At 69.8% G+C, this 107,737-nt stretch carries 96 protein-coding genes and 1 pseudogene; 55 read left to right on the top strand and 42 right to left on the bottom strand.

The window, feature by feature from the left end; genetic code table 11:
* Positions 1–207: 207 nt before the first annotated feature.
* Positions 208–807 carry a PAS domain-containing protein gene (locus tag MKK84_RS11915; RefSeq protein WP_243919975.1) on the bottom strand — a complete coding sequence of 200 codons (600 nt, stop codon included), beginning with the start codon at positions 805–807 and terminating at the stop codon, positions 208–210.
* 485 nt (positions 808–1,292) lie between these two features.
* Here MKK84_RS11915 and MKK84_RS11910 point away from each other — a divergent pair, with 485 nt between their 5' ends.
* Positions 1,293–1,856, top strand: coding sequence for a hypothetical protein (locus MKK84_RS11910; protein ID WP_243919974.1), 564 nt, complete (start codon positions 1,293–1,295; stop codon positions 1,854–1,856).
* Positions 1,857–1,895: 39 nt separating this feature from the next.
* On the opposite strand, the gene MKK84_RS11905 is transcribed toward MKK84_RS11910, so the two are convergent.
* Positions 1,896–5,342 (bottom strand): PAS domain S-box protein, encoded by a 3,447-nt coding sequence (locus tag MKK84_RS11905; RefSeq protein ID WP_243919973.1) that lies wholly within the window; start codon positions 5,340–5,342, stop codon positions 1,896–1,898.
* 301 nt (positions 5,343–5,643) lie between these two features.
* Here MKK84_RS11905 and MKK84_RS11900 point away from each other — a divergent pair, with 301 nt between their 5' ends.
* The 7 genes from MKK84_RS11900 to MKK84_RS11870 all read left to right on the top strand — a co-directional run bounded on the left by MKK84_RS11900 (position 5,644) and on the right by MKK84_RS11870 (position 12,769).
* Entirely contained in the window at positions 5,644–5,904 is a 261-nt protein-coding gene (locus MKK84_RS11900; RefSeq protein WP_243919972.1) for a hypothetical protein, read from the top strand.
* Positions 5,905–6,054: 150 nt separating this feature from the next.
* Positions 6,055–6,399 (top strand): hypothetical protein, encoded by a 345-nt coding sequence (locus MKK84_RS11895; RefSeq protein WP_243919971.1) that lies wholly within the window; start codon positions 6,055–6,057, stop codon positions 6,397–6,399.
* Between the two features lie 422 nt (positions 6,400–6,821).
* Complete coding sequence (locus MKK84_RS11890; RefSeq protein ID WP_243919963.1) at positions 6,822–7,955, top strand: branched-chain amino acid ABC transporter substrate-binding protein; 1,134 nt, start codon at positions 6,822–6,824, stop codon at positions 7,953–7,955.
* Positions 7,956–8,128: 173 nt separating this feature from the next.
* Positions 8,129–9,019: a LysR family transcriptional regulator gene (locus MKK84_RS11885; RefSeq protein WP_243919961.1), complete on the top strand. Its 891-nt coding sequence runs from the start codon at positions 8,129–8,131 to the stop codon at positions 9,017–9,019.
* 126 nt (positions 9,020–9,145) lie between these two features.
* Complete coding sequence (locus tag MKK84_RS11880) at positions 9,146–9,916, top strand: HpcH/HpaI aldolase family protein (protein WP_243919959.1); 771 nt, start codon at positions 9,146–9,148, stop codon at positions 9,914–9,916.
* 10 nt (positions 9,917–9,926) lie between these two features.
* Complete coding sequence (garD, locus tag MKK84_RS11875; RefSeq protein ID WP_243919957.1) at positions 9,927–11,495, top strand: galactarate dehydratase; 1,569 nt, start codon at positions 9,927–9,929, stop codon at positions 11,493–11,495.
* Positions 11,496–11,575: 80 nt separating this feature from the next.
* Positions 11,576–12,769, top strand: coding sequence for a PepSY-associated TM helix domain-containing protein (locus MKK84_RS11870; RefSeq protein WP_243919955.1), 1,194 nt, complete (start codon positions 11,576–11,578; stop codon positions 12,767–12,769).
* 100 nt (positions 12,770–12,869) lie between these two features.
* Here MKK84_RS11870 and MKK84_RS11865 read toward each other — a convergent pair whose 3' ends face one another.
* The 4 genes from MKK84_RS11865 to MKK84_RS11850 form a co-directional block, all read right to left on the bottom strand.
* Positions 12,870–15,053, bottom strand: coding sequence for a TonB-dependent siderophore receptor (locus MKK84_RS11865; protein ID WP_243919953.1), 2,184 nt, complete (start codon positions 15,051–15,053; stop codon positions 12,870–12,872).
* A 308-nt stretch (positions 15,054–15,361) separates the two neighbouring features.
* Complete coding sequence (locus MKK84_RS11860; RefSeq protein WP_243919951.1) at positions 15,362–17,212, bottom strand: NADPH-dependent assimilatory sulfite reductase hemoprotein subunit; 1,851 nt, start codon at positions 17,210–17,212, stop codon at positions 15,362–15,364.
* A 253-nt stretch (positions 17,213–17,465) separates the two neighbouring features.
* A complete protein-coding gene (locus MKK84_RS11855) occupies positions 17,466–19,235 on the bottom strand; it encodes a sulfite reductase flavoprotein subunit alpha (RefSeq protein WP_243919949.1) in 1,770 nt (589 codons plus the stop codon).
* A 111-nt stretch (positions 19,236–19,346) separates the two neighbouring features.
* Positions 19,347–19,862 carry an Lrp/AsnC family transcriptional regulator gene (locus MKK84_RS11850; RefSeq protein ID WP_161393443.1) on the bottom strand — a complete coding sequence of 172 codons (516 nt, stop codon included), beginning with the start codon at positions 19,860–19,862 and terminating at the stop codon, positions 19,347–19,349.
* Positions 19,863–20,129: 267 nt separating this feature from the next.
* Between MKK84_RS11850 and MKK84_RS11845 the strand changes: the two genes are divergently transcribed.
* The 3 genes from MKK84_RS11845 to cysN are packed head-to-tail and all read left to right on the top strand — an operon-like array spanning position 20,130 to position 23,301.
* Positions 20,130–20,942, top strand: coding sequence for a phosphoadenylyl-sulfate reductase (locus tag MKK84_RS11845; RefSeq protein WP_243919947.1), 813 nt, complete (start codon positions 20,130–20,132; stop codon positions 20,940–20,942).
* Positions 20,939–21,898, top strand: a complete 960-nt coding sequence (cysD, locus tag MKK84_RS11840; protein ID WP_243919946.1) for a sulfate adenylyltransferase subunit CysD — start codon at positions 20,939–20,941, stop codon at positions 21,896–21,898. The genes MKK84_RS11845 and cysD overlap by 4 nt, the downstream gene beginning before the upstream one ends.
* Positions 21,898–23,301, top strand: a complete 1,404-nt coding sequence (gene cysN / locus MKK84_RS11835) for a sulfate adenylyltransferase subunit CysN (protein WP_243919944.1) — start codon at positions 21,898–21,900, stop codon at positions 23,299–23,301. Before cysD ends, cysN begins: the two co-directional genes overlap by 1 nt.
* A 149-nt stretch (positions 23,302–23,450) precedes the next feature.
* Here cysN and MKK84_RS11830 read toward each other — a convergent pair whose 3' ends face one another.
* The 3 genes from MKK84_RS11830 to MKK84_RS11820 form a co-directional block, all read right to left on the bottom strand.
* Positions 23,451–24,476, bottom strand: a complete 1,026-nt coding sequence (locus tag MKK84_RS11830; RefSeq protein WP_243919991.1) for an LLM class flavin-dependent oxidoreductase — start codon at positions 24,474–24,476, stop codon at positions 23,451–23,453.
* Between the two features lie 65 nt (positions 24,477–24,541).
* The gene (locus MKK84_RS11825; protein WP_243919942.1) at positions 24,542–24,877 is read right to left on the bottom strand and encodes a type II toxin-antitoxin system RelE/ParE family toxin; all 336 of its coding nucleotides are present in this window, start codon (positions 24,875–24,877) and stop codon (positions 24,542–24,544) included.
* Positions 24,870–25,196 (bottom strand): type II toxin-antitoxin system ParD family antitoxin, encoded by a 327-nt coding sequence (locus MKK84_RS11820; protein WP_243919940.1) that lies wholly within the window; start codon positions 25,194–25,196, stop codon positions 24,870–24,872. The genes MKK84_RS11825 and MKK84_RS11820 overlap by 8 nt, the downstream gene beginning before the upstream one ends.
* 118 nt (positions 25,197–25,314) lie before the next feature.
* On the opposite strand from MKK84_RS11820, the gene MKK84_RS11815 reads away from it, so the two are divergent.
* Positions 25,315–26,517, top strand: a complete 1,203-nt coding sequence (locus tag MKK84_RS11815) for a pyridoxal phosphate-dependent aminotransferase (protein ID WP_243919938.1) — start codon at positions 25,315–25,317, stop codon at positions 26,515–26,517.
* A 191-nt stretch (positions 26,518–26,708) separates the two neighbouring features.
* Here the strand turns inward: MKK84_RS11815 and MKK84_RS11810 are convergent, their stop codons facing one another.
* Both MKK84_RS11810 and MKK84_RS11805 read right to left on the bottom strand, forming a co-directional pair.
* The gene (locus MKK84_RS11810; protein ID WP_243919936.1) at positions 26,709–26,990 is read right to left on the bottom strand and encodes a PIN domain-containing protein; all 282 of its coding nucleotides are present in this window, start codon (positions 26,988–26,990) and stop codon (positions 26,709–26,711) included.
* Positions 26,987–27,208, bottom strand: a pseudogene (locus tag MKK84_RS11805) (type II toxin-antitoxin system prevent-host-death family antitoxin); the annotation flags it as partial. The gene MKK84_RS11810 and the pseudogene MKK84_RS11805, both read right to left, overlap by 4 nt.
* Before the next feature lie 176 nt (positions 27,209–27,384).
* On the opposite strand from MKK84_RS11805, the gene MKK84_RS11800 reads away from it, so the two are divergent.
* From MKK84_RS11800 to MKK84_RS11790, 3 genes are all read left to right on the top strand, one after another.
* Positions 27,385–28,227: a DUF1932 domain-containing protein gene (locus MKK84_RS11800; RefSeq protein WP_243919934.1), complete on the top strand. Its 843-nt coding sequence runs from the start codon at positions 27,385–27,387 to the stop codon at positions 28,225–28,227.
* Positions 28,228–28,643: 416 nt separating this feature from the next.
* A complete protein-coding gene (locus MKK84_RS11795; protein WP_243919932.1) occupies positions 28,644–29,030 on the top strand; it encodes a hypothetical protein in 387 nt (128 codons plus the stop codon).
* Between the two features lie 114 nt (positions 29,031–29,144).
* On the top strand, positions 29,145–30,098 hold the full coding sequence (locus tag MKK84_RS11790; protein WP_243919929.1) for a DMT family transporter: 954 nt from the start codon (positions 29,145–29,147) through the stop codon (positions 30,096–30,098).
* 19 nt (positions 30,099–30,117) lie between these two features.
* Here the strand turns inward: MKK84_RS11790 and MKK84_RS11785 are convergent, their stop codons facing one another.
* A complete protein-coding gene (locus MKK84_RS11785) occupies positions 30,118–30,387 on the bottom strand; it encodes a hypothetical protein (protein WP_243919928.1) in 270 nt (89 codons plus the stop codon).
* Between the two features lie 334 nt (positions 30,388–30,721).
* Between MKK84_RS11785 and ileS the strand changes: the two genes are divergently transcribed.
* The 9 genes from ileS (at position 30,722) to MKK84_RS11740 (ending at position 40,791) form a co-directional block, all read left to right on the top strand.
* Positions 30,722–33,688 (top strand): isoleucine--tRNA ligase, encoded by a 2,967-nt coding sequence (gene ileS, locus MKK84_RS11780; RefSeq protein WP_243919927.1) that lies wholly within the window; start codon positions 30,722–30,724, stop codon positions 33,686–33,688.
* Positions 33,689–33,776: 88 nt separating this feature from the next.
* Positions 33,777–34,289: a signal peptidase II gene (gene lspA, locus MKK84_RS11775; RefSeq protein ID WP_243919925.1), complete on the top strand. Its 513-nt coding sequence runs from the start codon at positions 33,777–33,779 to the stop codon at positions 34,287–34,289.
* 160 nt (positions 34,290–34,449) lie between these two features.
* Complete coding sequence (locus MKK84_RS11770) at positions 34,450–35,112, top strand: hypothetical protein (RefSeq protein ID WP_243919922.1); 663 nt, start codon at positions 34,450–34,452, stop codon at positions 35,110–35,112.
* Between the two features lie 158 nt (positions 35,113–35,270).
* Positions 35,271–36,680 (top strand): M16 family metallopeptidase, encoded by a 1,410-nt coding sequence (locus MKK84_RS11765; RefSeq protein ID WP_243919920.1) that lies wholly within the window; start codon positions 35,271–35,273, stop codon positions 36,678–36,680.
* 111 nt (positions 36,681–36,791) lie between these two features.
* On the top strand, positions 36,792–38,084 hold the full coding sequence (locus MKK84_RS11760; protein ID WP_243919919.1) for a M16 family metallopeptidase: 1,293 nt from the start codon (positions 36,792–36,794) through the stop codon (positions 38,082–38,084).
* Between the two features lie 70 nt (positions 38,085–38,154).
* Entirely contained in the window at positions 38,155–38,358 is a 204-nt protein-coding gene (locus tag MKK84_RS11755) for a hypothetical protein (protein ID WP_409566492.1), read from the top strand.
* Positions 38,355–38,639 (top strand): type II toxin-antitoxin system RelE/ParE family toxin, encoded by a 285-nt coding sequence (locus tag MKK84_RS11750; RefSeq protein ID WP_243919911.1) that lies wholly within the window; start codon positions 38,355–38,357, stop codon positions 38,637–38,639. Before MKK84_RS11755 ends, MKK84_RS11750 begins: the two co-directional genes overlap by 4 nt.
* A 154-nt stretch (positions 38,640–38,793) precedes the next feature.
* Positions 38,794–39,744, top strand: a complete 951-nt coding sequence (locus tag MKK84_RS11745; protein ID WP_243919909.1) for a ring-cleaving dioxygenase — start codon at positions 38,794–38,796, stop codon at positions 39,742–39,744.
* Between the two features lie 273 nt (positions 39,745–40,017).
* Complete coding sequence (locus tag MKK84_RS11740; protein WP_243919907.1) at positions 40,018–40,791, top strand: ferredoxin--NADP reductase; 774 nt, start codon at positions 40,018–40,020, stop codon at positions 40,789–40,791.
* Between the two features lie 100 nt (positions 40,792–40,891).
* On the opposite strand, the gene MKK84_RS11735 is transcribed toward MKK84_RS11740, so the two are convergent.
* Positions 40,892–44,326, bottom strand: coding sequence for a DUF3971 domain-containing protein (locus MKK84_RS11735; protein ID WP_279599488.1), 3,435 nt, complete (start codon positions 44,324–44,326; stop codon positions 40,892–40,894).
* A gap of 183 nt (positions 44,327–44,509) precedes the next feature.
* Here MKK84_RS11735 and MKK84_RS11730 point away from each other — a divergent pair, with 183 nt between their 5' ends.
* From MKK84_RS11730 to MKK84_RS11705, 6 genes are all read left to right on the top strand, one after another.
* Positions 44,510–44,977: a peroxiredoxin gene (locus MKK84_RS11730; protein ID WP_243919905.1), complete on the top strand. Its 468-nt coding sequence runs from the start codon at positions 44,510–44,512 to the stop codon at positions 44,975–44,977.
* A gap of 85 nt (positions 44,978–45,062) precedes the next feature.
* The gene (locus tag MKK84_RS11725; protein WP_243919904.1) at positions 45,063–46,256 is read left to right on the top strand and encodes a M23 family metallopeptidase; all 1,194 of its coding nucleotides are present in this window, start codon (positions 45,063–45,065) and stop codon (positions 46,254–46,256) included.
* A gap of 57 nt (positions 46,257–46,313) precedes the next feature.
* Positions 46,314–46,874, top strand: coding sequence for a Uma2 family endonuclease (locus tag MKK84_RS11720; RefSeq protein ID WP_243919903.1), 561 nt, complete (start codon positions 46,314–46,316; stop codon positions 46,872–46,874).
* Between the two features lie 149 nt (positions 46,875–47,023).
* Positions 47,024–47,365 (top strand): hypothetical protein, encoded by a 342-nt coding sequence (locus MKK84_RS11715; protein WP_243919976.1) that lies wholly within the window; start codon positions 47,024–47,026, stop codon positions 47,363–47,365.
* A 100-nt stretch (positions 47,366–47,465) separates the two neighbouring features.
* A complete protein-coding gene (locus MKK84_RS11710; RefSeq protein WP_243919902.1) occupies positions 47,466–48,317 on the top strand; it encodes a DUF1206 domain-containing protein in 852 nt (283 codons plus the stop codon).
* Positions 48,318–48,394: 77 nt separating this feature from the next.
* On the top strand, positions 48,395–50,332 hold the full coding sequence (locus tag MKK84_RS11705) for an SDR family NAD(P)-dependent oxidoreductase (RefSeq protein WP_243919901.1): 1,938 nt from the start codon (positions 48,395–48,397) through the stop codon (positions 50,330–50,332).
* Between the two features lie 141 nt (positions 50,333–50,473).
* On the opposite strand, the gene MKK84_RS11700 is transcribed toward MKK84_RS11705, so the two are convergent.
* The 4 genes from MKK84_RS11700 to MKK84_RS11685 all read right to left on the bottom strand — a co-directional run bounded on the left by MKK84_RS11700 (position 50,474) and on the right by MKK84_RS11685 (position 56,314).
* Entirely contained in the window at positions 50,474–51,394 is a 921-nt protein-coding gene (locus MKK84_RS11700) for an NAD-dependent epimerase/dehydratase family protein (protein WP_243919899.1), read from the bottom strand.
* Positions 51,391–52,428, bottom strand: a complete 1,038-nt coding sequence (locus MKK84_RS11695) for a glycosyl transferase (protein ID WP_243919897.1) — start codon at positions 52,426–52,428, stop codon at positions 51,391–51,393. The genes MKK84_RS11700 and MKK84_RS11695 overlap by 4 nt, the downstream gene beginning before the upstream one ends.
* 47 nt (positions 52,429–52,475) lie before the next feature.
* Positions 52,476–54,161 carry a methyl-accepting chemotaxis protein gene (locus tag MKK84_RS11690; RefSeq protein ID WP_243919895.1) on the bottom strand — a complete coding sequence of 562 codons (1,686 nt, stop codon included), beginning with the start codon at positions 54,159–54,161 and terminating at the stop codon, positions 52,476–52,478.
* Between the two features lie 110 nt (positions 54,162–54,271).
* Positions 54,272–56,314, bottom strand: coding sequence for a protein meaA (locus tag MKK84_RS11685; RefSeq protein ID WP_409566491.1), 2,043 nt, complete (start codon positions 56,312–56,314; stop codon positions 54,272–54,274).
* Positions 56,315–56,777: 463 nt separating this feature from the next.
* Between MKK84_RS11685 and ccrA the strand changes: the two genes are divergently transcribed.
* Both ccrA and MKK84_RS11675 read left to right on the top strand, forming a co-directional pair.
* Positions 56,778–58,064, top strand: a complete 1,287-nt coding sequence (gene ccrA, locus MKK84_RS11680; RefSeq protein ID WP_243919892.1) for a crotonyl-CoA carboxylase/reductase — start codon at positions 56,778–56,780, stop codon at positions 58,062–58,064.
* 187 nt (positions 58,065–58,251) lie between these two features.
* Positions 58,252–58,551 carry an alkylphosphonate utilization protein gene (locus tag MKK84_RS11675; RefSeq protein ID WP_243919891.1) on the top strand — a complete coding sequence of 100 codons (300 nt, stop codon included), beginning with the start codon at positions 58,252–58,254 and terminating at the stop codon, positions 58,549–58,551.
* A gap of 147 nt (positions 58,552–58,698) precedes the next feature.
* On the opposite strand, the gene MKK84_RS11670 is transcribed toward MKK84_RS11675, so the two are convergent.
* The 3 genes from MKK84_RS11670 to MKK84_RS11660 all read right to left on the bottom strand — a co-directional run bounded on the left by MKK84_RS11670 (position 58,699) and on the right by MKK84_RS11660 (position 60,956).
* On the bottom strand, positions 58,699–58,890 hold the full coding sequence (locus MKK84_RS11670) for a hypothetical protein (RefSeq protein ID WP_243919890.1): 192 nt from the start codon (positions 58,888–58,890) through the stop codon (positions 58,699–58,701).
* A 68-nt stretch (positions 58,891–58,958) separates the two neighbouring features.
* Positions 58,959–60,278: an MFS transporter gene (locus tag MKK84_RS11665; RefSeq protein WP_243919889.1), complete on the bottom strand. Its 1,320-nt coding sequence runs from the start codon at positions 60,276–60,278 to the stop codon at positions 58,959–58,961.
* A gap of 117 nt (positions 60,279–60,395) precedes the next feature.
* Positions 60,396–60,956, bottom strand: coding sequence for a cupin domain-containing protein (locus MKK84_RS11660; RefSeq protein ID WP_243919883.1), 561 nt, complete (start codon positions 60,954–60,956; stop codon positions 60,396–60,398).
* Positions 60,957–61,123: 167 nt separating this feature from the next.
* Between MKK84_RS11660 and MKK84_RS11655 the strand changes: the two genes are divergently transcribed.
* On the top strand, positions 61,124–62,458 hold the full coding sequence (locus tag MKK84_RS11655; protein ID WP_243919882.1) for an aspartate aminotransferase family protein: 1,335 nt from the start codon (positions 61,124–61,126) through the stop codon (positions 62,456–62,458).
* Positions 62,459–62,948: 490 nt separating this feature from the next.
* Entirely contained in the window at positions 62,949–64,010 is a 1,062-nt protein-coding gene (locus tag MKK84_RS11650) for an SDR family oxidoreductase (RefSeq protein ID WP_243919879.1), read from the top strand.
* Between the two features lie 56 nt (positions 64,011–64,066).
* Here MKK84_RS11650 and MKK84_RS11645 read toward each other — a convergent pair whose 3' ends face one another.
* Entirely contained in the window at positions 64,067–65,359 is a 1,293-nt protein-coding gene (locus MKK84_RS11645) for an ArgE/DapE family deacylase (protein ID WP_243919877.1), read from the bottom strand.
* A 323-nt stretch (positions 65,360–65,682) separates the two neighbouring features.
* On the opposite strand from MKK84_RS11645, the gene MKK84_RS11640 reads away from it, so the two are divergent.
* The 3 genes from MKK84_RS11640 to MKK84_RS11630 all read left to right on the top strand — a co-directional run bounded on the left by MKK84_RS11640 (position 65,683) and on the right by MKK84_RS11630 (position 67,759).
* On the top strand, positions 65,683–66,318 hold the full coding sequence (locus MKK84_RS11640; protein WP_243919875.1) for a L,D-transpeptidase: 636 nt from the start codon (positions 65,683–65,685) through the stop codon (positions 66,316–66,318).
* Between the two features lie 413 nt (positions 66,319–66,731).
* Positions 66,732–67,217: an SRPBCC family protein gene (locus MKK84_RS11635; protein ID WP_243919873.1), complete on the top strand. Its 486-nt coding sequence runs from the start codon at positions 66,732–66,734 to the stop codon at positions 67,215–67,217.
* Between the two features lie 197 nt (positions 67,218–67,414).
* Positions 67,415–67,759, top strand: coding sequence for a hypothetical protein (locus MKK84_RS11630; protein ID WP_243919872.1), 345 nt, complete (start codon positions 67,415–67,417; stop codon positions 67,757–67,759).
* On the opposite strand, the gene MKK84_RS11625 is transcribed toward MKK84_RS11630, so the two are convergent.
* Positions 67,750–68,700: a LysR family transcriptional regulator gene (locus MKK84_RS11625; RefSeq protein ID WP_243919870.1), complete on the bottom strand. Its 951-nt coding sequence runs from the start codon at positions 68,698–68,700 to the stop codon at positions 67,750–67,752. The two genes, MKK84_RS11630 and MKK84_RS11625, sit on opposite strands and share 10 nt — an antisense overlap.
* A gap of 92 nt (positions 68,701–68,792) precedes the next feature.
* Here MKK84_RS11625 and MKK84_RS11620 point away from each other — a divergent pair, with 92 nt between their 5' ends.
* A complete protein-coding gene (locus tag MKK84_RS11620; RefSeq protein WP_243919868.1) occupies positions 68,793–69,578 on the top strand; it encodes an NAD(P)H-dependent oxidoreductase in 786 nt (261 codons plus the stop codon).
* A 19-nt stretch (positions 69,579–69,597) separates the two neighbouring features.
* Here the strand turns inward: MKK84_RS11620 and fdhE are convergent, their stop codons facing one another.
* From fdhE to MKK84_RS11595, 5 genes are all read right to left on the bottom strand, one after another.
* Entirely contained in the window at positions 69,598–70,581 is a 984-nt protein-coding gene (gene fdhE, locus MKK84_RS11615; protein ID WP_243919866.1) for a formate dehydrogenase accessory protein FdhE, read from the bottom strand.
* Between the two features lie 3 nt (positions 70,582–70,584).
* Positions 70,585–71,307 carry a formate dehydrogenase subunit gamma gene (locus MKK84_RS11610; protein ID WP_243919863.1) on the bottom strand — a complete coding sequence of 241 codons (723 nt, stop codon included), beginning with the start codon at positions 71,305–71,307 and terminating at the stop codon, positions 70,585–70,587.
* Positions 71,308–71,590: 283 nt separating this feature from the next.
* Complete coding sequence (gene fdxH, locus MKK84_RS11605; RefSeq protein ID WP_243919854.1) at positions 71,591–72,526, bottom strand: formate dehydrogenase subunit beta; 936 nt, start codon at positions 72,524–72,526, stop codon at positions 71,591–71,593.
* A 13-nt stretch (positions 72,527–72,539) separates the two neighbouring features.
* Positions 72,540–75,620, bottom strand: coding sequence for a formate dehydrogenase-N subunit alpha (fdnG, locus tag MKK84_RS11600; RefSeq protein WP_243919852.1), 3,081 nt, complete (start codon positions 75,618–75,620; stop codon positions 72,540–72,542).
* Positions 75,621–75,784: 164 nt separating this feature from the next.
* Positions 75,785–76,126 (bottom strand): hypothetical protein, encoded by a 342-nt coding sequence (locus MKK84_RS11595; RefSeq protein ID WP_243919850.1) that lies wholly within the window; start codon positions 76,124–76,126, stop codon positions 75,785–75,787.
* 201 nt (positions 76,127–76,327) lie between these two features.
* Between MKK84_RS11595 and MKK84_RS11590 the strand changes: the two genes are divergently transcribed.
* From MKK84_RS11590 to MKK84_RS11560, 7 genes are all read left to right on the top strand, one after another.
* A complete protein-coding gene (locus tag MKK84_RS11590) occupies positions 76,328–76,513 on the top strand; it encodes a hypothetical protein (protein ID WP_243919848.1) in 186 nt (61 codons plus the stop codon).
* Between the two features lie 364 nt (positions 76,514–76,877).
* A complete protein-coding gene (locus MKK84_RS11585) occupies positions 76,878–77,915 on the top strand; it encodes a sulfate ABC transporter substrate-binding protein (protein WP_243919847.1) in 1,038 nt (345 codons plus the stop codon).
* Positions 77,916–77,927: 12 nt separating this feature from the next.
* A complete protein-coding gene (gene cysT, locus MKK84_RS11580) occupies positions 77,928–78,782 on the top strand; it encodes a sulfate ABC transporter permease subunit CysT (RefSeq protein WP_243919846.1) in 855 nt (284 codons plus the stop codon).
* The gene (gene cysW, locus MKK84_RS11575) at positions 78,775–79,656 is read left to right on the top strand and encodes a sulfate ABC transporter permease subunit CysW (RefSeq protein WP_243919845.1); all 882 of its coding nucleotides are present in this window, start codon (positions 78,775–78,777) and stop codon (positions 79,654–79,656) included. The genes cysT and cysW overlap by 8 nt, the downstream gene beginning before the upstream one ends.
* 28 nt (positions 79,657–79,684) lie before the next feature.
* Positions 79,685–80,710, top strand: a complete 1,026-nt coding sequence (locus MKK84_RS11570) for a sulfate ABC transporter ATP-binding protein (RefSeq protein WP_313899331.1) — start codon at positions 79,685–79,687, stop codon at positions 80,708–80,710.
* Positions 80,711–80,749: 39 nt separating this feature from the next.
* Positions 80,750–81,799 (top strand): cysteine synthase A, encoded by a 1,050-nt coding sequence (locus MKK84_RS11565; protein WP_243919843.1) that lies wholly within the window; start codon positions 80,750–80,752, stop codon positions 81,797–81,799.
* Between the two features lie 122 nt (positions 81,800–81,921).
* Positions 81,922–82,077 carry a DUF3309 domain-containing protein gene (locus MKK84_RS11560; protein ID WP_085987623.1) on the top strand — a complete coding sequence of 52 codons (156 nt, stop codon included), beginning with the start codon at positions 81,922–81,924 and terminating at the stop codon, positions 82,075–82,077.
* Between the two features lie 148 nt (positions 82,078–82,225).
* On the opposite strand, the gene MKK84_RS11555 is transcribed toward MKK84_RS11560, so the two are convergent.
* Positions 82,226–83,617, bottom strand: a complete 1,392-nt coding sequence (locus tag MKK84_RS11555; protein ID WP_243919842.1) for a serine protease — start codon at positions 83,615–83,617, stop codon at positions 82,226–82,228.
* 208 nt (positions 83,618–83,825) lie between these two features.
* Between MKK84_RS11555 and MKK84_RS11550 the strand changes: the two genes are divergently transcribed.
* Positions 83,826–84,002, top strand: coding sequence for a hypothetical protein (locus MKK84_RS11550; protein WP_243919840.1), 177 nt, complete (start codon positions 83,826–83,828; stop codon positions 84,000–84,002).
* Positions 84,003–84,186: 184 nt separating this feature from the next.
* On the opposite strand, the gene MKK84_RS11545 is transcribed toward MKK84_RS11550, so the two are convergent.
* The 3 genes from MKK84_RS11545 to MKK84_RS11535 all read right to left on the bottom strand — a co-directional run bounded on the left by MKK84_RS11545 (position 84,187) and on the right by MKK84_RS11535 (position 87,014).
* A complete protein-coding gene (locus MKK84_RS11545; protein WP_243919838.1) occupies positions 84,187–85,056 on the bottom strand; it encodes an amidohydrolase family protein in 870 nt (289 codons plus the stop codon).
* 2 nt (positions 85,057–85,058) lie between these two features.
* On the bottom strand, positions 85,059–86,363 hold the full coding sequence (locus MKK84_RS11540; protein WP_243919836.1) for an MFS transporter: 1,305 nt from the start codon (positions 86,361–86,363) through the stop codon (positions 85,059–85,061).
* A gap of 132 nt (positions 86,364–86,495) precedes the next feature.
* Positions 86,496–87,014, bottom strand: coding sequence for a hypothetical protein (locus MKK84_RS11535; protein ID WP_243919834.1), 519 nt, complete (start codon positions 87,012–87,014; stop codon positions 86,496–86,498).
* Positions 87,015–87,223: 209 nt separating this feature from the next.
* Between MKK84_RS11535 and MKK84_RS11530 the strand changes: the two genes are divergently transcribed.
* Positions 87,224–87,976: a phosphodiester glycosidase family protein gene (locus tag MKK84_RS11530; RefSeq protein WP_243919832.1), complete on the top strand. Its 753-nt coding sequence runs from the start codon at positions 87,224–87,226 to the stop codon at positions 87,974–87,976.
* Between the two features lie 151 nt (positions 87,977–88,127).
* Here MKK84_RS11530 and MKK84_RS11525 read toward each other — a convergent pair whose 3' ends face one another.
* Entirely contained in the window at positions 88,128–88,706 is a 579-nt protein-coding gene (locus MKK84_RS11525) for a TetR/AcrR family transcriptional regulator (RefSeq protein ID WP_243919830.1), read from the bottom strand.
* A 113-nt stretch (positions 88,707–88,819) separates the two neighbouring features.
* Here MKK84_RS11525 and MKK84_RS11520 point away from each other — a divergent pair, with 113 nt between their 5' ends.
* The gene (locus MKK84_RS11520; protein WP_243919829.1) at positions 88,820–89,518 is read left to right on the top strand and encodes a glutathione S-transferase family protein; all 699 of its coding nucleotides are present in this window, start codon (positions 88,820–88,822) and stop codon (positions 89,516–89,518) included.
* 313 nt (positions 89,519–89,831) lie between these two features.
* Here MKK84_RS11520 and MKK84_RS11515 read toward each other — a convergent pair whose 3' ends face one another.
* On the bottom strand, positions 89,832–90,449 hold the full coding sequence (locus MKK84_RS11515) for a PAS domain-containing protein (protein ID WP_243919825.1): 618 nt from the start codon (positions 90,447–90,449) through the stop codon (positions 89,832–89,834).
* A gap of 32 nt (positions 90,450–90,481) precedes the next feature.
* Between MKK84_RS11515 and MKK84_RS11510 the strand changes: the two genes are divergently transcribed.
* A complete protein-coding gene (locus tag MKK84_RS11510; protein WP_243919824.1) occupies positions 90,482–90,904 on the top strand; it encodes a hypothetical protein in 423 nt (140 codons plus the stop codon).
* A gap of 80 nt (positions 90,905–90,984) precedes the next feature.
* Here MKK84_RS11510 and MKK84_RS11505 read toward each other — a convergent pair whose 3' ends face one another.
* A complete protein-coding gene (locus MKK84_RS11505; protein ID WP_243919823.1) occupies positions 90,985–92,103 on the bottom strand; it encodes an NADH:flavin oxidoreductase/NADH oxidase in 1,119 nt (372 codons plus the stop codon).
* A gap of 190 nt (positions 92,104–92,293) precedes the next feature.
* On the opposite strand from MKK84_RS11505, the gene MKK84_RS11500 reads away from it, so the two are divergent.
* On the top strand, positions 92,294–92,770 hold the full coding sequence (locus MKK84_RS11500; protein WP_243919821.1) for a hypothetical protein: 477 nt from the start codon (positions 92,294–92,296) through the stop codon (positions 92,768–92,770).
* Between the two features lie 21 nt (positions 92,771–92,791).
* On the opposite strand, the gene MKK84_RS11495 is transcribed toward MKK84_RS11500, so the two are convergent.
* The 4 genes from MKK84_RS11495 to MKK84_RS11480 all read right to left on the bottom strand — a co-directional run bounded on the left by MKK84_RS11495 (position 92,792) and on the right by MKK84_RS11480 (position 96,997).
* On the bottom strand, positions 92,792–94,012 hold the full coding sequence (locus tag MKK84_RS11495) for an alpha/beta hydrolase family esterase (protein ID WP_243919819.1): 1,221 nt from the start codon (positions 94,010–94,012) through the stop codon (positions 92,792–92,794).
* 74 nt (positions 94,013–94,086) lie between these two features.
* On the bottom strand, positions 94,087–94,506 hold the full coding sequence (locus tag MKK84_RS11490; RefSeq protein ID WP_243919818.1) for a CopG family transcriptional regulator: 420 nt from the start codon (positions 94,504–94,506) through the stop codon (positions 94,087–94,089).
* A gap of 167 nt (positions 94,507–94,673) precedes the next feature.
* Complete coding sequence (locus MKK84_RS11485; RefSeq protein ID WP_243919815.1) at positions 94,674–96,599, bottom strand: propionyl-CoA synthetase; 1,926 nt, start codon at positions 96,597–96,599, stop codon at positions 94,674–94,676.
* 215 nt (positions 96,600–96,814) lie between these two features.
* Positions 96,815–96,997 carry a YdcH family protein gene (locus MKK84_RS11480; protein WP_243919813.1) on the bottom strand — a complete coding sequence of 61 codons (183 nt, stop codon included), beginning with the start codon at positions 96,995–96,997 and terminating at the stop codon, positions 96,815–96,817.
* A gap of 176 nt (positions 96,998–97,173) precedes the next feature.
* Between MKK84_RS11480 and MKK84_RS11475 the strand changes: the two genes are divergently transcribed.
* From MKK84_RS11475 to MKK84_RS11460, 4 genes are all read left to right on the top strand, one after another.
* Positions 97,174–97,392, top strand: a complete 219-nt coding sequence (locus MKK84_RS11475; protein ID WP_243919811.1) for a YdcH family protein — start codon at positions 97,174–97,176, stop codon at positions 97,390–97,392.
* A 78-nt stretch (positions 97,393–97,470) separates the two neighbouring features.
* Positions 97,471–97,962 (top strand): 5-(carboxyamino)imidazole ribonucleotide mutase, encoded by a 492-nt coding sequence (gene purE / locus MKK84_RS11470; RefSeq protein ID WP_243919809.1) that lies wholly within the window; start codon positions 97,471–97,473, stop codon positions 97,960–97,962.
* 22 nt (positions 97,963–97,984) lie between these two features.
* Positions 97,985–99,094: a 5-(carboxyamino)imidazole ribonucleotide synthase gene (locus MKK84_RS11465; RefSeq protein WP_243919807.1), complete on the top strand. Its 1,110-nt coding sequence runs from the start codon at positions 97,985–97,987 to the stop codon at positions 99,092–99,094.
* Positions 99,095–99,412: 318 nt separating this feature from the next.
* A complete protein-coding gene (locus tag MKK84_RS11460) occupies positions 99,413–100,285 on the top strand; it encodes a tetratricopeptide repeat protein (RefSeq protein WP_243919805.1) in 873 nt (290 codons plus the stop codon).
* A 173-nt stretch (positions 100,286–100,458) separates the two neighbouring features.
* Here MKK84_RS11460 and MKK84_RS11455 read toward each other — a convergent pair whose 3' ends face one another.
* The 4 genes from MKK84_RS11455 to MKK84_RS11440 form a co-directional block, all read right to left on the bottom strand.
* Positions 100,459–101,613 (bottom strand): acyl-CoA dehydrogenase family protein, encoded by a 1,155-nt coding sequence (locus MKK84_RS11455; RefSeq protein WP_243919803.1) that lies wholly within the window; start codon positions 101,611–101,613, stop codon positions 100,459–100,461.
* Positions 101,614–101,660: 47 nt separating this feature from the next.
* On the bottom strand, positions 101,661–102,857 hold the full coding sequence (locus MKK84_RS11450; protein ID WP_243919801.1) for an acyl-CoA dehydrogenase family protein: 1,197 nt from the start codon (positions 102,855–102,857) through the stop codon (positions 101,661–101,663).
* A 4-nt stretch (positions 102,858–102,861) separates the two neighbouring features.
* Positions 102,862–104,049, bottom strand: coding sequence for an acetyl-CoA C-acyltransferase (locus tag MKK84_RS11445; protein WP_243919799.1), 1,188 nt, complete (start codon positions 104,047–104,049; stop codon positions 102,862–102,864).
* Between the two features lie 166 nt (positions 104,050–104,215).
* Entirely contained in the window at positions 104,216–106,288 is a 2,073-nt protein-coding gene (locus MKK84_RS11440; protein ID WP_243919791.1) for a 3-hydroxyacyl-CoA dehydrogenase NAD-binding domain-containing protein, read from the bottom strand.
* A gap of 328 nt (positions 106,289–106,616) precedes the next feature.
* On the opposite strand from MKK84_RS11440, the gene MKK84_RS11435 reads away from it, so the two are divergent.
* Positions 106,617–107,633 (top strand): NAD(P)H-dependent flavin oxidoreductase, encoded by a 1,017-nt coding sequence (locus MKK84_RS11435; RefSeq protein ID WP_243919789.1) that lies wholly within the window; start codon positions 106,617–106,619, stop codon positions 107,631–107,633.
* Positions 107,634–107,737 lie beyond the last annotated feature (104 nt).

Below are 107,737 nucleotides of genomic sequence, written 5' to 3'. Positions count from 1 at the left end.
CGGTCCTCAAGCCGGACGTAGCTGAACAGGTTGGCCGATCCCTCTTCACGCCCGCGCATCGCTCAAACCCCGCCGATCTCCCCGACAGAGTGAATCATCTCACCAGACAAGCCGCCAGCGACTTTTGCAGCAGCCTGTTAGGGCGCTCTCCGCGGAAGCGGCTCCCGGTTCGGCGCAGAGCGTGTCACGACGAAGGCTCAGGGCCGGTCAATGCAGGGCGTGGCCGCGCGCGATCCGCTGCCGCGCTGCCAAGTGCCGGCCGATCTCGAGCAGCAGGGTCTCGGCCAGCGCCAGCATGGGCGCCTCCCCGAACTGCGAGAGCGCGCTGTGCAGGGACAGGCACAGGTCCGCGGCCCGGTTGAGGGCGTCGATCAGGGTTCCGTCGCGTTGCGCGAAGGCCGTGCCGGCGGATTTGCTGTCCGAGATCTCGACGATCACCCCCCGGCCCGTGGTCGGGCGGCCCTGCTCGTCCAGGTGGAAATGCCCGCGGGTGAACAGCCAGCGCAGCCGGCCGGTCGGCGAGCACACGCGGTACTCGGCCGTGTAGGAGCCGCCGGACTGAACACAGTCCAGGATCACCTGCGAGATATGCGCCTGATCGTCCGGATGGACCGCCTTCAGGATCTCCGCGAAGCTGACCCCGGCCCGCGACCGGGCGGGGCTGATGTTGAACAGCAGGGCACTCACCGGATCGGCACGTGCCGTGTCCTCGGGAATGTCCCACATCCAGAAGCCGACGCCGCCGGAGGCTTCAAGGGCTGCGGCGAGCGCGGCCTCGGATACGACGTCGTCCGCCGCTTGATCCATCTGAACCGTCCCTTGCCCGACCAGGCCGTCCCGCTTCCCGTCGCCCGTGCGCCCCCGCGACAATTCAACTGGAAATCGATGATCGGGCGCAGCCTGTCTACAGCAAGTGTATGCCTCGCCTGCATTCGGCCTGCGCGTGCGGCGCCAGGCTCGGCGGGCGGCACGCGGCGGCGGCGCGTTCCGATCCCGGCCCGCACCGCGGCAATCGACGGGCGACCTTTAGACGGCATAGTTTGGTACAGGCTCTGTCCTTCGCGCAGGACAGGACTGCGCGGCCCGGGTTCGCACGGGTCCCAGCCGCTGCCCTGCGCAGTCTGTGCCTGGCTGATCTCCGCAGCCGCTACTGAGACGTGGTCGTATTCTTAGTGTTGGCCGTGAGTTGGCGGAACTGGCGTGTGATTTTGGATATTCCGCAGAAAAATTAGGTGTAGGGAACCTGCAGATTTAACGCTATGTGAAGAGGTCCACGCCGACCGGAGACCAGGATGCGCCGTTTCGCGCTCAAATCCGCAGTACTGTTCCTGTTGGCGTCGATGGTCGTCCTCCCGGTCCATGCGAAGCCGAAGCAGGTCCGGCTGCCGATGCTGGAGGTGCCCGACGATCTCGGCCTCATCCTCAAGAAGCCGAATTTCGGAAGCCGCGCGACGCTGCTGCGGTCGCCGGTCGAATTGTCGGACGTGAAGGACCGGCATGTCCTGGAACGGGAGCAACGCCTCTGGAGCCGCCTCAACGGGTCCCTCTGCGTGGGCTGCGGCGGGGCGCCGGGCGCAATCTATAGCAGTGCCTCGGCCGTGCGCCGGGTGAACTACGTGGATCCGGTCGCCGTCCTGAACGCGAGGCCCGCCGCCGTGGCGCAGACAGCCCTGGCGAGCCGCGTCGCCGCCCCGGCGCGGTCCGCCCGCGTCCACCTCGCTCACCGGCGCCAGCACCGGTCGCGCCTCTACGCCTATTACAGCCGGCTGCGCTATGCCGTGCTGAAGTGGCGCCGGCACCCCCACCACCGCCGCCGGATCCGCGCCGTCCAGCACGTGCCGCTGTCGCCCGCGTAGGCGCCGGTCCGGCCCGCTTCAGGCCGCCCCCGGCCTGCGTCAGGCCGCCCGCAGGGCCTCGATCTCGGCGAGCGTGACCGCCGTGCGGGCCCGGAGCGTGCCGAGCATCGGCGCGACATCCGCCCCCGCCCGGCAGGCGGCCTCGACCGCCCGGCAGGTCTCGGCGAGACCGGCGAAGCCCACCATGCTGGCCGCCGACACCATCGCGTGGGCGTCGAGCATGAGCCGGTCACGGCTCGCCTCGGGCGCGGCGGTCCCGAACCGCTGGGTGAGTTCCTTCGCCAGCATCGCCAGCAGGTCGTTCATCCGCGCGCGGCCGACCATCTCGGTCATCTCGTTGAGGACCGCGTGGTCGATCGTGTCGGCGGGGCGCTCCGGCTCCGCGGGGGTGCCGGTCCAGCGGTCGATCACGGCGAGCAGGGTCTGGACCCGGAACGGCTTGCCGACATGATCGTCGAGGCCGGCGGCGCGCAATTCGGCCACCTGCTCCGGCAGGACGTTCGCGGTCATCGCCACGATCGGCAGCCGGCCCCGCGGGGCGCCCAGCGCCCGGATCCGCCGGGTCGCCGCAATCCCGTCCATCACGGGCATCTGCACGTCCATCAGCACGAGGTCGTAGGTCCGGGCCTGGACGGCGGCGACCGCGTCGACCCCGTCGCCCACCACGTCCACCGCGTACCCGGCCCGTTCGAGGATCGTCCGGGCGAGATCCTGGTTCAGCGGCACGTCCTCGGCCAGCAGCAGGCGCTTGCCGGTCGCGCGGACGGTCGCGGCAGAGGCCGCCGCGACGGGGGACGCCGGCATCGTCGCGGGCAAAGCGGCCTCGAACCAGAAGATCGAGCCACACCCCACCGCACTCGCGACGCCGATCGTTCCGCCCATCAGCTCCACGAGCGACTTCGAGATGGCGAGGCCCAGCCCGGTTCCGCCGTATTCGCGGCTGATCGAGCCGTCGACCTGCGAGAACCGCCGGAACAGGCGGTCGCACTTGTCCGCCGGGATGCCGATCCCGGTATCGTGGATCTCGAAGCGCAGGCTGTGCGGGCCGGTTAGGATCGTCAGGCCGATGCGTCCCGCCGAAGTGAACTTCACCGCGTTGGTGAGCAGGTTGAGCAGAACCTGACGCAGGCGGTCCTCGTCGCCCTCGACCCAGTCCGGCAGGTCCGACCCGCAGGTGACGGCGAGGGTGAGGCCCTTGCGCTCGGCCGAGGGGCGCACGATCGAGACCGCGTTGTCGATGAGCGCTTCGAGGGCGAACGGCCGGGGTACGATCTCGATCTGCCCGGCCTCGACCTTCGAGAAATCGAGCACGTCGTTGACCACCGTCAGCAGCGCCGCCCCCGCGGTGCGGATCCGATCGGCATGCCGGCGCGCCGCCGGCCCGAGATCGGTCTCGTCGAGGAGCAGGTCGGCATAGCCGATCACCCCGTTCAGCGGCGTGCGGATCTCGTGGCTCATCGCGGCCAGGAACTCGCTCTTGGCCGCGCTCGCGCGCTCGGCCTCCAGCCGCGCCGCGTCCGCCACGGCCTTCGCGGCGAGGAGGTCCGCCTCGGCGACCTTCCGGGCGGTTACGTCGAGGTTGAGGCCGATGACCCGCCGCGTCCGCCCGTCCGGTCCGGGGGCGGCGCGCCCGACGCCGTTGATCCAGCGCACGCCGCCCTCCGGATCCGGGACCCGGAACTCGATCGAGAACGTCTCGCCCGTCTCGGCGGCCGCCGCGGCAGCCTCCAGGGCGCGGGCGCCGTCCTCGCGGTCGATCAGCGTCAGCCAGGTCTGCGCGTCGAGTTCGTACTCCCGATCGGTCTCGATCCCATGCAAGCGCGCGCTCTCGGCAGACCATGTGATCCGGCCGCTGTCGAGGTCGAGGTGCCACGTGCCCGCCTTGGCGGCCTGTTGGGCGAGGCGCAGCAGGCCGCTCGCCTCCTCGACGGCGCACCGGGCCGTCACGATCTCGTCGATGTCGAGGGCGGTGCCGAGCATCCCGACCATCGCCTCGCCCTGCCAGATCGGCAGGACCACGACCTTGTGCCAGCGATAGGCGCCGTCGTGCCGCCGCATCCGCCCCTCGACCTCGTAGCCGGTCCGCTGCGCGCGCGCATTGCGCCACAGCTGCTCCATCCGCTCCGCATCCTCGGGATGGTTGCGGGCGAGGCGCGCGGCCCGGGACGGCCCGATCGGGCCGTAGTAATCCTCGAAGCGCCGGTTGACGTAGGTCGCCTCCCCGGTCTCGGTGCTGGCGATCCAGACGAGCTGCGGCAGCGCGTCCGCGAGCGCCCGGTAGCGCGCCTCGCTCAGGCGGAGCGCATCCTCGGCGGACTTGCGGCCGCTCACGTCCCGCAGGGTCGCGACGTAGCCGTCGGCCGCCCCGGTTGCCCGATCGTGGGTCAGGCTGAAGGAGATCTCCAGCCAGACCCACGTTCCGTTCCTGTGCCGGTAGCGCTGGCAGGTCAGGGCCTGCGCGGTGCGGCCGCCGGTGAGGTCATCGAGGACGGCGCGGTAGGCCGCCACGTCGTCGGGATGGACGAAGTCGAGGGGCTGCGTGCCGACCAGATCCTCAGGATCGTAGCCCAGGACGGCGCGCATGGCGGGCGAGACGTAGCGGCGGCAGGTGCTGAGGTCCGACCAGATCACGATGTCGGTGCTGTTCTCGGTGAGGAGCCGGTAGCGGCGCTCGCTCTCCTCCATCGCCTGCTCGGCGATCCGGTGCTGCGTCACGTCGGTGAAGGTCAGGACCGCGCCGCCATCGCCCAGGGCCGAGCGGCGCACCTCCAGGGTGATCCCGGTGGGCAGGCGCCAGTCGAACAGCGGCGGGAGCGCCCCCAGGTCGCGGCCGGCGAGCCCGAGCCGCAGACCGGATTCCGCCGCCGCGAAATCGCCCCGGGCGCGCTGGTAGGCGTGGATATCCGGGAAGGCGACGCCGACGCGCAGCACGTCGCCCGGCAGGTCGAGCAGGTCCGCGGCGCTGCGGTTGAACACGCGGACCCGCTGCGCGGCGTCGAGCACCACGAGGCCCTGGTCCATGCTGTCCAGCGTCCCGTGCAGGAGCCGGTCGGTCTCGTGGGCGCGCCGCTCGGACCGGACGAGGTCGCTCACGTCGAGGAGCATGCCGTGCAGGGCGACGAGCGCGCCGTCGGGCCCGCATTCCGGCACGCCCTGGATGATCGCGTCGAGGACGGTCCCGTCCGGACGCACGATGCGGGTTCGCACCTGATAGGGAACCGCCGGCCGGTCTCCGGACAGGATTCCCTCGACCCGCGCGATCACGGCAGCGCGGTCATCCGGATGATAGCTGGCGAAATGGTCCTCGAACGCGAGATCGCGGCTCTCTGGCACTCCGAGAAGGCGCGCGAGGCCGGCCGAGCGGGTGACGCGGCGCGTGCGCGGGTCCAGGCGCCACTGGCCGAATCCGGCGGCGGCGTCCCAGGGCTCCGGTCCGCGCGTGGCCTGTGGGCCGGCGGGGTCCGGTGGCGGCGCGTCTGTGTGCATCTGCGCGGGCGGATCCGTTCGACCGGCGCGAACCGCGCCCCGACGCACCGACGGTGCTGTTGGGCCGCAGCTTTCTCACCCGATAGTTGCGGATTCCTTGTCGGCTCCCTGCGGCATGGGCGCCAGACGATCAAGCCGCGGTCGGGCGCCGCCCCGGACCCGCGAACGGCGATCCGGATTCGGCCGTGGAACCATCCTGTCGGCCCGCGGCTTCCTGGGCGGTGCCTCGGGATATTCTGCTCCCGCGCTGGCGCCACAAAGGATGTCCGTCCCCTCCGGGGCGGCGAGAAAGGATGCTTCCGTGCGTCGTTCGATCATTACCGCCGCCCTGTTCGCCGTTCTGGGCAGCGCCGTCGCGGTGCCGGCCTCGGCCGCGCCGATCGCCCCCGGGGCCGTTGCCGCGCCCGCCGACATGGTCAGCACCGTTCAGATGGACCGGATGGAGCGCCACATGATGCGCCGTCGCATGGAGCATCGCATGGAGCACCGGATGATGCGCCATCGGATGGAGCGCCGCATGATGCGTCGCGAGATGCGCCACCGCATGATGCACCGGATGTAAAGTCCGACCCGCCGCGGGCCGGCTCGACGGCCTGTCCGCGGCGGCCACGATGGAGGCGGGACGTCGCTGCCTCCACGGTCAAGCCGGTCGAACCATTCCCGGCGCGGTGCGTTTCAGCCCACCAATTCGAGGATGGGGAGGATTAAAACGATGAAGGCGTTTCTGGCGGCGGCCGCGGTGAGCGTCGGCCTTCTGGGCGTGGTTGGCCCGGTCGCGGCGCAGCCCCGCCCCTACGGTGACGATGACGGCTACCGCGACCGTGGCTATCGCGACCGCGGCGATTATGACGGCCGGGACCGCGGCTACCGCGACCGGGACGATTATCGGGACCGGGACGATTACCGCGGCGGGCGTTCCGCCTACGGGTTCGACGAGCGCGAGTATCTGCGCTGCAACCCGGATGTCCGGCGTGCCATCGCCAACGGTCAAATGGAATCCGGCGCCGCGCATTGGCGCGTGTTCGGGCGCAAGGAAGGCCGGCGGCTGAGCTGCTGATCGAGCGCTGATCGCGCAGGCTCCGGACGGATCGCTCCCTGGACCGCGCGACGAATCCCTAAGGGTCTGGCTGGGAAGCCGCCCCCGATCGCGCAACGATCGGGGGCGGCTTCCGTTTGTCTACCCCTGGAGCGCGCGGATGACGCGCGGGCTTGCCCAGCGCCCGGCCCTGCCACCCTCGCTGGCGGGCGCCATTCCTCGTGGCGTTGGATCGACTGCGGCGATCCTCTCGACCCGGCAAGGACGAGTTCTTGTCGACGCGCGTGCGAGTATAGAAGCACACAACTGGAAGTGTGTTCAAGAATTCTTGACGTTGAATGCTCGGCGCTTCAGGATGACGTGCGCTGTGTGACGGCGTCGGGCCCGGATATCTTTCGCCGATAGGTTCCGCGTCCCGTGTCGTCTTCTCTGCCGGGGGTGATATGAGGCGGTTGCTGCTGTCCGGTCTTGTCGTCCTGTCTGCCGTGACCGGATCCCTGGCTCAAGGGACTGGTGCGCCGGTGAAGATCGGCATCGCCCTGGGACTCACGGGTTCCTACGCGGCCTTCGGTGCGCAGGTCCGGACCGGTGCCGCGCAGGCGATCGAGGACATCAACAAGGCCGGCGGGATCAAGGGGCGCCCGCTGGAGCCGGTGATCGGCGACGACGCGTCCGATCCGAAGCAGGGCGTCTCGGTGGCCAACAAGCTCGCCAGCGCGGGCGTGACGATGGTGGTCGGCTCGTTCAGCTCCGGCGTGTCGATCCCGGCCTCGGACGTCTACCTCGATGCCGGCATCGTCCAGGTCACCCCGGCCTCCACGAACGTGAAGTTCACCGAGCGCGGCCATTGGAACACCTTCCGCACCTGCGGCCGCGACGACCAGCAGGGCAAGGTGGCGGGCGCCTACCTCGCGGAGCGCTTCAAGGACAAGAAAATCGCCCTCGTCCACGACAAGTCGCCCTACGGGAAGGGCTTGGCCGAGGAGACGCAGACCGCGCTGAAGGCCAACGGCGTCAAACCCGTGCTGTACGAGGGCATCAACCCGGGCGAGAAGGACTATTCGGCGCTCGTCTCCAGGCTGAAATCTGCAGGTGTCGATGTCGTCTATTACGGCGGCTACCACATCGAAGCCGGCCTGATCGTGCGGCAGATGCGCGACCAGGGCCTCAACGCATTGCTGGCGGGTGGCGACGGCCTCGCCCCCAAGGAGTTCGTGCAGATCGCCGGCCCTGGCGCGGACGGGACGCTGATGACCTTCGCGCCGGATCCGCGCAAGAACCCCGGTGCCCAGGCCATCGTGGCGGCGTTCAACGCCCGGGGCATCGATCCCGACGCCTATACGCTCTACGGCTACGCGGCCGTGCAGGTTCTGGCGCGGGCCATGGCGGAGACCGGCTCCAGCGACGGCAAGACGCTCGCCGACTGGCTGCACCAGGGCAAGACGATCGAGACCGTTGTCGGCCCGATCGCCTACGACAAGAAGGGCGACATCACCCGGCCCGACTATGTCGTGTACGCGTGGAAGAAGGGTCCGGACGGCAAGATCGACTACGCCGGCAACGAGCTGACCCCGTAGAGGCCGGTCCCGCGGCGGCATGACAGGCTGGCGCGGGTCGGCTGCAGACGCGCCCGAACCCGGACGGCTGCCTTCAGCGGCCGGAAAAGTTAATCGGCTTCAGGTGTTTGAGGGAGCGTTCGGGTTTCCGGCGCGATCCCTTATGGTCCCCCCGCGGCACGCCGGGGAGCCCCATGTTCGACTTCAGCCAGCTCCGGTGCTTCGCGGCGGTCGCGGAGGAGTTGCACTTCGGGCGCGCGGCCGCCCGGCTGAACATGACGCAGCCGCCCCTCTCGCGGCAGATCCAGGTGCTGGAGCGCGTGCTCGACGTGCAGCTCCTGGAGCGCACCAGCCGCTCCGTCCGGCTGACGGCGGCCGGGCGCAGCTTCCTCCCCGAGGCCCAGCGCATCCTGTGGTTGGCCGAGAGCGCGACCCACGTGACCCGGCAGGTCGCGGCGGGGCGCGGCGGCATCCTGAAGCTCGGCTTCACGGCGGCCTCGGCCTACGATTTCCTGCCACGCCTCGTCATCGCGCTCCGGCGGGCGCTGCCGGACGTCACCCTGTCGCTGCGCGAGATGGTGAGTCAGGATCAGGTCGAGGCCCTGCGCGCCGGCAGCCTCGACGCTGCCCTGGTGCGCCCGCCCGTGACGCATCCAGACCTGCATTCCGTCCAGGCGCTCGCCGAACCCCTCGTGGTCGCGCTGCCCGCGGGCAATCCCCTAGTCCGGCGCGACCGCCTCGTGCCTGGTGACCTCGTCGGCGAGTCGATCATCGGTTACGCGCCGAACGAGGCCCGCTACTTCCACGATCTTACCCTCGGCCTGCTTGCCGGGGCGGGGAGCCAGCCCCGAATCGTCCAGCAACTCACGCAGATCCACGCGATCCTGGCCCTGGTCCGGGCCGCTTTGGGGATCGCCCTGGTCCCGGCCGCGGCCGAGCACCTGCGGTTCGAGGGCGTGGTGTTCCGCCCGCTCGCGCTGCCCGCGCCGCGGCCGGTCGAGCTGCACCTGGCATGGCGGCGCGGCGCGGACGATCCGCTGATCGCGCAACTGCGCGCGATCCTATCGGACCTGCCGTCCGGCTGAGGCACGCCGATCGATGCAGGACGCGCATCGGTCGATCCAGCCTTTGGCTTTGACCTCCCGGTCAAAGGCTGCGCGTGATGGCGTGGACGGCGCGCAGACGCCCGGAGCCGCAGGGAAGGACTCGCGATGGACAGCCTCACCAACCGCTTCAAGGCCGCCCTCCGGGAGGACCGCCAGCAGATCGGCCTGTGGTGCAGCCTCGCGAGCCCGATCTCGACCGAGATCGTCGCCGGGGCCGGGTTCGACTGGCTGCTGCTCGATATGGAGCACTCGGCCAACGACCTGCGGGACATCTACGTTCAGCTTCAGGCGATGATGGAGAACGCCACCCACCCGGTGGTGCGGGTGCCGAGCGACGACCCCATTACCATCAAGCGCATCCTGGATGCCGGCGCGCAGTCGCTGATGATCCCCAACATCGACGATGCCGCGCAGGCCGAGCGGGTGGTCGCGGCGACCCGCTATGCGCCCCGGGGTATCCGCGGCTTCTCGCAAGCGCCCCGCGCCGCCCGGTTCGGCCGCATCCCGGACTACCACAAACGCTGCGAGTCCGAGATCTACGTGATCGTGCAGGTGGAATCGCGCCGCGCGTTGGACAATCTGGACGCGATCGCCGCCGTCGAGGGCGTGGACGGCGTGTTCATCGGGCCCGGCGATCTCTCCACCAGCCTCGGCTTTCTCGGCCAGCAGGGCCATCCGGAGGTGGTCCGCACCATCGAGGACGCCGTCGCGCGGATCGTGAAGGCCGGCAAGCATGCCGGCATCCTCACGCCGAGCGAGGAACTGGCCAAGCGCTACATCGCGGCCGGCACCCGGTTCACCGCCGTGGGCTCGGATCTGGGCCTGCTCGCCCGCAACGCCGAGGCGCTGGCCGGGCGCTTCCGCTCCGCGACCTGAGGGGATTCCGATGCAGGCCGAGATCGAAGCCCCGACCCGTCCTCAAGGCGCTGGCGACGTGCCGCGCACGATCCGCCTCAGCGCGCACGACAACGTCGCGATCGTGGTCAACGCCTTCGGGCTGCCGGCCGGCACGGTGTTCCCGGACGGGCTGGAACTCGTCGAGTTCGTGCCGCAGGGCCACAAGGTGGCGCTCACCGACATCCCGGAGGGCGGCGAGGTCTGGCGCTACGGCGAGGTGGTGGGTATCGCCACGCAGGCCATCCCCCGGGGTGCCTGGGTCGAGGAATCCCGGGTCGCGACCCCGGTCGCCCCGGCCCTCGACGCTCTGGAGCACGCCACCCGCGTGCCGGCCCCCCTGCCCCCGCTGGAGGGCTACACCTTCGCGGGTTACCGCAACCCGGACGGGTCGGTCGGCACCAAGAACATCCTGGCGATCTCGATCAGCGTGCAATGCGTCGCCGGCACCCTCGACGTGGCGATCCGGCGGATCAAGCAGGAGCTGCTGCCGCGCTTCCCCAATGTCGACGACGTGGTCGGCCTGACCCATGCCTATGGCTGCGGCGTCGCCATCAACGCCCCCGAGGCGGTGGTGCCGATCCGGACGCTGCAGAGCCTCGCGCAGAACCCGAATTTCGGCGGCGAGGTCATGGTGGTCGGCCTCGGCTGCGAGAAGCTCGTCTCGGAGCGCCTGCTGCCGGATGGCGGCGCGGCCGGCGACGGGGTGGTGCGCCTGCAGGACGAGCGCCACCGCGGCTTCTCCGCCATGATCGACAGCATCCTGGCGATGGCCGAGGCACGCCTGGAGGTGCTGAACCGCAGGACCCGCGAGACCTGCCCGGCCTCGGACCTCGTGGTCGGCCTGCAATGCGGCGGCAGCGACGCCTTCTCGGGGGTGACCGCCAACCCGGCGCTCGGCTTCGCGGCCGATCTGCTGGTCCGCTGCGGCGCCACCGTGATGTTCTCGGAGGTGACCGAGGTACGCGACGCGATCCACCTCCTGACGCCCCGGGCCAAGACCCCCGAGATCGCCGAGGCCCTGATCCGCGAGATGGCGTGGTACGACGCCTATCTCGCCAAGGGCGAGGCCGACCGCCGCGCCAACCCCTCGCCGGGCAACAAGAAGGGCGGCCTCAACAACATCGTCGAGAAGGCCCTGGGCTCGGTCGCCAAATCCGGCACCAGCGCGATCTCCGGCGTGCTCGCACCGGGCGAGCGCGTGCGCGAAAAAGGCCTGATCTTCGCCGCGACCCCGGCGAGCGACTTCGTCTGCGGCACGCTGCAGCTCGCCTCCGGGATCACCCTGCAGGTCTTCTCCACCGGCCGCGGCACGCCCTACGGCCTCGCTCAGGCACCGGTGATCAAGGTCGCCACCCGCACGGAACTCGCCGAGCGCTGGTCCGATCTGATCGACCTCGATGCCGGCCGGATCGCCACCGGTGAGGCGACGATCGAGGAGGTCGGCTGGGAGCTGTTCCACCTGATCCTCGACGTGGCGAGCGGGCGCAAGCGCCCCTGGTCCGACCAGTGGGGCCTGTTCAACGACCTGACCCTGTTCAATCCCGCGCCGATCACCTGAGGCGCGTGGCCTTGGTCGCCGGGCATGCGCCCCGCGGCGTCGTCAGCTTGGCTGGTTTCTGGTAGGCAGCCGGCATTGCCATGCCGCGCCTGATTCCCTCCCTCCGGACCGTCCTGTTCCGCCTGCACTGGGCGCTCGGCCTCACGGCCGGGCTCGTCCTTGCGCTGATGGGCCTGACCGGGGCTCTGATGAGCTACGAGGAGGCGGTCACCGCCTTCGCCAACCGCGACCGGCTCACGGTGACCGCCGGTGACCGGTCGGCGCTCGCCCCCTCGGCCCTGGTGGCGCGAATCGAGGCCCAGGCCGGCCTGACGGTGAACATCCTCACCCTGGCGGACGACCCGGCGGCGAGCGTCCATGTCCGCTTCGCCCGGGATCCCGCGACCCGCGAGCGGCCGCCTGCGGTCTATGCCGACCCCTACGACGGCGCGGTGCTCGGTCCGGTGCGGCTGGAGGGGGCGTTCACCACGGTGCGGGACCTGCACCGCTGGCTGCTCCTGCCCGGCGGCTCCAAGGGTTGGGGCCGCACCATCACGGGCGCCTGCGTGCTGGCGCTCCTCGTCTTTCTGGGGACCGGCCTCTATCTGCGCTGGCCCCAAATCCATCGCTGGCGGATCTGGCTGAAGCCGAGCCTGTCCCGACCGGGCCGACCGCGCTGGTGGTCGCTGCACGCCGTGGTGGGGACATGGCTGATGCCGGTCTACCTCGTGATGGCGCTGACGGGGCTGACGTGGTCGTACCCATCCTTCAAGGATGCCGCCATGGGGCTTCTGGTGGGTGATCGGGAGACGGCGAAGCCGATGCGCGCCCCCGGCCGCAGGGCCGCCCCCGAGGCGCCGGCCGACGCATCCGGGCCGGCTTCCGTCGACCGCGCCTGGGCGGCGTTCCGGGCCGGCGAGGGGCGTGAGGCGGGCACCACTCTGCTGACCCTGCCGAGCCCCGACGCGAAGGCGATCCGGATCCGCTGGCTGCCGAAGGGTGTCGATGACCTGAGCGCCCGCAACGAGGCCCGCTACGATGCCGCCACCGGTCTGCTTCTGGCTACCGAGCGCGCCGCGGACCTGCCGCTGGGCCGGCGCCTCATGGACAACATCTTGGAGGTCCACCGCGGCCGCTTCTTCGGCGACCTGTTCGCCCTGCTGTTCTGCCTCGCGGCGCTGGCCCTGCCGGGCTTCGCGGCGACCGGGCTGACCCTCTACGTCCTGCGCCGCCGCGCGGCGGCGCGGCGGCGGCCGGAGGCTATGCGGGCGACCCTGCGCGAGGCCAATCCCTGAGTGCCGCCCTCGGCGGAGACCATCGAGCTCCGGGGGCGCGGGATCCCAAAGGGCTGAGCCCTTTGGCGGGTCGCCAGGGCAGAGCCCTGGCCCATCGGGCTCACAGCCGCGCGGTGATCGTCGCCAGCACCGAGAACGGCGCGCCGGGCTGGTTGTTGAATTGATCGAACGGCTGCTCGATGTAGCGCCGGTCGGTCAGGTTGCGCAGGTTGATCGAGAACCGGGCGTGGTCGTTGACGTCGTAGAACACCGCCGCGTCGAGCCGGGCATAGCCGCCGACCGAGAAGCTGTTGTTCAGGTCACCGGCGCGGCGTCCGACATAGGTGATTCCGGCGCCGACGTTCCAGCCGAGCAGGAAGCCCTCCTGGAACTGGTAGGTCGACCAGATGCTGCCGCTGAAGGCTGGCGCGCCGATCAGCCGATTGCCCACCGCGAAGGTGGTGTCCTTCGTGATCCGGGCGTCGAGGAAGCTGACTCCGCCAATTACCTTCCAGCCGGGCAGGATCTGGCCGGCAAGGTCGGCCTCGACGCCCTTGGAGCGCTGCTGCCCGGTGATCACCGAAAACTGGGCGTTGTTCGGGTCAGTGGCGGCAACGTTGTTGCGGGTGATGCGGAACGCCGCCATCGACAGTGTCAGGTCCGGGGTTAAGTCGAGCCGGCTGCCGACCTCATATTGTTCGCCCGTCTCAGGCGGTGGGGTGGTGACATTGAGGACGTTGGCGATCTGCGGCTTGAACGAGGTCGTGTAGCTCGCATAGAGCGTCAGCGGATCTACGGGCCGGTAGATGAGGCCGACCCGGGGTGATGTGCCGGATAGCTGCTGCTCGGGCGGTATCGTGCGCGAGGTCGGCGTGCGGTTGAAGTAGAACTGCGTGCCGGTGTCGTAGCGGATTCCGACGAGCAATTGCAGGCCGAGGCCGAGATCGATCTGATCCTGGACGTAGAGGCCGTTGAGCTCGTTCTTCTGCTTGAGATCACCCTGTAACTGCAGGCCGACGAGCGTGGCTCCGGGAACCGGTGTCAGGAAGTTCACCGACGGGAAGTTCGTGCTCTGCGTCGTGTAGGAATGCCGGTAGCCGTTGGTGTACTCGACGCCGGCGAGCATGGTGTGCCGCAGGCCCAGCAGATCGAACTTGGCCACGACCTCGCTCTGGCTGTCGACGGCGGCGTAGGTCGAGTAGCCCGCGGTCTCGCGCCGCGTCACCAGGGTCCTGGTATTGTTCAAGCCGGTGGCGCGGGTGGCCAGGAAGTCGAACCCACCCCACTGCACATTGAGCACCTCCCGCAGGGTGATGTTGGCGTTGAGATCGTGCTCGACCTTCAGCAGGCCGAAATTGGCGTAGCCGTTGTAGCGGGAGAACGGTTCGCCGTAGTAGCGCGCGATGTTGTCGAGCGGCACGCGGCCGTTCCGGGCGACGAGCCCCTCATCGTACTGCGTGTCGACCCGGGTGAACTCGCCGAGGAAGCTGACCCGCGTGTCCGGGCTCGGATTCCAGCTGAAGGCGGGGGCCACGAAGGTGCGGGAATTGTCCCGACCGTAGACGTTGCGGAAGGTCGGGTCCGACTGGCCGGCGAAGCTCAGGCGCCCGGCGAGCCCGTCCACGCCCTCGATCGCACTCGACACCGAGCCCTGCACCCGCCGGAAGCCGAAGCTGCCGCCCTGAACGTTGATGTCGCCGGAGGGCACGAGGGTCGGCTGCCGGGTCACGATGTTGATGAGGCCGCCCGGATCGCCGCGCCCGTACAGGACCGAGGCCGGTCCCTTCAGCACCTCGATCCGCTCGACATCCGCCAGATCGCGGGTGACCGAGGAGAAGGTGCCGGCCTGATTCAGGAGTACGCCGTCGATGGCGTAGGTCTGGGTCCGGAAACCGCGGATGATGAAGGTGTCGCTTCGGCCCTGGATCGTGCCACCGGGCTGGACGCTGCTGACGTTCTGCAACGCGTCGCTCAGGCGGATGTCCTGCTGGTCGACCAGCAAGTCCCGCGGCACCACCTGCACCGATTGCGGCGTGTCGCGCAGGGGCGTGTCGGTGCGGGTCGCGGTGGCCGAGCGGGTGGCCCGGTAGCCGATCACCGGGCCGCCGGCTCGCTCCACCGCGGGTCCGTTGCCGGTGACGCTCAGTTCCGAAAGTGCGATTTCGTCGGCTGAGCTATTGATCTCCGCCCGAACCGCAGTCGCTGAAACCGCGAGCCATGATGTCGTGAGGGCGGTTCCGAGGAAAAGACTGTTCTTCTGGATGCCCGCAATGCTGTGAAAGATGTCAGCGCCGACCCGGACCATAGTTTAGAATCGCTCTCAAGAAGATCCGTGCCGCCACGGCATGGTGATCCTTGAGGGAAACGGCTGTCCTTTTTCAATGATGGCCCGCGGAGCGATGCGTCGAATCGGCCGGAACTTTCCGGACGTGGCCGGGCAGTCACATTATCACATTGGAACAATTTAATTTTTCGGCGTCGAACTGCAGGAAAATTCAGGCTGCAGAGGCAAGACGCTCGAAACGTGTAGACTGGCCCTTGGCCCTCGCGTCCTGCAACGCGAGGGCAGATCGTTCGCGCAGGCGGCGACGCGCACCACCCGCGCGGGTCGCATCAACCCTGCGTGGCCGGCTTCAGGGCGCCGGTGCGCTCGTGGAAGTCCGGACCGTTGGTGGTCCGCGCCACGTGCCCGGCCCGGATCAGGTAGTCGCCGAAATGCTCGCCCGGCTGCCGGCCCTTCGCGTAGTCGGCAAACAGCGGGTCGAGGGTGCCGCGGATCTCGGAGGCCGCCACGTCCTCCTTGTAGAGCTTGCTGAGCCGCGAACCGTCATGGGCGGCGCCGAGATAGAGATGGTAGCGCTCGGGACCACGGCCCACGAGGCCGATCTCGGAGATGAACGGCCGGGCGCAGCCGTTCGGGCAACCGGTGGAGCGGATCGTGATCTCCTCCTCGGCCAGCCCGTGGGACGCGAGGCTCTCCTCCAGCTCGGTCATCAGATCCGGCAGGTAGCGCTCGCTCTCGGCGAGCGCCAAGCCGCAGGTCGGCAGAGCCACACAGGCCATCGAGTTGCGCCGGAGCGCGCTCGCGCCCCGCGTCAGCCCGTATTCGTCGACCAGGGCGTCGATCTCGGCCCGCTTCTCGGCCGGGACGTTGGCGATGATCACGTTCTGGTTGCCGGTGAGGCGGAAATCACCCTGATGCACCTCGGCGATGCGCCGCAGCCCCGTGAGGAATTGCGGCCCGTCCTCGATGTCCTTGATCCGGCCCGAGGGCACGTACAGGGTGAGATGGAAGCGCCCGTCATCGCCCGCGACCCAGCCGTAGCGGTCGCCGTTATTGGTGAACGTGTAGGGCTTCGGCGCGCCGAGTTTCTTGCCGATCCGCTTCTCCACCTCGGCCCGGAAGGCGTCGAGGCCGTAGCGCTCGATCGTGTACTTGAGCCGGGCGTTCTTGCGGTTCTTGCGGTTGCCCCAGTCGCGCTGGACGGTCATCACCGCCTCGGCGACCGTGATGGCATCCTCGGGGGCGACGAAGCCCATCACGTCGGCGGTGCGCGGGAAGGTGTCGGGCTCGCCGTGGGTCATGCCCATGCCGCCGCCGACCGTCACGTTCCAGCCGGTGACCGTGTTCTTCTTGTCGAGGATCGCGATGAAGCCGAGATCGTGGGCGAAGATGTCGACCTCGTTGGAGGGCGGCACCGCGATCACGGTCTTGAACTTCCGCGGCAGGTAGGTCCGGCCGTAGACCGGCTCGACCTCGGCCTCGTCCTCACCGCCGACCACGCGCTCGCCGTCGAGCCAGATCTCGCGCCACGCGCTGGTCTTCGGCAGCAGCGAATCGGAGATGTCCTTGGCGAGCTGGTAGGCGGCCTTGTGGGCCCCGACCTGGGCCGGGTTGGTCGCCGCCATGACGTTGCGGTTGACGTCGCCGCAGGCCGCGATCGTGTCGAGAAGTGCCGCGTCGATGGCCGCCATCGTGCGCTTCAGGTTCGCCTTGATCACGCCGTGATACTGGAAGGTCTGGCGCGTCGTCGCCCGCAGGGCGCTGCCTGCATAGGTCACGGCGATGTGGTCCAGCGCCAGCCACTGCTTCGGGGTGATGACGCCGCCGGCGATGCGCAGGCGGATCATGAAGCTGTAGGCCTTGTCGAGCTTCTTCTTGGTCCGCTCGGGGCGCAGGTCGCGGTCGTCCTGCATGTACATCCCGTGGAACTTCACGAGCTGCCCGTCATCCTCCGAGATCGCCCCGGTGGCGTGCTTCAGGAGCCCGTCCGCGAGGGTGCCGCGGAGATAGCCGCTGGCGATCTTGATGTGCTCGTTGGCGGCGAGCTGGGCCGCGCGGGCGGCCTCGGCGTCGGTGATCGGCCGCTCGGTGGGCGGGGTCTCGTAGACGCGCTTGGCCGGGGCGGAGGCCGAGCTGGCGACCGGGGTCTCGGCGGCGTCGCGGGGGCTGTGGTCGTCCATGGGATGAATCCGTCTGTCTAGAACGCGTCTCCCTCCCCGTAAGGAGGGTACCGGGCGAAGCGCTTGGCGGTTCACGGTGGCGCGGGATTCGTGACAATCCCCCTCTCCCCTGTGGGAAAGGGATGGAGTGAGGGATGCACCCTCCCCGGACAGACCTGATCCCTCACCCTGTCCCTCTCCCGCACGGGAGAGGGGACCCGCGCCTCGTCCTGCTCCGCTGCACTCGATCCTGCGGCCTCGGAAGGCCGGTCCGTTAGTAAACGTCCTGCTGGTAGCGGTGGCTGCGCTCCAAAGCCGCGACCTGCGCCTCCGCATCGGCTGCGCTTAGATTCTTGACTGTCTCGTAGGCCTTGACCACCGCGGCGCGCACGTCCTTGGCCATGTTCTTGGCATCGCCGCAGACGTAGAAATGGGCGCCGCCGTCCAGCCAGGAGACCAGGTCCTTGGCGTTCTGGACGATCCGATCCTGCACGTAGATCTTTTCCGGCTGGTCCCGCGAGAAGGCCACGTCGATCTTGGTGAGCGACCGGTCCTCCAGGGCGTCTTGCCATTCGAGCTGGTACAGGAAGTCGTGCAGGAAGTGCCGGTCGCCGAAGAACAGCCAGGACCGTCCTGGCGCCTCGATCGCCCGGCGCTCCTGCACGAAGGCGCGGAACGGCGCGACGCCGGTGCCGGGGCCGACCATGATGATGTCGGTGGCCGGGTCCTGCGGCAGGCGAAAATGCCGGTTCGGCTTCAGCCGCACCCGCAGCTTCGCCCCGTCGCGGATCCGGTCGGCCACGTGGACCGAGGCGACGCCGGAGCGGGCGCGGCCGTGGGTCTCGTAGCGCACCGCCACGATGGCGAGGTGGACCTCGTCGCCCACCTCCTTGCGCGAGGAGGCGATGGAATAGGCCCGCGGCGGCAGCGGCCGGGTGATCGCGTTCACGTGCTCGGGCGTGAGCTTGGCGGGATAGGTCGTCAGCAGGTCGATCAGGTGCCGGCCCTCGATCCAGGCCTTGGCCTCGCCACTGTCGATCAGCTTCTGCGCGTCCGTATGGCCGGTGGCCTTCACGAAGCGCTCGATCGTGGCAGCCGAGAGCGTGGTGATGTCCCGCTCGGCGAGCAGCGCCTTGCGTAGGGCCTCGTCCCCCGAGAGGCCGGCGGCGTTCAGGATCTCGTCCACGAGCTGCGGATCGTTCTCGGGGAAGAGCTCCAGCGAATCGCCCGGCTCGTAGGCTGGGGCCCCGTCCTCGAAGGCGAGCGCGAGGTGGATCGTCTCCTTGTCGGAGCGCGAGGAGTTGAGGTTCACGTGCTCAACGACCTCGACCGCCAGGGGCTCGCGGCTCGGCTCGGCCTCGTCATCCTCGCCCGGCGCGGCGCGGGCGAAATCCACCGCCACGACGTTGTCGGAGGTGTCCGCCGGGGCCAGCGCCTTCAGCGTGCTCTTGATCCAGTCGGCGGCGGGTTTCTCGAAGTCGAGGTCGAGGTCGGCGCGCTCGGCGACGCGCTTGCCGCCCAGAGCCTCGAAGCGCGCGTCGAGCGCCTTCCCGATGGCGCAGAACTCCACGTAGGAGGTGTCGCCGAGCGCCAGAACCGCGAACTCGACGCCGTCGAGGCGCGGGGCACCCTCCCCCATCAGCTCGCCATAGGCCCGCACGGCCCGGGCCGGCGGCTCGCCCTCGCCCCAGGTGGCCGCGATGGCGATGAGCTTGCCGGCCTTGGGCAGGGTCGCGAGGTCGAGGTCGGCGAAATCCACCACCTTCGGCTTGAAGCCCTGCTTGCGCGCGAGCTTGGCGATCGTGCCGGCCAGCGTCTCGGAATTCCCCGATTCGCTGGCGTAGATCACCGTCAGCGGCGCGGCGGCCTTGGGCGGCGCGGCCGGGACGGCGGCGGGATGGCCGCCCGCGGCGTCGAGCCCGGCGAGGAACCCGGCCAGCCACGCGCGCTGCGTGGGGCTCGCGGCGCCGAGCACCGCATCGAGACTGGCGCGCTCGCCATCCCCGAACGGGGCGGTGCGCGGAAGGAGATTCTGGCGGGACATTACCGGACCATGTCGGGGCCAACGCGGCCCGTGTCAATCGAGAGACGTTCTTTTTACAGAACGTACGGAGATTAGGAGATCACGTTCGCTGCGGTGCGGGAGAAGAGAAAATCATTCTCCTACAACCGCGAGCACGGGGCCGGTCCCGGGCAGGTGCCGCCCGTTCTTCGGTGGCGCCGGCAGGGGTAGGGCCGTGGTGGATTTCACCTTCTCCATGGCGAACCGGGAGGTGACGTTCTTGAGTGGCAGCACCGCGATCAGGTGCTTGTAGAAGCTGTCATACGCCTGCATGTCGGCGACCACGACGCGCAACATGTAATCCACGTCACCGGCCATCCGGTAGAACTCGAGCACCTCCGGCATCGCCGAGACGGTTGCGGCGAAGCGCTGCAGCCAGTCCTGCGAATGGTCCGCGGTCTCGATCGAGACGAAGACCGTCAGGCCGAGGCCGAGCTTCACCGGATCGAGCACCGCCACCCGCCGGTCGATCACCCCGTCGGCCTCCAGCTTCTGGATGCGCTTCCAGCACGGGGTCTGGGACAGGCCAACGCGCTCGCCGATCGCCGCGATGGACAGCGTCGCGTCCGTCTGCAGCAGGGCAAGAATCTTGAGGTCGATCGCGTCCAAGACTGTCTCCGTCGGATCCGTCCACGCGGCGCTGCCCGCGTTGGGTACAAGGTCTCTCAGGGGCCGTTAAGAAGATTTTTTCACCCGAGCGCCTTTGGGACTTAGGAAGGGCTGTGTGCAACCGCACGCCAGAGCCCGCCCTTAGGTCCCGCAAGCACGTCGAAGCGCCTTGACTTCGTTCGGTATAGCGAACATCTCGTCGGTTCGACAACAGGGTGCCGTCACGTGCCCGCCGTTTCCTCCACACGAACCCCGGGACATGCCGCGATGACCCGTCCGGACCGACAGATGGCCGAAGCCCTTGGGGCGCGGCTGTCCGGGCTCGACCTCCCAGGCCGGCTCCACCTGATCGCCGCCGAGATCCCTGGCCGCCTCGTCTTCACCACGAGCCTCGGCGTCGAGGATCAGGCGCTGACCCACGCGCTGGCCATGGCCAAGCTCGCCAACGGGCGCGTCGAGATCGTGACCCTCGATACCGGCCGCCTGTTCGCCGAGACCTACGACACCTGGGCCGAGACCGAATCGGCCTATGGGATCCGCATTGCCGCCTACGCCCCGGAGCGCGCGGCCGCGGAGGATTTCGTGCGGGACGAGGGGATCAACGGCTTCCGGCGTTCGGTCGCCGCCCGGCAGGCCTGCTGCGGCTTCCGCAAGGTCGAGCCGCTGGGCCGGGCGCTTGACGGCGCGAGTGGCTGGCTCACCGGCCTGCGGGCCGGCCAGTCGGCCAACCGCGCCGAGACGCCGCTCGCGGAGTTCGATGCCGCGCGCGGCCTGATCAAGCTGAACCCCCTGGCCGACTGGTCGCGGGCGCAGATCGACAGCTTCGTGCGCGACAACTTCGTGCCCTACAACGTCCTGCACGATCGCGGCTTCCCGTCGATCGGCTGCGCCCCCTGCACCCGCGCCGTGAAGCTCGGCGAGCCGGAGCGGGCCGGCCGCTGGTGGTGGGAACAGGAAGACAAGAAGGAATGTGGCCTGCATATCGGACGCCCCTTGGCGTCGGTGCAGCCGGGCCAGGAGGCCGCCGCGTTCGAGACCATCCAGACCGAGACCCATCGCCAGCCGGAGTTCGCCCGATGAGCGCCGCCCTCGCCGCCGCCGTGCAGCCGAGCGCCCCCACGCCCGCACAGACCGCCGATCGCCTCAGCCACCTCAAGCGGCTGGAGGCCGAGGCCATCCACATCTTCCGGGAGACGGTCGCCGAGACCGAGAACCCGGTGATGCTCTACTCGATCGGCAAGGATTCCTCCGTCCTGCTGCACCTCGCCCTCAAGGCGTTCGCGCCCGGGCGGCTGCCGTTCCCGCTGCTGCACGTCGACACCACGTGGAAGTTCCGCGAGATGATCGCGTTCCGCGATGCCCGCGCGAAGGAACTCGGCCTCGATCTCCTGATCCACACCAACCCGGACGGGCTCGCCCGTGGTGTCGGCCCGGTGAGCCACGGCTCCGAGGTCCACACCGACGTGATGAAGACCCAGGCGCTCCGGCAGGCGCTCGATCAGTACAAGTTCGATGCGGCCTTCGGCGGCGCGCGTCGTGACGAGGAGGCGAGCCGCGCCAAGGAGCGGATCATCTCGTTGCGCACCGCGCAGCACCGCTGGGACCCGAAGCGTCAGCGTGCCGAGCCCTGGCACCTCTACAATCTCAAGAAGAAGCGCGGCGAGTCCCTGCGGGTCTTCCCGCTGTCGAACTGGACCGAGCTCGACATCTGGCTCTACATCGAGCAGGAAAACATTCCGATCGTGCCGCTCTACTTCGCCAAGGAGCGGCCGGTGGTGGAGCGCGACGGCCAGCTCATCATGGTGGACGACGACCGGCTGCCGCTGGAGCCGGGCGAGACCCCGCAGCAGCGCCTTGTCCGCTTCCGCACGCTCGGCTGCTACCCGCTGACCGGTGCGGTCGAGAGCGATGCCGCCTCGCTGCCCGAGATCATCGGCGAGACGCTGGCGGCCCGCACCTCGGAGCGCCAGGGCCGGGTGATCGACAAGGACGGAGCCGGCGCCATGGAGCGCAAGAAGCAGGAGGGGTACTTCTGATGACCGTGCACCAGGCTCCCACGGCGTTTGCCGACCGCGTCGCCGGCTACGCGGCCTTCCTCACCGCCCACCGCAACAAGGCGGTGCTGCGCTTCATCGCCTGCGGCTCGGTGGATGACGGCAAGTCGACCCTGATCGGGCGGCTCCTGCACGACACCAAGCAGATCTTCGACGACCAGATCTCTGCGCTCCAGCGCGATTCGCGCAAGCATGGGACGCAGGGCGCCGAGGTGGATCTGGCGCTGCTGGTGGACGGCCTCCAAGCCGAGCGCGAGCAGGGCATCACCATCGACGTCGCCTACCGGTTCTTCTCCACCGACAAGCGCTCGTTCATCGTGGCCGATACCCCCGGCCACGAGCAGTACACCCGCAACATGGCCACCGGCGCCTCGACGGCCGATGTGGCGGTGATCCTGGTGGATGCCCGCCAGGGCCTGACCCGCCAGACGCGGCGCCACGCGCTGCTGGTGTCGAATCTCGGGATCCGCCGGGTGGTGCTAGCGGTGAACAAGATGGACCTCGCCGGCTGGGCGCAGGGCACGTTCGACGGCCTCGTGGCGGGTTTTTCGGACTTTGCCCGGGGTCTGAACTTCTCCGAGGTCAAGGCGATCCCGCTCTCGGCCAAGAACGGCGACAACGTCGTGGATCCGGGCATTGCGGCGCCCTGGTACACGGGCGGCACGCTGCTGAACTACCTGGAGACCGTGCCGGTCCACGCGGAGGCGCTCAACGCGCCGTTCCGGATGGCGGTGCAGTGGGTCAACCGGCCGAATTCCGAGTTCCGGGGCTATAGCGGCCGGATCGCCAGCGGCCGGGTCCGCCCGGGCGATGCGGTGACGATCCAGCCCTCCGGCCGAACCTCCACGGTGGCGCGGATCTACACCGCCGACGGCGACCTGCCCGAGGCCGGCGAGGACGAATCGGTCACCCTGGTGCTGGCCGATCAGATCGACGTCTCGCGCGGTCAGGTGATCGTGGCCTCCGACGCGCCGATGCGGGTCACCGAGACCTTGGACGCCCGCCTGTTCTGGGCGGCCGAGACCGATCTCAGTCCGGGTGCCAGCCTGTTCGCCAAGATCGGCACCGCCACGGTCACCGCGACGGTGGAGCGGATCGTCTCGCGCATCGATCCGGAGACCGGCAAGCCCGGCCCGGCCGAGCGGCTGTCGGCCAACGACATCGCGGACGTGAGCCTGCGCCTCGACCGGCCAGTGGCGGTGGATGCGTATGCAGAGAACCGCGAGACCGGCAGCCTGATCCTGATCGACCGCGAGACCACCGACACGGCGGCGCTCGGGCTGGTGCTGGCGCCGAAGTCAGAGACGGCCAAACCGGTATCTGCGTCCAAGGAAGCGGAAACCCCCGGTTTCCTGAGCCGCCTCGGCCGCCTGTTCGGACGCTGAAGTCCTGGTTTCAAAAGGTCTGAGACCTTTTGCGGGTGCAGGGCGGAGCCTTACTGGCGGGCTTCGCCCGATGGTCGGGCTTCGCCCGATCTGTCAGGGCTCTGCCCTGACGACCCGCCAAAGGGCTGAAGCCCTTTGGAAACCTGCTGTCACGCGGCCTGTGAAGCGGTGTTGAGCCCCCAAGCCTGCGCCAGCAACGCGTAGGAATCGTGCCGCGCCGCTTGGTCCGGAATCGCCGAGACGATCATCAGCTCGTCGGCCTGCGTCCGCGCGATCATGTCGGCGAGATGCGCCCGCAGAGTCTCGGGGCCGCCGACGTGCAGACGGTCGCGGCCGCGTTCGATCTGCCTCCGCTCGGCATCGGAATACGGATAGGCCAGCGCCTCGGCGAGGCTCGGCAGCGGCCGGTACTCGCCCCGCTCCCGACGCAGGGTCGCCAGGCGTGCACTGGCGGCCAGCCGCTCGGCCTCAGCGTCCGTGGGCGCGCAGATCGCCGCGACGGCCAGGATCGCGTGGGGCGTCGCGCCGAGCCGCGTCGGGCGGAACCCGCGGCGGTAGTCTAGCATCGGCGCCTCGGCCGGCATCCCGGAGAAGTGCTGCGCGAAGCCGAACCCGCAGCCGATCTCGCCCGCGAGCCGGGCGCTGTAATCGGACGAGCCCAGCAGGAAGATCGGCGGCAGCGGAACACCGGCCGGGCTCGCCGTAATCCGTCCGAACGGATGCCCCTCCGGGAAGCCGCCGTCCCAGAACAGCAATTCCTGCAGGCGGTCGAGGAAATCGTCACCCCCGCCCTCCCCCGGCGCCTCGCGGCGGCGCAAAGCCCGCGCGGTGACGCCGTCCGTGCCGGGCGCGCGCCCCAGGCCGAGATCGATCCGGCCGGGGAACAGCGCTTCCAGCACCCGGAAGCGCTCGGCCACCATCAGCGGCGCGTGGTTCGGCAGCATGATCCCGCCCGAGCCGACCCGGAGGTTGCGGGTCGCGGCGGCGATCTGGCCGATCATGATCTCGGGGGCCGGGCTGGCCACGTTGGGCAGCGCATGATGCTCGGCCAGCCAGTAGCGCCGGTAGCCGAGGCCATCGACGTGGCGGGCCAGCGCCAGGGTGTCATGCAGCGCCTGCGCCGGGGTGGATTCGGCGCTGACGAAGGAGAGATCGAGGACGGAGAGCGGGGTCATACCGGGAGAGATGGGGGCCAGGGCCGGCCGGTGCGAGGGCATGAGGGGCCGCTCGATCACACGGGTCACGGCGCCGGCTCGTCGTCCGCCCGGGCAGCCTGAAACAGCGCCTCGAAGTTGCGGCTGCCATAGAACACGTTGGTGATCGTCACCGACTCGGTTTCGACCCGATATGCGATGATGGCGGATCTCTCGAACGGCACGGTTCTCAGGCCGGGCTCCAGATCGCCGCGCGGACGCCCGCCATGGGGTGCATCGCCGATCCGATGGCAGCGCGCGATGATTCGCCGGATGAAGCCCTCGGCGACGCTTTGATCCTGGCTTGCGTGGAGCACGACGTGGAAGATGCCAGCGAGGTCCGCCTCTGCCTCGCCCTGGAACACGACGGGCAGCCTACGCACGCCGACGTTCGTCGCGTGTCTGAGCGAACAGGGCTTCCATGCGCGCTTCGACTTCCTCAAGGCTCAGCGGAGGCCGCGGATCGTCGAGGGAGCGCCGGATGCGGGCGCGGATAAGATCGAGCTGCTCGGCATTCTCGCGGCGCTGGCGTTGCAGCGCGTGCACGGCCTCGTCGAGCAGCGCGTCCACCGACGTGTACTCGCCGGCCTCGACGCTCTCGCGCACGGCGCGGAGCGTGTCCGGCGCCAGGGTGACGTTGATGGTCTCGCCCATCGGCAGGGCCTCCCGTTCCGTCCCGACCCGCAGGATCTTAGCAGACATCGCGGTTCCGCGCTCCACTGCGGCGTCCGCGCTTGCCGGCTCAGCGTCGCGGGCCTACGGTTCGCCGCGCCGCAAAACAGGCGGCGCCTGACCTCGACAATCCGGAGCATCGCACGCCATGGCTCTCCTCGCCGACGTCCTTTCGCGGGTGAAGCCGTCCGCGACGATCGTGATGACCCAGAAGGCCCGGGACCTGAAGGCGTCCGGCGTCGACGTCATCAGCCTGTCGGTGGGCGAGCCGGATTTCGACACGCCCGAGCACATCAAGCAGGCCGCGATCGAGGCCATCCACCGCAACGAGACCCGCTACCCGCCGGTCTCCGGCATCGCGCCCCTGCGCGAGGCGATCGTGCGCAAGTTCAAGCGTGAGAACGGGCTCGACTACAAGGTCTCGCAGACCATCGTGGGCACCGGCGGCAAGCAGGTGCTGTACAACGCCTTCCTAGCCACCCTGAACCCCGGCGACGAGGTGGTGATTCCCCGCCCCTACTGGGTGTCCTACCCGGAGATGGTCGGCCTGTGCGGCGGCACGCCGGTCTTCGCCGACACCGACATGGACCACGGCTTCAAGCTCCAGCCGGAGGAACTCGACCGGGTGCTGACCCCGAAGACCAAGTGGATCGTCCTCAACTCCCCCTCGAACCCGTCCGGGGCCGCCTATTCCCGCGCCGAGATGAAGGCGCTCACCGATGTGCTGCTCCGCTACCCGGACGTGCACATCCTGACCGACGACATCTACGAGCACCTGACCTACGGCGATTTCGAGTTCGTCACTCCGGCCCAGGTCGAGCCACAGCTGATTGAGCGGACGCTGACCATGAACGGCGTCTCGAAGGGCTACGCCATGACCGGCTGGCGGATCGGCTACGCGGCCGGGCCAGAGAAGCTGATCAAGGCGATGGACTTCGTCCAGGGCCAGCAGACCTCCGGCGCCAGCACGATCGCGCAGTGGGCCGCGGTCGCTGCCCTCGACGGGCCGCAGGATCATCTGGCGAAGTTCCGCGCGGCCTTCCAGGGCCGGCGCGACCTCGTGGTGTCGATGCTCAACCAGACCAATGGGTTGACCTGCCCGACGCCCGAGGGCGCGTTCTACGTCTACCCGTCCTGCGCGGCGCTGATCGGCAAGACGACCGAGTCCGGCAAGACCATCGAGACCGACGAGGATTTCGTCACGGAACTGCTCCAGGCCGAGGGCGTGGCCGCGGTGCACGGCTCGGCCTTCGGTCTCGGGCCGAACCTGCGGATCTCCTACGCCACCTCCAACGCGGTGCTGGAGGAGGCGTGCCGGCGTATCCAGCGGTTCTGTGGGTCGCTGCGGTAGGAGCTTCGGAGCGACCGACCTGAGAGCGACCGGCTGCTTACGGCAGTGGGTCGATCTTGGGATTGAGGAGGGGCACGCGGGCGGCCGTGAAATCCGCGGTGTTTCGCGTGACCAGTGTGAGACCGGAGACCAGGGCCGTCGCAGCGATCAGAAGATCGGGCTGCGGGAAGGTGTGCCCGCTCCGCCGGCCGTCATCGACGAGAAACCGCCAGCGTACCATCAACCTCTTCATCGACGGGCAGGGTGCGGCCGGTGAACATCGGCCGGAGTTGACGCGTCAGCCAATCGATCAACTCCGCCCGACGCGGCCCATCTCCGAGCCGCTCGATGCCGTATCGAAGCTCCGCGAAGGTCACGATGCTGACGTACAGCGCCTCGATCGGTTGAGCGGCGGCGAAGGCGACAACCCTCTGCTCCGGCCGCGGACGGCGAAGCTCGGACAGGACATTGGTGTCGAGCAGCCAGCTTTTCACAAATCGGCGTCATGGACGGACATCGTGACCGGTTCGGGTGCGAGGTCGACGTCGCGGTACGGGGAGGCCTGCAGGGCGTCGATCAGCTTCTGTCCCGACGCGGTTCCCGTAAGTCGGCGGAACTCCTCCGCCGAGATCACCACCACGGCTTCCTGATCCCCAACCGTCACATGTTGCGGTCCATCGCTCTGGACACGACGGATAAGCTCGCCGAAGCGGGCCTTTGCGTCCTTCTAGGGCCAGGACCCAGGTTGCCCGGCGGCGAGCGCGGCGGGATTGCTCATGCATGGAACGATACCGGCGCTGAACGGGGTCGTAAAGGAGCGTCCCGGCCTTGGCTGAGCTCATGCAGCTCGCCTAGTGTCGGGCAGTTCGTCGGATCGGAATAACCCCCATGCCCACCATCGCGGTGATCGCCCCCGGCGCCATGGGCAGCGCCATCGGGGCTCGGTTGTCCGAGCACGGCGCCCGGGTGCTGACCTCCCTCGACGGGCGCGGGTCTGCGAGCCACGCTCGAGCCGAGGCTGCCGGCATGATCCACGCCGCGGATGCCGATCTCGCCGCCGCGGACCTCCTGCTCTCGATCGTACCGCCCGCCGACGCGGAGGCCATGGCCCGCCGGCTCGCTCCCGCCCTCGCGGCGGCCCCACGCAAGCCGGTCTATATCGACGCCAATGCCGTCAGCCCGGAAACGGTCGGCCGCATTGCGGAGATCATCGCCGGTACGGGCGCGCCGTTCCTCGACGGGGCGATTCTGGGCCTGCCGCCGAAGCCCGGCAGCCAAGGGCCGCGCGTCTACGTCTCGGGCGCGGACACGGGCCCCGCGCAGATCCTGCGCGACCTCGGCCTCGACCTGCGCGTCTGCGCCGGCGGGATCGACGCCGCCTCCAGCCTGAAGATGAGCTATGCCGGCCTCAACAAGGGTCTCACGGCGCTGGCCGCCATCATGATCCTGGCCGCCGAGCGCGCCGGCGCCGGCGAGGCGCTGCTGGCCGAACTCGCCGAGAACGAGCCGGCGCTCCTCGCCCGGTTCGCCAAGGGCCTGCCCGGCATGGCGCCGAAGGCGTATCGCTGGGCACCCGAGATGGCGGAAATCGCCGATTTCCTGGGCCCGGACGCGGCCGGCCGGCAGGTCTTCGATGGCTATGCCGCGCTGTACCGGCACCTCGCCGCGGAGGCGGGTGGGTCCGACATCGCCGCGCTGATACGCTTCGCCGCGGCGGCGCAGGCGCGCTGATCGCCGCGGGGGCCGCCGAAACGGTCCCGCCTCTGTTGCCGGCTCGGCTGTCACCCTCTACACGGGCTCTCCCCAGCGGCCGATGCGCCTGAAGGTTTCGCGAGCCCGCTCGGGCCTGCATGGCGGCGGGGTCGGCAGTGACGGAGCGGTCCGGACCAGTTCTCTGGGCCGTTTCTGTGAGGCTCAGTGGGCCGAGTCGCTGCAGGAGTGTCGGGTGCGCGGGGAACAGGAACCGCGGATCCGGCGCAAGGCCCACATAGATTTCTCCCCTCGCCCGGCCCCTTGAGGAAGCGCGCTGCCCCGTTCCGGGACAGGTTTCGGTCCGGCGATTGCAGCTTCGTTCACGCTCCGCGGCGATGATGAATCGGGGCCGGGATCCGGTCCGGCGTAACCGCGTTCTCTCGGGCCTGACGACCATGCGAGCCCTGCTCACCAGCGGCATCAAGGCGATCCTGGCGGTCGCCGCCCTCTCGACGGCGGCGCACTGGACCCTGCGCGTCCAGCGCGAATCCACGGCGGCCCCGGTGCCGGTCGCCAGCCTTGCCGATCCGGTCGCCACGGGCTCCATCGAGCCACGCCCGATCGAGCGTCAAGCTGAGCGCTCTGTCGCGGCGGCCAGCATGCCGGCAGGCGCGACGCAGCCCGCGCCGCGTCCGGCTGTGGCATCGGGGCTCGACCAGTCGCATCTCGCGGCGCTGATCGCGGGGGCCGCGCCGGCCAAGCCGAAGGTCGCGAAGGCGACGACCCGGACCGCCTCCGCCGAGAAGGCCCCGGCGGTCGAGAAGGTCGCGGCCAAGCGGTGAGGCGCCGCCGGCCCGCATGACCGTGCCGGCTGCATGGTCCCCCTGCGCGGCGACGGATACCGAACCAAGGTCGAGGGTGGCACAAATACCGGCCTCCACCGGGATTTGGCAGGCATGAACACGCAGGTCGCGACGTCCGTCACCGATGACATCGCGCCCGCGCAGGCCGCTGCCGAGATGGCCCTGGCCGGCCGCCGACGGCTTGTCGGCATCGCCCTCATGTGCGGGGCCGTCGCGTTCTTCGCGAGCCTCGACGCAAGCGCCAAGACCCTGGCGCGGGCCGGGGTCGACCCGCTGGTCACCACCTTCATGCGCTACGCGGCGAGCGTCGCGATGATCTCGCTGTTCGTCAACCCGGTGCGTACCCCGGGCGTGGTGAAGAGCCGGCGGCTGACGCTCCAGATCGTCCGCTCGCTGCTGCTGTTCGCTTCGACGGCCCTGAACTTCCTGGCGTTGCGCTACCTGCAGATGGCCGAGACGATCTCGATCCAGTTCGCCGCGCCGCTCACTGTGGCGCTGCTCGCCGGACCGCTGCTCGGCGAGTGGTCCTCCCGGGCGCGGATGGCGGCGATCGGCGTCGGCTTCCTGGGCGTGCTGGTGATCGTGCGGCCGGGAATCGGCGGGATGCACCCGGCCGCCCTGCTCTGCCTGGCCAACGTCGTGGTCTACGCCTTCTACGCGATCATCACGCGCAAGCTCGCGGCCTACGATTCCACCGCGACGACCATGTTCTACACCGGGCTCGCGGGCCTCGCGCTGATGGCGCCGCTCCTGCCGTGGATCTGGACGAGCCCGGCGAGCCTGACCCACTGGGCATTGCTGATCGGCGTCGCGCTGTTCGGAACGCTCGGCCATTGGCTCCTGGTGATGGCCCATGCCCGCGCGCCGGCCAACGTGCTGGCGCCGTTCATCTACACCCAGCTGCTCTGGTCGGTGACGCTGGGCTTCCTGCTGTTCGGCGACGTGCCGAGCCGCTGGACCGTGGCGGGCGCCATGATCGTGGTCGGCTCAGGATTATACCTCCTGGCGCAGGAGACGATCCGCCGGGACGGGCGGCCGGCCGCCTGAGGCGACCGGCCGGATCGAATCAGCGGCCGCGGCGCTCCTGACGCTCCATCCGCTCCTCGCGGCGCTCTTCCCGGGCGCGGCGGGCCGGATCGGGATCGGTGCCGAGCACTCCGCCGACCGTGCCGGTGGCCGCGCCGACGGCACCGCCGACAATGCCGCCGACCGGGCCGGCCGCAGCCGAGCCGTCCTCGACGCCGCGCTGGGCGCCGCGGGCCGTGCCCTGGGCCTGTGCGGCCCCCGCGAAGGCGAGGGGTGCGAGGGCGAGGGTCGCGATCAGAAGCTTCTTCATAGGTTCATCTCCCGGATCTGGGTCTGGGTCGGCTCCGCGCCGCCTCGGCGAGCGGAGGGTGTGCCTATCAACGGTTCAGGCGCCGAATGGTCCCATCCTGTTTCACGGGCGCGTGATCGGCGCTGCCGCTGGCCTCGCGCCGGAGCGGCTGATAGAGATCGCCGCATGCACGCTTCGCGCGCCCTGCGCGGCCCCGGCCGCCCGATTCGAATTACCGGCCCGGCCTCCGCCTGAGGGCCCGCTTCGGCGTGGCCGCGGGGAGGTCCGGGGTCCTCCTGCCGCCTGATCCGATTCCGCCGGCCTGCCGCCGGCCCGACCGCCGATGCGAGATCCGATGACCACCCCCGAGACCGCGCCCGCCCGCGACTATTCCAAGACCCTGTTCCTGCCGCAGACCGAATTCCCGATGCGCGCCGGCCTGCCGGTCCGCGAACCGCTCCTCATCGAGCGCTGGAAGCGGATCGACCTCTACGGGACGCTGCGCGCCCGCGGCCAGGGCCGGCCGAAATTCGTGCTCCATGACGGCCCGCCCTACGCCAACGGCAACATCCACATCGGCACGGCCCTCAACAAGATCCTGAAGGACGTGGTGGTCCGCTCCCAGGCCGCCCTCGGCTTCGACGCCAACTACGTCCCCGGCTGGGACTGCCACGGCCTGCCGATCGAGTGGAAGATCGAGGAGCAGTACCGCGCCAAGGGCCGCAACAAGGACGACGTGCCGGTGATCGAGTTCCGGCAGGAATGCCGGACCTTCGCGGCGCACTGGCTCGACGTGCAGCGGGAAGAGTTCAAGCGGCTCGGCGTCACCGGCGACTGGGACCATCCCTATGCCACCATGGCCTACCCGGCCGAGGCCGTGATCGCCGACGAGCTGATGAAGTTCTCGATGAGCGGCCAGCTCTATCGCGGCTCGAAGCCGGTGATGTGGTCGGTGGTCGAGAAGACCGCGCTCGCCGAGGCTGAGGTCGAGTACGAGGAGCACGTCAGCGACACGATTTTCTGTGCGTTTCCGATCCGCTCCGGCGCACAGGGTGACCTCGGCGCGGCGCGCGTCGTGATCTGGACGACCACCCCCTGGACGATCCCCGGGAACCGCGCCGTCGCCTACTCCAAAAAGATCGCCTACGGCCTGTACCGGGTCACGCAGGCGCCGGCCGACAATTGGGCGGTGCCCGGCCAGAGCTACGTGCTGGCCGACAGCCTGGCCGCCACCGTGTTCAAGGCCGCTCGGGTCGAAGCGTTCGAGCGCGTCGGCGACGTGAGCCCGTCGACACTCGCCGGCCTGACCCTGGACCATCCCCTGGCGAAGCTCGGCTACGGCTTCGCCGTGCCGATGCTCGACGGCGACCACGTCACCGACGAATCCGGCACCGGCTTCGTCCATACGGCGCCGAGCCATGGCCGCGAGGATTTCGAACTCTGGATGGCGAGCGGCCGGCTCCTGCACGAGCGCGGCATCGACACGACCATCCCCTACACGGTGGACGCGGACGGCGTGCTCACCGAGGCGGCCCCGGGCTTCACCGGCACCCGCGTGCTCACCGCCAAGGGCGAGAAGGGCGACGCCAACAAGGCGGTCATCGCCGCGCTGACGGAGGCCGGTGCGCTCGTCGCCCGCGGGGTGCTGCGCCACCAGTACCCGCATTCCTGGCGGTCCAAGAAGCCGGTGATCTTCCGCAATACCCCGCAATGGTTCATCGCCATGGACCGGCCGGTGGATTCGCTCGGCAACCGATCCCTGCGCGAGGTGGCCCTCCAGGGCATCGACGACACCCAGTGGGTGCCGACGCAGGGCAAGAACCGGATCACCGGCATGGTCGGCAACCGCCCCGACTGGGTGGTCTCGCGCCAGCGCGCCTGGGGCGTGCCGATCACCGTGTTCGTCCACCGGGAGACGGCCGAGATCTTGAAGGATGACCGGGTCAATTCCCGCATCCGCGAGGCCTTCGCCAAAGAGGGTGCCGACGCGTGGTTCCGGGACGACGCCGCGCAGCGCTTCCTGGCGCCCGAGCACGACCCGGCCGCCTACGAGAAGGTGACCGACGTCCTCGACGTCTGGTTCGATTCGGGTTCGACCCACGCCTTCGTGCTGGACGATCCGGAGGCTTTTCCGGGCCTCGCCGGGGTCACGCGCGTTCGCGATGGCGGGCTGGACCGAGTGATGTACCTGGAAGGCTCCGACCAGCATCGCGGCTGGTTCCAATCCTCGCTGCTCGAATCCTCGGGCACGCGGGGCCGGGCGCCCTACGACATCGTCCTGACCCACGGCTTCGTGCTCGACGGCAAGGGCCTGAAGATGTCGAAGTCGAAGGGCAACGTCGTCGCGCCGCAGAGCATCATCAAGGATTCGGGCGCCGACATCCTGCGCCTGTGGGTCGCGGCGTCCGACTATACCGACGATCTGCGCATCGGCCCGGAGATCATCAAGACGTTTGCCGAGACCTACCGCAAGCTCAGGAATTCTTTGCGCTGGATGCTCGGTTCGCTCGCCCACCGGGTCGAGGGCGACGACGTCGAGTTCCAAGAAATGCCGGAGCTTGAGCGGTTGATCCTGCACCGGCTGGCCGAGCTCGACGGCGAGATCCGCGAGGCCTACGCGACCTTCGACACCAAGCGGGTGGTGGCGCTGCTCAACGGCTTCATGACCGGCGACCTGTCGTCGTTCTACTTCGACGTGCGCAAGGACGCGCTGTATTGCGATCCGATCTCCTCGGTTCGTCGCCGGGCCGCACTCCAGGTGATCGACGCGGCGTTCCGGCGGGTGACGGTCTGGCTCGCCCCGGTGCTGGCCTTCACGGCCGAGGAGGCTTGGCTCGACCGCTACCCGTCCGAGGACGGCTCGGTGCATCTTCAGACCCTGCCGGAGACTCCGGCGGACTGGCTCGACGCCCCCCTCGCGGAGCGCTGGCACAAGATCCGGCGGGTGCGGCGGGTGGTCACTGGAGCGCTGGAGATCGAGCGCGCGGCCAAGCGGATCGGCGCGAGCCTGGAGGCGGCCCCGACGGTCTACGTGGCGGATCCGGACCTGCTGGCGGCGCTCGAGGGCTGCGACTTCGCCGATACCTGCATCACCTCCGCCATCACCGTGGTGGCGGGCGAGGGCCCGGCCGAGGCCTTCCGGCTCGACGAGGTCCGCGGCGTGGCGGTGGTGCCGAGCCCGGCCGAGGGCCGCAAATGCGCCCGCTCCTGGCGGGTCAGCCCGGATGTGGGCGGCGATCCGGATTTCCCGGACGTAACCCCCCGCGACGCAAAGGCCCTGCGCGAGTGGGACACGGCGCATCCGGAGGCGAGCGCGGCGTGAGGGCGATTGACGCCTCCTTCGCCGCAGCATCCCCCTCTCCCTGCGCGCGGGGAGAGGGGCTTTCCGCCGTCGGCCGTGCGGTTGCCGCATGACCCCCTTCCGCGCCGGCCTTCTGGCCCTCCTCCTCACCCTGATCCTCGACCAAGCCTCCAAGCTCGGCCTGTATTTCGGCACCGACCTCGTGCTCACGCAGCCCTGGCGGTTCGGGCCCTTCGCCGACTTCGTCGTGGTCTGGAACCGAGGGGTGTCCTATGGCCTGTTCCAGCAGGAGGGCGGCCTCGGCCGCTGGATCCTCGTCATCCTGTCGCTCGCCGCGGCGCTCGGCCTCGGGATCTGGATGCGGCGGGCCACGTCGCGGCTGCTCGGCGTTGCCCTGGGCCTCATCGTCGGCGGTGCGCTGGGCAACGCCATCGATCGCGCCGCCTACGGGGCGGTGTTCGATTTCGTCCACCTGCATGCCGGCGGCTGGTCCTGGTACGTGTTCAACGTCGCCGACGCGGCGATCGTGGCCGGCGTCATTGGGTTGATCCTCGACAGCCTGTTCCCGGCCGGGCGGCACCAGCGGGATCCGGCCCCGAGCGATCCGGCCCCACGCCTGTGATGCGCGCAACACATCGGTCCGGTCACATCTCCGCCCTGGCGCGATGTGGCCAAGGCGCCATACGATCGCCGGAAACCGGCCTCAGGCCGGGTCCCGTCGGATCAGGCCGCGTTTCGGCCATCCCCGAGCCGGACTCCCCGGCCGGAACCCGTGAGGCAGCATGACCGGGCATCGCAGGCTTCGACTCCTCCTCCCCGCCGCGTTCGCCCTGGCGCCGCTGCTCTCCGTCGGCGCCCAGGCGCAGGAGCGCGGCGAGTTCATGCGCGATGCGCTGTCGGGCATCGGCCTTCTGGAGAAGCGCCAGGATCCGATCGACTACCACGAGCGCCCGCCGCTGGTGATGCCGCCCAAGCTCGACGGCAAGGCCCTGCCCCAGCCCCGGGCCCGCTCCACCAGCACCGCCTGGCCGAAGGATCCCGAGATCGCCGAGCGCGAGCGCGCCGCCAAGGAGCGCCGCAACCCCAAGGGCGTCCAGGCCCAGGGCCGCTACGACGACAACAACGCCACCCTCTCGGTGGACGAGATGCGCAACGGCCGCCGGGCCGGCGCGAACCTGGCCACCGAGGCCGAGCGCAAGCCCGGCGACAACAACCGCGACGACAGCCTGGTCAGCCCGTTCGACCTGCTCAAGGGCAAGAGCGCCAACGCGGAGCCCTCCGACGTCGAGCCAAACCGGGACGTGCTGACCGATCCGCCCACCGGATACCGGCAATCGCCAAAGAAGCTGGCGCGCCCGCCCTCCAGCGACCCGATCAACAACGCCAGCCGCGAGCGCGAGGAGGCCGACCCCCAGGCTTACCTCCGTCAGCGGGCGCAGCAGTAGCGGAGTCGCTGTGTCGCCGTTGCAACGGCGACTCGACGTGGCAACATGTGATGTTCGTCCCGGTGCGGTTCTTGCCCGCCGGAGACCAGGACGGTTCCGATCCGCACGCGCATCCAGAGATGCGGCGCGCCGGGCGGGGCCGGCAGAAGGAAAGCGGAATGCACCTGTTCAGGACGGCGACGCCCCCCCTCTTCCCGCTGCGTCCGGGCTCGGCCTTCGGCGCCAGCGCCGGCCGGGGCGATGCCGCGCCGTTCGGGCGGTCCGAGGCGGGTGGCCCCGAAGTGACGGCGTTCACCCTCGACAACGGCCTCGACGTGGTGGTGGTGCCCGACCATCGCGCCCCCGTCGCCACCCACATGATCTGGTACCGCAACGGTTCGGCGGATGATCCGCTCGGCCAGTCGGGCATCGCCCACTTCCTTGAGCACCTGATGTTCAAGGGCACCGAGAAGCACCCGGTCGGCGCCTTCTCGAAGGCTGTGTCGGGCCTCGGCGGCCAGGAGAACGCCTTCACCAGCTACGATTACACCGCCTATTTCCAGCGGGTCGCCCGGGACCATCTCGGCACCATGATGGCGTTCGAGGCAGACCGCATGAGCGGCCTCGTCCTCGACGATGCCGTCGTGGCTCCCGAGCGCGACGTGGTGCTGGAGGAGCGCCGGATGCGGGTCGAGACCGACCCCTCCGCCCAGCTCTCCGAGGCGATGGCGGCCGGCCTGTTCGTGCACCATCCCTACGGCACCCCGATCATCGGCTGGATGCACGAGATCGAGGGGCTGAACCGCGAGCACGCGCTGGCCTATTACAAGCGCTTCTACACCCCCGAGAACGCCATCCTGGTGGTCGCCGGCGACGTGACCCCGGACGAGGTCCGCCGGCTGGCCGAGACCACCTATGGCCGCGTGACGCCGCAGGGCACCCGGCCCGAGCGTATTCGGGCCCGGGAGCCGGAGCCGAAGGCGCTGCGCCGCGTCGCGGTCGCCGACCCGAAGGTCGAGCAGCCGACCCTGCAGCGGCTCTACCTGACCCCCTCCTGCATCACCGCCCGCGACGGCGGCTGCCATGACCTCGAACTGCTCGCCGAGGTGCTGGGCGGCGGCTCGACCTCCTATCTCTACCGCAAGTTGGTCATGGAGACCGGCCTCGCGGTGAATGCCGGCGCCTGGTACATGGGCTCGGCGATCGACGACACCCGCTTCTCCGTCTACGCGGTGCCCGCCGAGGGCGTGCCCCTGGAGAAGCTGGAGGAGGCCGTCGACAAGGTGCTGCGCCGCGCCCCTGCCGAGGCTCTGGATCCCGAGGCGATCGAGCGGGCCAAGACCCGGCTCGTGGCCGAGACGGTCTACTCCTCCGACAGCCAGTCCTCGCTCGCCCGCATCTACGGCTCGGCTCTGGCGATCGGCGAGACCATCGAGGAGGTCCGCCGCTGGCCGACCGATATCGAGGCGGTGTCGCAGGACCGCCTGAAGAGCGCCGCCGAGCGCTGGCTGACGCCGGCCCGCTCGGTCACCGGCTACCTGACCAAGGCGCAGGATCCCGACGCCCCCGTGGCGATGGCCGCCGAGTAGTGTTTTCGGGACGCGTCCCGGCGGGTGGTTTTCCAAGCCCCGTCGAGACCGCATCAGCCCGGATGCGCTGAGCTGCTCCGCCGCCCGTGAAGCGATAAAAAAGAGGTTCTCATGAGCTTGACCGAGACCCTGGTCGAGACCGTAACCCCGACCAACTCGCCGACCACGGCGCTGCCGGTGGTGACCGCCCCCGGCATCGAGGCGTGGCACGTCGAATCCCCCGTCGTGCCGCTGATCGCCCTGGCCTTCACCTTCGAGGGCGGCGCCGCCCAGGACCCGGCCGGCAAGTCCGGCTGTGCGCAGATGCTGGCGCGGCTCCTCGACGAGGGCGCCGGCGATCTGACCTCCGACCAGTTCCAGGAGCGGCTGGCCGCCCGGGCGATCGAGCTGTCGTTCCATGCCGGGCCGGACGCGGTCGGCGGTTCGCTGAAGATGCTGGTCAAGCACGCCGACGAGGCGATCGGCCTCCTCGCCCTGGCGCTGGCCAAGCCCCGCCTCGACCCGGACGCGATCGAGCGCGTGCGGGCCCAGATCATCGCCGGCCTGCGCTATCAGCAGAACGATCCGGGGGTGCTGGCCTCCCGCCGCTTCTTCAAGGAGGCGTTTGCCGGCCATCCCTATGCCCGCCCCTCCTCCGGGACGGTCGAGAGCGTCACGGCGATCACCCGCGACGACCTGCTGGCGATGCATGCCCGCATCATCGGGCGCGGCCGGGTGAAGGTCGCGGCGGTCGGCGCGATTGGCGCCCAGCAACTCGCCGACGGTCTGAACCGGTCCTTCGGGGCCCTGCCGGAGGCCGGCGAACTGAAGGCGGTGCCGCGCACCGAAGTGCAGGATCTCGGCCGCCGCATCGTGGTCGATCTCGACGTCCCGCAATCGGTGATCCGGTTCGGCATGGCCGGCGTGCCCTGGCGCGACCCGGACTTCATCCCGGCCTACGTGCTGAACCATATTCTCGGCGGCGGCGCCTTCACGTCGCGCCTGTTCCAAGAGGTGCGCGAGAAGCGCGGGCTGGCCTACTCGGTCGGCACTTCGCTGGTCAGCCACCGCTCGGCCGCGATGACCTGGGGCTACACCGCCACCAAGAACGAGCGCGTCGGCGAAGCACTGTCGGTGATCGGCGACGAGATCGGCCGCCTGATCACGGATGGCCCGGACGACGACGAGTTGCAGAAGGCCAAGGACTACCTCACCGGCTCCTACGCGCTCGGCTTCGACACCTCGACCAAGATCGCGCACCAATTGGTGCAGATCGCCTTCGAGGAACTGGGCATGGATTACATCGCCCGGCGCAACGCCATGGTGTCGGCCGTGACCCAGGCGGATATCCGGCGGGCCGCCGCCCGCACCTTCGCGGATGGCAAGATGCTGGTGGTGGCCGCGGGGCGGCCGGTCGGGCTCTGAGGGCTGGGCCGCTTTTCTCGGGCGGTGATCGGTGCATACTGAAGGCATGACCGACCTCTTGGATCGGGCGATGGAAACCGCCCGCGCGCTGTCGCCCGAGATGCAGGATGAGATTGCTCGCCTTGTGCTGGCCTATGCGGGCCGGGACGAGGCGGTGATCGAACTTACGGCTGATGAAGTCGCCGATCTCGTCGAGGCGCAGGCCGAGAGGATGCGCGGCGACTTCGCGACGGCGGCCGAAGTCGAGGCCGTCCTGTCCAAGTATCGCCTTTGAAGCTGCTTTTTCAGCGGCGCGCCTTGCAGCAGATCGACCGCGCCCTGAGCCACATCGCGACGCAGTCCCCGCAAGGCGCGGCTAACGTTGAAGCCCGGCTGACAGCGCTCATCGCAGTCGTGCGGGATCATCCTTACGTGGGCGCGCGGACGTCGCTGCCCGGCGTGCGGCGTCTCTTCCTCACGCCCTATCCCTACCACATCGACCATTTCGTCCGCGACGATGAGATCGTGGTGCAGCGGTTTCGCCACGCGGCCCGCAAACCGTTGTCGAGCGGATAGGCCATGATGACGGGCGGACAACTCCATTACGCCTTGAGACGCGCTCAGTGAGCGCAGCTTGATACCTGCCGAACAACTCCCTGGATGGCCAGCCCTCGCAACCCGGGCCCCAATCCCCACCTGAGCCGGATCGGCCCCAGACCCCCGGATCCCCATGCAGCTCACCGGCATCCACCACCTCACCGCGGTGACCGCCCGCGCGGCGGACAACGTCGCGTTTTACACGGGCACGCTGGGCCTGCGCCTCGTCAAGAAGACCGTGAACCAGGACGACGTCTCGGCCTACCACCTGTTCTACGCGAACGGGCTGGCGAGCCCCGGGACCGACATCACCTTCTTCGACTGGCCGGCGCCCCGGGAGCGGCGGGGCTCGAACAGCATCTCCCGGACGCATCTGCGCGTGCCCGGCGAAGGCGCGGTGGCGTGGTGGCACGCACGCCTGCGCGAGGCCGGGATCGTGGAGGCCGAGCCTGTCGTGCGCGACGGGCGGCTCACCCTGGATTTCGAGGATCCGGAGGGCCAGCGCCTCGCCCTCGTCGATGACGGCGGGACCGGACCGGAGCATCCCTGGACCGGTTCGCCGGTGCCGGCCGCCTATCAGATCCGCGGCCTCGGCCCGATCCGCCTCGCGGTGCCGGATCTCGGGCGCACCGCCGCCGTGCTCACCGAGGTGCTGGGCATGCGCCGGGATCGGGCGTTCCAGACCGAGGACGGACCGGTCGAGGTCTACGCCATGGGCCCTGGCGGCCCGGCCGCCGAGATCCAGCTCCTGGCCGATCCGTCCGCGCCGGCGCGGCAGGGCGCGGGGGCGGTGCATCACGTCGCCTTCCGCATCCCGGATGCGGAATACGACGCCTGGGCCGACCGGCTTCGGGCTGCCCGGGTGCCGACCAGCGGGCCGGTCGATCGCTACTATTTCCGCAGCCTCTACTTCCGCGAGCCCAACGGCATCCTCTTCGAGATCGCCACCGACGGGCCGGGCTTCACCGCCGACGAGCCGCTGGAGACTCTGGGCGAACGTCTCGCCCTGCCGCCGTTTCTGGAGCCGCGCCGGGCCGAGATCGAGGCGGGCCTGAAGCCGCTACGCCCCGGCACCGTCTCCTGAGCGCCACCCGCCCCGGCAACCCTCCCATGTCCGGGGCGCGGCTGCAGCCATGCGGCGAAGAGGCTAAATATTCGAACGATTCCAGGCCGTTCACTTCTTTGGCGGGTGTGATCCTGGCGCGCCTTGACGGGCGTGCTGCAACTGCGAAAGAAGCAGCACGCGTATGTTTGACATCCGGATCCCGGCGGACCGCCGCATGGATCCGCCCCCGTCCCGTGGGAGGGCGGGGATCTGCCGAACCGAGCATCAGAGGATTCGAGGACTGATCCGTCGATGAGCAAGTTCTACGAGGAGCGCGTCCTATCGGTCCACCACTGGACCGACAACCTGTTCTCGTTCCGCACGACCCGCGATCCGGCGTTCCGCTTCCGCAACGGCGAGTTCACGATGATCGGCCTTGAGGTCGAGGGGCGCCCGCTCCTGCGCGCCTATTCGGTCGTCTCGGCCAATTACGAGGAGGAACTGGAGTTCTTCTCGATCAAGGTTCAGGACGGGCCGCTGACCTCGAAGCTCCAGCATCTCAAGGTCGGCGATCCGATCATCGTCGGCAAGAAGCCCACCGGCACGCTGGTGCTCGACAACCTGCTGCCCGGCCGGCACCTCTACCTGCTCGGCACCGGCACGGGTTTGGCGCCGTTCCTGTCGATCATCAAGGATCCGGAGACCTACGACCGGTTCGAGAAGGTCGTGCTGGTCCATGGCTGTCGTCAGGTGCAGGAACTCGCCTACGGCGAGACCATCACGGAGACGCTGCCGAAGCACGAATTCCTGGGCGAGATGATCTCGAACCAGCTGGTCTACTACCCGACCGTGACCCGCGAGCCGTTCCGCAACCGCGGCCGGATCACCGACCTGATGGTCTCGGGCAAGCTCTTCTCCGACATTGGCCTGCCGGAGATGGCGATCGAGAACGACCGCTTCATGCTCTGCGGCAGCCCCGACATGATCCGCGACACCCGGGAGCTTCTGACCTCCCGCGGTTACGAGGAGGGCAACCACGGCGAGGCGGCCCACTACGTGATCGAGAAGGCCTTCGTCGAGAAGTAGTTCTTTCCGGATTTGGCTTCGGCCCGGGGCGGTTCATCGCGCCGGGCTTTTTTGTGGGGCGCAGCGAACCCGGCGGCGGGGCGCGCGAGCCCGCATCGTCTTATTGCGGCGCCGGCATCCCGTCGGCGAACGGCCCACCTCCGGCGCTGAACAGCTTCCTCAGGAAGCCCGGCGCGATGGCCGAGAGCGGGTTCACGCTCACATCCGGCGAGGCCAGCTTGCCCGAGACGCGGAAATTGACCGCGAACAGCCCCTCGTTGTGGCCGCCGCCCAGCAGCGGCCCGAGCAGGGGCAGTTGCGAGGCGACGTTGTTCAGCCCGTAGAGCGGCACGAAGGTGCCGTCGATCAGGGTGCGCTCGCGGCCCGTGTCGAGCCAGCCCGACAGGGTGAAGCCCATGGCGGCGTTCGAGATCGCCGCGTCGCTGAAATCGACCCGGGTGCCCGTGCGGACGAAATTGGCGCGCATCCGGTCGAAGGTGACGTCCCCGGCTCCCCGGCCCGGGGCGACCCGGCGGCCGCGGGCGGAATCGGTGTCGGCCGTCTCCGGCCCCTGCGCGATGATGCTCGACAAAGCGGGCTCGTTGCGCAGGACGAAGTCGCGGATCTGCACGACCCCCGCCTGCGGGCCGTCATTGAGGCCGATCCCGGCATTGAGCCGCCCGCCATGCATCCGCCGGTAGACATCGACGAAGCGCAGGGTCGCGCCGGCATCGGCGGTATCCACCGCCAGCGTCGGCACGCCGCGCTCGCCCCGGGTGACGGAGGCGGCGAAGGGCGCCGCGCGGAAGCGCCCGGAAATCGTGGCCGCGCGCAGGGTCTTGCCGTGCAGCGACAGCCGCAGGTTGGCGCCGGTCAGCGCCTCGTCGTTGAAGCCCGTGACGATCGGCACCTGGATGTCGGCGTCGATATCCTTCGGGTTCGTGTCCTTGCCGCCCTTGCCGTCCGGCCCGCCCAAAGACTTCAGGAACGGCCGCGCATCCACCACCGCGCCCCGGACCACGACCTTGTAGCCGTTGCCGGACCGGTCGAGCCCGACCCGCAGATCGTCCCCGGGCGAGAGCTTGACGTTCGTCAGCTCCGCCCGCTCCAGGCCGCCCTCGGGGGTAATCGTGACGGTGCCGCGGGCGGAGGCCGGGGCGGCGTCGAAGGCGAAGTCGCGCAGTTCGAGGCCCTGGCTGCCATCCACCAGGGTGAAGGTCAGCCGTCCCGGCTTGCCGACGGACTTCGTGAATCCCGGGAGCAGCCCGTCGATCCCGACCTTGGCGAGATCGGCCTCGACCTTGATCGGCGGCTTGCCGGTTCCGGGCCGGCCGATCGGCACCACCGCACGGACCGGGATCGTGCCGGTGAGCTGCGGCGCGGTCGGCAGGCCCTTCCGGCCCCGCACCGCGTCGTCGAGGGCGAGGTTGATGACCGCCTCGCCCGGCTGTCCCACCTTCGGCTGGCGCATGTCCACCGAGATCGGGGCGCCCGCGACCCGGCCGTCGCCCTTCAGCGCGAAGGCGCCGCGGTCGTACGACAGGGAGAACTTGCCCGCCTCCAGCCGGTCCTTGCCCATCACCTTGTCGACCGAGAGGTCGGCCAGCGTGCCGGTCAGGGTCACCGGCAGGTCGGGCAGATCGGGGATGTGCTTGAGATTGAGGGGGAAATCGACCCGCAGATCGGCGCTGCCCTTGATCGTGGCGGGGTCGAGATCAACGCTCATCAGGCTCTTGAACAGCTTGGCCTGCAGCACGGAGGCCATGCCATCCGCCCCGCCGGAGAGCCGCATGCCGATCTGCGCCACCACCCGGTCCGGGGTGAGCTGGGGGATGACGAAGCTGCCGTCCGAGACCGCGAGGCCGCGGCCGTCCGGTCCGCGGATTTCGGCAGTCACGTTACGCACCGTGGTCGAGCGCCCGGTGATGGTCCCGAAGGCGTTGCCCCTGGTCACGGGGGGCGCGTCGGCGGTGACGTCGAGGGCCGCGTCAGAGACGTGGAAGTCGATATGGACGGAGTCGTCCGGGGCCGGATCGCCCCGGGTCGCGGCGGCCAGCACGGTCCCGGACATCGTTACCCGGATGTCGACCGCCTCGACGCGGCCGCGCCGCAGCTGGTCCACGAGATAGGTCCGGGCCGGGGGTGCGATGTGCTCCGGCCAGAGGCGCAGGCCCGTGCGGACGTCGCCGTCATGGGCGATGATGTGGAGGTTGAGGCCGCCATCGTCGGCCGTGGTGCCGATCGTCCCGGTGATCGTCCCGCTCATCCCCGGGGCGGACAGGTTCAGCCCGTCGATGGCGATGCCGCCGTCCCGGCCGGAGAGCTTCACGTCCAGGGCGTCGATCTTCACCGGCGCGTCCTGCGGCGTCGCCCCGCGCAAGATGGCGTCCCGCCCTGCGAGCGTCGCCGTCCAGTCCGTCGCCGCATCCGCCGGGCTGCCCTTCCAGGCGCCGGTCAGGTGTACGGCGTTGCCGGCCCCGCGATAGTCCAGGCCGCTCAGCGCCATGACGCGGCCGGCCTCGTCCCAGTCTAGATTCGCGTCGAGGCTCTCGACCGTGACGGGGTTGAAGTCCTTCTCCTCGATCAGGAAGGTGCCGTCGCCGGTATGGACCCGGGCGGTCATCGCCTGGATGCGCCCGGCCGCCAGTTTCACGTCGGCCCGGGCCGAGACCTTGAGATCAGTGGTCAGGGGCAGGCCCGACTGGCCCGAGAGCAGCAGCAGATCGGTCACCGGCAGATCGTCGAGGGTGATGATGCCCGAGCGCTCCTGCCCCTCCCCGCCGTCGCGCAGGGAACCGCCGAACCGCCACTCGCCGTGCGGCCCGTCGAGCCGCAATTCGAAAGTGCGCGATCCGTTCGCCGGATCGCGCCCGAACAACCCGTTGACCCGGGCGAAGACCGCACGCTCGCGGCCGTCCTCGTCGATCAGGCGCAGGCGTGCGTCGGTGATCCGAGCCCGGTCGAGGGCGCCCACCACGCCGCTCGGATCGAGCACGATGCCGAAGATCGACGCGATGCCCGCCGAAAGCGGCGAGACGCTGCCGCGCACCGCATCCACGCTCGGCGGCGTGTGCGGCTGGATGTCGACCGGGTGGTTGGCCTCCGAGGCGGCGAACGCGATGGAGCCGTCGCGATGCAGCAGCGCGGTGGTCTGCGTCTCGCGGAACTCGATGGAGCGCGGCTGGAGGTTGAGTCGCAGCAGCCCCCAGAGGTCGAGGCTGACGAGCGCCAGGGGCGCGCGGACCACGAGGTCGCCTTGCGGATTGCGGATGTCGAGCCCGGAGAAGCGCAGGCTCAGCGCATTCTCGCGGTCGAGTTCGAGGCTGCTGCCGCGGATGCCGATGCTCCAGCCGGGGCCGATCCGCTCGGCCACGGCGGCGGCGACGCGACGCGACAGGCCGTCGATCTGCAGCGGCCCGTTCGACAGGCGCAGGGCCACGAGGCCGATCCCGGCGCCGAGGACCAGCACCAGGGCGAGCGCGCTCACGAGGCAGGCGCCTCCCACGCGCCGTGCCCTCCCCCGGGGGTTGCCTGCCGACGTCGTCTCGTCCGCCATCGGGACCCTTGTTCCGGGGACTCTGCCCGCGGAGCCCGCAGGCTTCGCGGCCGGTGGATCGAAGCGCGCCTGCGCTTTACAGCGGCCGCGACTCCGGTTTTGGCTCAGATGTGCGCGGCGCGATTGCATGTTGCCGGGCACGAGATCGGTTGCACATCATCATTCGGCCGAAAGGAAGGCACGATGCCGCTGTCAGAGGGCGATCCGGCCCCGGATTTCGACCTGCCCGCCTCTGCGGGAGGCCGCATTGCGCTGTCTGCGCTCAAGGGTCACAAAGTCGTGCTCTACTTCTACCCGAAGGACGACACGAGCGGCTGCACCCTGGAGGCGCAGGACTTCAACCGCCTGCTGCCGGATCTCGCGGCGGCCGACGCCAAGGTCGTTGGCCTCTCGCCGGACCCGGTGAAGAGCCACGACAAGTTCTGCGGCAAGTACGGCCTCGCCTTTCCGCTCGCCTCCGACGAGGACAAGGGCGTGCTCGAATCCTACGGCGTCTGGGTCGAGAAGAGCATGTACGGGCGCACCTACATGGGCGTCGAGCGCACCACCGTGCTGGTCGACCGTGAAGGCCGGATCGCAAAGGTCTGGCCGAAGGTGAAGGTGCCGGGCCACGCCGAGGCGGTGCTGGAAGCCGCCCGGGCGCTTCCCTGAGGAAAGTTTCGGCAGACCGATATTGGTCTCGACGGATCCTTAACCTTACCCCGTCTTGAATGACGGCTCTCGCGGGGCCGTCCCGATGCATCGTCTGAAGATTTCTTCACCCTCCACCTCGCGCCGGGCCGCGCCGTGGCTCGCCGGGGGGCTCGCGCTCGCGCTGCTCTGGGCGTTGGGCGCGACCTACCTGATCGTCTTCCACGATGAGGTGCTGGCCGGTTTCGTGGCCCGGCAGGCGGCGATGCGCGACGCCTACGAGGCGCAGCTTGCCGACCTGCGCGACCGCCTCGACCGCGGCGGTCGCGACCGGGCCGGCACCGAGGCCGGGCTGGCAGACCGCGTCACGGCGGCGCTGGAGCGGCAGGCCGAGCTGGAGCGGCGTGCAGCCGCCCTGGCCGGCCTGGCGCGGCAGACGCCCCCTGACCCGATCGTCACCGGCGCGCTGCCCCCACGCCCCGGCGCGGGCCTCGCACCAATCGACGATGAGCCGAGCCTGCGCTCCGATGATGGGGCCAGGCCCGCCCGCGCCCTGCCGCGCCGGAGCGCCCTCGAGGTCGAGACCGGGCTGATCCGGCTGGAGGCCCGTCTCGAGGGCCTGCAGGCGGCTCAAGGCGAGCGCCTCGTCGGCCTGGCCGCGCGGGCCGGCGAGGAGGTCCGGCGGCTGCGCGGCCTGATCCGCCGGACCGGCCTCGATCCCGGGCGCTTTGACGCGCCGTCCGCCGGGGTTGGCGGCCCGCTGGTCCCCCTCGACAGCCGCGTCCTGGACGGCGCCGGCTTCGAGGCCGGCCTCGCATTCGCCCGCCGGGCTCTTGCGGAAAGCGAGCACCTGCGCCGGAAAGCCGCCGGGCTGCCGCTCGGTCGGCCGATCCGGGGCGAGGCGATCGTGTCGAGCCCGTTCGGGACCCGTCTCGACCCGTTCACCCGCGGCCTCGCGCTCCACACGGGGCTCGATCTCAAGGCCGAATACGGCGAGCCCGCCCGGGCGACCGCCGCCGGTCGGGTGATCGCCGCCGAGGCCGCGGGCGGCTATGGCAACATGGTGGAGATCGATCACGGGAACGGCCTGACCACCCGGTTCGGCCATCTCGCGCGCATCGCGGTTTGTCCCGGGCAGCACGTCGCCGCGGGCGACATGATCGGTTCCGTCGGTTCGACCGGGCGCTCCACCGGAGCGCACCTGCACTACGAGACCCGCATCGACGGCGTGCCGGTCGACCCGCAGCGCTTCCTGAATGCCGGCGCGACGCGCCTGAGCGCGCAACTCGGCGCCGACTGAGGCCGTCGCGGCGGTACCCGGCCCGTGCTAGTCTCCGAGTCGCGATCGGAGGCCGTCATGGCATTGGCTGTGAAGCGCGACGCACGCATGAGCGTCGCCGAATACAGGCGCTGGGTGGAGCCCCGCCCGGACGAGGAGCGCTGGGAACTGCTCGACGGCGAGCCCGTGCTGATGGCGCCGCCGAGCGCCCGGCACCAGCGCATCGTCACAAACCTTATCAGGCGGCTCGATTCGTCGGCCGAAGCGCGTGGTTGCGGCGCCTATCCGGGCTTGGCGATCCTCAGCGACGCGATGGACGATTACGCGCCCTACCCGGATGTCGTGGTCCAGTGCGGGCCGATGCCGCCCACCGGCTTCGTCGACGATCCCCTCGTGATCGTCGAGGTGCTGTCGCCGGGCACCATGACCAACGACCGCGGGCGCAAGCTCGCCTTCTACGCCACCGTGCCCAGCCTTCAGACCCTGCTGATCGTCTACCAAGACGAGATCCGGATCGAGGTCTGGCGCCGCGATGCCGGCTGGATCATGCGGCCGGTCGGAGCGGACGCGGTCGTAGACCTGCCGGAACTGGGCGGTCCCCTACCGGTGGCCGACATCTACGACCGCGTGACCTTTTGAACTGGCGCTGGTGCGCGCCGGCACCGTGGCGTTGCCGGAGCTTGATGACGCCGTGCTGGTGCCCGACATCTATCATGGGCTCACATCCTGAGCCGCATCCGATCTCAACGGCCGGCTTCCCCGGCCCGGCAGAGCACCAAGGCACCGACTTGCCCCATTTCGAAGACTTCTACGCGGCCAAGCTGCGCGGCTCCCTCGGGGTGACGGACGCGGATTCGGTGCTCGACCTGCGCGGCGCCAACCGCGCGCGCGCCGAGGCCTCGCTTAAGGACATGCTGGAGCGCAGCCGCTTCGCCAAGGGCAAGACCGTGGCGATCCGGCTCGATCCGCCCCCGGAGGGCGGTGGCGAAACCCTGTTCCAGCCGGCGGGTCGTCTGCTCCTGGACGCGAAGCGCCGCGGCCTGATCGAGCGGCTGCAGACCCTGCCGTCGCAGGATGGGCTCGGCTTCTACGTGGCGCTGTCCGGCCGGGCCGAACGGACGCCGATGTAGATCGGCGCCGGGTCCTGCGCTGGCAACGGATCGTGCGCGCGCCGCCGGACGTTGACCGGTCCAGCATCGGACGCCCGACCCACCGCACCCAGATCCCGGCATGAGCACCCTCCCCGGCGGCCGCAACACGATCGAGCGCATCGCCCGCCTGGGCTACGGTGCCCGCGGCGTGGTCTACCTCGTGGTCGGCGGCTTGGCCCTGTTGGCGGCGCTCGGCCAGGGTGGACGGGCCGGCGACAGCAAGGATGCCCTGCGCGCCGTGCTGGCCGGGCCCTTCGGAGCGGCCGTTGTCGGCCTGATCGCGCTGGGGCTCGCTGGCTTCGCGCTCTGGCGCCTCGTCGAGGCCGTCACGGATGCCGACCGGCGAGGAACCGGACTCAAGGGGCTGGGGGTGCGCGGCGCGCATCTGATCAGCGCCGCGCTCTATGTTGGCCTCGCCGCCAGCGCCGCATCGCTGAGCCTCGGGCTCGGCCTGAGCGGCGGCGACGGCATGCACGATGGCACCGCGTGGCTGCTCGCCAAGCCCTTCGGCCGCTGGCTCGTGGCGCTCGCCGGCCTCGCGGTGGTCGGCGGCGGCTTCGGCTTCCTGGGGAAGGCGTGGCGCGGGGACGTCACGGACCGGCTCGCCCTCGATGCCCAGGCCCGCGCGCGCTGGGCCGGTCCGATCGGCCGATTCGGCTACGCGGCGCGGGGCTTGGCCTTCCTGATCATCGGCGGGTTCCTCGTCGCGGCGGCGTGGCACCAGCGCTCGTCCGACGCCAAGGGGCTGGCCGAGGCCTTCGCGCTGCTGCGCGCCCAGCCCTACGGTTCGGTCCTGCTCGGGCTGGTGGCTGCGGGCCACGCCGCCTTCGGGGCGTTCGGGCTGATCCAGGCCCGCTACCGGCACATCGAGGCCCCGGACATCGACCGGGTCGACGACGCGGCGGGCGCTGCGGCCCGGGCCCTGACCTGACGCGGGTCCGGACGGCCCGTCGCGTTGACAGGACAGGTCCCGCGGCGGATACCCCGCGGCACCCCATCCGGCCCCCGATGCAGCAGCGCCACTACAAGACCGCGGTGATGGTGGCCCACGACCTCGCGGCGACCGCCGCCGCCGTGGTGCTCACCTTCCTGTTCCGATTCCAGGGTGGGATGCTGGACGAGCGCCTGCACGCCCTGCCCCTGCTGCTGCCGCCGTTCCTGGCCTTTGCGGGCCTCGTCTACGCGCGCTTCCGGCTCTACCGGACCAAGTGGCGCTTCGCCTCGCTGCAGGATCTCGCCGGCATCGTCCGGGCGGCGAGCGTGCTGGCGCTCGCCCTGCTGGTGATCGACTGGGTCCTGGTCTCGGCCGATCTCTACGGGTTCTACTTCTTCGGCAAGATTGCGATCCTGCTCTACTGGGTGCTGCAGATCTTCTTCCTCGGCGGCGCACGCCTCGCCTTCCGCTATCTCAAGGATACCCGCTCCCGGCAGTCGAGCGCCCGGGCCGCCACCGTGCCGACTCTGCTCCTCGGGCGCGGGGCCGATATCGACGTGCTGATCCGGGCGATCGAAGCGGGTTCGGTCAAGAAGCTCGCGCCCCGGGGCATCCTCTCGCCGCGGGCGGACGAGCGCGGCCAGTTCATGCGCGGCGTGGCCGTGCTCGGCGGCTTCCCGGATCTTGAGCGGGTGGTGGCCGACCTCGCGGCACGGGGCGAGCCGGTGCGGCGCCTCGTGGCGACGCCGAGCGCCCTCGTGCCGGAGGCTTCGCCCGACGACCTGATCGCCCGTGCCCGCCGGCTCGGCCTGCCGCTCGCTCGCGTTGCAGGCCTCGGCGAGGGCGCGCAGGGTCCGGAACTGGCGCCGCTGGAGATCGAGGACCTGCTCCTGCGCCCGACCGTGCCCATCGACCGGGCGCGGCTGGAGGCGTTTCTCACCGGCCGCCGGGTGGTGGTGACGGGGGGCGGCGGCTCGATCGGCTCCGAGATCTGCCTGCGCGCCGTGGCGTTCGGGGCCGCCGCCGTGCTGGTGCTCGACGCCTCCGAGCCGGCACTGCACAGCATCCTCACGCATCCGGCGATCCTCGCCGCCGAGGCCACGGTGACGGGGGTTCTCGCCGACATCCGCGACCGGGAGCGGACGCATCAGGTCATCGCGGAGTTCCGGCCGGATTACGTGCTCCACGCCGCTGCCCTGAAGCAGGTGCCCTACCTGGAGCGGGACTGGCAGGAGGGCATCAAGACCAACGTGTTCGGCTCGATCAACGTCGCCGAGGCCGCGGTGGCGGCCCGCGCCCGGGCGCTGGTGATGATCTCCACCGACAAGGCGATCGAGCCGGTCTCGCAACTCGGCGTCACCAAGCGCTTCGCCGAGATGGTCGCTCAGGCGCTGGACGCCGAGCAATCCGCTCAGCCCGGTCACCCGACCCGTCTGATCGCCGTGCGGTTCGGCAACGTCCTGGGCTCGGCCGGCTCGGTGGTGCCGGTGTTCAAGGCGCAGATCGCCCGGGGCGGGCCGGTGACGGTCACCGATCCCGACATGGTTCGCTACTTCATGACCGTGCGGGAGGCCTGCGACCTCGTCCTGACGGCGGCCTCCCACGCCGACGGCGAGGCCCGCACCGCGCCGGATTCGGAGCGCGCCGCGGTCTACGTGCTCAAGATGGGCCAGCCGGTGCGGATCGCCGACCTCGCCGACCGGATGATCCGGCTGGCCGGCTTCGAGCCCGGGGAAGAGATCGAGATCGCGTTTACCGGTGCGCGGCCCGGCGAGCGGCTCAACGAGATCCTGTTCGCCCGGGATGAGCCCCGCGTGGCGCTTGCGGGGATCGACGGCGTGATGGCGGCGCGACCCATCTTCGCCGACCGGGCGCGGCTCGACGGTTGGGTAGCAGAGCTGCGCGCCGCCGTGGCGGCCGGCGACCGGGCCGCCGCAGAGGCCGTGTTCGAGGCGGCGGTGCCGCATTTCCGCGAGCGCCACGCCCAGCGGCTGGAGCGAAGCGCGGCGTAAGCCGCAGCGGGCAAAACCCGGGTTTCGAAAGGGATCATCCCTTTCGTGGGTCCAGGGCAAAGCCCTAGGTTCGTCGGGCTCTGCCCGACACCCGCCAAAGGGATGATCCCTTTGGAATCCCGGATTTGACGCTTCGTATCTTCAGCCGCCGGCTTGCGCGAGCCGCGCCAGCCCGTCCCGGGTCGATCCCGCTGGGCGCCAGCCGAGCGCCGCGAGGCCGTCGGCACGGGCCACCAGCCCCTCGGCGATGCGGGCGAATTGCGCGTCGCGTCCGGTCATCCGGCAGGCCAGCTTGAGGAGGCCGGCCGGCACCGGGACGAGCCCTGGGCCGCGCCCCAGGCCCACGCGGAGCGCCGCGATCATCTCGGGCAGGCTGAGCGGATCCGGATCGGCCGCGATCAGCGCCGCCCGCACGGGGCCTGGCGCTCGCAGGACTGTGTCCACGGCCTCCGACAGGCTCTCCAGGGAGATCAGCGAGCGCCGGGCCGCGAGGCCGCCGAGCGGCAGCGGGTACGGGCTGCGGGCGAGCCGCAGGAGCGCGGCCATGTTGCCCTTCACGCCGGCGCCGTAGACCAGGACCGGGCGCAGGGCGACCCAGTCGAGCCCGGTCTCGGCCAGGGCCCGCTCGGCCTCCAGCTTGGAGCGGCCGTAGGCATCGGTCGGCACCGCGGGATCGCCCTCCCCGACCGAACCCGACGCGCTCGGGCCCACCTGCGCGCGGATCGAGGACAGAAACACGAACCGGCGCACCTTTGCGCGCGCGGCCGCCTCGGCGAGCTTGCGCGTCGCCTCCGTGTTGAGCGTGCGGTAATCGTCCTCGGGCGCGCCCGACATGGCATGGGCGAGGCCTGCCGAATGCACCACCGCGTCGACGCCGGCCAGCGCCGCCGCCATGTTGATCGGGCGGGTCAGGTCGCCCACCACCGCGCTCGCGGCGCCCTCCGGCAGGGCGGTGGGCCGGCGCAGCAGCACCCGCACCCGATAGCCGCGGGCCGTGAGGTCGGCGAGCAGGTGGCGGCCGATGAAGCCGGTCGCCCCGGTGAGCGCGATCAGTCCAGTCACGGGTGGGCGGCACCTTCGGCGGGGGCCGGCGCCGGGGCGCGGGCGAAGCGGCGGAGCAGGCCGGCGACCAGGGCCGACCCGACTGCCAGCGCCGCGAGGGTGACCGGCCAGGACGGCCAAAACAAGGTCGCGGCGGCCAGCGCCGCCAGCGCGAGATTGACCGCGAAGACCCGCCCGACCACGCCCGGAACCGTGAGCCCGTTCACGGTCGCCCGCTGGTAGAAATGGCCCCGATGCGCCTCCCAGATCCGTTCCCTCCGGCCGGCCCGTGCGGCGAGCGTCAGGCTGGCATCGGCGAGATAGGTGAGCGGCAGCAGCAGCGCGGCGGCGAGTCCCCCCGCCGTGGCGAGATGCCAGAGCAGCCACGCGGTGACGAGTCCGATCGGCAGCGCGCCGACATCCCCCAGGAAGAGCCTTGCGGCCGGCCGGTTGAACGGCGCGAAGCCCAGCACCGCGCCGAGCAGGCAGGACGCCACCAGCGTGGGCAGCGGCGGCAGGAGCCCGGCGAGGCCGAACAGCAGCAGGGCGCCGGAGACCGGGACGATCTCCGCCACGATCATCCAGTCGAGCCCGTCCATGAAGTTCGTCAGATTCACGAACCACAGGCCCGCGACGAGGGCGAGGGCGCGTTCGAGCCCAAGGGGGAGGCCGGGCAGCAGCCGTCCGTCCAGGTGCCAGACCAGCAGGCCGATTGCCACGGCCTGCGCGACGAGCCGAAGGCCGGCCGGCAGCGGGCGCACGTCGTCCACGGCCCCGAGGAGTGCCAGGGCGAGCGCGCAGCCGGCGAGCCAGATCCAGTCCGGCCGGCCGCCGATCTCCGGCGCCGCGATGAGCAGGCCCGAGATCGTCACCAGCGCCGTCACCACGGCGATGCCGCCCCCCTGCGGCGTCGGTACCGTGTGGCTGGAGCGGGCGTTCGGCCGCGCCAGGGCGTAGCGCTGCAGCAGCGGGAACAGCCGCAGGATGAGCCCCGCCGAGAGGGCGGCGGCCAGCGGTACGGCGAGGAGGAGAAGCGTGGGCAGGGCGGACGGCATGGTGCCGTCCTACGCGATCCGAGGCGCCATCGTGAGGGGCCGGTGGCTCACGCCGCCCGCACCGTGGCGAGGAACCGACCGACCTCGGCGGTGAGGTGCTCGGACTGGCGGGACATGTCGGAGGCCGCGCCCAGCACTTGGGCGGCGGCCGCGCCGGTCTCCTCGGCCGCCTGGGCAAGGCTCGCGATGGTGCCGGTGACCGCGCCGGTGCCCACCGCCGCCTCGGCGACGTTGCGCACAATCTCCTGGGTTGCCGCGCCCTGCTGCTCCACGGCGGCGGCGATCGAGGCCGCCACGCCGTCGATCTCGCGGATGCGCCGCCTGATCCCGTCGATCGAGTTCGCGGCCTGCCCGGTGGAGGCCTGAATCCGGGTGATCTGACCGGTGATCTCCTCAGTCGCCCGCGCCGTCTGGCTGGCCAGTTCCTTGACCTCGGTGGCGACCACCGCGAAGCCGCGCCCCGCCTCGCCCGCGCGGGCCGCCTCGATGGTGGCGTTGAGGGCCAGAAGGTTGGTCTGGGCCGCGATGGTCGAGATCAGGCCGACTACGTCGCCAACCTTCGCGGCGGCGGCGCTCAGGTCCTGCACCAGGGCGACCGTGTCGGCCGCCTCGGCGACGGCGATCCGCGCCAGTTCCGCCGAGCCGCTGACCTGCCGGCCGATCTCCTGGACCGACGAGCCCAGCTCCTCGGCCGCCGCCGCAACGGTGTTGACGTTGGCGGCGGCCTCGTTGGCAGCCGACGCGACCGTGCCGGACTGACCGGCCGAGTCCGCCGCGCTTCCGGTCAGGGACCGGGCGGTCGCCTCCAGCTCGGTGGCGGCCGCCGATACGCCGCCGACGATGCCGCCGACCGCCTGCTCGAAGGCGTCGGCCATGGCCCGGGTCGCGGCCCGGCGCTGCGTTTCGGCATCCGCGCGGGCCAGCGCGGTCTCGGCCTCGAGGGCGCGGCTCCGGACCAGATTGTCACGGAACACCACCACGGAACCGGCCAGCGCGCCGATCTCGTCCCGGCGGCCCTGGCCCGGGATCTCGGCCGCGATGTCGCCGGCGGCGAGGCGTTGCGTCGCCGCGGAGATCGCCCGCAGCGGCCGGCTGACGCCGCGCAGCACCATCACGAGGGCGCCCAGGGCGACGATCAACGCGAGGCCGGCGAGGGCCAGAATGTCCCGGTTGGCGGCCGCGTAGGTCTCCGCGATCCGCGTGCCGCTCGCCTGCGAGCCGGCGGCGTTCAGGTCGACCAGCCGGTCCCACTCCGAGAGCACGGCGTTGATGCCGGCCGACATCGTGGTGTTGTAGATCCGCTGCCCGCCGGCGATGTCGCCCGTGGTGGCCTTGTCCAGGGCCTGCTTCTGCAGCGCGTTGTAGGCTTCGAGGTTCCGGCGCAGCGCCGCGTAGCTCTCGCGCTCGGCCTGCGTGAGCGGCTCGGCCTCGTAGCGGCCGAACTGCGCCGCCAGCTGCTCGCCGCGCTTGGCGATGAGGGTCGAGACCTCTGCCCGCAGCTCCGGCGTGTCGGCCGTGATGAGCCGGCCACCATTGACCCGCTGGCGCATGATGAGGACGCCCATCCGGCCCAGCGCATCAGTCGCCGGCACGCGCACGTCGCGGAGTTCCGCCGCCGTGGCGTTGACGCTGTGCAGCTCCGCCAGGGAGAGACCGCTCGTCGCGGCGATCAGGAGTATCAGGGCGGCAAGGCAGGCCCCGAGTTTGGCCGCGATCGAAATACCGGTGCGCATGTGATGTCGCCTTCGGTCCCGGGGGGCAGGACCGAAGGCGGTATGGCGGCGAAACAGTTAAACTTGTTTGAGATTCCTAAGCGATCGATTCAACCTGTGCGTACAGCCCCTCAGTAGACCTGGGCCTCCTCGCGCGGCCTGTCGGACGGGCCGTCCCGGCGATCCAGGCTCTTCTCCACCACCTTGGCCAGCCCGACCATGATCTGGTCGATGGCGTAGTCCTTCGGCGTGTAGACGGCGCGCACGCCCATGTTCTTGAGGACGAGTTCGTCCTCCGCCGAGATGATGCCGCCGACCACGACGGGGATATGGTCGAGGCCCGCCTCCCGCATCTTGGCCCGGACCTCGCGCACCAGCGGCACGTGTGAGCCGGACAGGATCGACAGGCCGACCACGTGGGCGCCCGTCTCCTTCGCCTTGGCGACGATCTCGGTCGGGGTCTGGCGGATGCCGTCGTAGGTCACGTCGAAGCCGACGTCGCGGGCGCGCAGCGCGATCTGCTCGGCGCCGTTGGAATGGCCGTCGAGGCCCGGCTTGCCGACCACGATCTTGGGCGTCTCGCCCAGCCGCTCGCCGAGATCGGCGATCAGCAGCTTGGCCTCCTCGGCGGCCCCGGCCGAGACCGTCTCGAGGGTCACGCCGGTGGGCGCCCGGTACTCGCCGAACACCGCGCGCAGGCGCTCGCCCCACTCGCCGGTGGTGATTCCGGCCTTCGCGGCTTCGATCGAGGGCGGCATGATGTTGGCGCCCGAGCGGGCCGCCTGCTCCAGGGCGTCGAGGGCTTGGCCCACGGCCTGCTCGTCGCGGCGGCTGCGCCATTCGCGGATGCGGGTCTGCGCCTCCATCTCGACCGTCTCGGAGACCGAGAAGATGGCGCCCTCCCCGGCGGTGAGCGGCGAGGGCTCGCCCTGCTGCCACTTGTTCACGCCGACGACGATCTGGTCGCCGGCCTCGATCGCCGAGATCCGCCTTGCGTTCGACTCCACCAGCGCGCGCTTGAGCGCCCCGGTCTCCACGGCCGCGACCGCACCGCCGATGCCGCCGATCCGCTCCAATTCGGCCCGGGTCTCGACCTTCAGCGCCTCGACCTTGGCCTCGATCACGTGGCTGCCGTCGAAGATGTCGTCGTATTCGAGGAGGTCGGTCTCGAAGGCCAGGATCTGCTGCATGCGCATCGACCATTGCTGGTCCCAGGGTCGCGGCAGGCCGAGCGCCTCGTTCCAGGCCGGCAACTGCACGGCACGGGCGCGGGCGCGCTTGGACAGCGTGACAGCCAGCATCTCGATCAGGATGCGGTGGACGTTATTTTCCGGTTGCTGCTCGGTGAGCCCCAAGGAGTTCACCTGCACGCCATACCGAAAAATCCGCTTCTTCGGGTCGTCGATGCCGTAGCGCTCCTGGGCGATCTCGTCCCAGAGTTCCGAGAACGCCCGCATCTTGCAGATCTCGGTGACGAACCGCAGCCCGGCATTCACGAAGAACGAGATCCGGCCGAAGACGTCGGAAAAGCTCGCGGCGTCGAACTCGGGATCATCCCGCACCGTGTCGAGCACCGCGATCGCGATGGCCAGCGCGTAGGACAGCTCCTGGACCGGCGTCGCCCCCGCCTCCTGCAGGTGGTAGGAGCAGACGTTCATCGGGTTCCACTTCGGCACGTTCTTGGTCGTGAACAGGATCACGTCCTTGGTGAGCCGGAGCGAGGGCGCGGGCGGGAACACGTAGGTGCCGCGCGACAGGTATTCCTTGATGATGTCGTTCTGGGTCGTGCCCTGGAGGGCGGCGAGCGGCGCGCCCTGCTCCTCGGCCACCGCCAGATAGAGCGCCAGCAGCCACGGGGCCGTGGCGTTGATGGTCATCGAGGTGTTCATCTGGGCGAGCGGGATGTCCTGGAACAGGGTCCGCATGTCGCCGAGATGCGCGATCGAGACGCCGACCTTGCCGACCTCGCCGCGCGACAATTCGTGGTCCGGGTCGTAGCCGGTCTGGGTCGGCAGGTCGAAGGCCACCGACAGGCCGGTCTGGCCCTTGGCGAGGTTGCCCCGATAGAGCGCGTTCGACTCCGCCGCGTTGGAATGTCCCGCATAGGTGCGGATGATCCACGGCTTGTCGCGGCTGGACTTGTCGCTCCGGGTTTCCGCGGCGCTCGCGCCCATCCTGGCCTCCATGTGATCTTTGTATCCGCGCTCGGGGCGCAGCGTTGCCGCCACCGTAGCGAAGGCTTGGCCACGCGTCATCCGGGACGGAAGTGCAAGAGGCCCCTGCGCGCGGCCGCAGGGCTTTAAAAAACTTGTTCGCCGGAACAGCGCGATTTGAGGGGGCGCGGTCTACGCGACCAGCCTCGCGCAGGTCGTTCACTGGTATAAAGTCCACCTGAGAGGCGCGGTAGCGCCGTGCAAGGTCTCGGGTCCGGTGGCGGCCCCGCGCGCGCGGAATAATACTTGGTCTCCCCGAAAGCCGAATTTGAATACGTGGGCGCCGTCCCTGTGTGGGCTGCCTTTTCACGTCGAAAACCTCCGGGTTTCGACTTTCGACCCACTTGGAGGCCTTTCGCATCGCCGCTATAGCGCGAGGGAGAACCGCGGCCGTGAGCAACACGCGGGACGAGAGGAGAGCGAGATGGCGGCGAGCGCTGCGTTGAGTCCGACGACCGGTGAGGTCAAAGATCTCTACGAGATGGGTGAGATCCCGCCGCTCGGTCACGTGCCGGCCAAGATGTATGCCTGGGCGATCCGGCGCGAGCGCCACGGACCCCCGGAACAGTCCCACCAGCTCGAAGTGCTGCCGGTCTGGGAGATCGGCGACGACGAGGTGCTGGTCTACGTCATGGCGGCGGGCGTCAACTACAACGGCGTCTGGGCCGGCCTCGGCGAGCCGATCTCGCCGTTCGACGTCCACAAGGGCGAGTACCACATCGCGGGCTCCGACGCCTCCGGCATCGTCTGGAAGGTCGGCTCCAAGGTGAAGCGCTGGAAGGTCGGCGACGAGGTCATTGTCCACTGCAACCGCGACGACGGCGACGACGAGGAGTGCAACGGCGGCGACCCGATGTTCTCGCCCTCGCAGCGCATCTGGGGCTACGAGACCGGCGACGGCTCCTTCGCCCAGTTCTGCCGGGTGCAGTCCCGCCAGCTCATGGTCCGGCCCAAGCACCTCACCTGGGAGGAGGCGGCCTGCTACACGCTCACCCTCGCCACCGCCTACCGCATGCTGTTCGGCCACGCGCCGCACACGGTGAAGCCGGGCCAGAACGTGCTGATCTGGGGCGCCTCCGGGGGCCTGGGCGTGTTCGGCGTGCAGCTCTGCGCGGCCTCGGGCGCCAACGCGATCGCGGTGATCTCGGACGAGTCGAAGCGCGACTACGTGATGAGTCTCGGCGCCAAGGGCGTGATCAACCGCAAGGATTTCGACTGCTGGGGCCAGCTGCCGAAGGTGAACTCGCCTGAGTTCCACGCCTGGACCAAGGAAGCCCGCAAGTTCGGCAAGGCGATCTGGGACATCACCGGCAAGCAGGATGTCGACATCGTGTTCGAGCATCCCGGCGAGGCGACCTTCCCGGTCTCGGCGCTGGTGGTGAAGCGCGGCGGCATGGTGGTGTTCTGCGCCGGCACGACCGGCTTCAACATCACCTTCGACGCCCGCTACGTCTGGATGCGCCAGAAGCGCATCCAGGGCTCCCACTTCGCCCACCTCAAGCAGGCCTCCTCGGCGAACCAGTTCGTGCTGGACCGGCGGATCGACCCCTGCATGAGCGAGGTCTTCCCGTGGGACAAGATCCCCCACGCCCACACCAAGATGTGGAAGAACCAGCACCCGCCGGGCAACATGGCCTGCCTGGTCAACGCGCCCCGCGCCGGTCTGCGGACCGTCGAGGACGTGATCGAGGCCGGGCCGCTCAAGCGGTAAGGCCCACTAAAAGGCCCCCTTCGAAGCCCCCTCCCCGGCCCCGCCGCCCTCGCGCGGGGCCGGCCCGATCGGTTAAGCTCGACCATCCCCCGCCGAATCGGTGACCGGTTCGGTGTGGCGGAATGCGCGGATGCGGGCCTGAGAGATCCTGACGGACCCGGCCCGATCCGAACCGGGGGTTTGGGATTTGACGGGCGCCGACGAGACTTACGTGTACGACGAGGCCACCGGCGAGTGGCTCCCACCCGGTCGGGCGGCCGCGGCGCCGGCTCGGGCCGAGGTCCGCGATGCGGCCGGCAACGTCCTCGCCGACGGCGATTCGGTCACGCTCATCAAGGACCTGAAGGTCAAGGGCGCGAACCAGACCCTCAAGCAGGGCACGGTCATCCGGTCGATCCGCCTCACGGACGATCCCGCGGAGATCGACTGCCGCCACGACACCATCAAGGGCTTGGTCCTGCGCACGGAGTTCGTGCGCAAGCGCTGATCCCTGCTGGGCGCACTGCCCTACGTGCTGGCCAGGGCCGTGTTGACCAGGGCCCCGTCCTGGACCCGCGAACGGTCGCGACCCTTCGAAACCACGACGGGATCGATCCGCGCAGCGGAAAACCCAGTGCTCCGGTCGAGCGGTCCCTCAGACCCTCAGGTCGACGCTCAGGCCCTGGCCGGGGGGCGCCGGCGGCGCCGCGCTCTGGGCGCCCTCCGCCACGAGGCCGGCCACGGCCTTGTCGGCCGCGAGCTGCTGCCGGGCGATTGCCACGCCGATCTGCTGGTTCTGGGCTGCGCCCAGCATCTGGACGGCGGATGCGACGGAAACGGGATCCATGCCGTGGAGGCTAGACCGCTCGCCTGAATCCGGCGTTACGCCGATCCACGGCTTTCGATCGATCCGCCTCAGTCGTCGAGGAAGCCGCGCTGGCGCGCCCGGTAGCCGCCGATCAGCGTCACGCAGATGAAGGACACGCCCGCCAGCATCGTGCCGAACACGGCGATCGGCCACCAGTGGCCCTGGAAGCGCTCGGCCAGCACGGTGCCGACGATCGGCGTCAGGCCGCCGGCCAGCGCGCCGCAGAACTGGTAGGCAATGGAGATCGCCGTATAGCGCACCCGGGTCGGGAAGGCGCCCGCGAGGTAGCCCGCGATCACCGCGTAGAAGGTCGCGCTGCCGACCACGTTCAGCGCGAGGCCCACCACGATCAGCGGCACCGATTTGGTCTCGACCAGCCAGAACAGCGGATAGGGCGCCAGCATCGCCCAGATCAGCGTGCCCTGCAGGAACAGGCGCTCGTTGCGGATGAGTTCGGCGATCCGGGCGCCCACCGGGGTCATGATCAACTGCACCACGGCGGCGATCAGCAGGGCGTCGAGGATCGTCGCCCGGGCGATGCCGAGATACTGTGTGGTGAAGGCGATCATGAAGGTGTTGAACAGGTAGACCGAGGCGATCGCGAAGGTGTTGGCGCCGGCGGCCAGCAGCACCGGCTTGAGGCAGGTCGTCAGCACCTCGCGCACGGGGGCCGGCGGTGGGCCACCGGCGGCCCGGGCCTTCTCGAAGGCCGGCGATTCCGCGACGCCGAGGCGAATTGCGAGCCCGACCGCGAGCAGCAGGATGCTGACGAGGAACGGCACCCGCCAGCCCCAGGCCAGGAAACTCTCCTTGTCGAGCAGGCCCGCGAGCCGGAAGGCCAGCAGCGACAGGATCTGCCCGGCGGGGCTGCCGAGCTGCGCGAAGGAGGCGAAGAAGGTGTTGCGCCCGGCCGGCGCGTGCTCGGCGGCCATCAGCACCGCCCCGCCCCACTCGCCACCGACCGCGAGCCCCTGGATCAGCCGCAGCACGACCAGCATCACCGGCGCCCACAGGCCGACCGACGCGTAGGTCGGCAGCAGGCCGATCCCCGAGGTGGCGATGCCCATCATCACCAGCGTCGCCACGAGCGCCCGCTTGCGCCCGAACCGGTCGCCCAGATGCCCGAAGATCAGGCCGCCCAGCGGCCGCGCCAGGAAGCCCACCGCGAAGGTGCCGAAGGCCGAGAGCGTCGCGATGTAGGGCGACTCCGCCGTGAAGAAGAGCGGCCCGAACACCAGGGCCGCCGCCGTGCCGTAGATGAAGAAGTCGTACCACTCGATCGTGGTGCCCACGAACGCCGCCAGCGCCGCCCGGGCGGACTGGTTCGTTCCGGATCCGGCGGCCGGGGCGGCGGTGGTGACGGCCATCGATCCTCGCGCAGCATTATGAATTCAGACGACGCCCTGCATGCGCCAGTCGGGCGGGCGACCGCAACGTCTGCGCGCGACAGGTCGGGTTTTTCATCCGGACCCGTGCACGCCGCCTCAGAAACTCGGCGGCGTGCAGGCGCTCACCACCTCGCAGGGGATCGGGCCCACGCAGCGGAAGCGGTGCGGCCGCCGGCTGTCGAAGCTGTAGGCGTCGCCGGGGCCGAGGATCCGACGCTCGGCATCCACCGTGACCTCCAGCCGGCCGGAGAGCACGATGCCGCCCTCCTCGCCCTCGTGGGAGAGCGGCACCCGTCCGGTATCGGCGCCGGGCTCGTAGCGCTCCTTGAGGAGCTGGAGCTTGCGCCCGAACAGGCTGTCGCCGACCTGACGGTACGAGATCGCCCCCTTTGCGGCCCGACGGCCGATCTCGGTCAGCTCCTCGGCGGCGAAGAACGCCTTGCGCTCGGGCTCCGGCTCCAGCGCGAAGAATTCGGCCATGCCGATCGGCACCCCGTCGAGGATCCGCTTCAGGGCGCCCACCGAGGGGTTCACCCGGTTGGCCTCGATCAACGAGATCGCGGAATTCGTCACCCCGGCCCGCCTGGCGAGCGTCCGCTGCGACAGGCCGTGGCGGGCGCGCACGAAGCGCAGGCGCGCGCCGACATCGATGCTCATCCGGCCGGGCCCCGTTTCAGGTGTTGCGGATTCCGAAACGGTGCCACCCGCGGCCCCGTTCCTGCAAGGGGTTGGCGGCGACCAGAAAAGGACTTGTTGCCCGATCGGCGAAGGTGTCCCCTGGTCCCGTTGCCTGATCCGCGCCGCCTGCCCCGGAGAGCCGCCCCATGACCGACCATCCGCTCCGCAACACGCCCGCGATGGACGCCTTCTGGATGCCGTTCACGGCCAACCGCCAGTTCAAGGCGGCGCCGCGCCTGCTCGTCTCCGCGGAAGGCATGCACTACACCGCCGATGACGGCCGCAAGATCCTCGACGGCTCTGCGGGCCTGTGGTGCGTCAACGCCGGGCATGGCCGGCGGGGCATCGCGTCGGCCGTGGAGCGCCAGCTCGCGACGCTCGACTTCGCCCCGACCTTCCAGATGGGCCATCCCATCGCGTTCGAGTTCGCCGAGCGGCTGGCGGAGATCGCACCGGGCGGCCCGGACAAGCGCCTCGACCGGGTGTTCTTCACCAATTCCGGCTCGGAATCGGTCGACACCGCCCTCAAGATCGCGCTCGCCTATCAGCGGGCGATCGGCCAGGGCACCCGCACCCGGCTTGTCGGCCGCGAGCGCGGCTATCACGGCGTCGGCTTCGGCGGCCTGTCGGTTGGCGGCATCGTGTCGAACCGGCGCGTCTTCCCGCAGCTCAACGGCACCGACCACCTGCGCCACACCCACGACCCGGCCCGCAACGCCTTCGTGAAGGGCCAGCCCGAGCACGGGGCAGAGCTCGCCGAGGATCTGGAGCGGCTGGTGGCCCTCCACGGGGCCGAGACCATCGCGGCCTGCATCGTCGAGCCGGTGGCGGGCTCGACCGGCGTGCTGGTGCCGCCGAAGGGCTACCTGGAGCGCCTGCGCGAGATCTGCACCAAGCACGGCATCCTGCTGATCTTCGACGAGGTCATTTCCGGGTTTGGCCGCCTGGGCGCGCCGTTTGCGACCGATTTCTTCGGCGTCGTCCCCGACCTGGTGACCAGCGCCAAGGGGCTGACCAACGGCACGGTGCCGATGGGCGCGGTGTTCGCGAGCCGGGCGGTGCACGACGGGCTGATGAACGGCCCGGACGGGATCGAGCTGTTCCACGGCTACACCTATTCCGGGCACCCGATCGCCTGCGCGGCCGGGATCGCGACGCTGGACATCTACCGGGAGGAGGGTCTGCTCACCCGCGTCGCCGACATCGCCGACGATTGGGCCGCGGCGATCCACGACCTGCGCGGGCGCAAGGGTGTCATCGACATCCGCACCATCGGCCTCGTCGCCGGCGTCGAGCTGGCGCCGCGTCCCGACGCGCCGGGCAAGCGCGCCTACGATGTGTTCGTGGAGTGCTTCGAGCGCGGCCTGCTCACCCGGGTGACCGGCGACATCATCGCGCTGTCGCCGCCGCTGATCATCGAGCGCAGCCAGATCGAAGAGATCGTCGACATCCTTGGCGCGGCCATCGACCGGGTCGCCTGACGGCTTTTGACCCTGGTTTCCAAAGGGCCTCAGCCCTTTGGTGGGTTTTAAGGGCAAAGCCCTGACGGATTCCAGAGCGTCGCCCTGCACCTGCGAAAGGTCTCGACCCAGCCCTTTCACGGTGTTTGCGGATGGATCGGGATACCAGCGAAGCGCGCTCTCCTCCCCCTTGCGGGGAGGAGTTTGGGGATCGCAGATCCCGCGTGGGGGTGGTGCAGGAGGCCCCGGAACGCTCGATCCTGAACCACCCCCACCCCTGACCCCTCCCCGCACGGGAGAGGGGAAAAGGCGGGTCTTCTTCAATATGTTAAAGCCACGAATTGCGATCCTTTCAACCAGCCCAAACACCTTGAAAGGGCTGGGTCCCGACCTTTCGAAACCACGCCCTGAGCCCGCCGCATAGGTGCCTGCCCTGCACGGTGGGGTTGTTGCGACACCACCCGTGCCCATCTGCCCCGGACCCGGATTTTCGCCGGGCGCGAGGTTTTCCATGTCGAACACCGCCCTGATCGTTGGCGCCAGCGGGATCGTCGGCAGCGCCACTGCGGCGCTGCTCCATCAGGAGGGCTGGCGGGTCGCAGGCCTCGCGCGCAACCCCGTGGCCCAGGCGGGCGTCGAACCGGTGGCGGGCGACCTGCAGGATCCGGCCTCGCTGGAGCGAGCCCTGGCCGAACTCGCACCGACCCACGTGTTTCTCGCGACCTGGCAGAGGCGCCCGACCGAGGCGGAGATGATCCGCGTCAACCGGGCCATGATCGAGAACGTCCTCGATGCGCTGCGCCCGAAGAAGAGCGTCCGCCACGTCGCCCTGGTGACCGGGCTGAAGCACTATCTCGGCCCGTTCGAGGCCTACGGCAAAGGCACCCTGCCGCAGACGCCGTTCCGCGAGGACCAGGGTCGCCTGGACATCGAGAATTTCTACTACGCGCAGGAGGATGCGGTGTTCGCGGCCAGCGCGCGCGACGGCTTCGCCTGGAGCGTCCACCGCCCGCACACGATCATCGGCAAGGCGGTGGGCAACGCCATGAACATGGGCACGACGCTCGCCTGCTACGCCACCCTGTGCCGGGAGCTGGGCCGCCCGTTCATCTTCCCGGGCTCGGCCGTGCAGTGGAACGGCCTCACCGACATGACCGACGCACGGCTGCTCGCCCGCCAGCTGCTCTGGGCCTCCACCGAGCCCAAGGCCGCCAACGAGGCGTTCAACGTCGTCGACGGCGATGTCTTCCGCTGGAGCTGGATGTGGGGCCGGATCGCGGCGTGGTTCGGGATCGAGGCGGTGCCGTTCGACGGCACGCACCGGCCCCTGGAACCCCGGATGGCGCAGGACGGCCCGGCCTGGGCCGAAATCGCGCAGCGCTACGGACTGGCCGAGCCGAGCCTGGAGAAGCTGGCCTCGCCGTGGCACACGGATGCCGATCTCGGCCGGCCGATCGAGGTCGTGACCGACATGAGCAAGAGCCGCCGCCTCGGCTTCACGGCGTATCAGCCGACCGACGACGCATTTTACGACCTGTTCGCCCAACTCCGCGCGGACCGGCTGATCCCCTGAGGCACCGCGCGCGGGATATCGCGCATCGGAGCCTTCCGAGCGCCGGCCCGTCAACGTCACCCGGCCTTGCGCTCCGTCCCGCACCACTCGGCCACGAACAGCGCCATGGTGGTCGTGATTCGTTTCACCGAGGCGAGGCTCACGCGCTCGTCGAAGCCGTGGATGTTCTGGGACGTCGGTCCGTAGCACAAAGCCGGCACCCGGTCGTAGAGGGCGTGAACCCGGGTATCGAGGTAGCCCGCCGTCATGAAGCTCTGAAGCGGTGACCCGATCGCCCGCTCGTGGGCGCGGCCGAGCACCGCCTCGGCCTCGGAGCCCTCTTCCAGCACGTAGCCCTCGGCGAAGAAGCCGTTGAACACCACTCGTGGCGGGCTGTTGGCGAGGAACGGGTCGGTGCGGGAGAAGGACGCGACCGCAGCCTCGATCTCGGCGGCGGCCTGCGCGGCGGTCACGCCCGGATAGAGCGCAACGCGGCAGTGGATCCGGCACCAGGCCGGAACCGAGGAGGCCCAGTCGCCGCCCTCGATCTTGCCGATGTTGAGGTTGATCGGGTGCTCCTCGGCCTCGAAATGCGGGTGCGACGCCTTCTCGGCGTTCCAGCGGGCCTCGACGGCGCGCAGCGCCCCGATCACCCGATAGGTCGCGTCGATCGCGTTGGCGCCCGCCCCCATCTCGCGGACATGGACCGGCACGCCCCGCACCTCCACGGTGAACCAGAGTACGCCGGTATTGGCGCGCACCAGCTTCTCGTCCTCCGGCTCGGGGATCAGCACCGCGTCGGCCCGGTAGCCGCGCAGATGGGTCATCAGGGCACCATTGCCGGTGGATTCCTCCTCGACCACCGACTGGACCGTCACGGAGGCCGCCGGCTGCAGGCCGAGGCGGGCGAGCGCGTCGAGGGCGAACAGGTTGGCGGCGTGCCCGGCCTTCATGTCGCCGGCCCCGCGGCCATACATCCAGTCGCCTTGGATCACCGGATCGAACGGCCGATGGCTCCAGAGGTCGAGGGGCCCCGGCGGCACCACGTCGACATGGGCCTGGAGGATCAGGGAGCGACCCGTCTCGGTGCTCGGCCGGTGGTGGCAGACCACGATCGGCGCGTCCGAATGGAGCGCGTCGTCGATCTTCGAGCCGCCCGGATGGGCCGCGATGGCGTCCCGGTCCATGGCGAAGCGCTCGGTGGCGTAGCCGCGGGCGCGGAACTGCTCGAACACGTAATCCTGGCAGGCATGCTCTTCGCCCCGCAGGGAGGCGAACCGGACCAGCGCCTGCGTGTGGGCGACCTGATCGGCAAACCCCTCCGCCACGGAGGCTTCGATCTCGGCGGCGAGGGCGGGGTCGAGGGCCATGGGAACTCCGAACCGGTTTCAGAGCGCTCGCCGCCGAAGGGGACGCCGGTTCGGCGCAGGAGAGCGCGGCCAAGCAAACACCGAGAGCTGATCGCAACGCGATCGGCTCTCGGCCGGAGGAGGCGCCCGGGCCCGGGCCGCTGTCAACCGGCCGGTTGGCAACAGCACGGTTCGTGCCGGACCGCCCGAACCTGGATCAAGGCGGCGCCGGACCGGCACTCAGCGAAGCGTGACTGCGCAGGGTTGGAGCCTGCCGGAACCTTGGCGTTGCCAAAGGCTTAGCGTGTCGGCAAACCGTCTCGGTTTTCCGGTCGGAGTCTCGCATGCGTATCGGTCTGGTCTCGGTCCTGTCCGGCCTGCTCCTATGGGCCACCGTCCCGGCTTCGGCCTCCGCGGACGTGCTGATCAACGTCGACAAGAGCGCCCAACGCATGGCGGTCACGGTCGACGGGCAGCCCCGCTATTCCTGGCCCGTCTCCACCGGTGTCGAGAGCCACGACACGCCCTCGGGATCCTATCGTCCCTTCCGGATGGAGCGCACCCACTTCTCGAAGGAGTGGGACGACGCACCCATGCCGTTCGCGATGTTCTTCACCAACCAGGGCCACGCGATCCACGGCACCAACCATGTCCGCAACCTCGGGCGGGCTGCGTCGCATGGCTGCGTGCGCCTGTCGGTGCGCAACGCCGCGACCCTGTTCAACTTGGTCAAGGCCGAGGGCATGGGCCGGACCCGGGTGGTGATCGACGGGATGGATGCTCCGGTGGCGGAAGGCCGGTCGCGCGGCACGCGCGTCGCCCGGAACCGGAACCCCTACGGAACGGACGATCTGCTGGTGGATGGCGACCAGATGGGCCGCCGCTCGCTACCGGCCTATTACCGCCCCGTCGCCCCGCCCGCCTACGCCCCGGCGGCGGGCTACGGTTACCCCGCCCAGGCCGACGACGACAGTTGGTAGGCCGAGCACCGCCCGACTGATCGGCGCGACCCCGAGCCTCTAGGCCCGCCCGCGCCGCGAGATCAACGGCGGTCACTTCGAGATCTTTCGACTGGCCGGTGACCGCGACTGGACCGTGGGCGACATCGCGGCCGTCACGGTCGTGGGCTCTCTGGTGGTGCGCTTCCTCGAACGCGACGGGTGCGTCCGCCACCCGAACCTCGACCGGTTGAGCGACCGAACGGAGGCACGTCCCTCCGTCCGAGGCTCCGTGCCCTTGCGCAGACGATCAGCGGCCGCGTCGTCTGGACCTGAAGGCCGGGTTCCGGTTCCCTGCCCCATTGCCGCCGGGGCGATCCAGGCTTAGCTCCCCGGCGGCCCCAGAGCCCGCGCGGCGCCTGCCGCGACCTGAGACGGATGGAGACACCCCCGAGATGCCTTTCGCTTTCTGCCGGTCCCTTCCCCTCGCCGCCCTGGCGCTCGCCGCGGCCACCGTGCCGGGCTACGCCCTGGATGTGACGCGCACGGCCGACATCGCCGCGCCGCCGGCCAAGGTCTGGCAGACGATCGGTGAGTTTTGCGGCATCGGTGACTGGCACCCGGCCATCGAGAAATGCGCCCTGTCCGATCAGGACGGCATGAAGGTCCGCACGCTGAGCCTGAAGGGCGGCGGCACCATCAAGGAGGAGCAGGTCTCCCGGGATGACAAGGTGATGAGCTACACCTACACGATCCTGGAGAGCCCGCTGCCGGTCGCCGACTACAAGTCGACCCTCTCGGTCGCCCCCGAGGGCTCCGGCTCGAAGGTGACGTGGACCGGGACGTTCAACGCCAAGGGCGCCCCCGACACGGTCGCGGTCGACGCGATCCAGGGCATCTACGATTCCGGCCTGAAGGCGCTCGCCGACAAGGCGAAGTAGGCGCTCACGATTCGGCGCGCGCTGTTGAACCGAACCGGTCACAGCGCGTGCCAACCCACTCCGATGACAGCAGAATCCCATAGTTCCGGTGCCCGACGTCCCGCGTCGCGCGCCAGCATGGCGTGTCGCGGCGGCGATTGACCCACTGCCAAGCTCGGCCCAAAACCCTGGCGGCGCTGCCCCCGCGCCCCAACAGGATGATCGCCGTGCCCGCGCCCCGTCTCCCGATGCGCCTTAGCCTCGTCGCCCTTGCCGTCGCGGCGCTGGCGGCCTGCCAGCAGCGTACCACCCCGGCGGTCATGGAACCCTCGCCCGTCATCCCGGCCCCCATGGCCCTGCCGACCGGCAGTGGCTGCGGTCCCGAGATCGCGCGCACCAAGGCGATCGTCGATAGCGACGTGGCCACCGGCAACCTCAACAAGCCCGTGGGCGACCACTTCAACGCCGACCTCGCGCAGGCCGCTGCCGCGTGCTCGGCCGGCAAGGCGGGCGAAGCGTTGCATCTCCTGGCCGCCGCCAAGAGCCGGTACGGCTACCGCTGAGCGGACGCCGTGGCAGCGCCGGCCTCCGGCGCGATTCCCGGGACTGCGCGGAGCTGTGCGGCTAGGATATCCGCCAGCAGGCGGACTCGTGCGGTTCCGGCCCGCTCGGGTTGGATCAGCAGGCTGAGCGGCACCGACGGCACGGTGTAGTCCGGCAGGACCGTTTCCAGCCGGCCATCGGCGAGGCAATCCGCGACCAGCCAGTGGTGCGCGGGGGCAATCCCCCGCCCCGCCAGCATCGCCGCCCGCGCGGCAAGCCCGTGATCGACCCGCAGGCGGCCGGCGAAGGGCACCGTGTGCCGCGCCGCGTCCGGTCCTTCGAGGACGAGGGTGCCGCTCCCGGCCACGTTCGTCATGCGGATCCCCTCGTGGTCGGAAAGCTCCTGCGGTGACTGCGGCCGGCCGCGCGCCATCAGGTAGGCGGGAGCGGCGACGAGCCGGCGTTCGGACTGGCCGAGGGCGCGCAGCTTCAACGCGCTGTCGGCCAGGGGCCCCAGGCGGATCGCGAGGTCCATCCCCTCGCGAACCAGATCGATGCGTTCGTCGGTGAGGCTCAGATCCACCGCGATCTCGGGATAGCGATCCTGGAACGCGAACACGATGGCGCCGACGTGCAGGACGCCCAGCGCCGCCGTGCACGACAGGCGGACGATGCCGGACGGCGCCTGCGCCCGGCTGTGCGCCTCGGCCCCAGCCTGCTCGACGAGGCGCAGGATGCGCAGGCTATCGGAATAATAGGCCGCCCCCTCCGCCGTCAGCGCAAGGCGCCGCGTGGTCCGGGTGATCAGGGCCACGCCCAGGGCGTCCTCGAGTTCGCGCAGATGCCGGGTGATGGTCGATTGCCCGACCCCGAATTCCCGCGCCACCGCCGACAGGCTGCCGCGCTCGGCCACCCGGACGAAGCTGCGCATCCGCTCCAGCGTGACGTCGGATTGATCCATTCTGCGGCATAATCCTATTCAGGCGCGTCACGTACCGGAACGGTCGACCGCCGGATAGCAAGGGAGCCCCGGTTCGACACGGATCCCGCACCATGAACATCCTGATCGTCTTCGCGCATCCGGAACGGCGCTCCCTCTGCGGCGCGCTCCGCGACGTGGCCGTGGCTTCCCTGGAGGAGCGGGGCCATGCCGTCGCGGTCTCGGACCTCCACGCCATGGGCTGGAAGGCTACCGTGGACCAGGCCGATTTTCCCGGCCTCGCGCCGGGGGCACGCCTTCAGGTCGCCGCCGCCTCGGGGGAGGCCTTCGGGGCAGGCGCGCTCACCGCCGATGTGGTTGCCGAGCAGGAGAAGCTTCTCTGGGCCGACCAGCTGATCCTGCTGTTCCCGCTCTGGTGGTTCGGCCTGCCGGCGATCCTGAAGGGCTGGGTCGACCGGGTCTACGCCTACGGCTTCGCGTATGGCGTCGGCGAGCACAGCGACCGGCGCTGGGGCGACCGCTACGGCGAGGGCCGCCTCGCGGGCAAGCGCGCCATGCTGATCGTGACCGCCGGCGGCTGGGAGGAGCATTACGCCGAGCGCGGGATCAACGGGCCGATCGACGACCTGCTGTTCCCGATCCAGCACGGCATCCTGTACTATCCGGGCTACGCCGTGCTGCCGCCCTTCGTGGTCTACCAGGCCGATCGCCTCGACGCGGGCGGGTTCGCGACCGTCGCGGAGCGCCTGCGGGAGCGCATGGCCACCCTCACGACGACGCCCCCGGTCCCGTTCCGGCAGCAGAACGGCGGCGATTACCGGATCCCGAGCATGCAACTCCGCTCGGGATTGGAGGCCCCCGGCGCGACCGGGTTCGCCCTCCACCGGGCCGGCGATTGAACGAGCCTGGACCCGGTGTTCAGATCACGAACAGCAGGTTCAGCCCGGCCCTCCGGAACCCTTCCTCGGCGATCTTCAGATCGAGCCCGTAGGACGCGATGTCGTCCGCCACCGGGTCGAGCCGCGGGGCCCGGTGCTGGTGCAGGTGTTTGATGTAGCTGTGGCAGGTCGAGCAGGTCTCGACCTGGACATCCTTCGAGACCTCGTCGAGCCCGTAATAGCTGATGTTCTCGCCGTCACCGCAGGCGGTGCAGCGAATCCGGACGTGGTTCCAGTAGGTGCCGCAGAGCGAGCAGCTCAGATACCGGGCCTTGTCGGCCGGGGTCCAGGCGACGACGACGCTCGCTGCCGGCGCGCCGCCGCAGCACGGGCAGACGCCGTCGGCCACCGGCTTCAGGATCTTGGGATCGAGGGCGGCCGCCTGCTCGGCGAGGCGGACCTGCAGGGCCGCGGAGACCAACACGCACTCGGCGATCCGGTCGACCGGCAGCGCACCCTCGAAGACCTGCAGGGCCAGATCGAGGCGATCCTCCCGGGATGCGGCGCGCAGGCTCTCTCGGGCCGCGGCGGAAGCCTCAGGTGCGGTCGTGAGATCCAGGGCGTCGAGCAGCGCCAGCAGGCACGCGTCGAAGCCCGGATCAGCCTCCAGACCGTGCCGCGACAGGGGCGGCATCCCGTGCTCGCTCCGCAGCGCCAGATCGGCGCCGTCCGGCGGCGGTGGGAGCGCCACCTTGGCCTGGATCGCCGCCTGGGCGCGGGCGACCTCTGCCACGAACCGGAGATAGGCCTCCAGCGGGTGCCCGGGGGCCGCCTCGTCCAGGCGTGCCGCACGGTCGGCGAACAGGGTCGTGGGATCGGGCAGGCGGACGAACGGGACCGAGCCGGAAATCCCGATCTTGTCGGGATCGGGCTTCAGCTCGTTGAAGTCCCGGCGGCGCGGTTTTGGCGCCTCCGCTTGTGTCGGGGTCTTGTCCGCGGATTTACGCTTGAAGAAATTGGCCACGCCTCAGGACCCGCGCTTGTCCACCGAGCCGTGGCGGGCCTTGCCGCCGGCGATCTGCCGGAACCACTTGCGGTGATGCCGGTAGGCCCAGCCGCCCGTGACCGTCCCGCGGACCATCGCCCGGCCGGTGCCACGCACCCAGATGCCGGCATAGATGTGGACCACGATGATCGCGATGGCGATCACGGCCGCGAGCGAGTGGGCGAGCAGCGCCCAACGCTGGGTCTCGATGGAGGTCAGGCCGCCGAAATAGGTGTTCCAGATCACCAAGCCGGTGACGAACATCACGCCGATCAGCGCGGTCTGGCCCCAGAACACGCCCTTCTGGCCGGCATTGTACTTGCCGAGTTCGGGCAGCCGGTCCTCGCGGTTGGTGACCACGTCGCCGATCTTCATCGACCACGCGACATCGTCCTTGTTGGGGATGTTGAGCTTCCAGAAGCGCACGAACAGGAAGAAGAAGCTCACCGCCAGCGCCACGCCGAACCACGGGTGGATCGCCCGGGTCGCCTGCCCGCCGCCGAACAGGCCGGTCAGCGAGAACAGGTAGGGCGTGAACATCGCCAGCCCCGAGAGGGTCAGGACGGTGAACAGGATCGCGGTGATCCAGTGGTTCACCCGCTGCACACCCGTATAGCGCGGGACGTACAGCACCTCCGGCGCCGTGGACTTGGCGTGATGCAGGGGACGGGTCTCGCCGTCCCGGATATCGTTCTGGGTCGTCATCGGCCTTCTCGCGCCTGACGGGCCGGCTCCGCATGCGGGCGGGGGCGGCTCTGAAATCGAAGATAGGGCCTGTCGGCTCCATCGTCGCCGGTTTTACGGCCCCTGCGTTGAAAGGAGGGACCGCGGGTCCCCCTCTCCCGTGCGGGGAGGCCTGCTTTCGCAGAAAGCCGGGTGAGGGCCACGACCGATCCGGAAAAACCTGATCCCTCACCCCAACCCTCTCCCGCACGGGAGAGGGGGCGCGTCGCGTCTCCCGGGCCACGTCAGCAGCCCGGGAGACCGCTCAGTGCGGCCGAAGCTCGTCGCCGCCGGTGTCCCGGCGCTTGGCCTCGTCGTACTCGACCGCCTCTTCCTCTTCCTCGGGCACGACCTCGTTGGGGCCGGCCGTCACGTAGTGGAAGAAGCCCGCCACGGCGGCAAAGCCCATCGCGGCGAGACCGAACACCTTGGCGCCGCCCTTCCAGAAGGCCACCAGCGGCGAGATCTTCGGGTCGTTCGGCAGGCCGGCGTAGAGGCTCGGCTGATCGGCATGGTGCAGCACGTACATGACGTGCGTGCCGCCGACGCCGGCCGGGTCGTAGAGGCCGGCATGCGCGAAGCCGCGTGACTTCAGGTCGACGACCCGGGTCTCGGCCTGCTCGATCATCGCCTGCTTGGTGCCGAACATGATCGAGCCGGTCGGGCAGGCCTTGGCGCAGGCCGGAGCCTGACCCACCGCCACCCGGTCCGAACACAGGGTGCACTTGTACGCCTTGTGGTCGGTCTGGCTGATGCGCGGGATGTTGAACGGGCACCCCTTCACGCAATAGCCGCAGCCGATGCAGTTCTCCTCGATGAAGTCGACGATGCCGTTGGAGTACTGCACGATCGCGCCCGGCGACGGGCACGCCTTGAGGCAGCCCGGCTCGGAACAATGCATGCAGCCGTCCTTGCGGATCAGCCATTCGAGGTTGTTGGTCTCCGGGTTCTCGTACTCGGTGAACCGCATCAGGGTCCACGACTTGGGCGTGAGGTCGTGGGGGTTCTGGTAGCTGCCGGTGTTCACACCGATATCGTCGCGCAGGTCGTTCCACTCTTCGCAGGCCGATTGGCAGGCCTTGCAGCCGATGCACTTCGACACGTCGATGAGCTTGGCGACCTCCACCTGACGGCGGATCTCCGGCGGCGTCTCCGTGGAGGCGGAGCGCTGGCGGATGTCGAGGGAGCTGTAGTCGGCCATGATTCAGCTCCCCTTACGCGACCGCATCCGACGGGGGCGTGGTCGGCTCGATATTCACGAGCCAGGCCTTGAACTCCGGCGTCTCGGTGTTGGCATCGCCCACGACCGGCGTCAGCGAGTTCGGATGCCATCCTTTCTTGGTGTGGCCCATGAAGCCCCAGTGCTGCGGGATACCGACGACGTGGACGGGCTTGCCGTCGCAGATCAGCGGCTTGATCCGCTTGGTCACCATGGCCTTGGCCTTGAGCGAGCCGCGCTTCGACCAGACGCGGACCCAGCCGCCCCGGGCGATGCCCTTCTCCTTGGCGAGCTCCTCCGAGATCTCCACGAAGGCCTCCGGCTGAAGGATCGCGTTGATCCGGGCGTGCTTGGTCCAGCCGTGGAAGTGCTCGGTCAGCCGGTAGCTCGTCGCCGCGTAGGGGAACTCCTCCGCGGTACCGAGATCGGCCAAGTCGTCCTTGAAGATCCGGGACGCGGGCGCGCCCTTGATCTTCGGGAACGGGATGTTGGCCATCGGTGATTCGAACGGCTCGTAATGGGTCGGGAACGGCCCATCGCGCATCAGGCCCCGGGTCCACAGGCGGGCGACGCCCTCCTGGTTCAGGATGAACGGCCCGACACCCTTATCGGGGGCGACGGTGACGCCGTAATCCGGCACGTCGAAGCCGATCCACTGCTTGCCGTTCCACTCGATGAGCTTCTTCTTCTCCGACCACGGACGACCCTCGGGGTCGCACGAGGCGCGGTTGTAGAGCACGCGGCGGTTGGCCGGCCACGCGAAAGCCCAGTTCGGGGCGATGCCGCGGTCGCCGGGATCGGTATTGTCCCGGCGGGCCATGGTGTTGCCCTTCTCGGTGTAGCAGCCCGAGTAGATCCAGCAGCCGCAGGCGGTGGTGCCGTCATCCTTGAGCTGGGCGAAGCCGTCGACCTGCTTGCCCGCCGGGATGATGGTCCCGTTGAGATCCGGCGTCGGCGCCACCGTGTAGCCGTTGAGCTCGCGGGCGAGCTCCGTCGGCGTCGGCGACTCGGCAATCGCGTAGTCCCACTTCAGGTTGACGATCGCATCCGGGAACGCGCCGCCATCCCTCTTGTAGGCCGCCTTCATGCGGAGGAAGATCTCCGACATGATCTCGATGTCCGAGCGGCACTCGCCCGGCGGCTCCTGCGCCTGCCAGTGCCATTGCAGCCAGCGGCTGGAGTTCGAGAGCGAGCCTTCCTCCTCCACGAACAGGGTGGTCGGCAGCTCGAACACCTCGGTCTGGATCTGGGTCGGATCGACGTCGTTGTACTCGCCGTGGTTCTCCCAGAACCGCGCCGTCTCGGTCTTGAGCGGATCCATCACCACGATGAACTTCATCTTGGAGAAGGCTTCCGTCATCTTGGCGCGATTCGGGAACGACAGCAGGGGGTTGAAGCCCTGGATGACGTAGCCGGTCATCTTGCCCTGCTTGGCGAGTTCGAACCCGCGCAGCACGTCGTAGGTCGGCACATCGAGCTTGGGCAGGTAATCGTACGCCCAGTCGTTGTCCTTGGTGGCGTAATCGCCCCACATCGCCTTCTGGAACGAGACGAAGAACTTGTTGTAGTTCTGCCAGTAGCTCGTCTGTCCCGGACGCAGCGGCTTGAACTGCCGCTTGGCGACGTAGCTCGCGTAGGTCGGCTCCTTCTCCACCGGGATGTTGAGATAGCCCGGGATGAGGTTCGACATCAGCCCGATATCGGTCAGCCCCTGGATGTTGGAGTGACCGCGCAGGGCCTGCATGCCGCCGCCGAGCATGCCGATGTTGCCGAGCAGCGTCTGCACGATGCACATCGAGCGGATGTTCTGCGAGCCCTTGGAGTGGTGCGTCCAGCCGAGCGCGTAGAGCGACGCCATGGTGCGCTCCGGCGAAGACGTCGTCGCCATCAGCTCGCAGACCTTCAGGAAGGTCTCCTTGGGCGAGCCGCAGATCCGCTCGACCATCTCGGGCGTGTAGATCGCGATGTGCTTCTTCAGGAGCTGCATGACGCAGCGCGGATGCTGCATCGTCTCGTCGACCACGGCGTAGCCATCGGGACCGATCTCGTAGTCCCAGGTGGTCTTGTCGTAGTCGCGCTTGTCCGCGTCGTAGCCCGCGAACAGCCCTTCGCTGAAGTCGTAGCCCTCGCGGACCACGTACCCGGCGTTGGTGTAGGCGGACACGTAGCGGTGCTGCACCTTGTCGTTGTCGAGCAGGTACTTGGCCACGCCCGACAGGAAGGCGATGTCGGTCCCCTGCCGGATCGGGCAGTAGAGATCGGCCACCGACGCGGTGCGGGTGAAGCGCGGATCGACGACGATCAGCTTGGCATTGTTATGGGCTTTCGCCTCGACGACCCACTTGAAGCCGCAGGGGTGAGCTTCGGCGGCATTGCCGCCCATCACGGTAATCACGTCCGCGTGCTTGATGTCCATCCAGAGGTTGGTCATCGCACCGCGTCCGAAGGAGGGCGCCAAACTGGCGACCGACGGACCGTGTCAAACTCGGGCCTGATTATCGAAGACGAGGGCCCCCATGCTTCGGACTGTCTTGTAGGTCAGCCACGCCGTCTCGTTGGTGGTGGCCGAGGCGCCGAGGAAGCCCATCGTGGTCCAGCGGTTGACCGTGAGGTCGCCGTTCTTGGCCACGAAATTCTTGTCGCGATCCGCCTTCAGGAGCTCCGCGATCCGGTCGAGGGCGAAGTCCCAGGAGACCCGCTTGAACTCCGACGTGCCCGGGGCGCGATGGAGCGGGTACTTGGTGCGGGTCTCGGCATGCACGAAGTCGAGCAACGCTGAGCCCTTCGGGCAGAGCGTGCCGCGGTTGACCGGATGATCCGGGTCCCCCTCGATATGCATCACCGAGGAGCGCGCGTTCTTCGAACGGTCACCCAGGCTGTACAGGATGACGCCGCACGCCACCGAGCAGTACGGGCAGGTGTTGCGGGTCTCGCGCATCTGCGCGAGCTTGAAGGGCCGCACAGCGGCGGCCATGGCGGGCTCGAGTCCGCCGAATCCGAGTGCGCCCAGCGAGCCGCCCGCGAGACCGGCACCGGCCCCCTTGAGCAGGCCACGCCTTGAGACCTGGACCGTCATCTCCGCTCCATAAAGCGACTTGGTATAATTCCAGGGTGTCCCAAAAAAGCGTGCACGAGGCAAGTGCGGTTGCGTGACACAGACGTGACACGGCTCGAGCTGTGTTGCGGGCGACGCAGTACGTTCGCCCGTGCCGTTATCATCCTCTTAGGAAATGCCCTTTTTTACTTGCTCGGGACAGAGGGATTCGTGCCGGACGGGCTCGCCGTCCGGTGATCGAGGGGCGCCTGCGGCTCCGTGGCCGCGGTGCCGCCGGGATCCGCCTTGGGGACCGGACGGTCGGCGTTTTCCTTGATCGACTGGCCGCCGGGATTCGGCGCGTCCTTGGCGGCGGATTCCTCGCGGGGAACGGGGGCTTGGCTCCAGCCGTCCTGAGCGCTCCGCGACTTGTCGCCCATGGCGTCCACGCCCTTGATCTCACCGGGCTTCGTTTGGGCGAGACAGGGAGACCCGGCGAGGGCCGCGCCGAGGAACACCAACGTCGTCAGGGAGATCGGGCGGGACACGAGGAGGCTCCGGGCAGCTTGGTTGTCTCAAGGGCGGGGAACGTATCCCCCGGGGTGCCAGTTCCGGCCTGCGACAGCCCCTGCACAAACGCCGCGCCCATCCCCTACCCAGGGGCGGGCCTGTCCCGCATGGGAGGCAGTGACGGGTCCTTAACCAAGCTTTGCCAGTCTGTTGCGGAGCCGCCGTGGGGATGTCCGATCATGTCGAAGCCGCATCCCGAGCGTCCGGCTCCGCTGGAGGCCACGGCCGACGTGCCGCCCCTGGCCCCCGGAATCCGCCGCCATCTCGGCCGGACACTGCGTTCGCAATACGCCGATTCCCTCGCGGCGCCGGTGAGTCAGCGCCTGGAAGCGCTCATCGCGCAACTGGTGAAGCCGAAGGATTGACGGAGACGCGACCGATCACGGTCCGATTCCTGTCGGGTGGGCTTCGCGGCCGCCTCCCGCATCCCGACAGGATCCCGCAATTCGGTGTGCGCCATCGCACATCAGATCGTTCTTTCTGCGAAACTGCCTGAGACGCTCTGATTCTTCCCCGCATCCTGCGAGCGGGAGAAGATCCATGCGTTCCGCTCCCGTAGCACGCTGCGGATGCTTGCCTTCTCGCCAATTCCATCGATCTTGCGCTGGCCGACGGGCCCGGCAAGACAGTGCCCGCGGCTTGACATCGTTCGATAAAAAGAACGATTTCGCCTGTTCCCGGGGGGTTGTTCCCCTGTGGCGCGATGCGGCTGGCCGGGGATCGGACGAGATGACGAACGTTGTGGGTCGAGGGCACGCCGTCCGGGCGATCGGGCTATCCCTGCTGGCCGGCGCCGGCCTCTGGGCAGGCGTGGTGCAGGCCTCCGCCGAAACGGCCCTCCTGAACGTTTCCTACGATCCGACCCGGGAACTCTACCGGGAGATCAACGCCGTCTTCGCCGAGGACTGGAAGGCCAAGACCGGCGAGGCGATCACGGTCCGGGCGTCCCACGGCGGCTCGGGCGCGCAGGCGCGCACGGTGATCGACGGGGTCGACGCCGACGTCGTGACGCTCGGCATCCCCTCCGACATCGACGCCATCGCCAAGCTCACCCACAAGATCCCGGACGATTGGCGCAGCAAGCTGCCCAACACCGCCACGCCCTACACGTCGACGGTGGTGTTCCTCGTCCGCAAGGGCAACCCGAAGGGCGTCAAGGACTGGGCCGACCTCGTGAAGCCCGACGTCAAGGTGATCACCCCGAACCCGAAGACTTCGGCAGGCGGGCGCTGGAACTTCCTGGCGGCCTGGGGCTACGCCTTCAATCAGGACAAGGATGCCGCCAAGGCCGACGCCTTCGTGGGTCAGGTCTACAAGAACGTGCCGGTGCTCGACACCGGCGCCCGCGGCTCGACCGTGACCTTCGCGCAGCGCGGTCTCGGCGACGTGCTGCCGACCTGGGAAAACGAGGCCTATCTGGTCCTTCAGGAATTCGGCGCCGACAAGTTCGACATCGTCTCGCCGCCGACCTCGATCTACGCCGAGCCGCCGGTGGCCCTCGTGGCCACCAATGCCGAGCGTAAGGGCACGACGAAGGCCGCGCAGGCCTATCTCGACTTCCTCTACACCGACCGGGCCCAGGCGATCTTCGCCAAGCACCATTACCGGCCGATCAAGCGGGAGGCGGCGGCACCGGCCGACCTCGCGCAGCTGCCCGAGATCAAGCTGTTCAAGATCGAGGATCTGCAGGGCTCCTGGGACGAGATCCAGAAGCGGAACTTCGACGCCGGCGGCCTGTTCGACCGCTTGAGCCGCGCCGGCCGCTGAGGCTCCAGGATCATGGTCGAGACACCCCGTCCAAGGCGGACCTTCCGTCGACCGAGCGTGATTCCGGGCTTCGGGATCAGCTTCGGCTACACGCTGACCTGTCTCGGCCTGATCGTGCTGCTGCCGCTGGCCGGTCTGGTGGTGAAGGCCTCGGGGCTCGGTCTGTCCGGCATCTGGGATGTCGCCACCGATCCGCGGGTGGCGAGCGCCCTGCGGATCAGCTTCGGCGTCTCGGCCATCGCGGCGCTGGTGGCCTCCACGTTCGGCTTCCTCGTGGCCTGGGTGCTGACCCGCTACCGGTTCCCGGGGCGTAAGCTGGTCGACGCGGCCGTCGATCTGCCCTTCGCGTTGCCGACCGCGGTGGCCGGGATCGCGCTGGCCTCGCTCTACGCCCCGGACGGGCTGGTGGGTGCGCCGCTCGCCCGGCTCGGCATCCAGGTGGCCTACACGCCGATCGGCATCTTCATCGCCATGGTGTTCATCGGCCTGCCTTTCGCGGTGCGGACCGTGCAGCCGCTGATCGCCGAGATCGACAAGGAGATCGAGGAGGCCTCCGCCACCCTCGGGGCCACGCGGATCGCGACGCTGACCAAGGTCGTCCTTCCGCCGCTGATCCCGGCGGTGCTGACCGGCTTCGCCCTGGCCTTCGCCCGGGGGGTCGGCGAGTACGGCTCGATCATCTTCATCGCCGGCAACCTGCCCTACGTGTCGGAGATCGCGCCGTTGCTGATCGTGATCAAGCTGTCCGAGTTCGACTACGGCGGCGCGGCTGCGATCGCGACGATCATGCTCGGGATCTCGTTCCTGACGCTGCTCGCCATCAATCTCATCCAGGCCTGGTCACGGCGGCGGTTCGGCTATGTCTGAGATTTTCTCCCCGATCTCCGTGCCGGCCGCCAAGCCCGCCCAGGCCGCATCCGAGGGCGCCGCCACCCGCGGGGTGCTGATCGGGATCTCGGTCACCTTCCTGGCGCTGTTCCTGGTGTTGCCGCTGTTCGCGGTGTTCACCCAGGCCTTCTCGAAGGGGATCGGCGCCTTCCTGGATGCGTTCCGGGAGCCCGATGCCTGGAGCGCGATCCGACTGACGCTGACCGTGGCGGTGATCGCGGTGCCGTTCAACGTGGTGTTCGGGCTGGCGGCCTCCTGGGCGATCGCCAAGTTCGAGTTCCCCGGCAAGGCGCTGCTGATCACCCTGATCGACCTGCCGTTCTCGGTCTCGCCGGTGGTCTCCGGCATGATCTACGTGCTGCTGTTCGGGTCCCAGGGCCTGTTCGGCTCCTGGCTCATCGACCACGGGATCCAGATCCTGTTCGCGCTGCCCGGCATCGTGCTGGCGACGGTGTTCGTGACCTTCCCGTTCGTCGCCCGTGAGCTGATCCCGCTGATGCAGGAGCAGGGCACCGCCGAGGAGGAGGCGGCGCTGACGCTCGGCGCCTCGGGCCTCCACGTGTTCCGCACGGTGACGCTGCCCAATATCCGCTGGGGCCTGCTCTACAGCGTGCTCCTCTGCAATGCCCGGGCGATGGGCGAATTCGGAGCGGTGTCGGTGGTGTCGGGCCACATCCGCGGCCTGACCAACACCATCCCACTCCACGTGGAGATCCTCTACAATGAGTACAACTTCGTCGCCTCATTCGCCGTCGCTTCGCTCCTTGCCGTCCTTGCCCTCATCACCCTCGTCCTCAAATCCTTCCTCGAATGGCGCTTCGCCGGTGAACTCGCGCACGGCCGGGCACACTGACAGCCCCTTGGATCGCCCCTCCACGACGATCCGGGTCGAGAGCGTCTCGAAGACCTTCGACACGGCGGCGGTCCTGCACGACCTGTCCCTCGACGTGCGGGCGGGCGAGCTGATCGGCCTGCTGGGGCCCTCGGGCTCGGGCAAGACGACGCTGCTGCGGATCATCGCCGGGCTCGACGCGCCGGATCGCGGCCGGATCCTGTTCGGGGACGACGACGCGACCGGCCTCGCCGTGCAGGAGCGGGCGGTGGGCTTCGTGTTCCAGCACTACGCCCTGTTCAAGCACATGAGCGTGGCCGACAACATCGCCTACGGGCTGAACGCGCGCCGCCGCGCGGACCGTCCGGCCAAGGCCGAGATCAAGCGCCGGGTTGGCGACCTGCTCGACCTGATCCGCCTCTCGGGGTTCGGCGACCGCTACCCGTCGCAGCTCTCGGGCGGCCAGCGCCAGCGCGTCGCGCTCGCCCGGGCGCTCGCGGTCGAGCCGCGGGTGCTGCTGCTGGACGAGCCCTTCGGGGCGCTGGACGCCCAGGTGCGAAAAGACCTACGCCGCTGGCTGCGCGAGATCCACGACCGCACCGGCCAGACCACGATCTTCGTGACCCACGACCAGGACGAGGCGCTGGAGCTGTCCGACCGGGTGGCGGTGCTCGATCGCGGCCGCCTGGAGCAGGTCGGCACCCCCGACGAGGTGCAGGAGCACCCGGCCTCCGCCACGGTGATGAAGTTTCTGGGTGATTCCGTCGAGGTCGAGGCGATCGCCGAGGGCGGCCGGGTGCTGGTGCGCGGCCGGGAGACGCCCGTGGTAGCCCCGGCCGGCATCATCGGCCCGGTGAAGCTCTACGTCCGCCCCTGGCAGCTGCAGCTCGCCGAGGCCGAATCCGCGCACCTGTCCGGCACGGTGCGCAGCTCGTACCGGACGCAAGGGCGCCAGCGGATCGAGGTGGTGGATGCGGAGGGCCGCGTGCTCGCCGTGGAGGATTTCGATGGCGTCCGCCACCCGGCCGGGCACCCGGTGGGCCTGCGGATCAACGGGGGGCACGTGTTCGGGTGAGGCTCGCCAGCGCCAGCGCAGCATCCTAGGCTCCCGCTTATGACCGCACCGAGTCGCGAACCCGCCCCCGATGTCCTCGCCGCCATCGGCCAGACACCGCTGATCCGCCTGCGCCGGGCCTCCGAGGAGACCGGCTGCGCCATCTACGGCAAGGCCGAGTTCCTCAATCCCGGCCTGTCGGTGAAGGACCGTGCGGCGCTGTCCATCGTGCGGGACGCCGAGGCGAAGGGCCTGATCCGGCCGGGCGGCACCATCGTGGAGGGCACCGCCGGCAATACCGGCATCGGTCTCGCCCTGGTGGCCTCGGTGCGGGGCTACCGGACGCTGATCGTCATCCCGGTCACCCAATCCGAAGAGAAGAAGCAGACCCTGCGGCTCGCCGGCGTGCGCCTCGTCGAGGTGCCGGCGGTGCCGTTCGCCAACCCGAACAACTACGTCCATGTCGCCCGGCGGCTCGCCGAAAAGCTCGCCGCCACGGAGCCGGCGGGCGCCTTCTTCGCCGACCAGTTCGACAACGTCGCCAACCGGCAGGCGCACGTCGAGGGCACCGGCCCCGAGATCTGGGCGCAGACCGGCGGCCGGGTCGACGGCTTCGTCTGCTCGGCCGGGACCGGCGGCACGCTGGCCGGCACCGCGGAGGCGTTGCGGGCCCGCAACCCGCAGATCAAGATCGCGCTCTCGGATCCGGAGGGCTCGGCCCTCTACGCGCACTACACGACCGGCACCCTGAAGGCCGAGGGCTCCTCGATCACCGAGGGGATCGGCCAGGGCCGGATCACCAAGAACCTCGATGGCTTCACCCCGGACCATGCCTTCCGCATCCCGGACCGCGAGGCCCTCGACCTCGTCTTCGGCTTGATGCGAGAGGAGGGGCTGTCGCTCGGCGGCTCGTCGGGGATCAACGTCGCCGGCGCGATCCGGCTGGCCCGGGAACTCGGGCCCGGCCACACCATCGTGACGATCCTGTGCGACGGGGCGGCGCGCTACGCCTCGAAGTTGTTCAACCCGGCCTTCCTTGCCGAGCGCAACCTGCCGGTACCGGGCTGGCTCGACGCCCCGCAGGATCCGCTACCCGACTGGCACGCCTGAGACTCAAGGCCTCATCCGTATTTTTCTCACAAAAGCTGAGGCGGCGATTGAACGGAACGGAATGTCGCAGCGTTTGAACGGTCACGCTCGCACCAGACGCGACCGTTCGGAGTTCTCGCCAGATGTCCCTTGTTACCATCCTCCTCATCATCCTGATCATCCTGGCCTTCGGCGGCGGCGGCTTCCTCGGCGGCGGCGCCTATCGCGGTCCGGGCTTCGGCCTCGGTGGCATCCTGCTGATCGTCCTGATCGTCCTGCTGGCCACCGGCCGGCTTTAAGCCGCGGCGTCGTTCCCGGCCGCCTCGTGGCCGGGAACGACCTCCGATCCAGGTTTCGAAAGGTCGAGACCTTTTGTGGGTCCAGGGCAGAGCCCAAGTCGTTCTCCAAGTCGCTCTCTCCGAGCCCTGCCCTGAGCACCCGCGACCCCTAGCGGCAGACGATCCTCACCACCGCCGGCGCGAATGCCCCGGGCCCACCGTCCGAGGGCGTCTTCGCTTCGGCGATGCCCTGGCCGGCGAGGAAGGCGGTGATCGCCCCGGCCGGTACCAGCGGCAGCCGCGCGGGAGGCACGATCCCGGCGACCCGGCGAGGCGCGGCCGGGTAACGGGCGATCAGCCCGACGAGCCGTCCGGACCGGTCGAGCACCGGCGCACCGGCCGCGCCCGGCTGAAGGGCCGCGACGACATCGCCCGCGACGGCGCTTCCGGGGGCGGCCACGATTCCGTCCGGGCTCGGCGCGAGGGCGATCAGGTTATCCTCGGCGCCGACCGGTTCCGTCCGTGCCACAGGCCGGATCGGCGCGGGTGCCCCGGGCGCATCGAGCAGCGCGAGGCCGGAGGGGTCGGCGGCGAGCTTGCGGGCCGGCGCCGCGCCGATGCGGGGCGCGGCACAGCCCTCCAGCATTGCGGAGGCCGTGAGCACCCGGCCCGGCGCCACCGTGAGGCCGGCGCCCGCCACGGCAGGATCCTGCGCCACGATCGCGCCGGTCTCGGGGCGGGCCGGGGCCGATGGAATCGCGGCGACAGGGGCAGGCGCGGCGGCTTCCGGGAACGGCACGAAGGCATTCGCCACCGCGATCACCAGCCGATCGACCTCCGGCGCCAGGGCTTTGTCGTAGCCGAACAGGAAGCCGCGCACGCCCGCCGGCCCGGCGGCGTAGCGGATATAGGACAGGCCGGCCCCGGTCTCGGCGGTCACCACCACGACGTCGGGCCGCTTCAACTTGTAGGTCACCTTGCGGCTCGGCAGCGGCGCGGTCGCCTTCTCGAACAGGGTGTCGAGGGTCTCGGCCTCCGGCGGATAGGCGCGGGTCTCCAGGGTGACGCGCCCGTCCGGGCTCTGCCAGCGCGTGCCGGAGGCCAGGGCGGTGCGCTTCGACAGCAGGCGCTCCGGCACCCCCATCACCGCAGAGCTGCCGGGATCCGGGGCGATCCGGAAGCGCGCCGCATTCCGGGCCGCCGCCCCCGCCCCCAGCAGGGCCGCCCGGCCGCGCGGATCGAGGGGATCGGCGCTCTGGGTGCGGGCGCGATAGGCGTTGAGCGCCTCGAAGGTCCGGCGCCCGAACGCGCCCGACACCACGGCGTTGAAGCCGCCGGTCCAGACGAGGGCGTCCTGGATCGCCTTCCGTTCCGGCTCGGGCAGCGCCTCGAACGCCGCCTTCGCGCCCTCGAAGGCGGGATCGGCCGGCGCCGCGCGGGACGGCCGCGGCTGGTCCTGCGCGGCGGCGGGTCCGGTGGCGAGCAGAAGTGCCAGCAGAGCCGCAGCTTGCCGGCGGCCTGCCCCCGGCAAACGACCCCACCGCGACGCACCCGAAGCCATGACCGCCCTCCCCGATCGGAATCACCCGGATCCTGGCAGAGGCGTCCGGGGCGGACCAGATCGAATCCGTGGGGTTACGGCACCAGACCGCGGTGCGCCCGCCGCCGGGATGCGCTACAGGGCGGATGTCCGGCCCGCGGCGGCAGCCGGACAGCCCGATCGGCCCTCCGGCCACGCGATGCCGCCACGGTTCGACGCGGAGCCCGGCATGACCGATGCGAGCAACACCTTCAAGAAGGCGCCCAAGCGCAAGCCCGCCAAGGGCAAGAGCGTCAGCGTCTCCCCCGAAATGCGGCAGGCCTATGCCGACCTGATCCGCGAGCGCGCGGAGAAGCAGGAGGTCTACGGCCGCCACCTGCCGCAGGACGAATCGCGGCGGCGTTGAGCGCTGCAAATCGGGGACTTGGAGCCGGTTCGACCTGGAACCCGGGTTTCCAAAGGGCTTGCCCTTTGGCGGGTTCTTAGGGCGGGGCCCTGAGATCTTGACCAGGGCTCCGCCCCGGACCCGCGAAAGGTCTCGACCTTTCGAAACCGGGACTTGGGCCCGGCGCGGGATGCAGGCTCCGGCCCTATCCGAAGCCGTAGAGCCGGCGCGGATTGTCGACGAAGACCTGCCTGCGCCGGTCCTCGTCCGGCACCCAGTCGGCCATCAGGTCGAGGAGCGTCGTGGTCCGCGGCGGCCCATCCCAGGCCGCGACGTGCGGCCAGTCCGAGCCCCAGAGGCAGCGTTCCGGGGCGGCCTCATTGAGGGCGCGGGCGAAGGGGATCGTGTCGGCGTAGGGCGGCCCGGTGACGGAATCGCGGAAGGCGCCCGAGAGCTTCACCCAGTTCCCGTCGGCGACGAGGCCGAGCAGCGCCCGGAAGCCCGGATGGTCCACGCCGGCCGAGGTCGGCATGTGCCCCATATGGTCGAAGACCAGCGGCACCGGCAGCCGGGACAGGCGACCGGCGATCGGCGGCAGGTCCCGGGCATCGAGCAGGAACTGGAGATGCCAACCCATCTCCCGGGCAAGCGCCCCGTAGGACTCGACCGCGTCGAGACCGACCCCGCCGCCGAACAGCACGTTCAGCCGCAGGCCGACCACGCCGGCTTCCTTCAGGGCGGCGAGGTCCGCGTCGGGCAGGCCGAGCGGGATCACCGCGATGCCGCGCAGGCGCTGCCGGTTGGCGCGCAGGGTCTCGACCATCAGCCGGTTGTCGGTGCCGTGGACGCTGACCTGCACCAGCACGCCGTTGGCCATGCCGGTCCCGTCGAGCATCGCGAGATAGGCCTCTGCCGGGGCCGCCGGAGGCGTGTAGCTGCGGTCCGGCACCAGCGGATAGGCGGGCGGCAGGCCGATGACGTGGGCGTGGGTGTCGACCGCGCCCGCCGGCACGGCGTAGCGGGTCGGACCGCCCGGATGCGGGTCCGGGGCTGGGCAGTCTCGGATCTCGGGCATGATCAGCTATCCGCGTGCAGGACCTTGCCGCGCGTCTCGGGCAGCGCGAAGGCCGCCACGAAGAACACCCCGTAGGCGACCGCCGCGAAGATCGCGATCGCCGAGGCGAGGCCGACGCGCTCGGAGATATAACCCACGAGCGCCGGGAACAGGGCGCCGATGCCCCGGCCGAAATTGTAGCAGAACCCCTGCCCCGAGCCGCGCAGGCGGGTTGGGTACAGTTCGGTCAGGAAGGCGCCCATGCCGGAGAAATAGCCCGAGGCGAAGAAACCCAGCGGGAAGCCCAGCACCCAGAGCACGCCGTTCGAGAGCGGGATCTGCGTGTAGGCCACCACCACCGCGATGGCGCCGAGCGAGAAGATCAGGAACAGCGGCCGCCGGCCCAGGCGGTCGGCGAGCCACGCGCCGACCAGATAGCCGGCGAACGAGCCGATGATCAGCGCCGAGAGGTAGCCGGTGGAGGAGACGATCGACAGGTGGCGCTCGGTGGTGAGGAAGCGCGGCACCCAGGTGGTGATGGCGTAATAGCCGCCCTGGCAGCCCGCCGCCGCCAGGGAGGCGAGCAGAGTCGTCTTCAGGATCGGGCCGGAAAAGATCTCCCAGATCTGCGGCCGGTCGCCGGCGGCCGCCGCCCGGGCCCGGGTCTCGGCGGCGACCTTCGGCTCCTCGACATAGCGGCGCAGGTAGAAGATCAGCAGAGCCGGCAGGGCGCCGACCGCGAACATCCAGCGCCACGCGGTCTCGGGCGGCAGGAGCGAGAACAGCACCGCCTGCGACAGCACCGCGAGCCCCCAGCCGATCGCCCAGCCCGATTGCACCGAGCCGACCGCCCGACCGCGATACTCGGCTCGGATCGTCTCGCCGATCAGCACAGCGCCGGCCGCCCACTCGCCGCCGAAGCCGAGGCCGAGGATCGCCCGGGCGATGAGCAACTGCTCGAAATTCTGCACGAAGGCGCAGAGCAGCGAGAACACCGAGAACCACAGGATCGTGATCTGGAGGGTGAGAACACGGCCGATCCGGTCTGCGACGAAGCCCGCGAGCCAGCCGCCGAGCGCCGAGGCCAGCAGCGTCACCGTGGCGGCGAGCCCGGCCGTGCCGGAATCCACGTGCCACAGGCTCATGATCGTTCCGATCACCAGCGGGTAGATCATGAAATCCATGCCGTCGAGGCACCAGCCGGCGGCGCACGCCCAGAAGGTGTGCCGCTCCAGCGGCGTCATCGAGCGGTAAAAAGCGGTGAGGCTGGCGTCGTGGATCTCGACCGCCTCGACGCGTCCATCGCCCTGCCCGGTGGCCGTACTCATACACCCTCCCCTGCCGTCCGATACCAGTATCGGCGTGCCAGGCGGCGCTGTCCAACGCCACGGGGGTCCCTGGCAAGAAAAAAGGCCGCCCGAAGGCGGCCTTTCCTGACATGTGCGCTGTCGCCGTGTGGCTCAGTAGCAACGCTCGACCAGCACCCGACGGTAGCCGTAGGGGGTCCAGCGCACCCGCGGGACCGTGTAGCAGCCGCCGCCGTAGCCGTAGTCGCCGCCGCCATACCCGTAGCCGACCGGGGCGTAGCCGCCGCCGTAGCCGTAACCCGGGTAGCCGTAGCCACCGTAGCCGCCGTAGAGGCCGCCGGCCGCCAGGCCGAGGCCGACGCCGAGACCCAGCCCGCCAAGGCCGTAGCCGTAGCCGCCGCGATAGCCATAGCCGCGACCGTAGAAGCCACGGCCGTAGCCGCCGCCGTATCCGCCGCGATAGCCGAACCCGCCGCCGCGGAACCCGGCGCCCCGGAAGCCGCCGCCGAACCCGCCGCCGCGGAAGCCGCCGAAGCCGCCCCCGTGGAAGCCGCCGCCGAACCCGCCGCCATGGAACCCGCCGCCGCCGAAGCCGCGCGCATCCGCGCTGGCAGGAGCGAGCGCCAGAGCGCCCGCCGCCAGCAGGGTTGAGCAGAGCACTGCACCCTTCATCACGTCATCTCCGTCGAAAACCGCCCTCTAGCCGTAGAAACGTCGGACTGTACGAAACAGTTCAGGTGAAGACCGCGACCTGCCGCCGCTGTTCGGCAGGCGCCGCGCCGCTGGGTCGGCAAGCTCCGGGACGGCTTCGGACTCGAAAATCGCCGCTTTCAGGGGCGACAGGCGCCGCTATCGCTTCTCCGAGCAGCATGGAACGCGTCATGACGCTACGCCCGGCTCACGCCCTGTTGATCGCGCTCGTCGCGCTGACCCTGCCGCCGCGCGCCCTGGCCGCGCCCACGGCCTCCGAGCCCTGCCGGGCGGTGGAGACCCAGGGCGAGACCTTCACGGTCTGCACGATCGACCTGCGGCGGCAGCGGCTGAGGCTGTTCTGGCTGCAAACGGACGGGCGGCCCTACGGATCGCTCGGGACCCTCGCCGAGGCGCAGGGGCGGCACCTCGACTTCGCGATGAATGCCGGCATGTACGACAAGGATCAGGCGCCGGTGGGCCTCTACGTCGAGGGCGGGCGCGAGATGAAGCACGTCTCCACCGCGGACGGGCCGGGCAACTTCCACCTCAAGCCGAACGGCGTGTTCTGGGTGAAGGGCGATCGGGCGGGGGTGCTCGATACGCCCCACTACCTCCGGGCGAAGATCCGTCCGGACTATGCGACGCAATCCGGGCCCATGCTGGTGATCGACGGCCAGATCCACCCGAAGATCTCCGCCGACGGGCCGAGCCAGAAGATCCGCAACGGCGTCGGCATGGCCGAGGACGGGCACGTGGCGATCTTCGCGATCTCCGAGCGCCCGGTGACCTTCGGGGCCTTCGCGCGGCTGTTCAAGGACGACCTCGGCTGCCGCAACGCCCTGTTCCTCGACGGCTCGGTGTCGAGCCTCCACGCGCCCAATCTCGGCCGCACCGACATCAGCCGGCCGCTCGGGCCGCTGATCGGGGCGGCACCGCGGTAGGACCGGATCCGATCGACGCGACCGGGTGAAGGGCGGCTTCGGGTCTAAAACAGCCGGTCTGCTTCTGGATGAGATATGCACTGAACCGCTCGTCCGGCGTGGATCGGATGCGGCGGAGGCACCCAAACTCGCAATGTCCGGACACGAAGCTTCACGAGCTCGGGAGCAAACCCATGCGTTGGTAGCTTTCGATCAACGTGTCGAACACGTCTACATCCGAACGGCTGCGAGCGATCATCTGCGCCCCGGCGACGGCAGCATAAATGGCACGGGCCCTTAACTCACCTTCGGCTGGCGCGGCGCGTTTGGCGGCGACCAAATGTTCGCATAGCCATGCGGTGTTCACGTCGGCGAACGTTTGCACCTCCTTCAACACCGGCTCGGGCAATTCGTCATGTTCCGTCGCCATGAAGCTGCTCAGGCACATGCGATTGTCGCGCTCCAGGGATAGCCGGAAGATGCTCGGGTATCGCTGCAACGCTTCGGTTGGGCTTCGGGCATTCGTTGAGATGGCTTCGAGATCGCGGGCGATGTCTTCCCAGTAGCGCCGTGCAACCGCCTCGCCGAGGAGAGCCTTGGTGGCGAAGTGGTAGTTGATGCTGGCCGCCTTGATGCCGACGGTCGCCGCAAGGTCGCGGAAGTTGAGGCCGCCGTAGCCATAAGCCATCGCCGCCTCCCGTGCGGCTACGAGGATGGCCTCTCTCACATTCCCCTTCGACGTCGCTGCCATGTCCAACCTCCACCTGTCATATGGCAGACAGGGGTTGACGGCACAAGATACGGGCTCTAGCTTGCTACCTGTCATCTGACAGACAGGCTGAGTATCCCGAAAGCGAGCAGACGATGTCCGACAAGCTCAAGCTCTTCACCTCCCCCTCGGCGTTCCCGAACCCGCAGCGCCTGCGGATTTTCATGCACGAGAAGGGCATCGCCGACCGCTTCGACGAGACGATCTACGACATGTCGCCAGTGGGCGAGCAGCGGGGTTGGAGACACCTGAAGATGAACGCCTGGGGCGAGACGCCGACCCTTGCGCTCGCCGATGGTTCTTACCTCAGCGAGACCTCCGCCATCGCCCGCTACCTCGACGACGCGTTCGAGGGCCGCAAGATCATGGGGGCGACGGCGCATGAGCGCGGTCTCGATCAGATGTGGGACAGCCGGGTGTGGGTGCACATCCTCTACCCTATCGTCACTGCCTTCCACGTCCTGCACCAGGGATTGGGCCCGAAGCTCGAACTGACCAGCAACCCGGCTTGGGGCGAGCATTCACGTAAGGTGGCGCTGGCGCATGCTGGTCTCGTAGACCGGCACCTCGCGGATGGCCGCGACTGGCTGCTGGGTGGCGAGCAGCCGACGTTCTCCGACATCACGTTGGCGACGGCGATTGCGTTTTCCAAGTTCCCCGTCAACGCCACCCCGCTCGATGAGCGGTTCGAACATCTCGATGCCTTCTGGCGGCGCTGGCAGGCTCGACCGGCCTTCATCGCCGCGTATGCCGACCGTAGCAGCGGCGTGCCGGAGATCGACAATCGCACATGAGCGTTCGGCGGTCGGGCTTGGCAATAGCCCGACCGCAAGGCTGCTTGAAGCGGCGTTCTGCGATGGCTGCTTTGGAGGTGCGACAGCGAAGGTCCCCACCACTGGCTTGGATCGGACGTTGAATGACGGCTTGGGGTGAATTTCTGCGTGTCTACCTTTGACCGGCAAACGCGTGAAGCTGGACAGCGCTGTTTTTAGGATCCCCAGGCCCCCGGGTGCTCTCGGAAACGATCGGCTCGCGTTCCTCACCGGCAAAACAAACCATGATCCGTCGACGGTCGCCGCCTGATGCGCGTGCACGATTATCGCGCAATCAGTGCCCGGGCTCGGACTCGCTGGCTGCCAATGCACGGCCGATGGCGAACAGCAGGACATCCGTGGCGGCGCGTACATCCGCGGGGACGTCCGCCGTCAGGATGCGCTTCAGTTCCATGGCGTGATCGGCTGCCCGTTCCAGCAGATCGGCGTCCGCCGCCGAGCCGCTCGTGACGACGTAGCGCTCGCCGTCGCTACGCAGCTCGGTGATGTCGATGATAATCCCGCGTGAGCGCACCGGCTGACCCGTTGCATTCTGGTAGGTTCGTCCACGGCTCAGCAGCCAGCGCACGTGGCCGTCGGCATCAACGACGCGATACTCGGCCAGCATCAGGCCGCCGGCCTGCACCGCTGCTTGGACATGCTCGATCAGCCAAGCGTGGTCGGCTGGATGGACAGCCGCGATTGTCTCCAGACCACTGATTTCCTGTTCGGCCAGCGACGCGTCTCCAGTCAGAAGCCGAGCCGCACCAGCGTCGTACACCATCGTGCCACGCACGATGTCCCAGTCCCAACTGCCGACGACGCAGGAGGCGTCCAGTGCGGCGTGCAGCCGGTCGAGCGGCTCGCTGAAACTGTCGATCGCGTTGACCCAGGTCGTTGACCGCTGTCCCATTGGCCCGCCGCCGTAATCCAGATCAGTATAGTTTGCCCGAGTTTGCGCCGCCGTCACCAGACAAGAATGAAAAAAAATTCACGCGCAGGTTGAAAAGCATCTGCGTTATGAAGGGGCGATGCAGGTTCGCCATCATCGCCAAGCGAGATGCGTCACGTCCTGATCGAAAGCCAAGCATGCATGACGACCCCAAACCGTCGATGGCCGTCCATCGGACTGCGTCGTCCGCCCGGACGCTGGGACGCGTTGCGGACGCGCTCGGCGTGCCGGTGTCGAGCTTTGGCGAAGTGGCTGCCGACGTGGCTGCCGATCTGGGGCCAACGCATGATCCGTCTGCTCCGGAAGAGGCGGCAGTATTGGCGACAGTCCGATCTTATCTCAAGCGCGTGAGCCCCGCAGCGCGCGATCGGTTCGTGGCGGCGGTTCAGACGATGGTCAAGCTTCCTTCCGCCTGAGCAGCAAGGCGAAGAAAACTCTCCCGAAGGTGAGCCGGTCCCCCGAGATGAACGCGTCGTCTCAAGGTGTGGGAGCCGCGTCACCGCTGGCCGAACGCCGTGTCCGTGAACAGGTCCTTGTACTCCCGGGGCTGCGAGCGCCAGTACTGCTTGGGGGCCCGCACCCGGGCGCCGAGTTCGGCCGCCGCGTGCCAGGGCCAGCGCGGATCGTACAGCATGGCGCGGGCGAGCGAGATCGCGTCCGCCCGTCCCTCCTGCAGGATCGTCTCGGCTTGTTGGGCTTCGGTGATCAGCCCGACCGCGATGGTGGTGAGCCCGGTCTCGGCCTTGATCCGCTCGGCATAGGGCACCTGATAGCCCGGTCCGAGCTTGATCGCCTGCTTGGGCGAGACGCCCCCCGTGGAGACGTGGAGCGCCGGCGAACCTGCCCGCTTGAGCGCCTTGGCCAGCTCCACGGTCTCGTCGATGTCCCAGCCATCCTCGACCCAGTCGGTGGCCGAGACGCGCAGCCAGACGGGGCTCCCCGCGGGGACGACGTCGCGCACCGCGTCGTAGATCTCCAGCGGGAAGCGCATCCGGTTTTCCAGGCTGCCGCCGTACTGGTCGGTGCGCTTGTTGGCGATCGGCGACAGGAACTGGTGCAGCAGGTAGCCGTGGGCGCCGTGCAGCTCCACGGCCTCGATGCCCAGCCGTACGGCGCGTTTGGCGGTGGCCACGAACTGGTCGCGGACCCGCTTCAGGTCGCTGGCGTCCAGGGCATGGGGCGGGACCTCGCCCTCCCCATGCGCCACCGCCGAGGGCGCCTCGGTGCGCCAGCCATAGGCGTGTTCCGGCGGGATCTGCTGGCCGCCGTCCCAGGGCGCCGCGCTCGACGCCTTGCGGCCGGCATGGGCGATCTGGATGCAGACCGGGATCGGCGCGTATTCGCGGATCGCATCGAGCACGCGGCCGAGCGCCCGCTCGCAGCCGTCGCTGTAGAGGCCGAGATCCCAGGCGGTGATCCGTGCCTCCGGCGAGACCGCGGTGGCTTCCAGGGTCAGCAGGCCGGCCCCCGACATGGCGAGCTGCCCCAGATGCATCATGTGCCAGTCGGTGGCCTCGCCGTCCCGGGCCGAATACTGGCACATCGGCGCGATCAGGATGCGGTTCTCGAGCGTGAGTGCATCGAGCGTCAGCGGTTCGAACAGACGAACGGTCATCGGCAGCTCCTGGTGGAGCGGTTACTCTGGCTCAGGATCGGCGCGGGAGCCAGTGCGGTGCGACACAACACATCTGTGGACGGTCGTGGCTGGAACTTGCGAATGTAGCCGACCGTTTTCCGACCTGTCGCCGCATTGCGGCCACCGACGCGAACCGCCTGAGGGGGCGAGATCGCTTGAGGTCCTGACGATGCTCACGAGACTTGCTGCCCCGCTCCTTCTGGCTACCGGCTTCGCCGCCCTCTCCGCGCCGTCGCAGGCCCAGCCCGCCGCCTTCGGCGGCCCGAAAATGCTGATCTACGGCAATTACTGCGGGCCGGGTAACAACGCCCCGCTGCCGCCGATCGACGCCCTCGACGCAGCCTGCGCCCGCCACGACGCCTGCACGCCGAATGGCGGCCTGCCCACGCCGGCCTGCAATTTGCGCCTGCAACAGGATGCGGCGCTGATCGCCCGCGACCCGCGCCAGCCCGAGAAGCTCCGCTCGATGGCCGGCCTGATCGCGGCGACCGCGACCCTGATCCCGTCCGAGCGAGGCCCGCAGCGGATGCCGGCCTCGCTCGCCGCCCGGTCGGGCCCGGATGCTTATGCGTCGACCCTCTCCGGCCCGGCGCCGGATGCCGGCCTCCCGCCGGACGATGGCTCGGACGACGCCGATTCCGAGTGAGCGGAGCCCGCGTCCCCGGCCTCAGGCCCGGGCGCGCGGTTCCAACACGTGGGACAGGAAGAAGCGCACCATCGCGCGGCTTGCATCCGGTCCCCGCGGTTCCGTGTAGGACCCGGCGGGGCTGCCCCCGGACCAGGCATGGCCGGCCCCGTGCAACAGCCACTGCTCTTGGACGGCGCGGTCGTTCGCGTCGCTGCGGACCGTGCGGGTGTAGGCCATGCCCCCGGGGCTCGTCTCCCGCGTCACCGTCTTGGTGAGCCCCGGAGCGGCGCCGGCCTGGGCCATCACCTGATCGCCATTGGCGGCATGCACGGTGCGGTCGCCGTCGCCGTGGAACACGATGGTGGGCACCGGCTGACGGTTGGTCGCTGCGGGCCCGGCCTGCCCCTTCATCGCCGTAAGCGCACTCGGCAGGTCGCGGGCGGCCCCGCAGGCCAGCCCGGAATGGATCCCGACGGCGGCGAACAAGTCCGGGTAGGTCGCCCCCAGGATCGCCGCCGCGGCACCGCCGGCCGAGAGCCCGGCCGCATAGACCCGGGTCGGGTCCGCCGAGAACTCCGCCATCACCGCACGGGCGATGCCGGCGATGAGTTCCGGCTCCCCGCCCTCGCGGACCTGATCGCCGGCGGCGTACCAGTTCCAGCACCGCTGCATATGTGCCGACTGCGCCTGAGCCGGATAGGCAACCAGGAAGGTCTGCTCCTCGGCCAGCGCGTTCATCTGCGTGCCCGCGGCGAAATCGTCCGGATCCTGGGTGCAGCCATGCAGCATCACCACCAAGGGCAGGGCCTGACCGGTGTAGCCGCTCGGCACGTAGACCTTGTAGCGCCGGCTGCCGGCGGCGCTCGTGAACACCCGCTCCTCGAACCGCGCGCCGGGCGGGACCGCAACCGGTGACCGGCCGCGGGATGTCGGGCGTCCCTCACGCAGCGTGCGCATCATCGCCGACAGATCGAGCTCCGGCTCCGCCGCCCTGCCCCGATCCGGCCGGGGGGCCGTCCAGGCGCCGCCGGGGGCTTCGGGCGCCTCCATGTCGACGATCGTCTCATCGCCGCCGGCCGGATGGAGGGGCTGCCCCGGCTGACCATAGGTCCGCGCCCATTTGGTGAAGGCCGCCTTCTGCGCGCGCTGAAGCCGCGCCATCCGCTCGGCGAGGCGGTCGGTGCCGGGGCCGCCGTTCAGGGTGGGGTCGAATTTCGGCAGGTCGAGTTTGGACAGGTCGATTTTGGGAAAGCGGAACATGAGGCCGATCCTTCGAAAGGGGGACGGACAGGGCCGGACGGTTCACCCGCCTCTGCGACCGGCTGTGTGGGACGTCAGACGATCCGGTCGGCCAGGGCGGCCTTCACGGCAGGGCTCGCCTGGAAGGTGCCGAGTACCTCCACAGAGGCGATGGCGGCGCGGGCGAGTTCCGGTGTGACATCGCCCGCGATGGTGGCGAGGCCCAGGACCTGGATGTGCAGCGGGCGCCCGGCATCTCGAGCCGCTTCGAGATCGGCCCGCCCGTAATGCGCGATCCCGAGGCGGAGCTGGCGCCGGGCCACGGATTGGCGGACCGCATCGTCGTGGCGGTCGAGCTGGTTGCGCACGGCGGTGCGGATGAAGTCGGCCCGGTTGGCGTAGAAGCCGTCCCGGACCATCAGGTCGACGCGGCCCAGATCGACGAAGCCGAGATTGACCGTGATCTTCTCGCTGTCCGGCACCTTCGGCCGGGGCTCGGGTCCCGTGTTGTTCATCGCCTCGCCATCTCCAGGACATCCGGTTGGATGGTCTAGAGATGGTCGCGGGCTGGCGAACCGCAAGGAGCGCCTTCCGGAAATGTCAGGGTTTCGAAACGGCGAGCCCTTTCGCGCTTGCAGGGTGGAGCCCCGACACCCCCCAAAGGGCACGCCGTTTGGGAACCCTAGTTTTCGCCGATCCCTCGGTCCTTCAGGCTCTCGCCGATCTCGTCGAGGGCCGTGGCGTCGTCGATCGTGGCGGGCATCGTCCACGGTTCGTGGTCGGCGATGCGCTTCATCGTGGCGCGCAGGATCTTGCCTGACCGGGTTTTCGGCAGCCGCGGCACGGTGAGGGCCAGCTTGAAGGCGGCCACCGGGCCGATCTCGTCGCGGACCTTGGCGACCAGTTCCCGCTCGATTGCGTCGGTCGACCGGTCGACGCCGGCCTTCAGCACCACGAAGCCGCAGGGCACTTCGCCCTTGAGCGAATCGCGGATGCCGATCACCGCGCATTCGGCCACGTCCGGATGGCCGGCCAGCACCGCTTCCATGCCGCCGGTCGAGAGCCGGTGGCCGGCGACGTTGATGATGTCGTCGGTCCGCCCGAGGACCGTGATGTAGCCGTCCGCGTCGATCACGCCGGCATCCGAGGTGTCGTAATAGCCCGGGAAGGTGGCGAGGTAGCTCGACCGCATGCGCGCGTCCGAGCCCCAGAGGGTCGGCAGGCAGCCGGGCGGCAGGGGCAGGCGGATCGCGATGGTGCCCATCGTGTCGGCCGGGACGGTCTTGCCGCCCTCGTCCAGAACCTCGACCCGGTAGCCCGGCATCGGCACGCAGGTGCTGCCGTGCTTCACCGGCAGCAGGCCGAGCCCCATCGGATTGCCGGCGATCGGCCAGCCGGTCTCGGTCTGCCACCAATGGTCGACCACCGGCCGGTTCAGCACCCGCTCGGCCCAGGCGACCGAGTCCGGATCCGCGCGCTCGCCGGCCAGGAACAGGCTGCGGAACGCGGACAGGTCGTAATCGGCGATCCGGGCGCCCTTGGAATCCTCCTTCTTGATCGCCCGTAACGCCGTCGGCGCCGTGAACAGGCACACGACGCCGTACTCGGCGACCACCCGCCAGAAGGCGCCGGCATCGGGGGTGCCCACGGGCTTGCCCTCGTACAGCACCGTCGTGCAGCCGTGCAGGAGCGGCGCATAGACGATGTAGGAATGACCGACGACCCAGCCGATGTCGGAGGCGCAGAAATAGGTCTCGCCGGGCTGCAACCCGTAGAGATTGGGCATCGACCACGCGAGGGCGACCAGATAGCCGCCCGTGTCACGCACCACGCCCTTGGGCTTGCCCGTCGTTCCGGAGGTGTAGAGGATGTAGAGCGGGTCGGTGGCGGCAACTGGCACGCAGGCCGCCCGCTGCCCCGCCGCCTCGGCGTCCGCTACGGCCTCGGCCCAGTCGCGGTCCCGCCCCGGCACAAGCGTCGCGGAGCCTTGCGGGCGCTGGAGGATCAGGCAGGCCTCGGGCTTGTGGCGCGAGGCGTCGATCGCCGCGTCGAGGAGCGGCTTGTAGACGACCACCCGGTTCGGCTCGATCCCGCACGAGGCCGCCAGTATCACCTTCGGCGCCGCATCCTCGATCCGCACCGCCAGCTCGTTCGCCGCGAACCCGCCGAACACCACCGAGTGGACCGCGCCGAGTCGGGCGCACGCCAGCATGCCGAACAAAGCCTCGGGCACCATCGGCATGTACAGGATCACCCGGTCGCCCTTGCCGACGCCGAGCCCGGCCAGGATAGCGGCCAGCGTCGACACTTCATCGCGCAACGCCCGATAGGTGATGCTGCGCTTCGTGCCGGTGACGGGGGAATCGTAGCGGATCGCCACCTGCTCGGCCCGAGCTCCGTCGGCGTGGCGGTCCACCGCGTTGTGGCAGGCGTTGAGTGACCCGTCCGGGAACCAGCGGCCGTAGGGGCCGGATTCCGGCGCAAAGGCTTGGGCGGGCGTCTGCGCCCAGTCGATCGCCTGGGCCGCATCGAGCCAGAACGCCTCCGGGTCGCGGAGCGCCGCTTCGTAGATCTCGGGATAGCGGCCCGGAAGGCTGGCATTCGTCATCGGTCGGCGTTCCCCCGCGGTCCGCTCTCCGGCGGCGGCAGCAGAGTAGCGCATTCTCGTGCAGGCGCGCGACGGGGCCGCGCCCGTGAGAAACCAGCGTATGCCAAGCCGCCGAGTGGCTCTGCCTGGACCAAACGAGAACCGCCGCACCGGGGCGCCCGATGCGGCGGCGACTGTCGTGCCGGGTCTATGAACTGTGAAGACGAATCAGCGGCTCAGTGCAGGGTGTCGCCGGCCCCCCGCAGCCGGTTGATCTCGTCCTTAAGGAGGAGTTTCCGTCGCTTCAGTTCGGCGATGTGGAGGTCGTTCGCCGAAGGTCTGTGGATCGCTTCGTGAATCTCGCGCTCGAGGGCTTCGTGCTTCCGGGCGAGTTGGCTCAGATGCGTCTGCAGCGACATGAGTCGAATCTCCTGTCATCGTTTCGACACGCCAAGACTGACACAGGATGCCGCACCTGTTGAAGCGTTTTCTCCGGCTAAGCTTGGTGAAGGCTTTCCGGCATGGCTTGTCCCAGGGAAGGGCGTGACGCATGCTCTCATCGGGTGATGAGCGATCCTTTGGCCCGCAGGTGACGATGGCGGATGAGTCGGGTGAGAGCGCGCAGTCGGAACTCGAGGCCGAACTGGCCCGGTTGCGCGAGGAGCACCGGGATCTCGACAGCGCCATCGAGGCGCTGGAGCGGAGCGTCGCCGGTGATCAGCTGCAGATCCAACGCCTGAAGAAGCGCAAGCTGACCCTGCGCGACCGGATCTACCACATCGAGGACGCGATTACGCCGGACATCATCGCCTGATGCCAGTGGACGCCGTCCGGCGCAGCCTTGCCGCAGGGTCGCCGCGCCTGTAAGCGCCCTCTTTTGCCGGGATCAACGATGGTGTCGCCTCCGGTTGCGATCATCATGGGCAGCCAGTCCGACTGGGCGACCATGCGGCACGCCGCCGAGACGCTCGACGCGCTCGCCGTGCCCTACGACGCGCGCATCGTGTCGGCCCACCGCACCCCGGATCGGCTCGTGGCCTTCGCCAAGGGCGCGGTCGCGGCCGGTCTCAAGGTCGTGATCGCGGGGGCGGGCGGCGCCGCGCACCTGCCCGGCATGGCGGCGGCGATGACCCGCCTGCCGGTCTTCGGCGTGCCGGTGGAATCGAAGGCGCTTTCCGGCCAAGACAGCCTGCTGTCGATCGTGCAGATGCCGGCCGGAATTCCCGTGGGGACCCTGGCGATCGGCCGGGCCGGGGCGGTCAACGCGGCGTTGCTGGCCGCATCGGTGCTGGCGCTCTCCGACCCGGGTCTGGCGGAGCGTCTCGAAGCGTGGCGCGCGGCCCAGACCGCCTCGGTGGCCGAGCGGCCGGAGACGGAAGCGTAATCGTGACGGACGAGTTTTTCGCGTGACGGACAAGACCCTCGGCCCCGGCTCCACGCTCGGCATCGTCGGTGGTGGGCAACTCGGGCGCATGATCGCGCTCGCGGCGGCAAATTATGGGCTCAAGGTGCACGTCTACGCCCCCGACCGCGACAGCCCCGCCTTCGATGTCGCCGCCCGCACCACCTGCGCAGCCTACGACGATCCGCAAGCGCTGGCGGATTTCGCGCGCAGCGTCGATGTCGTCACCTACGAGTTCGAAAACATCCCGCACGCCACCGCCGACATCCTGGCCCGGCACGCCCCCCTGCACCCGAACGCGCGGGCGCTGTCCACCACGCAGGACCGCCTATCGGAAAAAGAATTCATCAACGGGCTCGGCATCCCGACCGCGCCGTTCCAGGCCGTCGACACGCCCGACGATCTCGACCGGGCGATCGCCACGATCGGCCTGCCTGCCGTGCTCAAGACCCGCCGATTCGGCTATGACGGCAAGGGTCAGCGCATCCTGCGCGAGCGATCCGAAGGTGACCGCAACGCCCTGTTCGCCGAGTTCGGCGGCGCGCCGCTGATCCTCGAGGGCTTCGTGCCGTTCGAGCGCGAAGTCTCGGTGGTGGGCGCCCGCGCGCACGACGGCAGCTTCGCGGCCTTCGACCTGTGCGAGAACGAGCACCGCGACCACATCCTGGCCCTGACCCGGGTGCCGGCCCCCGGCCTGACGCCCGAGACCGGCCGCGCCGCGCTCGATATCGCCAAGCGCATCGCCGACGCGCTCGATTATGTCGGTGTGCTCGCCGTCGAGATGTTCCTGGTGCGGGAGGACGGCGTCGAGCGCCTCGTGGTCAACGAGATCGCGCCGCGGGTCCATAATTCCGGCCACTGGACCATCGAGGGCGCGCGGACCTCGCAATTCGCCCAGCATGTCCGGGCGGTCTGCGGCTGGCCGCTCGGCGATCCGGCGCGGACCGGCGGCCTGCCGGTGGAGATGCGCAACCTGATCGGCGCCCAGGCCGACGACTGGCATGCGCTGCTGGCCGAGCCCGGCGCTCACCTGCACCTCTACGGCAAGGGCGAGGCCCGGCCCGGCCGGAAGATGGGGCACGTCACCCGCCTGGGATCCGAACCGGTCGGCTGAGGCCTCAAAGGCACACCCCTGCCGCTGCGTGCCGGCCTGAGCGCCTGCCGCGGGGCCGGCGCGCGCGCGGGCCATACCTTCGCCACATCCCGCCGCTTCCACCACGACGTGGTCGGTGCCGAAGGCTGCCGGTCGATTCCCCCACGCCTGGATGGGCGACGGGGCGGATCACGCAGGTGTGCTTCTTAAGCCGGCCTTCACCGTAATGCGCGACGGTCCCCCGGAGCGGGTGGACCCGGCGCGCGGCGCGGGTTTGAGAACGGCGAGGGGCGGGGCGGGCGCGCAGGATGCGGGTCGCGCCTCGGGGAGAGTGGGGCGATGATCGTACGCAACGGGCTGGCACGGAAGACGGCACTGATCGGCGCGGCCCTGGTTTCGGCCGCGGCGCTCGCGGGCTGCGAGACCGTCGGGAGCGCCGCTGGCCCGCGCCAATACGCGGTGCTGGAGTCGGACACCACGGGCGCCACAACGGTCAACATCGCGTCGCTCTCCGAGGTGATCCAGCGCAACCCGAATGACGCTGCGGCCTACACGACCCGCGGCGCCGCCTATGCCCGCGCCGGCCAGTTCAACGACGCCATCGCGGATTTCACCAAGGCGATCCAGCTCGATCCGAACTCGGCTTCCGCCTACAACAACCGGGCGCTGGCCAGCCGCCAGGTCGGCCGCGACGGTCCCGCACTGCAGGACTTCACGAAGGCAATCGGCATCGATCCGAATTACGGCCCGGCCTATATTGGTCGCGCCAATGTCGAGCGCGCCCAGGGCAACGTCGATCAGGCGCTGAACGACCTCAACGTCGCGATCCGGCTGATGCCCGAATCGGCCGAGGCCTACCACGCCCGCGGCCTCGTGCGGCAGAAGCAGGGTCAGGAGAGCCAGGCGATCGCCGATTTCGACGCCGCCATCGACCGCAACCCCTTCGTGGCCGCGCCCTACGCGGCCCGCGGCCAGAGCCTGATCGCCACCAACCAGTACGGCAAGGCGATCGAGGACTACAACGCGGCGCTCAACGTGAACAACAAGGACGCCACCTCCTGGGCGTATCGTGGCCTGGCCTACGAGAAGCAGGGCCAGCGCAAGGAGGCGATGGAGAACTACCAGCGCGCCGCGACCATCGACCCGAACAATTCCGTCGCCCGCACCGGACTCGGCCGGGTGCAGGGCGGGGTCGGCTCGCTGTTCAACTGACCGCGCGACGGCCTGAACACGGTTTCACTAGGTCGAGACCTTTTGCGGGTGCAGGGCAGAGCCCTGCAGGCGGATCTCCGCCCCCCGGAAGGGGAGCTGAGATCCGTTCGTCGAGTTTCACCCCGACACCCCACCAAAGGGCACGCCCTTTGGAAACCCTTTGTCCGCCCGGGTTACGCCGCCAGCAGGCCGTTCTCGTCCTGCGTGATCCGGCGCAGGTGGTGGGCGGTGTCGCCGAGCTGGTACTCGATCATGGCGAGCCGCTTGAAATGATGGGCGCCGATGTATTCGAGCGTCATGCCGATGCCGCCGTGGAGCTGCACCGCCTCCTGGCCGACATAGCGGCAGGCCTTGTTGATCTGGACCTTCACGGCTGACAGCGCTGCGTCCCGCGCTCTGGCGTCGGGCGTGTGCACCATCATGGCGGCGTAGAGCGCCATCGAGCGCGCCTGCTCCAGCTGGATCAGCATGTCCACGGCCCGGTGCTGCAGGGCCTGGAACGAGCCGACGCTGACGCCGAACTGCTTGCGGGTCTTGAGATACTCCACGGTGAGCCTGTGGAGCGCCTCCATGGAACCCACCGCCTCGGCGGCGAGCGCCGCGATGCCGTGCTCCACCACCCGCTCCAAAAGCGGCAGACCGCCCTCCGGATCGCCTAGCGTCGCGTCGGCCGGCAGCGTCACGTCCGAGAAGGAGACCTCGGCGGCCCGGCCACCATCCTGGGTCGGATAGGCCTCGATGGCGACGCCAGCCGCATCGGCCGGGACCAGGAACAGGCCGATCCCGTGCGGATCGCGCCGTTCGCCCGAGACGCGGGCGGAGACCACCATCAGTCCGGCCGCATCGGCATTCGGCACGATGCTCTTGCCCCCGCTCAGCACGAAACCCTCACCGCTGCGCCGGGCCGTGGTGGCCACATCGGCGAGGTCATAGCGGGACTGGCGCTCGGTATGGGCGAGGGTCAACCGCAGGTCCCCGGTGACGAGGCCGGGAACGAGGCGTTCCTTCTGCGCCGCGCTGCCGCCGAGCCGCAGGGCGGTCGAGCCGAGCACGAGGCTCGCCAGCAGCGGCTCGACCACGAGGTTGCGGCCGACCGCTTCCATGACCAGCATGGTCTCGACCGGGCCGCCGCCGAGCCCGCCCTCTTCCTCCGCGAACGGCAGGCCGGTGACGCCGAGTTCGGAAAACGCCGCCCAGCCCTCCGCGGGGAAGCCCAGCGGCGCCTTCAGCCGCGCCTGCCGGCTTTCCAGGGACGGGTAGAGATCGGCGGCGAGACGCTCGATCGAGTCGCGCAGGAGTGACTGGTCTTCGTTGAGATCAAAATCCATGGTGGCGTTCCTCTGCCCTCCTCCCCGCAAGGGGGAGGGGAAATCGCTCACAACCCCAAGATACCCTTGGCGATGACGTTGTGCTGGATCTCGTTCGAGCCGCCATAGATCGAGACCTTGCGGTTGTTGAAGTAGCTCGGCGCCGCCGCATCGACCCAGTCGAAGCCGCCGGGCAGGTTGTTGGCCCCCGCCCCGCGTGACGGCGCTGCCAGCGCGAACGGGCCGGCGAGTTCCACGAGCAATTCGGTCGCTGCCTGCTGGAGCTGCGAGCCGCGGATCTTGAGGAGCGATGAGGCCGGATCCGGCTCGACCGAATCCGCCCTGCCCTGCTTGGCCGCCACCCGCATCTGAGTGATTTCCAGGGCCTTCAGCTCGATCTCGACCTCCGCGACCCGGATCCGGAAGGCGGGATCGTCCCACATCGTGCCGGACCCGGCCGGCATCTCGCGAGCCAGCCGCTTGATCCGGGCGATCCGCTCCTTGGTCAGCCCGATCCGGGCGATGCCGGTGCGCTCGTTGGCGAGCAGGAATTTCGCGTAATCCCAGCCCTTGTTCTCCTCGCCCACGAGATTCTCGACCGGCACCCGGACGGAATCGAAGAAAACTTCGTTGACCTCGTGCCGGCCCTCCAGGGTGAGGATCGGCCGCACGGTGATGCCGGGCGTCTTCATGTCGATCAGCAGGAAGGAGATGCCCCGCTGCTTCTTGGCCTCGAAATCGGTGCGGACGAGGCAGAAGATCCAGTCGGCGTGCTGGCCGAGCGTGGTCCAAGTTTTCTGGCCGTCGACGACGTAATGGTCGCCGTCGCGCACCGCCTTGGTCTTGAGCGAGGCGAGATCGGATCCGGCGCCGGGCTCGGAAAACCCCTGGCACCACCAATCGTCGAGGTTGGCGGCGCGGGGGAGAAAGCGTTCCTTCTGGTCCTGCCGGCCGAAGGTCGCCAGCACCGGGCCGAACATGTAGCAGTTGAACTGCTGCGGCAGCGGCACCGCCGCCTGGAACAGCTCCTCCGTGTAGATGTAGCGGTGAATCGAGGTCCAATCCCGGCCGCCCCATTCCTGCGACCAGTGTGGCACCGCCCAGCCCTTGGCGTTGAGGATCCGCTGGCTGGTGACGTAATCTTCCTTCGAGAGGCTGCGCCCCTCCGAGACCTTCTTTCGGATTTCGGCCGGAATCTCCGTCCGGCAGAAGGTCTGGACCTCATCGCGGAACGCGATTTCTTCGTCGGTGAAGCGCAGGTCCATCGGCTCAGCTCCGGGCGATCTCGAACAGGCCGGCGCAGCCCTGGCCGCCGGCGACGCACATCGTCACCACGGCGTAGCGCGCGCCGCGGCGGCGGCCCTCCAGCAGGGCGTGGCCCACGAGCCGCGCGCCCGACATGCCGAACGGGTGGCCGACCGCGATGGCGCCGCCGTTGACGTTGACCTTGTCCGGGTCGATCCCGAGCCGGTCGCGGCAATAGACCGACTGGGACGCGAAGGCCTCGTTCAGCTCCCACAGGTCGATATCGGCCACTGTGAGACCCTGCCGCTCCAGCAACCGTGGCACGGCGAAGACCGGGCCGATGCCCATCTCGTCCGGCCCGCAGCCCGCAGACGCGAAGCCCCGGAAGACTCCGAGCGGTTCGAGGCCCCGCCGTGCCGCCTCTCCGGCCGACATCAGCACGCTGGCTGCGGCCCCGTCCGAGAGCTGGCTGGCATTGCCCGCCGTGATGAAGGCGCCCTCCCCGCGCACGGGTTTGAGCTTGGCGAGACCCTCCAGATTCGTGTCGGGCCGGTTGCCCTCGTCCTTGGAGAGCCGCGTCTCGACCTCCCGGGTTTCGCCGCTGGCCTTGTCGGTCACCGCCATGACCGCGCTCATCGGGACGATCTCGTCGTCGAACAGCCCGCGTTCCTGCGCCGCCGCAGTGCGGCGCTGGCTCTCCAGGGCGAAGAGATCCTGCGCCTCGCGGGAGATCTGATAGCGCTCCGCCACGATGTCGGCGGTCTCGATCATCGGCATGTAGATCGCCGGCAGATGGGCCTCCAGCCACGCGTTGCGGGTCAGCTCCCGCTGGACCTTCGGCTGGACGAGGCTGATCGACTCGACGCCACCCGCCACCGCCACCGGCACGCCGTCGAGGATGATTCTTCGGGCGGCGCTGGCGATCGCCTCCAGGCCCGAGGCGCAGAAGCGCGAGACGGTGACGCCGGCCGAATCCACCGGGATCCCCGCCACCAGGGCGGCATGCCGGGCGACGTTGCCACCCGTGGCGTTCTCCGGATAGCCGCAGCCGAGCACCACCTCCTCGACCGCCTCGGGCTCCAGCCGCGCCCGGTTGAGGGCGCCGCGGATCGCATGGGCCGCGAGGTCGGCACCGCGGGTGAGGTTCAGGGCGCCGCGATGCGCCTTGCCGATCGGCGTGCGGGCGGTCGCGACGATCACCGCGTCGGTCATGCCGGACTCCTCCGGGGTTTCCAAAGGGCGTCAGGCTCTTTGGTGGGGTGTTGGGGCAACGCCCTGACGGCTGCGGCCTCGGCCGCCAGCAGGGCGCTGCCCTGCACCCGCCAAAGGTCGCGGACCTTTGGAAACTGGACCGATGCCCGTGCGGGCCGGCACGGACTCATGCTGGGGCTTTCCAGTCGACGAAGCGGCCGCCCTCGGCGGCGAGGCGCTTCAGGAGGGGCGCCGGCTCCTGGCTGTCGTCGCCGGTCTCGACCGCGAAGCGCGACAGCGCCTCCGCGACCGTCCGCAGCCCGACCGTGTCGGCCCAATGCATCGGCCCACCGCGCCAGGCCGGCCAGTTGTAGCCGTTGATCCAAATCGTATCGATGTCGCCCGGCCGGGCCGCGATGCCCTCTTCCAGGATCCGCGCGCCTTCGTTGACCATCGGGTACATCAGCCGCGCCACGATCTCGTCGGGCGTGAAACTGCGGCGCGCGATGCCGTGCTCGTCAGCCACGCGCGTGATCAGCGCGTCGACCTCCGGATCGCGGGTGCCGGTGCGGGCGCCGTCCGGGTAGAGATAGAAACCGCGGCCGGTCTTCTGGCCGAAGCGGCCCTGCTCGGCGAGCGAATCCGCCACCGGCGCCCGGCCGCCGAAATCCTTGCGCGAGCGCCAGCCGATATCGAGCCCCGCGAGGTCGCTCATGGCGAAGGGTCCCATCCGGAAGCCGAAACCGGTCACCGCCGCATCGACCGCGTGCGGCAGCGCCCCTTCGAGCAGCAGGCGTTCGCCGGCGCGGCTGCGGCGCTCCAGCATGCGGTTTCCGACGAAGCCGAAGCAGACCCCCACCGTCACCGGCAGCTTGTTGAGGCGTTTGCCCAGGTCCACGGCGGTGGCCAGCACGTCCGGTGCGGTCTTGTCGGCGCGGACCACCTCCACGAGGCGCATGACGTTGGCCGGGCTGAAGAAATGCAGGCCGAGCACGTCCTGCGGCCGGCTTGTGACCGCCGCAATGGCGTTCACGTCGAGGTAGGAGGTGTTGGTGGCCAGGATCGCGCCAGGCTTGGCGATGGTATCGAGCTTCGAAAAGATCGCGCGTTTGACGCCCATATCCTCGAAGGCCGCCTCGATGACGATCTCGAAGTGGCTCGCGTTCTCCAGGCCGATCGCCCCGGTGATCCGGCCGATCCGCGCGTCGCGCTCGGCCTCGGTGATCGAACCGCGCTTGGCGGAGCCGGCATAGAGGCCCTTCACCCGGTCGAGGCCGCGGGTCAGGGCGCCCTCCTCCGTCTCGATCACCGTCACGGGGATCCCGGCATTGGCGAAGCACATCGCGATGCCGCCGCCCATCGTGCCGGCGCCAATGACGGCGGCCGCCTGGATGGGGCGCCGCGGGGTGTCCTTCGGCAGGCCGGGCACCCGCGCCGCCTCGCGCTCGGCGAAGAAGGCGTGGCGCAGGGCCTTGGAGCGCGGATCCTCCACCAGGGTGCGGAACTCGGCCCGCTCGGTCGCCACGGCGGCATCGAAATCCTGTTCCAGGCCAGCCCGCACGGCGCGGATCAGGGCGTGGACGTTGGTGGCGTCGGGGTCGCGCTTCACCGCCTCGGCGGCCCCCGCCTCGAACGTTTCGCGCGCCTCCGGAGTCAGCGCGTCGGACCGGTCGCGCACCCGCGGCAGGGCGCCGGAATCGGCGAGTTCGAGGGCGCGGGTCCGGGCCGCCGCCACGAGGTCGCCCAGCACCACGGCATCGACGATCCCGAGCGCCGCCGCCCGCTCGGCGGAGACCGGCTCGCCGGTCAGCATCATCGCGAAGGCGGCGTCGGGCCCGATCAGGCGCGGCAGGCGCTGCGTGCCCCCCGCCCCCGGGATGATCCCGAGCTTGATCTCCGGCAGGCCGAGCTTGGCGGACGGCGCTGCCACGCGGCCGTGGCAGGCCATGGCCAGTTCCAGGCCGCCACCCAAAGCCGCGCCGCCGATGGCCGCCACCACGGGCTTCGGGCTGGCATCGAGCCGGTCCAGCACATCCGGCAGGCTCGGCGGTTGCTGGGGCTTGCCGAACTCGGTGATGTCGGCGCCGCCCACGAACACCTTGCCGTCGGCGGCCAGCACGATCGCCCGGACCGACGCGTCCGCGATGGCCTGCGCCAAAGCCCCGTCGAGGGCCGCCCGCAGCGCGGCGCCGAGCGCGTTGACCGGCGGGTTGGCGAGCGTGAGCACGGCCACGCCGCCCGCGACCTCCTGACGAACCACCCCGGACTCCCTGTTGTTCTGCAATGCAGAATGAGTGTCTGCAATTAGTAGGGATGTTGATCGGCGACGCTGCCATCGTCAAGAACGGATCGCGGTGACCGGCAGAGCAAGGCGGCATGTTCTGCAGTGCAGAAGGCTGCTGGCCTGGAGGTTTGACCGGCGGCCCGGGGGCGTGGCATCAAAACGGCCCGGGCGGGACTCGGCTGCGGTCGGTGACCGATGGCCGGGCCGCCGGAGGCTGGGGGAGAATCGCGGTGGGCAGCATCGAGCGGGGCGCGCGGCGCGGAAGCGCCGCTGCGGCGCAGGTTCAGGCCGCGGGGAGCCGGCGGTGAGCGACGGCCCCGAACAGGTTTCCGCCGGCCGTCTGCCCGAGGCCCTGCGCGGCCGGCTCGCCCTGCCGGTGATCTGCGCGCCGATGTTCATCGTCTCCGGGCCGGAGCTGGTGATCGCCCAGTGCCTCGCCGGCGTGGTCGGCGCGTTTCCGGCGCTCAACGCGCGCCCGGCCGAACTGCTGGACGAGTGGCTGACGCGGATCACCCGCACCCTCGCGGAGGCCCGTGCCGCCGATCCGTCGAAAAGGATCGCGCCGTTTGCGGTGAACCAGATCGTCCACGCCTCGAACGACCGGCTGGCGCAGGATGTCGAGGCCTGCGTCCGGCACCGGGTGCCGATCATCATCACGTCCCTGCGGGCGCCCGACGCGGTGATCCGCCCGGTCCACGCCTATGGCGGCGTGGTGTTCCACGACGTCACAACCGTGCGCCACGCCGAGAAGGCGCTGGAGGCCGGCGTCGACGGGTTGATTCTGGTCTGTGCCGGCGCGGGCGGGCATGCGGGGACGATGAGCCCCTTCGCCCTGGTCGGCGAGATCCGGCGGTTCTACGACGGGCCGCTGATCCTGTCGGGCGCGATCACCTCGGGCGCGTCGATCCTGGCCGCCCAGGCGATGGGCGCCGACCTCGCCTATATGGGCACCCGGTTCATCGCCACCCGGGAGGCGAACGCGGCCCCGGCCTACAAGGACATGATCGCCGGCAGCGCGGCCTCCGACATCCTGTACACCCCCTACTTCACCGGCGTGCCGGGCAATTACCTGACACCGAGCATCCGCGCCGCCGGGCTCGATCCCGACGCGCTGCCGGTGCGCGACAAGACCGCGATGGATTTCGGCAGCAGCAGCGTGAAGGCGTGGCGGGATGTCTGGGGCGCCGGCCAGGGCGTCGGCACCATCGCGGATGCGCCGGCCACCGCCGATCTGGTGACGCGGCTGGCCCGGGAATACGCGGCGGCGCGGGCGCGGATGGCCGGGCTGTCGGCGGATTATGTCGGGGAGGCTGCGCCGTGAGCGTCAGGGCGCACCGGACCATCGCGGGGCAGGCGGCACTTGTCTCCCCCTTGCGGTTTCACACTGCGTCCGCCGCGCTGACGATGACGGCTGTTTCCCCCTCG

It is taken from the genome of Methylobacterium sp. E-065 (genome assembly GCF_022829605.1).
Taxonomy (GTDB): Bacteria; Pseudomonadota; Alphaproteobacteria; order Rhizobiales; family Beijerinckiaceae; genus Methylobacterium.
Note: the sequence above shows the minus strand (reverse complement) of the source record. Positions and strands in the feature narration are given on the sequence as shown.

Excerpts from the sequence above, each read along its gene's own strand:
- MKK84_RS11915 (WP_243919975.1), bottom strand. The coding sequence starts at position 807 with ATGGATCAAGCGGCGGACGACGTCGTATCCGAGGCCGCGCTCGCCGCA.
- MKK84_RS11910 (WP_243919974.1), top strand. The coding sequence starts at position 1,293 with ATGCGCCGTTTCGCGCTCAAATCCGCAGTACTGTTCCTGTTGGCGTCG.
- MKK84_RS11905 (WP_243919973.1), bottom strand. The coding sequence starts at position 5,342 with ATGCACACAGACGCGCCGCCACCGGACCCCGCCGGCCCACAGGCCACG.
- MKK84_RS11895 (WP_243919971.1), top strand. The coding sequence starts at position 6,055 with ATGAAGGCGTTTCTGGCGGCGGCCGCGGTGAGCGTCGGCCTTCTGGGC.
- MKK84_RS11890 (WP_243919963.1), top strand. The coding sequence starts at position 6,822 with ATGAGGCGGTTGCTGCTGTCCGGTCTTGTCGTCCTGTCTGCCGTGACC.
- MKK84_RS11885 (WP_243919961.1), top strand. The coding sequence starts at position 8,129 with ATGTTCGACTTCAGCCAGCTCCGGTGCTTCGCGGCGGTCGCGGAGGAG.
- MKK84_RS11880 (WP_243919959.1), top strand. The coding sequence starts at position 9,146 with ATGGACAGCCTCACCAACCGCTTCAAGGCCGCCCTCCGGGAGGACCGC.
- garD (WP_243919957.1), top strand. The coding sequence starts at position 9,927 with ATGCAGGCCGAGATCGAAGCCCCGACCCGTCCTCAAGGCGCTGGCGAC.
- MKK84_RS11870 (WP_243919955.1), top strand. The coding sequence starts at position 11,576 with ATGCCGCGCCTGATTCCCTCCCTCCGGACCGTCCTGTTCCGCCTGCAC.
- MKK84_RS11865 (WP_243919953.1), bottom strand. The coding sequence starts at position 15,053 with ATGGTCCGGGTCGGCGCTGACATCTTTCACAGCATTGCGGGCATCCAG.
- MKK84_RS11860 (WP_243919951.1), bottom strand. The coding sequence starts at position 17,212 with ATGGACGACCACAGCCCCCGCGACGCCGCCGAGACCCCGGTCGCCAGC.
- MKK84_RS11855 (WP_243919949.1), bottom strand. The coding sequence starts at position 19,235 with ATGTCCCGCCAGAATCTCCTTCCGCGCACCGCCCCGTTCGGGGATGGC.
- MKK84_RS11845 (WP_243919947.1), top strand. The coding sequence starts at position 20,130 with ATGACCCGTCCGGACCGACAGATGGCCGAAGCCCTTGGGGCGCGGCTG.
- cysD (WP_243919946.1), top strand. The coding sequence starts at position 20,939 with ATGAGCGCCGCCCTCGCCGCCGCCGTGCAGCCGAGCGCCCCCACGCCC.
- cysN (WP_243919944.1), top strand. The coding sequence starts at position 21,898 with ATGACCGTGCACCAGGCTCCCACGGCGTTTGCCGACCGCGTCGCCGGC.
- MKK84_RS11830 (WP_243919991.1), bottom strand. The coding sequence starts at position 24,476 with ATGACCCCGCTCTCCGTCCTCGATCTCTCCTTCGTCAGCGCCGAATCC.
- MKK84_RS11820 (WP_243919940.1), bottom strand. The coding sequence starts at position 25,196 with ATGTCTGCTAAGATCCTGCGGGTCGGGACGGAACGGGAGGCCCTGCCG.
- MKK84_RS11815 (WP_243919938.1), top strand. The coding sequence starts at position 25,315 with ATGGCTCTCCTCGCCGACGTCCTTTCGCGGGTGAAGCCGTCCGCGACG.
- MKK84_RS11800 (WP_243919934.1), top strand. The coding sequence starts at position 27,385 with ATGCCCACCATCGCGGTGATCGCCCCCGGCGCCATGGGCAGCGCCATC.
- MKK84_RS11795 (WP_243919932.1), top strand. The coding sequence starts at position 28,644 with ATGCGAGCCCTGCTCACCAGCGGCATCAAGGCGATCCTGGCGGTCGCC.
- MKK84_RS11790 (WP_243919929.1), top strand. The coding sequence starts at position 29,145 with ATGAACACGCAGGTCGCGACGTCCGTCACCGATGACATCGCGCCCGCG.
- MKK84_RS11785 (WP_243919928.1), bottom strand. The coding sequence starts at position 30,387 with ATGAAGAAGCTTCTGATCGCGACCCTCGCCCTCGCACCCCTCGCCTTC.
- ileS (WP_243919927.1), top strand. The coding sequence starts at position 30,722 with ATGACCACCCCCGAGACCGCGCCCGCCCGCGACTATTCCAAGACCCTG.
- lspA (WP_243919925.1), top strand. The coding sequence starts at position 33,777 with ATGACCCCCTTCCGCGCCGGCCTTCTGGCCCTCCTCCTCACCCTGATC.
- MKK84_RS11770 (WP_243919922.1), top strand. The coding sequence starts at position 34,450 with ATGACCGGGCATCGCAGGCTTCGACTCCTCCTCCCCGCCGCGTTCGCC.
- MKK84_RS11765 (WP_243919920.1), top strand. The coding sequence starts at position 35,271 with ATGCACCTGTTCAGGACGGCGACGCCCCCCCTCTTCCCGCTGCGTCCG.
- MKK84_RS11760 (WP_243919919.1), top strand. The coding sequence starts at position 36,792 with ATGAGCTTGACCGAGACCCTGGTCGAGACCGTAACCCCGACCAACTCG.
- MKK84_RS11755 (WP_409566492.1), top strand. The coding sequence starts at position 38,155 with ATGGAAACCGCCCGCGCGCTGTCGCCCGAGATGCAGGATGAGATTGCT.
- MKK84_RS11745 (WP_243919909.1), top strand. The coding sequence starts at position 38,794 with ATGCAGCTCACCGGCATCCACCACCTCACCGCGGTGACCGCCCGCGCG.
- MKK84_RS11740 (WP_243919907.1), top strand. The coding sequence starts at position 40,018 with ATGAGCAAGTTCTACGAGGAGCGCGTCCTATCGGTCCACCACTGGACC.
- MKK84_RS11735 (WP_279599488.1), bottom strand. The coding sequence starts at position 44,326 with ATGGCGGACGAGACGACGTCGGCAGGCAACCCCCGGGGGAGGGCACGG.
- MKK84_RS11730 (WP_243919905.1), top strand. The coding sequence starts at position 44,510 with ATGCCGCTGTCAGAGGGCGATCCGGCCCCGGATTTCGACCTGCCCGCC.
- MKK84_RS11725 (WP_243919904.1), top strand. The coding sequence starts at position 45,063 with ATGCATCGTCTGAAGATTTCTTCACCCTCCACCTCGCGCCGGGCCGCG.
- MKK84_RS11720 (WP_243919903.1), top strand. The coding sequence starts at position 46,314 with ATGGCATTGGCTGTGAAGCGCGACGCACGCATGAGCGTCGCCGAATAC.
- MKK84_RS11710 (WP_243919902.1), top strand. The coding sequence starts at position 47,466 with ATGAGCACCCTCCCCGGCGGCCGCAACACGATCGAGCGCATCGCCCGC.
- MKK84_RS11705 (WP_243919901.1), top strand. The coding sequence starts at position 48,395 with ATGCAGCAGCGCCACTACAAGACCGCGGTGATGGTGGCCCACGACCTC.
- MKK84_RS11695 (WP_243919897.1), bottom strand. The coding sequence starts at position 52,428 with ATGCCGTCCGCCCTGCCCACGCTTCTCCTCCTCGCCGTACCGCTGGCC.
- MKK84_RS11690 (WP_243919895.1), bottom strand. The coding sequence starts at position 54,161 with ATGCGCACCGGTATTTCGATCGCGGCCAAACTCGGGGCCTGCCTTGCC.
- MKK84_RS11685 (WP_409566491.1), bottom strand. The coding sequence starts at position 56,314 with ATGGGCGCGAGCGCCGCGGAAACCCGGAGCGACAAGTCCAGCCGCGAC.
- ccrA (WP_243919892.1), top strand. The coding sequence starts at position 56,778 with ATGGCGGCGAGCGCTGCGTTGAGTCCGACGACCGGTGAGGTCAAAGAT.
- MKK84_RS11670 (WP_243919890.1), bottom strand. The coding sequence starts at position 58,890 with ATGGATCCCGTTTCCGTCGCATCCGCCGTCCAGATGCTGGGCGCAGCC.
- MKK84_RS11665 (WP_243919889.1), bottom strand. The coding sequence starts at position 60,278 with ATGGCCGTCACCACCGCCGCCCCGGCCGCCGGATCCGGAACGAACCAG.
- MKK84_RS11660 (WP_243919883.1), bottom strand. The coding sequence starts at position 60,956 with ATGAGCATCGATGTCGGCGCGCGCCTGCGCTTCGTGCGCGCCCGCCAC.
- MKK84_RS11655 (WP_243919882.1), top strand. The coding sequence starts at position 61,124 with ATGACCGACCATCCGCTCCGCAACACGCCCGCGATGGACGCCTTCTGG.
- MKK84_RS11650 (WP_243919879.1), top strand. The coding sequence starts at position 62,949 with ATGTCGAACACCGCCCTGATCGTTGGCGCCAGCGGGATCGTCGGCAGC.
- MKK84_RS11645 (WP_243919877.1), bottom strand. The coding sequence starts at position 65,359 with ATGGCCCTCGACCCCGCCCTCGCCGCCGAGATCGAAGCCTCCGTGGCG.
- MKK84_RS11640 (WP_243919875.1), top strand. The coding sequence starts at position 65,683 with ATGCGTATCGGTCTGGTCTCGGTCCTGTCCGGCCTGCTCCTATGGGCC.
- MKK84_RS11635 (WP_243919873.1), top strand. The coding sequence starts at position 66,732 with ATGCCTTTCGCTTTCTGCCGGTCCCTTCCCCTCGCCGCCCTGGCGCTC.
- MKK84_RS11630 (WP_243919872.1), top strand. The coding sequence starts at position 67,415 with ATGATCGCCGTGCCCGCGCCCCGTCTCCCGATGCGCCTTAGCCTCGTC.
- MKK84_RS11625 (WP_243919870.1), bottom strand. The coding sequence starts at position 68,700 with ATGGATCAATCCGACGTCACGCTGGAGCGGATGCGCAGCTTCGTCCGG.
- MKK84_RS11620 (WP_243919868.1), top strand. The coding sequence starts at position 68,793 with ATGAACATCCTGATCGTCTTCGCGCATCCGGAACGGCGCTCCCTCTGC.
- MKK84_RS11610 (WP_243919863.1), bottom strand. The coding sequence starts at position 71,307 with ATGACGACCCAGAACGATATCCGGGACGGCGAGACCCGTCCCCTGCAT.
- fdxH (WP_243919854.1), bottom strand. The coding sequence starts at position 72,526 with ATGGCCGACTACAGCTCCCTCGACATCCGCCAGCGCTCCGCCTCCACG.
- MKK84_RS11590 (WP_243919848.1), top strand. The coding sequence starts at position 76,328 with ATGTCGAAGCCGCATCCCGAGCGTCCGGCTCCGCTGGAGGCCACGGCC.
- MKK84_RS11585 (WP_243919847.1), top strand. The coding sequence starts at position 76,878 with ATGACGAACGTTGTGGGTCGAGGGCACGCCGTCCGGGCGATCGGGCTA.
- cysT (WP_243919846.1), top strand. The coding sequence starts at position 77,928 with ATGGTCGAGACACCCCGTCCAAGGCGGACCTTCCGTCGACCGAGCGTG.
- cysW (WP_243919845.1), top strand. The coding sequence starts at position 78,775 with ATGTCTGAGATTTTCTCCCCGATCTCCGTGCCGGCCGCCAAGCCCGCC.
- MKK84_RS11565 (WP_243919843.1), top strand. The coding sequence starts at position 80,750 with ATGACCGCACCGAGTCGCGAACCCGCCCCCGATGTCCTCGCCGCCATC.
- MKK84_RS11560 (WP_085987623.1), top strand. The coding sequence starts at position 81,922 with ATGTCCCTTGTTACCATCCTCCTCATCATCCTGATCATCCTGGCCTTC.
- MKK84_RS11555 (WP_243919842.1), bottom strand. The coding sequence starts at position 83,617 with ATGGCTTCGGGTGCGTCGCGGTGGGGTCGTTTGCCGGGGGCAGGCCGC.
- MKK84_RS11550 (WP_243919840.1), top strand. The coding sequence starts at position 83,826 with ATGACCGATGCGAGCAACACCTTCAAGAAGGCGCCCAAGCGCAAGCCC.
- MKK84_RS11545 (WP_243919838.1), bottom strand. The coding sequence starts at position 85,056 with ATGCCCGAGATCCGAGACTGCCCAGCCCCGGACCCGCATCCGGGCGGT.
- MKK84_RS11540 (WP_243919836.1), bottom strand. The coding sequence starts at position 86,363 with ATGAGTACGGCCACCGGGCAGGGCGATGGACGCGTCGAGGCGGTCGAG.
- MKK84_RS11535 (WP_243919834.1), bottom strand. The coding sequence starts at position 87,014 with ATGAAGGGTGCAGTGCTCTGCTCAACCCTGCTGGCGGCGGGCGCTCTG.
- MKK84_RS11530 (WP_243919832.1), top strand. The coding sequence starts at position 87,224 with ATGACGCTACGCCCGGCTCACGCCCTGTTGATCGCGCTCGTCGCGCTG.
- MKK84_RS11525 (WP_243919830.1), bottom strand. The coding sequence starts at position 88,706 with ATGGCAGCGACGTCGAAGGGGAATGTGAGAGAGGCCATCCTCGTAGCC.
- MKK84_RS11520 (WP_243919829.1), top strand. The coding sequence starts at position 88,820 with ATGTCCGACAAGCTCAAGCTCTTCACCTCCCCCTCGGCGTTCCCGAAC.
- MKK84_RS11515 (WP_243919825.1), bottom strand. The coding sequence starts at position 90,449 with ATGGGACAGCGGTCAACGACCTGGGTCAACGCGATCGACAGTTTCAGC.
- MKK84_RS11505 (WP_243919823.1), bottom strand. The coding sequence starts at position 92,103 with ATGACCGTTCGTCTGTTCGAACCGCTGACGCTCGATGCACTCACGCTC.
- MKK84_RS11500 (WP_243919821.1), top strand. The coding sequence starts at position 92,294 with ATGCTCACGAGACTTGCTGCCCCGCTCCTTCTGGCTACCGGCTTCGCC.
- MKK84_RS11495 (WP_243919819.1), bottom strand. The coding sequence starts at position 94,012 with ATGTTCCGCTTTCCCAAAATCGACCTGTCCAAACTCGACCTGCCGAAA.
- MKK84_RS11490 (WP_243919818.1), bottom strand. The coding sequence starts at position 94,506 with ATGAACAACACGGGACCCGAGCCCCGGCCGAAGGTGCCGGACAGCGAG.
- MKK84_RS11485 (WP_243919815.1), bottom strand. The coding sequence starts at position 96,599 with ATGACGAATGCCAGCCTTCCGGGCCGCTATCCCGAGATCTACGAAGCG.
- MKK84_RS11480 (WP_243919813.1), bottom strand. The coding sequence starts at position 96,997 with ATGTCGCTGCAGACGCATCTGAGCCAACTCGCCCGGAAGCACGAAGCC.
- MKK84_RS11475 (WP_243919811.1), top strand. The coding sequence starts at position 97,174 with ATGGCGGATGAGTCGGGTGAGAGCGCGCAGTCGGAACTCGAGGCCGAA.
- purE (WP_243919809.1), top strand. The coding sequence starts at position 97,471 with ATGGTGTCGCCTCCGGTTGCGATCATCATGGGCAGCCAGTCCGACTGG.
- MKK84_RS11460 (WP_243919805.1), top strand. The coding sequence starts at position 99,413 with ATGATCGTACGCAACGGGCTGGCACGGAAGACGGCACTGATCGGCGCG.
- MKK84_RS11455 (WP_243919803.1), bottom strand. The coding sequence starts at position 101,613 with ATGGATTTTGATCTCAACGAAGACCAGTCACTCCTGCGCGACTCGATC.
- MKK84_RS11450 (WP_243919801.1), bottom strand. The coding sequence starts at position 102,857 with ATGGACCTGCGCTTCACCGACGAAGAAATCGCGTTCCGCGATGAGGTC.
- MKK84_RS11445 (WP_243919799.1), bottom strand. The coding sequence starts at position 104,049 with ATGACCGACGCGGTGATCGTCGCGACCGCCCGCACGCCGATCGGCAAG.